The organism is Pseudomonas sp. MYb541 (assembly GCF_037479595.1).
GTDB classification, from domain to species: Bacteria; Pseudomonadota; Gammaproteobacteria; order Pseudomonadales; family Pseudomonadaceae; genus Aquipseudomonas; species Aquipseudomonas canadensis.
Map to the genome: position 1 here is coordinate 1 of NZ_JBBGYS010000018.1, position 109,907 is coordinate 109,907.

General features: G+C 60.7%; 118 protein-coding genes, 2 tRNA genes and 2 pseudogenes (1 of these 122 running past the window's edge). 57 read left to right on the top strand and 65 right to left on the bottom strand.

The genetic code is table 11. The annotated features are described in order from the left end of the window. Positions 1–107 precede the first annotated feature (107 nt). Positions 108–1,895 (bottom strand): ABC transporter transmembrane domain-containing protein, encoded by a 1,788-nt coding sequence (locus tag WH299_RS12880; protein WP_339550488.1) that lies wholly within the window; start codon positions 1,893–1,895, stop codon positions 108–110. Positions 1,896–2,143: 248 nt separating this feature from the next. Here WH299_RS12880 and WH299_RS12885 point away from each other — a divergent pair, with 248 nt between their 5' ends. Beyond that, complete coding sequence (locus tag WH299_RS12885; protein ID WP_014717504.1) at positions 2,144–2,317, top strand: PA1571 family protein; 174 nt, start codon at positions 2,144–2,146, stop codon at positions 2,315–2,317. 53 nt (positions 2,318–2,370) lie between these two features. On the opposite strand, the gene pdxB is transcribed toward WH299_RS12885, so the two are convergent. Then, positions 2,371–3,513 carry a 4-phosphoerythronate dehydrogenase PdxB gene (pdxB, locus tag WH299_RS12890; protein ID WP_339550440.1) on the bottom strand — a complete coding sequence of 381 codons (1,143 nt, stop codon included), beginning with the start codon at positions 3,511–3,513 and terminating at the stop codon, positions 2,371–2,373. A 140-nt stretch (positions 3,514–3,653) separates the two neighbouring features. Here pdxB and WH299_RS12895 point away from each other — a divergent pair, with 140 nt between their 5' ends. Beyond that, positions 3,654–5,048, top strand: a complete 1,395-nt coding sequence (locus WH299_RS12895; protein ID WP_123476574.1) for an MATE family efflux transporter — start codon at positions 3,654–3,656, stop codon at positions 5,046–5,048. Here the strand turns inward: WH299_RS12895 and tusA are convergent. Further along, entirely contained in the window at positions 5,045–5,296 is a 252-nt protein-coding gene (tusA, locus tag WH299_RS12900) for a sulfurtransferase TusA (protein WP_126570035.1), read from the bottom strand. The two genes, WH299_RS12895 and tusA, sit on opposite strands and share 4 nt — an antisense overlap. A gap of 27 nt (positions 5,297–5,323) precedes the next feature. Further along, the gene (gene rlmM, locus WH299_RS12905; protein ID WP_339550441.1) at positions 5,324–6,400 is read right to left on the bottom strand and encodes a 23S rRNA (cytidine(2498)-2'-O)-methyltransferase RlmM; all 1,077 of its coding nucleotides are present in this window, start codon (positions 6,398–6,400) and stop codon (positions 5,324–5,326) included. 196 nt (positions 6,401–6,596) lie between these two features. Between rlmM and acnA the strand changes: the two genes are divergently transcribed. Then, the gene (gene acnA, locus WH299_RS12910; protein ID WP_339550442.1) at positions 6,597–9,338 is read left to right on the top strand and encodes an aconitate hydratase AcnA; all 2,742 of its coding nucleotides are present in this window, start codon (positions 6,597–6,599) and stop codon (positions 9,336–9,338) included. Positions 9,339–9,478: 140 nt separating this feature from the next. On the opposite strand, the gene WH299_RS12915 is transcribed toward acnA, so the two are convergent. Together WH299_RS12915 and cysK are read right to left on the bottom strand one after the other, a co-directional pair. Further along, positions 9,479–10,417 (bottom strand): aspartyl/asparaginyl beta-hydroxylase domain-containing protein, encoded by a 939-nt coding sequence (locus WH299_RS12915; RefSeq protein ID WP_028619405.1) that lies wholly within the window; start codon positions 10,415–10,417, stop codon positions 9,479–9,481. Positions 10,418–10,526: 109 nt separating this feature from the next. Next, positions 10,527–11,501, bottom strand: a complete 975-nt coding sequence (gene cysK, locus WH299_RS12920; RefSeq protein WP_010212098.1) for a cysteine synthase A — start codon at positions 11,499–11,501, stop codon at positions 10,527–10,529. A gap of 127 nt (positions 11,502–11,628) precedes the next feature. On the opposite strand from cysK, the gene WH299_RS12925 reads away from it, so the two are divergent. The 3 genes from WH299_RS12925 (at position 11,629) to WH299_RS12935 (ending at position 14,828) form a co-directional block, all read left to right on the top strand. Further along, on the top strand, positions 11,629–12,705 hold the full coding sequence (locus WH299_RS12925) for a DUF748 domain-containing protein (RefSeq protein WP_339550443.1): 1,077 nt from the start codon (positions 11,629–11,631) through the stop codon (positions 12,703–12,705). Positions 12,706–12,804: 99 nt separating this feature from the next. Next, entirely contained in the window at positions 12,805–13,650 is an 846-nt protein-coding gene (locus tag WH299_RS12930) for an AAA family ATPase (protein WP_003210690.1), read from the top strand. Beyond that, a complete protein-coding gene (locus tag WH299_RS12935; RefSeq protein WP_016975243.1) occupies positions 13,650–14,828 on the top strand; it encodes a vWA domain-containing protein in 1,179 nt (392 codons plus the stop codon). The genes WH299_RS12930 and WH299_RS12935 overlap by 1 nt, the downstream gene beginning before the upstream one ends. A 33-nt stretch (positions 14,829–14,861) precedes the next feature. On the opposite strand, the gene WH299_RS12940 is transcribed toward WH299_RS12935, so the two are convergent. Beyond that, positions 14,862–15,134 carry a hypothetical protein gene (locus WH299_RS12940; RefSeq protein WP_126570033.1) on the bottom strand — a complete coding sequence of 91 codons (273 nt, stop codon included), beginning with the start codon at positions 15,132–15,134 and terminating at the stop codon, positions 14,862–14,864. 130 nt (positions 15,135–15,264) lie between these two features. Here WH299_RS12940 and WH299_RS12945 point away from each other — a divergent pair. Then, positions 15,265–15,432, top strand: a pseudogene (locus tag WH299_RS12945) (biotin-dependent carboxyltransferase family protein); the annotation flags it as partial. Between the two features lie 88 nt (positions 15,433–15,520). Then, positions 15,521–16,180 carry a hypothetical protein gene (locus tag WH299_RS12950; protein WP_323623960.1) on the top strand — a complete coding sequence of 220 codons (660 nt, stop codon included), beginning with the start codon at positions 15,521–15,523 and terminating at the stop codon, positions 16,178–16,180. A gap of 65 nt (positions 16,181–16,245) precedes the next feature. On the opposite strand, the pseudogene WH299_RS12955 reads toward WH299_RS12950, so the two are convergent. The 4 genes and pseudogenes from WH299_RS12955 to WH299_RS12970 all read right to left on the bottom strand — a co-directional run. Then, positions 16,246–16,404: pseudogene (locus WH299_RS12955) on the bottom strand (hypothetical protein); the annotation flags it as partial. 10 nt (positions 16,405–16,414) lie between these two features. After that, the gene (locus tag WH299_RS12960; RefSeq protein WP_339550444.1) at positions 16,415–17,332 is read right to left on the bottom strand and encodes a 5-oxoprolinase subunit C family protein; all 918 of its coding nucleotides are present in this window, start codon (positions 17,330–17,332) and stop codon (positions 16,415–16,417) included. Beyond that, positions 17,329–18,033: a 5-oxoprolinase subunit B family protein gene (locus WH299_RS12965; RefSeq protein WP_339550445.1), complete on the bottom strand. Its 705-nt coding sequence runs from the start codon at positions 18,031–18,033 to the stop codon at positions 17,329–17,331. The genes WH299_RS12960 and WH299_RS12965 overlap by 4 nt, the downstream gene beginning before the upstream one ends. Further along, the gene (locus WH299_RS12970; protein ID WP_126570028.1) at positions 18,030–18,770 is read right to left on the bottom strand and encodes a 5-oxoprolinase subunit PxpA; all 741 of its coding nucleotides are present in this window, start codon (positions 18,768–18,770) and stop codon (positions 18,030–18,032) included. The genes WH299_RS12965 and WH299_RS12970 overlap by 4 nt, the downstream gene beginning before the upstream one ends. A 175-nt stretch (positions 18,771–18,945) precedes the next feature. On the opposite strand from WH299_RS12970, the gene WH299_RS12975 reads away from it, so the two are divergent. Further along, on the top strand, positions 18,946–19,866 hold the full coding sequence (locus WH299_RS12975) for a LysR family transcriptional regulator (RefSeq protein WP_122724955.1): 921 nt from the start codon (positions 18,946–18,948) through the stop codon (positions 19,864–19,866). 109 nt (positions 19,867–19,975) lie between these two features. On the opposite strand, the gene WH299_RS12980 is transcribed toward WH299_RS12975, so the two are convergent. The 3 genes from WH299_RS12980 to WH299_RS12990 are packed head-to-tail and all read right to left on the bottom strand — an operon-like array spanning position 19,976 to position 21,873. Continuing rightward, the gene (locus WH299_RS12980) at positions 19,976–20,518 is read right to left on the bottom strand and encodes a DUF2937 family protein (protein WP_032888750.1); all 543 of its coding nucleotides are present in this window, start codon (positions 20,516–20,518) and stop codon (positions 19,976–19,978) included. A gap of 11 nt (positions 20,519–20,529) precedes the next feature. Further along, positions 20,530–21,306, bottom strand: coding sequence for a class II glutamine amidotransferase (locus WH299_RS12985; RefSeq protein ID WP_122724953.1), 777 nt, complete (start codon positions 21,304–21,306; stop codon positions 20,530–20,532). Between the two features lie 30 nt (positions 21,307–21,336). Further along, positions 21,337–21,873 (bottom strand): hypothetical protein, encoded by a 537-nt coding sequence (locus WH299_RS12990; RefSeq protein WP_028619398.1) that lies wholly within the window; start codon positions 21,871–21,873, stop codon positions 21,337–21,339. Between the two features lie 25 nt (positions 21,874–21,898). On the opposite strand from WH299_RS12990, the gene WH299_RS12995 reads away from it, so the two are divergent. Then, the gene (locus WH299_RS12995; RefSeq protein WP_122724951.1) at positions 21,899–23,941 is read left to right on the top strand and encodes a S9 family peptidase; all 2,043 of its coding nucleotides are present in this window, start codon (positions 21,899–21,901) and stop codon (positions 23,939–23,941) included. 69 nt (positions 23,942–24,010) lie between these two features. Next, complete coding sequence (locus WH299_RS13000) at positions 24,011–24,484, top strand: cyclic nucleotide-binding domain-containing protein (protein ID WP_339550447.1); 474 nt, start codon at positions 24,011–24,013, stop codon at positions 24,482–24,484. Here the strand turns inward: WH299_RS13000 and WH299_RS13005 are convergent. Further along, on the bottom strand, positions 24,481–24,759 hold the full coding sequence (locus tag WH299_RS13005) for a hypothetical protein (RefSeq protein WP_068934897.1): 279 nt from the start codon (positions 24,757–24,759) through the stop codon (positions 24,481–24,483). The genes WH299_RS13000 and WH299_RS13005 overlap by 4 nt on opposite strands. Before the next feature lie 78 nt (positions 24,760–24,837). Between WH299_RS13005 and WH299_RS13010 the strand changes: the two genes are divergently transcribed. After that, positions 24,838–25,518, top strand: a complete 681-nt coding sequence (locus WH299_RS13010) for a hypothetical protein (protein ID WP_339550449.1) — start codon at positions 24,838–24,840, stop codon at positions 25,516–25,518. 4 nt (positions 25,519–25,522) lie between these two features. On the opposite strand, the gene WH299_RS13015 is transcribed toward WH299_RS13010, so the two are convergent. Continuing rightward, positions 25,523–26,443 (bottom strand): ParB/Srx family N-terminal domain-containing protein, encoded by a 921-nt coding sequence (locus WH299_RS13015; protein WP_339550451.1) that lies wholly within the window; start codon positions 26,441–26,443, stop codon positions 25,523–25,525. A 98-nt stretch (positions 26,444–26,541) separates the two neighbouring features. On the opposite strand from WH299_RS13015, the gene WH299_RS13020 reads away from it, so the two are divergent. From WH299_RS13020 to WH299_RS13030, 3 genes are all read left to right on the top strand, one after another. Further along, positions 26,542–26,916 (top strand): YajD family HNH nuclease, encoded by a 375-nt coding sequence (locus WH299_RS13020; RefSeq protein WP_025858458.1) that lies wholly within the window; start codon positions 26,542–26,544, stop codon positions 26,914–26,916. 166 nt (positions 26,917–27,082) lie between these two features. Then, on the top strand, positions 27,083–27,550 hold the full coding sequence (locus WH299_RS13025; RefSeq protein ID WP_003189607.1) for an RNA methyltransferase: 468 nt from the start codon (positions 27,083–27,085) through the stop codon (positions 27,548–27,550). Between the two features lie 68 nt (positions 27,551–27,618). Beyond that, positions 27,619–27,969 carry a YgaP family membrane protein gene (locus WH299_RS13030; RefSeq protein WP_339550452.1) on the top strand — a complete coding sequence of 117 codons (351 nt, stop codon included), beginning with the start codon at positions 27,619–27,621 and terminating at the stop codon, positions 27,967–27,969. Here the strand turns inward: WH299_RS13030 and WH299_RS13035 are convergent. Both WH299_RS13035 and WH299_RS13040 read right to left on the bottom strand, forming a co-directional pair. Then, positions 27,966–29,186: a hypothetical protein gene (locus tag WH299_RS13035; protein WP_339550453.1), complete on the bottom strand. Its 1,221-nt coding sequence runs from the start codon at positions 29,184–29,186 to the stop codon at positions 27,966–27,968. The two genes, WH299_RS13030 and WH299_RS13035, sit on opposite strands and share 4 nt — an antisense overlap. Positions 29,187–29,198: 12 nt before the next feature. Then, on the bottom strand, positions 29,199–29,648 hold the full coding sequence (locus WH299_RS13040; protein WP_003172524.1) for a YcgN family cysteine cluster protein: 450 nt from the start codon (positions 29,646–29,648) through the stop codon (positions 29,199–29,201). A gap of 154 nt (positions 29,649–29,802) precedes the next feature. Here WH299_RS13040 and WH299_RS13045 point away from each other — a divergent pair, with 154 nt between their 5' ends. After that, positions 29,803–30,387 (top strand): nitroreductase family protein, encoded by a 585-nt coding sequence (locus tag WH299_RS13045; protein WP_122724943.1) that lies wholly within the window; start codon positions 29,803–29,805, stop codon positions 30,385–30,387. A 35-nt stretch (positions 30,388–30,422) separates the two neighbouring features. Here the strand turns inward: WH299_RS13045 and WH299_RS13050 are convergent, their stop codons facing one another. The 5 genes from WH299_RS13050 to WH299_RS13070 all read right to left on the bottom strand — a co-directional run bounded on the left by WH299_RS13050 (position 30,423) and on the right by WH299_RS13070 (position 35,079). After that, positions 30,423–31,355, bottom strand: a complete 933-nt coding sequence (locus WH299_RS13050; protein WP_122724941.1) for a D-2-hydroxyacid dehydrogenase — start codon at positions 31,353–31,355, stop codon at positions 30,423–30,425. A gap of 107 nt (positions 31,356–31,462) precedes the next feature. Further along, positions 31,463–31,756, bottom strand: a complete 294-nt coding sequence (locus WH299_RS13055) for a YcgL domain-containing protein (protein WP_028619389.1) — start codon at positions 31,754–31,756, stop codon at positions 31,463–31,465. Then, positions 31,753–32,886, bottom strand: a complete 1,134-nt coding sequence (rnd, locus tag WH299_RS13060; protein ID WP_339550454.1) for a ribonuclease D — start codon at positions 32,884–32,886, stop codon at positions 31,753–31,755. Before rnd ends, WH299_RS13055 begins: the two co-directional genes overlap by 4 nt. Positions 32,887–33,008: 122 nt before the next feature. Next, on the bottom strand, positions 33,009–33,608 hold the full coding sequence (locus WH299_RS13065) for a class I SAM-dependent methyltransferase (RefSeq protein WP_028619387.1): 600 nt from the start codon (positions 33,606–33,608) through the stop codon (positions 33,009–33,011). 100 nt (positions 33,609–33,708) lie between these two features. Then, the gene (locus WH299_RS13070; RefSeq protein WP_339550455.1) at positions 33,709–35,079 is read right to left on the bottom strand and encodes a glutamine synthetase family protein; all 1,371 of its coding nucleotides are present in this window, start codon (positions 35,077–35,079) and stop codon (positions 33,709–33,711) included. A 344-nt stretch (positions 35,080–35,423) separates the two neighbouring features. On the opposite strand from WH299_RS13070, the gene WH299_RS13075 reads away from it, so the two are divergent. Continuing rightward, positions 35,424–36,197: a transporter substrate-binding domain-containing protein gene (locus WH299_RS13075; RefSeq protein WP_123476345.1), complete on the top strand. Its 774-nt coding sequence runs from the start codon at positions 35,424–35,426 to the stop codon at positions 36,195–36,197. On the opposite strand, the gene cynR is transcribed toward WH299_RS13075, so the two are convergent. Next, entirely contained in the window at positions 36,172–37,038 is an 867-nt protein-coding gene (gene cynR, locus WH299_RS13080) for a transcriptional regulator CynR (protein ID WP_126570021.1), read from the bottom strand. The two genes, WH299_RS13075 and cynR, sit on opposite strands and share 26 nt — an antisense overlap. A gap of 111 nt (positions 37,039–37,149) precedes the next feature. Between cynR and WH299_RS13085 the strand changes: the two genes are divergently transcribed. From WH299_RS13085 to WH299_RS13095, 3 genes are read left to right on the top strand one after another with little or no spacing between them, the layout of a single operon-like run. Continuing rightward, the gene (locus WH299_RS13085) at positions 37,150–37,779 is read left to right on the top strand and encodes a carbonic anhydrase (protein WP_033902612.1); all 630 of its coding nucleotides are present in this window, start codon (positions 37,150–37,152) and stop codon (positions 37,777–37,779) included. Between the two features lie 27 nt (positions 37,780–37,806). Next, positions 37,807–38,277 (top strand): cyanase, encoded by a 471-nt coding sequence (gene cynS, locus WH299_RS13090; protein ID WP_028619382.1) that lies wholly within the window; start codon positions 37,807–37,809, stop codon positions 38,275–38,277. Positions 38,278–38,331: 54 nt separating this feature from the next. Continuing rightward, positions 38,332–39,171, top strand: coding sequence for a cache domain-containing protein (locus WH299_RS13095; protein ID WP_126570020.1), 840 nt, complete (start codon positions 38,332–38,334; stop codon positions 39,169–39,171). A 2-nt stretch (positions 39,172–39,173) separates the two neighbouring features. Here the strand turns inward: WH299_RS13095 and WH299_RS13100 are convergent, their stop codons facing one another. Both WH299_RS13100 and pobA read right to left on the bottom strand, forming a co-directional pair. Beyond that, positions 39,174–40,691 (bottom strand): MDR family MFS transporter, encoded by a 1,518-nt coding sequence (locus WH299_RS13100; protein ID WP_126570109.1) that lies wholly within the window; start codon positions 40,689–40,691, stop codon positions 39,174–39,176. A 66-nt stretch (positions 40,692–40,757) separates the two neighbouring features. Next, positions 40,758–41,942, bottom strand: a complete 1,185-nt coding sequence (gene pobA / locus WH299_RS13105) for a 4-hydroxybenzoate 3-monooxygenase (RefSeq protein WP_339550489.1) — start codon at positions 41,940–41,942, stop codon at positions 40,758–40,760. Positions 41,943–42,131: 189 nt separating this feature from the next. Between pobA and WH299_RS13110 the strand changes: the two genes are divergently transcribed. Continuing rightward, positions 42,132–43,010, top strand: coding sequence for a helix-turn-helix domain-containing protein (locus WH299_RS13110; RefSeq protein WP_122724929.1), 879 nt, complete (start codon positions 42,132–42,134; stop codon positions 43,008–43,010). Here the strand turns inward: WH299_RS13110 and WH299_RS13115 are convergent. Both WH299_RS13115 and WH299_RS13120 read right to left on the bottom strand, forming a co-directional pair. After that, positions 43,003–43,179 (bottom strand): hypothetical protein, encoded by a 177-nt coding sequence (locus WH299_RS13115; RefSeq protein ID WP_164393652.1) that lies wholly within the window; start codon positions 43,177–43,179, stop codon positions 43,003–43,005. The genes WH299_RS13110 and WH299_RS13115 overlap by 8 nt on opposite strands. 98 nt (positions 43,180–43,277) lie before the next feature. Further along, on the bottom strand, positions 43,278–44,183 hold the full coding sequence (locus WH299_RS13120) for a LysR family transcriptional regulator (protein ID WP_122724927.1): 906 nt from the start codon (positions 44,181–44,183) through the stop codon (positions 43,278–43,280). A 104-nt stretch (positions 44,184–44,287) separates the two neighbouring features. Here WH299_RS13120 and WH299_RS13125 point away from each other — a divergent pair, with 104 nt between their 5' ends. Next, on the top strand, positions 44,288–45,154 hold the full coding sequence (locus WH299_RS13125) for an MBL fold metallo-hydrolase (protein WP_339550457.1): 867 nt from the start codon (positions 44,288–44,290) through the stop codon (positions 45,152–45,154). 33 nt (positions 45,155–45,187) lie between these two features. Beyond that, positions 45,188–45,802, top strand: coding sequence for an NAD(P)-dependent oxidoreductase (locus tag WH299_RS13130; RefSeq protein WP_122724924.1), 615 nt, complete (start codon positions 45,188–45,190; stop codon positions 45,800–45,802). Positions 45,803–45,923: 121 nt separating this feature from the next. Here WH299_RS13130 and WH299_RS13135 read toward each other — a convergent pair whose 3' ends face one another. Further along, positions 45,924–46,796, bottom strand: a complete 873-nt coding sequence (locus tag WH299_RS13135; protein WP_339550459.1) for a LysR substrate-binding domain-containing protein — start codon at positions 46,794–46,796, stop codon at positions 45,924–45,926. Positions 46,797–46,908: 112 nt separating this feature from the next. Between WH299_RS13135 and WH299_RS13140 the strand changes: the two genes are divergently transcribed. From WH299_RS13140 to WH299_RS13155, 4 genes are all read left to right on the top strand, one after another. Continuing rightward, on the top strand, positions 46,909–48,534 hold the full coding sequence (locus WH299_RS13140) for a 5-guanidino-2-oxopentanoate decarboxylase (protein ID WP_339550460.1): 1,626 nt from the start codon (positions 46,909–46,911) through the stop codon (positions 48,532–48,534). Beyond that, on the top strand, positions 48,531–49,973 hold the full coding sequence (locus WH299_RS13145; protein WP_339550461.1) for an aldehyde dehydrogenase family protein: 1,443 nt from the start codon (positions 48,531–48,533) through the stop codon (positions 49,971–49,973). The genes WH299_RS13140 and WH299_RS13145 overlap by 4 nt, the downstream gene beginning before the upstream one ends. 143 nt (positions 49,974–50,116) lie before the next feature. After that, positions 50,117–51,304 (top strand): cyanate transporter, encoded by a 1,188-nt coding sequence (locus WH299_RS13150; RefSeq protein WP_068934918.1) that lies wholly within the window; start codon positions 50,117–50,119, stop codon positions 51,302–51,304. A gap of 137 nt (positions 51,305–51,441) precedes the next feature. Then, positions 51,442–52,377 carry a LysR family transcriptional regulator gene (locus WH299_RS13155; protein ID WP_122724915.1) on the top strand — a complete coding sequence of 312 codons (936 nt, stop codon included), beginning with the start codon at positions 51,442–51,444 and terminating at the stop codon, positions 52,375–52,377. A 3-nt stretch (positions 52,378–52,380) separates the two neighbouring features. Here the strand turns inward: WH299_RS13155 and WH299_RS13160 are convergent, their stop codons facing one another. The 9 genes from WH299_RS13160 to WH299_RS13200 all read right to left on the bottom strand — a co-directional run bounded on the left by WH299_RS13160 (position 52,381) and on the right by WH299_RS13200 (position 60,398). Continuing rightward, entirely contained in the window at positions 52,381–52,743 is a 363-nt protein-coding gene (locus WH299_RS13160) for a 5-carboxymethyl-2-hydroxymuconate Delta-isomerase (RefSeq protein ID WP_028619369.1), read from the bottom strand. Positions 52,744–52,791: 48 nt separating this feature from the next. Next, positions 52,792–53,715, bottom strand: coding sequence for a LysR substrate-binding domain-containing protein (locus WH299_RS13165; protein WP_028619368.1), 924 nt, complete (start codon positions 53,713–53,715; stop codon positions 52,792–52,794). Between the two features lie 58 nt (positions 53,716–53,773). Continuing rightward, on the bottom strand, positions 53,774–55,090 hold the full coding sequence (locus WH299_RS13170; RefSeq protein ID WP_033902627.1) for an MFS transporter: 1,317 nt from the start codon (positions 55,088–55,090) through the stop codon (positions 53,774–53,776). Between the two features lie 55 nt (positions 55,091–55,145). Further along, positions 55,146–56,468 (bottom strand): MFS transporter, encoded by a 1,323-nt coding sequence (locus WH299_RS13175; protein WP_028619366.1) that lies wholly within the window; start codon positions 56,466–56,468, stop codon positions 55,146–55,148. Between the two features lie 73 nt (positions 56,469–56,541). Further along, entirely contained in the window at positions 56,542–57,420 is an 879-nt protein-coding gene (locus WH299_RS13180; protein WP_339550462.1) for an SMP-30/gluconolactonase/LRE family protein, read from the bottom strand. Between the two features lie 63 nt (positions 57,421–57,483). Next, positions 57,484–58,416, bottom strand: coding sequence for a 3-keto-5-aminohexanoate cleavage protein (locus WH299_RS13185; RefSeq protein WP_016975200.1), 933 nt, complete (start codon positions 58,414–58,416; stop codon positions 57,484–57,486). Between the two features lie 67 nt (positions 58,417–58,483). Next, positions 58,484–59,272 carry an SDR family oxidoreductase gene (locus WH299_RS13190; protein ID WP_068934923.1) on the bottom strand — a complete coding sequence of 263 codons (789 nt, stop codon included), beginning with the start codon at positions 59,270–59,272 and terminating at the stop codon, positions 58,484–58,486. Then, complete coding sequence (locus tag WH299_RS13195) at positions 59,269–59,991, bottom strand: GntR family transcriptional regulator (protein ID WP_122724907.1); 723 nt, start codon at positions 59,989–59,991, stop codon at positions 59,269–59,271. The genes WH299_RS13190 and WH299_RS13195 overlap by 4 nt, the downstream gene beginning before the upstream one ends. Before the next feature lie 170 nt (positions 59,992–60,161). Beyond that, positions 60,162–60,398 carry a hypothetical protein gene (locus WH299_RS13200; RefSeq protein WP_339550491.1) on the bottom strand — a complete coding sequence of 79 codons (237 nt, stop codon included), beginning with the start codon at positions 60,396–60,398 and terminating at the stop codon, positions 60,162–60,164. A gap of 104 nt (positions 60,399–60,502) precedes the next feature. Here WH299_RS13200 and WH299_RS13205 point away from each other — a divergent pair, with 104 nt between their 5' ends. Together WH299_RS13205 and WH299_RS13210 are read left to right on the top strand one after the other, a co-directional pair. Continuing rightward, on the top strand, positions 60,503–61,807 hold the full coding sequence (locus tag WH299_RS13205) for an MFS transporter (RefSeq protein WP_016975196.1): 1,305 nt from the start codon (positions 60,503–60,505) through the stop codon (positions 61,805–61,807). After that, entirely contained in the window at positions 61,807–62,565 is a 759-nt protein-coding gene (locus tag WH299_RS13210) for a substrate-binding domain-containing protein (protein ID WP_126570107.1), read from the top strand. The genes WH299_RS13205 and WH299_RS13210 overlap by 1 nt, the downstream gene beginning before the upstream one ends. Here WH299_RS13210 and WH299_RS13215 read toward each other — a convergent pair. Beyond that, entirely contained in the window at positions 62,557–63,459 is a 903-nt protein-coding gene (locus WH299_RS13215) for a LysR family transcriptional regulator (RefSeq protein WP_122725480.1), read from the bottom strand. The two genes, WH299_RS13210 and WH299_RS13215, sit on opposite strands and share 9 nt — an antisense overlap. A 206-nt stretch (positions 63,460–63,665) precedes the next feature. Between WH299_RS13215 and WH299_RS13220 the strand changes: the two genes are divergently transcribed. From WH299_RS13220 to WH299_RS13230, 3 genes are read left to right on the top strand one after another with little or no spacing between them, the layout of a single operon-like run. Next, positions 63,666–64,070, top strand: a complete 405-nt coding sequence (locus WH299_RS13220; protein ID WP_122724901.1) for a ribbon-helix-helix domain-containing protein — start codon at positions 63,666–63,668, stop codon at positions 64,068–64,070. Beyond that, positions 64,067–64,396: a type II toxin-antitoxin system RelE/ParE family toxin gene (locus tag WH299_RS13225; RefSeq protein ID WP_122724899.1), complete on the top strand. Its 330-nt coding sequence runs from the start codon at positions 64,067–64,069 to the stop codon at positions 64,394–64,396. Before WH299_RS13220 ends, WH299_RS13225 begins: the two co-directional genes overlap by 4 nt. Further along, positions 64,374–65,054 carry a hypothetical protein gene (locus WH299_RS13230; RefSeq protein WP_339550465.1) on the top strand — a complete coding sequence of 227 codons (681 nt, stop codon included), beginning with the start codon at positions 64,374–64,376 and terminating at the stop codon, positions 65,052–65,054. The genes WH299_RS13225 and WH299_RS13230 overlap by 23 nt, the downstream gene beginning before the upstream one ends. A 44-nt stretch (positions 65,055–65,098) precedes the next feature. Here the strand turns inward: WH299_RS13230 and WH299_RS13235 are convergent, their stop codons facing one another. The 3 genes from WH299_RS13235 to WH299_RS13245 all read right to left on the bottom strand — a co-directional run bounded on the left by WH299_RS13235 (position 65,099) and on the right by WH299_RS13245 (position 68,777). Then, the gene (locus WH299_RS13235; protein WP_339550466.1) at positions 65,099–66,127 is read right to left on the bottom strand and encodes a histone deacetylase family protein; all 1,029 of its coding nucleotides are present in this window, start codon (positions 66,125–66,127) and stop codon (positions 65,099–65,101) included. Between the two features lie 87 nt (positions 66,128–66,214). Then, entirely contained in the window at positions 66,215–67,444 is a 1,230-nt protein-coding gene (locus WH299_RS13240) for a Zn-dependent hydrolase (protein WP_339550467.1), read from the bottom strand. A 13-nt stretch (positions 67,445–67,457) separates the two neighbouring features. Then, entirely contained in the window at positions 67,458–68,777 is a 1,320-nt protein-coding gene (locus tag WH299_RS13245) for an MFS transporter (protein WP_323623939.1), read from the bottom strand. Between the two features lie 158 nt (positions 68,778–68,935). Between WH299_RS13245 and WH299_RS13250 the strand changes: the two genes are divergently transcribed. After that, positions 68,936–69,874, top strand: a complete 939-nt coding sequence (locus WH299_RS13250; RefSeq protein WP_122724891.1) for a LysR family transcriptional regulator — start codon at positions 68,936–68,938, stop codon at positions 69,872–69,874. 67 nt (positions 69,875–69,941) lie between these two features. On the opposite strand, the gene WH299_RS13255 is transcribed toward WH299_RS13250, so the two are convergent. Further along, positions 69,942–70,190 (bottom strand): hypothetical protein, encoded by a 249-nt coding sequence (locus WH299_RS13255; protein WP_123476383.1) that lies wholly within the window; start codon positions 70,188–70,190, stop codon positions 69,942–69,944. Positions 70,191–70,472: 282 nt separating this feature from the next. On the opposite strand from WH299_RS13255, the gene WH299_RS13260 reads away from it, so the two are divergent. Continuing rightward, entirely contained in the window at positions 70,473–71,699 is a 1,227-nt protein-coding gene (locus WH299_RS13260; RefSeq protein WP_123476385.1) for an MFS transporter, read from the top strand. Positions 71,700–71,757: 58 nt separating this feature from the next. Here the strand turns inward: WH299_RS13260 and hepT are convergent, their stop codons facing one another. The 7 genes from hepT to dapA form a co-directional block, all read right to left on the bottom strand. Continuing rightward, a complete protein-coding gene (gene hepT / locus WH299_RS13265) occupies positions 71,758–72,207 on the bottom strand; it encodes a type VII toxin-antitoxin system HepT family RNase toxin (RefSeq protein ID WP_122724885.1) in 450 nt (149 codons plus the stop codon). Next, the gene (mntA, locus tag WH299_RS13270; RefSeq protein ID WP_123476578.1) at positions 72,197–72,592 is read right to left on the bottom strand and encodes a type VII toxin-antitoxin system MntA family adenylyltransferase antitoxin; all 396 of its coding nucleotides are present in this window, start codon (positions 72,590–72,592) and stop codon (positions 72,197–72,199) included. The genes hepT and mntA overlap by 11 nt, the downstream gene beginning before the upstream one ends. 120 nt (positions 72,593–72,712) lie before the next feature. Next, positions 72,713–72,802 (bottom strand) — tRNA-Ser (locus WH299_RS13275). 84 nt (positions 72,803–72,886) lie between these two features. Then, on the bottom strand, positions 72,887–73,600 hold the full coding sequence (purC, locus tag WH299_RS13280) for a phosphoribosylaminoimidazolesuccinocarboxamide synthase (protein WP_028619348.1): 714 nt from the start codon (positions 73,598–73,600) through the stop codon (positions 72,887–72,889). A gap of 27 nt (positions 73,601–73,627) precedes the next feature. After that, positions 73,628–74,386: an MBL fold metallo-hydrolase gene (locus WH299_RS13285; RefSeq protein WP_123476389.1), complete on the bottom strand. Its 759-nt coding sequence runs from the start codon at positions 74,384–74,386 to the stop codon at positions 73,628–73,630. 4 nt (positions 74,387–74,390) lie between these two features. Next, positions 74,391–75,506 carry an outer membrane protein assembly factor BamC gene (bamC, locus tag WH299_RS13290; RefSeq protein ID WP_028619346.1) on the bottom strand — a complete coding sequence of 372 codons (1,116 nt, stop codon included), beginning with the start codon at positions 75,504–75,506 and terminating at the stop codon, positions 74,391–74,393. Positions 75,507–75,523: 17 nt separating this feature from the next. After that, entirely contained in the window at positions 75,524–76,402 is an 879-nt protein-coding gene (dapA, locus tag WH299_RS13295) for a 4-hydroxy-tetrahydrodipicolinate synthase (protein ID WP_016975174.1), read from the bottom strand. Between the two features lie 273 nt (positions 76,403–76,675). On the opposite strand from dapA, the gene WH299_RS13300 reads away from it, so the two are divergent. Both WH299_RS13300 and WH299_RS13305 read left to right on the top strand, forming a co-directional pair. Beyond that, complete coding sequence (locus WH299_RS13300) at positions 76,676–77,236, top strand: glycine cleavage system protein R (protein WP_003172487.1); 561 nt, start codon at positions 76,676–76,678, stop codon at positions 77,234–77,236. Between the two features lie 10 nt (positions 77,237–77,246). After that, entirely contained in the window at positions 77,247–77,720 is a 474-nt protein-coding gene (locus WH299_RS13305) for a peroxiredoxin (protein WP_065928211.1), read from the top strand. Between the two features lie 161 nt (positions 77,721–77,881). On the opposite strand, the gene WH299_RS13310 is transcribed toward WH299_RS13305, so the two are convergent. Both WH299_RS13310 and WH299_RS13315 read right to left on the bottom strand, forming a co-directional pair. Beyond that, positions 77,882–78,952: an AI-2E family transporter gene (locus tag WH299_RS13310; protein ID WP_033902651.1), complete on the bottom strand. Its 1,071-nt coding sequence runs from the start codon at positions 78,950–78,952 to the stop codon at positions 77,882–77,884. 31 nt (positions 78,953–78,983) lie between these two features. Continuing rightward, positions 78,984–79,223, bottom strand: a complete 240-nt coding sequence (locus WH299_RS13315; protein WP_028619344.1) for a sulfurtransferase TusA family protein — start codon at positions 79,221–79,223, stop codon at positions 78,984–78,986. 94 nt (positions 79,224–79,317) lie between these two features. Here WH299_RS13315 and WH299_RS13320 point away from each other — a divergent pair, with 94 nt between their 5' ends. Next, positions 79,318–80,751: a M48 family metalloprotease gene (locus tag WH299_RS13320; protein WP_016975171.1), complete on the top strand. Its 1,434-nt coding sequence runs from the start codon at positions 79,318–79,320 to the stop codon at positions 80,749–80,751. A gap of 66 nt (positions 80,752–80,817) precedes the next feature. Here the strand turns inward: WH299_RS13320 and WH299_RS13325 are convergent, their stop codons facing one another. From WH299_RS13325 to rpoE, 4 genes are all read right to left on the bottom strand, one after another. Next, positions 80,818–82,257: a DegQ family serine endoprotease gene (locus tag WH299_RS13325; protein ID WP_028619342.1), complete on the bottom strand. Its 1,440-nt coding sequence runs from the start codon at positions 82,255–82,257 to the stop codon at positions 80,818–80,820. 234 nt (positions 82,258–82,491) lie between these two features. Then, the gene (locus WH299_RS13330; RefSeq protein WP_339550468.1) at positions 82,492–83,454 is read right to left on the bottom strand and encodes a MucB/RseB C-terminal domain-containing protein; all 963 of its coding nucleotides are present in this window, start codon (positions 83,452–83,454) and stop codon (positions 82,492–82,494) included. Positions 83,455–83,469: 15 nt separating this feature from the next. Next, positions 83,470–84,057, bottom strand: a complete 588-nt coding sequence (locus tag WH299_RS13335; protein WP_003172479.1) for a sigma-E factor negative regulatory protein — start codon at positions 84,055–84,057, stop codon at positions 83,470–83,472. Between the two features lie 32 nt (positions 84,058–84,089). Then, a complete protein-coding gene (gene rpoE, locus WH299_RS13340; RefSeq protein WP_003172477.1) occupies positions 84,090–84,671 on the bottom strand; it encodes an RNA polymerase sigma factor RpoE in 582 nt (193 codons plus the stop codon). Positions 84,672–85,134: 463 nt separating this feature from the next. Between rpoE and nadB the strand changes: the two genes are divergently transcribed. Continuing rightward, positions 85,135–86,751, top strand: a complete 1,617-nt coding sequence (gene nadB, locus WH299_RS13345) for an L-aspartate oxidase (RefSeq protein WP_122724875.1) — start codon at positions 85,135–85,137, stop codon at positions 86,749–86,751. Here the strand turns inward: nadB and WH299_RS13350 are convergent. Both WH299_RS13350 and WH299_RS13355 read right to left on the bottom strand, forming a co-directional pair. Beyond that, positions 86,720–87,166 (bottom strand): protein YgfX, encoded by a 447-nt coding sequence (locus tag WH299_RS13350; RefSeq protein ID WP_339550469.1) that lies wholly within the window; start codon positions 87,164–87,166, stop codon positions 86,720–86,722. The two genes, nadB and WH299_RS13350, sit on opposite strands and share 32 nt — an antisense overlap. Next, a complete protein-coding gene (locus tag WH299_RS13355; protein ID WP_012722757.1) occupies positions 87,150–87,404 on the bottom strand; it encodes an FAD assembly factor SdhE in 255 nt (84 codons plus the stop codon). Before WH299_RS13355 ends, WH299_RS13350 begins: the two co-directional genes overlap by 17 nt. Before the next feature lie 140 nt (positions 87,405–87,544). Here WH299_RS13355 and ygfZ point away from each other — a divergent pair, with 140 nt between their 5' ends. Then, on the top strand, positions 87,545–88,486 hold the full coding sequence (gene ygfZ / locus WH299_RS13360) for a CAF17-like 4Fe-4S cluster assembly/insertion protein YgfZ (RefSeq protein ID WP_323623930.1): 942 nt from the start codon (positions 87,545–87,547) through the stop codon (positions 88,484–88,486). A 36-nt stretch (positions 88,487–88,522) separates the two neighbouring features. After that, positions 88,523–89,344 (top strand): HDOD domain-containing protein, encoded by an 822-nt coding sequence (locus WH299_RS13365; RefSeq protein WP_068937622.1) that lies wholly within the window; start codon positions 88,523–88,525, stop codon positions 89,342–89,344. On the opposite strand, the gene WH299_RS13370 is transcribed toward WH299_RS13365, so the two are convergent. Both WH299_RS13370 and WH299_RS13375 read right to left on the bottom strand, forming a co-directional pair. Further along, positions 89,345–90,730, bottom strand: coding sequence for a sensor histidine kinase (locus WH299_RS13370; RefSeq protein WP_028619336.1), 1,386 nt, complete (start codon positions 90,728–90,730; stop codon positions 89,345–89,347). It lies immediately after the preceding gene. After that, positions 90,723–91,394 (bottom strand): response regulator, encoded by a 672-nt coding sequence (locus WH299_RS13375; protein ID WP_010212220.1) that lies wholly within the window; start codon positions 91,392–91,394, stop codon positions 90,723–90,725. The genes WH299_RS13370 and WH299_RS13375 overlap by 8 nt, the downstream gene beginning before the upstream one ends. Positions 91,395–91,628: 234 nt before the next feature. Between WH299_RS13375 and WH299_RS13380 the strand changes: the two genes are divergently transcribed. The 6 genes from WH299_RS13380 to WH299_RS13405 all read left to right on the top strand — a co-directional run bounded on the left by WH299_RS13380 (position 91,629) and on the right by WH299_RS13405 (position 98,049). Beyond that, complete coding sequence (locus tag WH299_RS13380) at positions 91,629–92,921, top strand: OprD family porin (protein WP_123476402.1); 1,293 nt, start codon at positions 91,629–91,631, stop codon at positions 92,919–92,921. 33 nt (positions 92,922–92,954) lie between these two features. Next, positions 92,955–93,938 carry a Bug family tripartite tricarboxylate transporter substrate binding protein gene (locus WH299_RS13385; protein WP_016975161.1) on the top strand — a complete coding sequence of 328 codons (984 nt, stop codon included), beginning with the start codon at positions 92,955–92,957 and terminating at the stop codon, positions 93,936–93,938. Between the two features lie 59 nt (positions 93,939–93,997). Next, on the top strand, positions 93,998–94,456 hold the full coding sequence (locus WH299_RS13390; protein WP_339550471.1) for a tripartite tricarboxylate transporter TctB family protein: 459 nt from the start codon (positions 93,998–94,000) through the stop codon (positions 94,454–94,456). 1 nt (position 94,457) lies between these two features. Then, the gene (locus WH299_RS13395; protein WP_122724860.1) at positions 94,458–95,972 is read left to right on the top strand and encodes a tripartite tricarboxylate transporter permease; all 1,515 of its coding nucleotides are present in this window, start codon (positions 94,458–94,460) and stop codon (positions 95,970–95,972) included. Next, positions 95,965–96,993, top strand: a complete 1,029-nt coding sequence (locus WH299_RS13400; RefSeq protein WP_122724857.1) for an AbrB family transcriptional regulator — start codon at positions 95,965–95,967, stop codon at positions 96,991–96,993. The genes WH299_RS13395 and WH299_RS13400 overlap by 8 nt, the downstream gene beginning before the upstream one ends. A 120-nt stretch (positions 96,994–97,113) precedes the next feature. Continuing rightward, the gene (locus WH299_RS13405; protein ID WP_122724855.1) at positions 97,114–98,049 is read left to right on the top strand and encodes a beta-propeller fold lactonase family protein; all 936 of its coding nucleotides are present in this window, start codon (positions 97,114–97,116) and stop codon (positions 98,047–98,049) included. Between the two features lie 15 nt (positions 98,050–98,064). Here WH299_RS13405 and ung read toward each other — a convergent pair whose 3' ends face one another. Continuing rightward, the gene (gene ung / locus WH299_RS13410; RefSeq protein WP_010212240.1) at positions 98,065–98,757 is read right to left on the bottom strand and encodes a uracil-DNA glycosylase; all 693 of its coding nucleotides are present in this window, start codon (positions 98,755–98,757) and stop codon (positions 98,065–98,067) included. 136 nt (positions 98,758–98,893) lie between these two features. Here ung and WH299_RS13415 point away from each other — a divergent pair, with 136 nt between their 5' ends. Further along, positions 98,894–100,006, top strand: a complete 1,113-nt coding sequence (locus WH299_RS13415) for an enoyl-CoA hydratase/isomerase family protein (protein ID WP_339496891.1) — start codon at positions 98,894–98,896, stop codon at positions 100,004–100,006. A gap of 55 nt (positions 100,007–100,061) precedes the next feature. Here WH299_RS13415 and WH299_RS13420 read toward each other — a convergent pair whose 3' ends face one another. Next, positions 100,062–100,424 (bottom strand): hypothetical protein, encoded by a 363-nt coding sequence (locus tag WH299_RS13420; protein WP_028619330.1) that lies wholly within the window; start codon positions 100,422–100,424, stop codon positions 100,062–100,064. Between the two features lie 262 nt (positions 100,425–100,686). On the opposite strand from WH299_RS13420, the gene WH299_RS13425 reads away from it, so the two are divergent. The 7 genes from WH299_RS13425 to WH299_RS13455 all read left to right on the top strand — a co-directional run bounded on the left by WH299_RS13425 (position 100,687) and on the right by WH299_RS13455 (position 105,753). Then, a complete protein-coding gene (locus tag WH299_RS13425) occupies positions 100,687–102,309 on the top strand; it encodes a methyl-accepting chemotaxis protein (RefSeq protein WP_122724851.1) in 1,623 nt (540 codons plus the stop codon). A 68-nt stretch (positions 102,310–102,377) separates the two neighbouring features. Further along, the gene (locus tag WH299_RS13430) at positions 102,378–102,590 is read left to right on the top strand and encodes a cysteine-rich CWC family protein (protein ID WP_122724849.1); all 213 of its coding nucleotides are present in this window, start codon (positions 102,378–102,380) and stop codon (positions 102,588–102,590) included. Further along, positions 102,590–103,282, top strand: coding sequence for a pseudouridine synthase (locus WH299_RS13435; protein ID WP_122724847.1), 693 nt, complete (start codon positions 102,590–102,592; stop codon positions 103,280–103,282). Before WH299_RS13430 ends, WH299_RS13435 begins: the two co-directional genes overlap by 1 nt. Positions 103,283–103,587: 305 nt before the next feature. Further along, positions 103,588–104,472: an alpha/beta fold hydrolase gene (locus WH299_RS13440; RefSeq protein WP_339550473.1), complete on the top strand. Its 885-nt coding sequence runs from the start codon at positions 103,588–103,590 to the stop codon at positions 104,470–104,472. 167 nt (positions 104,473–104,639) lie between these two features. Further along, positions 104,640–104,713 (top strand) — tRNA-Gly (locus tag WH299_RS13445). A 186-nt stretch (positions 104,714–104,899) separates the two neighbouring features. Further along, positions 104,900–105,424 (top strand): DUF3833 domain-containing protein, encoded by a 525-nt coding sequence (locus WH299_RS13450; RefSeq protein ID WP_123476410.1) that lies wholly within the window; start codon positions 104,900–104,902, stop codon positions 105,422–105,424. A 23-nt stretch (positions 105,425–105,447) separates the two neighbouring features. Beyond that, the gene (locus WH299_RS13455; RefSeq protein ID WP_339550474.1) at positions 105,448–105,753 is read left to right on the top strand and encodes a DUF6482 family protein; all 306 of its coding nucleotides are present in this window, start codon (positions 105,448–105,450) and stop codon (positions 105,751–105,753) included. Positions 105,754–105,831: 78 nt separating this feature from the next. Here WH299_RS13455 and WH299_RS13460 read toward each other — a convergent pair whose 3' ends face one another. After that, positions 105,832–106,071 carry a DUF6124 family protein gene (locus WH299_RS13460; RefSeq protein ID WP_323623926.1) on the bottom strand — a complete coding sequence of 80 codons (240 nt, stop codon included), beginning with the start codon at positions 106,069–106,071 and terminating at the stop codon, positions 105,832–105,834. Between the two features lie 466 nt (positions 106,072–106,537). On the opposite strand from WH299_RS13460, the gene WH299_RS13465 reads away from it, so the two are divergent. Next, positions 106,538–106,831 carry a type II toxin-antitoxin system RelE/ParE family toxin gene (locus WH299_RS13465; RefSeq protein ID WP_068937614.1) on the top strand — a complete coding sequence of 98 codons (294 nt, stop codon included), beginning with the start codon at positions 106,538–106,540 and terminating at the stop codon, positions 106,829–106,831. A gap of 2 nt (positions 106,832–106,833) precedes the next feature. Further along, a complete protein-coding gene (locus WH299_RS13470; protein WP_126569999.1) occupies positions 106,834–107,142 on the top strand; it encodes an addiction module antidote protein in 309 nt (102 codons plus the stop codon). Here the strand turns inward: WH299_RS13470 and WH299_RS13475 are convergent. Together WH299_RS13475 and WH299_RS13480 are read right to left on the bottom strand one after the other, a co-directional pair. Continuing rightward, the gene (locus WH299_RS13475; RefSeq protein WP_126569998.1) at positions 107,135–108,301 is read right to left on the bottom strand and encodes an MFS transporter; all 1,167 of its coding nucleotides are present in this window, start codon (positions 108,299–108,301) and stop codon (positions 107,135–107,137) included. The two genes, WH299_RS13470 and WH299_RS13475, sit on opposite strands and share 8 nt — an antisense overlap. Then, positions 108,298–109,461: an MFS transporter gene (locus WH299_RS13480; RefSeq protein WP_339550476.1), complete on the bottom strand. Its 1,164-nt coding sequence runs from the start codon at positions 109,459–109,461 to the stop codon at positions 108,298–108,300. The genes WH299_RS13475 and WH299_RS13480 overlap by 4 nt, the downstream gene beginning before the upstream one ends. Before the next feature lie 95 nt (positions 109,462–109,556). Between WH299_RS13480 and WH299_RS13485 the strand changes: the two genes are divergently transcribed. Further along, positions 109,557–109,907: the beginning of a LysR family transcriptional regulator gene (locus WH299_RS13485; protein ID WP_339550477.1), read on the top strand. It continues 534 nt past the right edge of the window; 351 of the gene's 885 nt are visible here — the first part of the coding sequence; the start codon lies at positions 109,557–109,559; the stop codon falls past the right edge of the window.

Consider the following 109,907-nt stretch of genomic DNA (forward strand, 5'->3'; position numbering starts at 1 on the left):
CCTACACCGTGACGACTGAATTGGGAGTGCTTCGCACTCCAGCGCGGGGCAAGCCCGCTCACCACAGAAGCCCCCTCAGCAACCCTCAACAATGCTTGGCAACTTGCCTAGACCTCGCTGTTCGCGACCTCCACCCCATCACTGAACTGCAACGCCGCCAATCGCGCATACAACGCATTGCTCGCAATCAACTGTTGATGCGTCCCGACCGCCACCAACTTACCCTGGTCCATCACCGCAATGCGATCAGCGTTCTTCACAGTGGCCAGTCGATGGGCGATGACCAACGTGGTGCGCCCTTGCATCAGTTGCGGCAGCGCTTGCTGGATCAGGTGTTCACTCTGGGCATCGAGGGCGCTGGTAGCTTCGTCAAGCAGCAGGATCGGCGCGTCCACCAGCAGCGCGCGGGCGATGGCCAGGCGTTGGCGTTGGCCGCCGGAGAGGCCCATGCCGCCGTCGCCCAAGTGAGTCTGGTAGCCGTCGGGCATTTGCAGGATGAAGTCATGGGCGTGGGCAATGCGGGCGGCGGCTTCGACCTGTTCCCGAGTGGCGGTCGGGTTGCCGTAGCGGATGTTGTCTTCGACGCTGCCGAAGAACAGCGCCGGGCTCTGGGACACCAGGGCGAAGTGGCGGCGCAGGTCCATAGGGTCGAGTTCGGTCAGCGGATGGCCTTCGAGCAGGATGCAGCCTTGTTGGGGATCGTAGAAGCGCAGCAACAGGTCGAAAATCGTCGATTTGCCCGCGCCGGATGGGCCCACCAGCGCCAGGGTTTCACCGGGGTTGACGGTCAGGTTCAGGCCGTCGACAGCATAGCTATCGGGCCGTGAAGGGTAGGAAAACCGCAGGTTTTGCAGTTCCATGCGGCCGCTGACCCGCTCAGGCAGTTGCACGGTCCCGGCGGCGGGCGCCTGGATTTCGTTGCTCGACTGCAACAACTCGCCAATCCGCTCAGCGGCCCCGGCGGCGCGTTGCAACTCACCGAGCACTTCGCTCAGGGTGCCGACGGCGCTGCCGACGATCAGGCTATAAAACACAAAAGCCGCCAGCTCGCCGCCGGATATGCGCCCGCTGATCACATCCATGCCGCCCACCCACAGCATCACACCCACGGCGCCGAGCACCAGCATGATCACCAGGGTAATCAGCCAGGCGCGTTGGGTGATGCGTTTGCGCGCGGTAGTGAAGGCGTCTTCCACGGTCACGGCGAAACGCTGCTCGTCCTGCACCTGATGGTTGTAGGCCTGCACGGTCTTGATCTGGCCGAGGGTCTCGGACACATAGCTGCCCACATCGGCGATGCGGTCCTGGCTTTGCCGCGACAAGCTGCGCACCCGGCGGCCGAAGATGAGGATCGGCGCCAACACCAGCGGCAATGCCACCACCACAATGCTGGTGAGCTTGGGGTTGGTCACAAACAGCAACACGATGCCCCCGATGACCATCAACGCGTTGCGCAGGAACAGCGACAGCGACGAGCCGATCACCGATTGCAGCAACGTGGTGTCGGTGGTCAGCCGCGACTGGATCTCCGAACTGCGATTGTTCTCGTAAAAGCCTGGATGCAGGTAGATCAGATGGTTGAACACTTGCCGACGGATGTCCGCCACCACCCGTTCGCCGATCCACGACACCAGGTAAAACCGTGCAAACGTGCCCACTGCCAGGCCCAGTACGAGGATCATGAACAGGCCGATGGACTGGTTGAGCAAGTGTGGTGATTGAGTCATGAAACCCTGGTCCACCAGCAGGCGGATGCCCTGCCCCATGGACAAGGTGATACCGGCCGTGACGATCAGCGCCAACAGGGCGCCGAGCGCCTGCCAGCGGTAGGGCGCGATGAAGCGGCTGGCCAGGCGGATCGCGCGGCGTTGACGGACTGAGAACATGGAGGGCATCACCAGTGAGGAACCTGTCCTCAACATTGGGGGAACTTGGGCAAATAACAATGAGTCAGGTTAATTATGCCCGCCGATACCTATCCCTAGAGGCTATCGGTCTAACCCCTGGCTGGAAATCCGAGGCGGTTTCTGGTGGACTGGGTGTTCAAACCGGTGATCTTGCAGAGAATTGTAACAGCGTGGTCACTCGGGCGGCTTAGAGTCAAGAAGCAAACTAGGTAAACAACCTGATGAGGAGACAGGCCATGACCTTGCAGAACAGCAGCGATGCCAAGATTGAAGTGATCCGCCAACCGCAGCAGTTGCCTTGCTCGTACATCGACGCCAAAGGCCGCGAAGTGCAGATTACCGAAGAGATGATCCAGCAAGCGTGCAGCGAACTGGAACAGCGACTGGTCAAGCCTGCCCAGCAAGGCTGAAGCGCCGATGCTCTTGCAAACCCGGCCCAGGTGGCCGGGTTTTTTATTGGGGTCTAAGCGCTCACGGCGCCCAATGCGCGGATGATGTTCGATAGCACCGCCGATTCACCGTTGATGCGCACCTTCAAGCCATCAATCTCACGGCGCTCCGGGTAGTTCTTGCGCAGCAGGTCAAACGCCTTACGCTGCTCTTCCACCGTTCCTACCAGGCTACGCCGGAAATCCGCATCATCCCGGCGCGGGTCGTACACGCTGCGGCACAGGGTCGCCAACGCCCAGGCCGGGTCGGTGGACGCGTTCAACTGCACCTCGGCCAACCACGGCGACGGCAGTAAATCACTCAACTGAATGCTCGCCTCCTGCCCCAGGTGCGCGCAGAACGCCTGATAGATCTGCGCCGTGCCGCGCTGCTTGCCATCCAGGCTGTAACCAGCGATATGCGGCGTGGCCAGCACGCACAGGTCGGCCAGGTCCACGTCCACTTCAGGTTCGCCCTCCCACACATCCAGCACCGCTTGCAGGTCTTCGCGCGCCAGCAACACCTCGCGCAGGGCGGCGTTGTCCACCACCGGGCCACGGCTGGCGTTGATCAGCCAAGTGCCGGGCTTGAGCTGGTTGAGCCGCTCGCGGTCGAACAGGTGCCAGGTGGAGCCATTGCCGGACTTGGTCAACGGCGTGTGCAGGCTGATCACATCGCATTGCTCGATGATCTGCTCCAGGCTGACGTAATCGCCGTCTTCGGCAATCTGCCGTGGCGGGTCACACACCAGCACGTTCCAGCCCAGGCCCTTGAGCACCTTGACCAGCCGCCCGCCCACTTCGCCGGCTCCAACCACGCCATAGGTGCGCTGAGAGAGGTCGGCACCTTCGATTTCAGCCAGGGTCATCAGGCTGCCCAGCACATAATCCACCACGCCACGGGCATTGCAGCCGGGGGCGCTGGACCACTGGATGCCGGCCTGCTTGAAGTAGTCGAGGTCCAGGTGATCGGTGCCGATGGTGCAAGTGCCGACGAAACGCACGTTCGTCCCCTCCAGCAGCGCACGGTTAACGTTGGTCACCGAGCGCACCAGCAACACGTCAGCCTGCTCGACTGTGGCGCGGTCGATGGAACGGCCGGGCACCCGGCGGATGTCGCCAAATCCCTGGAAGAATGCATCGAGCAGCGGAATATTTTCGTCGGCAACAATCAACATGGCAGGCTCCTTTCGCGGACCCGCAGTGTACAGGGATCGCGGCCCGCGCTTACAAATCCCTAACACAGGATTTTTCCTGACCAATGCGTCAAAGCGTAGAATCCGCGGTCCTTGCGCATCCCTTTATTGGACACCTGTACGTGAACACTGCCTCTGCCACCCTCACCCGCCCCGCCCGCATCAGCCGGGAAGTCGGCGGCCTGCTGACGCTCGCCCTGCCGATCATGGTCGGCCAACTGGCCACCACTGCGATGAGTTTTGTCGATGCGGTGATGGCCGGCCGCGTCAGTCCCCAAGACTTGGCGGCAGTGGGCCTGGGCAACTCGATCTGGATTCCGGTCTACCTGCTGATGAGCGGTACGCTGCTGGCCACCACGCCGAAAGTCGCCCAACGCTACGGTGCGGGCCAGTACAGCGAAATCGGACCGCTGGTGCGTCAGTCACTGTGGCTGGCCTTGGTGGTCGGCATCATCGGCTCACTGCTACTGCTCTGCGCCGAGCCGATCCTGCATGCAATGAAGGTGGAGCCGGACCTGATCGCGCCCACCATGGGTTACCTGCATGGCATCGCCGCCGGTATGCCGGCCATTGCGTTCTATTACGTGCTGCGCTGCTTCAGTGACGGCCTGGGCCGTACGCTGCCGAGCATGGTCATGGGCCTGTGCGGCCTGGCGCTGAATATCCCGCTGAACTACATCTTCATCTACGGTCACCTCGGCCTGCCGGCCATGGGCGGCGTAGGTTGCGGTTGGGCCACGGCCATTTCGATGTGGGTGATGATGCTTGGCCTGGCCGGCTGGACCCGCTGGGGGCCGGCCTACCAGAGCAGCGAACTGTTCAAGCGTTTCGACTGGCCACAATGGGCGGTGATCAAGCGCGTGCTGGGCATTGGCCTGCCGATTGGCGTGGCGATTTTTGCCGAGTCGAGCATTTTTGCGGTGATTGCCCTACTGCTGGGCAGCTTGGGAGCCACGGTGGTATCCGGTCATCAGATCGCGCTGAACGTCAGCTCCCTGGTGTTCATGATCCCCTACTCCCTGAGCATGGCCGTCACTGTGCGGGTCGGCCAGGCCCTAGGGCGTGGCGAACCGCGTGAAGCCCGCTTCGCCGCAGGTGTCGGCATGGGCACGGCGCTGGCCTACGCCTGCCTGTCCTGCAGCCTGATGTTGCTGTTTCGCGAGCAGATTGCGGCGATCTATACCCCGGACCCGGTGGTCATTCACTTGGCTTCGACGCTGATCGTGTTCTCGGCACTGTTCCAGTTTTCCGACTCGATCCAGGTCACGGCGGCTGGCGCACTGCGTGGTTACCAGGACACCCGAGTGACGATGGTACTGACCTTGTTCGCCTATTGGGGCGTTGGCCTGCCGGTGGGTTACGCCCTGGGGCTGACGAATTGGCTCGGCGAGCCGAGCGGCCCAAGCGGCTTGTGGCAAGGGCTGATCGTGGGCCTGAGCTGTGCGGCGGGGATGTTGCTGGTACGCCTGGCGCGCAGTGCACGCCGGCGAATTCGCGCCGACAAGGCGCGGGTTTAAGCGGACTTCTTGCGGATCCAGTACAGGTACGTACCGGCCTGCTCCTGCTGATCCACCAGTTCGTGGTCAAGGAACACGCAGAACTTGGGGATATCGCGGCGCGTGGACGGGTCGGTCGCGATCACCTTGAGCAAGCCGCCGGGCACCAGGTCGCGGATGTGCTGGTGCAGCATCATCACGGGCTCTGGGCAATTCAAGCCTGTTGCATCTAGGGTGCCGTCGACGGCGGTGTCGAAAATATCGCTCATGATCTACTCCTGAAACTGGCCGCCAGTCTACCGGGCCTTGGTTTTCTTCACATCCACCAACCGACGCAGGTGGCAGGTCACTTCCTCTCGGTCGTGGTACAGCTGCTTGCAGCCGATCTCCACGCGGATGCCGCGCTCTTTGAAACCGTCTTCGATGCGTTCCAGCAAGCGCTTCACTTCGGCGTAGCGCTGTTTCATCGGCAGCTTCAGGTTCACCACCGCCTCGCGGCAATGCCCCTCGCCGATCCAGGTTTCCAGCAGCGCGGCGTTACGCGCCGGTTTTTCGACGATGTCGCAGACCATCCAGTCCACCGGCTGCTTGGGCACGAAGGTGAAACCGTCGGCCATCAAGTGCTGCACCAAGCCAGTGTCCATCAGGCTTTCGGCCATCGGGCCGTTATCGATGGCGGTCACCAGCATGCCACGGTTGACCAACTGCCAGGTCCAGCCGCCGGGCGCTGCACCGAGGTCGACGCCCGTCATGTCGCCGTGCAGGCGCTCGTCCCACTGGTCGCGGGGGATGAAGTGGTGCCAGGCCTCTTCCAGCTTGAGGGTCGAACGGCTGGGCGCTTCGCGGGGGAATTTCAAACGCGGAATACCCATCGGCCACATCGCCGAGTTGTTCGACTCGGCCAGGCCCATGAACACTTCGCGGCCACTCTTGAAGGTCAGCAGCAGGCGCGGCTTGCTCGGGTCGTCCACCAGCTTGCCGGCGTTCAGGAGGGCTTTGCGCAGGTGCACGTCGAATTTCTTGCAGAAGTTCGACAGTTCCTTGCCGTCGTTGGTATCGACCATCTCCAGCCACAGGCTGCCGCACACCGGGAATTCGCGCAGGTGGGCGAGGATCACGCTGATGCGGTCCGTTTCCGGCAGGTCGATGAACACCCCGCGCGCCCACTGCCGAGGAAAAATCAGCTCGGCAAAGCGTTGGCCGTGCATCAGGCGCTGGGCGCCGTCTTCTTCGGTGCAGACAAATTCGGCGCAGGCGCTGCCGGTCTTGGCCTTGGCGTAGCCGGAAACGTTCAGGCGCGCGGCGAGGTCCGCGATCTCGGAACAGACTTCGCCTTCAAAACCCGGGCGGCAGTGCATAAAAAGGGTGTTCATCAACTCTCCAAGTGAATCAACTGACGTTGCGCTGTCGCAATGCCTGTCATGAAAACCCGCGCATGATAACGGAGTTCGGAACCTTGGACTTAACGATAGAGTCCAGTTATTAGCCTGCTAATGAAAACAGGGCTAAGTTGATAGCTCTGTTCGTCCCGTCAGGTCCGTAGCCGTGCGGACCATAAGGAGTCGTGTCATGTCATCGCTTGATAGCCTGAGAACCCTTAAGACCCTTGAAATAGACAGCAAAACCTACCACTACTTCAGCCTGCCCGAAGCCGCCAAGAGCCTGGGTGACCTGGACAAGCTACCGATGTCACTGAAGGTGCTGCTGGAAAACCTGCTGCGCTGGGAAGACAACAAGACCGTCACCGGCGCCGACCTCAAGGCCATTGCCGCCTGGCTCAAGGAACGTCAGTCCGACCGTGAGATCCAGTACCGCCCCGCCCGAGTGTTGATGCAAGACTTTACCGGCGTCCCCGCCGTGGTCGACCTGGCCGCCATGCGCGCCGCCGTGGCCAAGGCCGGGGGCGATCCGCAGCGCATCAACCCGCTATCGCCCGTGGACCTGGTAATTGACCATTCGGTGATGGTCGACAAGTTCGGCAACGCCGACGCCTTTGAGCAGAACGTCGACATCGAAATGCAGCGCAACGGCGAACGCTACGCTTTCCTGCGCTGGGGCCAGAGCGCCTTTGACAACTTCAGTGTGGTGCCACCGGGCACCGGCATCTGCCACCAGGTCAACCTCGAATACCTCGGCCGCACCGTGTGGACCAAGGACGAAGACGGTCGCACTTACGCCTTCCCCGACACCTTGGTCGGCACTGACTCCCACACCACCATGATCAACGGCCTGGGCGTACTCGGCTGGGGCGTGGGCGGGATCGAAGCGGAAGCGGCGATGCTCGGCCAACCGGTGTCGATGCTGATCCCGGAAGTGATCGGCTTCAAGCTCACCGGCAAATTGAAGGAAGGCATCACCGCCACTGACTTGGTGCTGACCGTGACCCAGATGCTGCGCAAGAAAGGCGTGGTGGGTAAATTCGTCGAGTTCTATGGCGACGGCTTGGCCGACCTGCCGTTGGCCGACCGCGCCACCATCGCCAACATGGCCCCGGAATACGGCGCCACCTGCGGCTTTTTCCCGGTGGATGAGGTAACACTGGACTACCTGCGCCTCTCCGGCCGTCCCGCAGAAACCGTGAAGCTGGTCGAGGCTTACACCAAAGCCCAGGGCCTGTGGCGCAACGCGGGCCAGGAGCCGGTGTTCACCGACAGCCTGGCCCTGGACATGGGCAGCGTCGAAGCCAGCCTGGCCGGGCCGAAACGCCCGCAGGACCGTGTGGCGCTTCCGAATGTCAGCCAAGCCTTCAGCGACTTCCTCGACCTGCAATTCAAACCCACCAACAAAGAAGAGGGCCGCCTGGAAAGCGAAGGCGGTGGCGGGGTTGCCGTGGGCAATGCCGACCTCGTCGGCGAAACCGACTATGAATACGACGGCCAGACCTATCGCCTGAAAAACGGCGCGGTGGTGATCGCCGCGATCACGTCCTGCACCAACACCTCCAACCCCAGCGTGATGATGGCGGCCGGGCTGGTGGCGAAAAAGGCCGTGGAAAAAGGCCTGACACGCAAACCGTGGGTTAAAACCTCTCTGGCGCCAGGCTCCAAAGTGGTTACCGACTATTACAAAGCGGCGGGCCTCACCCAGTATCTGGACAAGCTCGGCTTTGATTTGGTGGGTTACGGCTGCACCACCTGCATCGGCAACTCCGGCCCGCTGCCCGAGCCGATCGAAAAAGCCATCCAGAGGGCCGACCTTGCAGTGGCGTCTGTGCTGTCGGGTAACCGCAACTTCGAAGGCCGCGTGCACCCGCTGGTGAAAACCAACTGGTTGGCTTCGCCGCCGCTGGTGGTGGCGTATGCCTTGGCGGGCACCGTGCGCATCGATATCAGCAGTGAACCGCTGGGTAACGATCAGGACGGCAAGCCGGTGTACCTCAAGGACATCTGGCCAAGCAGCAAGGAAATCGCGGATGCCGTGGCTCAGGTCAGCACCGGTATGTTCCACAAGGAATACGCCGAGGTATTCGCCGGTGACGAGCAGTGGCAAGCCATTGAAGTGCCACAGGCCGCCACCTACGTGTGGCAGAAAGACTCGACCTACATTCAGCACCCGCCATTCTTCGACGATATTGCAGGCCCACTGCCGGTCATCAAGGACGTCAAAGGCGCCAACGTGCTGGCGCTGCTGGGCGACTCGGTGACCACCGACCACATCTCCCCGGCCGGCAATATCAAGACCGACAGCCCCGCCGGTCGCTACCTGCGTGAACAAGGCGTGGAACCGCGCGACTTCAACTCCTACGGCTCACGCAGGGGCAACCATGAAGTGATGATGCGTGGCACCTTTGCCAATATCCGTATCCGCAATGAAATGCTCGGCGGCGAAGAAGGCGGCAATACGCTGTACATCCCCACTGGCGAGAAAATGCCGATCTACGATGCGTCGATGAAATACCAGGCGTCGGGCACACCGCTGGTGGTGGTGGCCGGCCAGGAATATGGCACCGGCTCCAGCCGCGACTGGGCAGCCAAGGGCACCAACCTGCTGGGCGTCAAGGCGGTGATCGCCGAGAGTTTCGAGCGGATTCACCGGTCCAACCTGGTGGGCATGGGCGTGCTGCCGCTGCAGTTCAAGCTGGATCAGAACCGCAAGTCGCTCAAGCTCACCGGCAAGGAGAAGATCGACATTCTCGGTCTGACCGAGGTGGAGATCGTGCCGAGGATGAACCTGACGCTGGTGATTACGCGGGAGGATGGCAGCAGCGAGAAGGTCGAGGTGCTGTGCCGGATCGATACGCTCAATGAGGTGGAATACTTCAAGTCGGGCGGCATCTTGCACTACGTGCTGCGCCAGTTGATCGCCTCTTAAGAACGATAGATGTCAAATGTGGGAGGGGCGGTGCGACGGTTCGACTTGCCCCCGATGGCGGCGTGTCAGTCAATAGATGTATGACTGATCCACCGCCATCGGGGGCAAGCCTCCTGACAAAATTTCAACTGTATTTCAAATCAGCCGAACAACCACTTCCACAGCAGCACCAGCACCACCACCGCCAGCACCGGCCGCGCAATCCGGTAAGCCTTCGGATGCTTGCGCTTCCACTGCTTGACCACGCCGCTGAACTTGTCACTGAAGGTCTTGCTCCAGGCATACGCCTGGTTGATCCCGCCCACGCGCTCGTCATCCAGGTTCTGCGGCGCAGTGGCGCGCCCCAATTGCTTGCTGACCCAACGGTTGACGCGGGTCATCACGCGGTTGCTCAGTGGCCGCTCGATGTCGCAGAACAGGATCACACGGGTCTGCTCGGTTTCGTTCTTGACCCAGTGCACGTAGGTTTCGTCGAACATCACGTCTTCACCGTCACGCCAGGCGTAGACCTGGCCGTCGACAAAGATGCGGCAGTCGTCAGAGTTCGGCGTCGACAGGCCCAGGTGATAACGCAGGGAACCGGCAAACGGGTCGCGGTGCGGGTTGAGGTGGCTGCCGCCCGGCAACAGCGCGAACATCGCGCCCTTGACGTTGGGAATGCTGCTCACCAGCGCCACGGTTTTCGGGCACAGCGCCTCGGCCGACGGCAGGGGTTTGTCGTACCACTTGAGGTAGAAACGCTTCCAGCCCTTCTTGAAGAACGAGCCGAAGCCGGCGTCGTTGTTCTTTTCGGCCGCGCGGATGTATCCCTCGTCGAACAGGTGCATGGCCTCTTCGCGGATCACTTCCCAGTTGTCCTTGAGCACATCCAGTTCCGGGAACTTGCTGCGGTCCAGGTACGGCTTGGACGGCACGGCCGAGAACAGGTACATCAAGGCGTTATACGGGGCGAACAGCGCCGAATGGTTGACGAACTGGCGCAACAGCGGCAAACGCGCCTTGCCGCGCAGGTGCACATACAACGTGCTGCCGATAAACAACGCCAGCACCGACAGCTTGGCGGCCAAAGAAAAGGTCATGCAGCAACTCCTGGAAATAAGCGCCTGGCCAACAGCAGACGTAGCAGCCGGCCATGATAAACAGTTGGGCCATTATGCAGAAGGCCCGGGCTATCGGCGCTGACTCAAATCAAGCCTGGTTTTCTTGCTCGGTAAACAAATCGCTGAACAGCATGCTCGACAGGTAGCGCTCACCGGAGTCCGGCAGGATCACCACGATAGTCTTGCCCTGCATCTCCGGTTTCTCGGCCAAGCGTACCGCCACGGCCATCGCGGCGCCGCAGGAGATACCGCACAGAATCCCCTCTTCCTGCATCAGGCGCAGGGCCATGGCCTTGGATTCGTCGTCGGTCACCAGCTCCACACGGTCAACCATCGACAGGTCAAGGTTCTTCGGCACAAACCCGGCGCCGATGCCCTGGATCTTGTGCGGGCTGGGCTTGATCTCTTCACCGGCCAGCGCCTGGGTGATCACCGGCGACACAATCGGCTCGACCGCCACCGACAGGATCGGTTTGCCCGCGATGTTCTTGATATAGCGCGATACACCGGTGATGGTGCCGCCAGTGCCCACCCCCGCCACCAGCACGTCCACGGCGCCATCGGTGTCATTCCAGATTTCCGGACCGGTGGTTTTCTCGTGGATCGCCGGGTTGGCCGGGTTTTCGAACTGAGCCGGCATGAAATAGGTGGCGGGGTCGCTGGCAACGATTTCGCCGGCTTTCTCGATCGCACCCTTCATGCCCTTGGCCGGCTCGGTCAGCACCAGCTCGGCGCCGAGTGCCTTGAGCACCTTGCGTCGCTCGATGCTCATGGAGGCCGGCATGGTCAGCAGCAATTTGTACCCACGGGCGGCGGCGACGAATGCCAGGCCGATGCCGGTGTTGCCGGAGGTGGGCTCGACAATGGTCATGCCCGGCTTGAGTTTGCCGGTGCTTTCAGCGTCCCAGATCATGTTTGCGCCAATGCGGCACTTCACCGAGTAACCTGGGTTCCGCCCTTCGATCTTGGCCAGGATGGTCACGCCACGCGGTGCGATCCGGTTGATCTGAACCAGGGGCGTGTTACCGATGGAGTGCGCGTTGTCTGCAAAGATGCGGCTCATGACGGGTCCTATTGGGCGGTGTTCAGGAAGGCCACAAGGGTATGCCTCGTGCCGCGAAGCGTCCAGTCGGAGGAACGTTGCACGCTTCACAACAGTCCATCCCCTATACGGACAGAGGACCCTCCCCATGAAACGTCGCTACAGCTGGCCACTATGGACCGTTGCCGGATTGCTGGTGGTGCTGGTTGCCCTGAGCATCGCCCTGCCCTACCTGGTGCGCAACTATTTGAATGAGAAGCTCGCTGATATGGGCGACTACCGCGGCCAGGTTACCGATGTGGACCTGGCCCTGTGGCGCGGCGCCTACAGGATCAACGGCCTGGAGATCATCAAGGTCGACGGCAAAGTGCCCGTACCGTTCGTCAAGGCGCCGTTGATCGACCTGGCGGTGAGCTGGCACTCGCTGTGGTACGACCATGCGGTAGTCGCCAAGGTGCGCTTTATCAACCCCGAAGTGAACTTCGTCGACGGCGGCGCCAACAAGCAGGCGTCCCAGACCGGTAAGGGCACCGACTGGCGCGAGCAATTGAGCAAGCTGGCCCCCATCACCCTCGACGAGGTGCGCATCGAGGACGGCAAGATCGCCTTCCACAACTTCAACTCCAAACCACCGGTCAACATCAATGCCACCGAGGTCAACGCCAGCTTCTATAACCTGACCAACGTGGTCGACGTCAAAGGCAAGCGCGACGCCCGCTTCGAGGGCAAGGCGCTCCTTCTGGGCCAGGCGCCGCTCGAAGCCACCGCCACCTTCGACCCGCTGAGCAATTTCGAGAACTTCGAATTCCGTTTTCGCGCCAAGGACCTGCAGCTCAAGCGCATGAATGACTTCGCCTCGGCCTACGGCAAATTCGATTTCAAGGCTGGCACCGGCGACGTGGTGATCGAAGCCCAGGCGGAAAAAGGCCAGTTGACCGGCTATATCAAGCCGCTGATGCGCGATGTGGAAGTGTTCGACTGGCAACAAGATGTGGAGAACAAGGACAAGAACATCTTCCGCTCGATCTGGGAGGCCGTGGTCGGCGCCAGTGAAACCGTGCTGAAAAACCAGGCGAAAAACCAGTTCGCCACCCGTGTTGAACTCAGTGGCAGCGTGCACCAGCAAAATGTCAGCGCGTTTTCCGCGTTTTTGGCGATTTTGCGCAATGGGTTCATCCAGGCGTTCAATGCGCGCTATGAACAACCCAAGCCCTCGGCGGATTGATCGTGACTGGTCATTCAGAGACTGAATAAGCCGCCTGCGTTCACAGTCGCCGGGGCTGCGCGGTATAGTCCGGGCATTGATGAATGCGAGGAAACACCGATGAAGTTCGAAGGCACCCAGGCCTATGTGGCTACCGATGACCTGAAACTGGCCGTCAACGCCGCCATTACCCTGGAGCGGCCGCTGCTGGTCAAGGGCGAGCCCGGCACCGGCAAGACCATGCTCGCCGAGCAATTGGCCGAGTCCTTCGGCGCCAAGCTGATCACCTGGCACATCAAGTCCACCACAAAGGCCCACCAGGGCCTGTACGAGTACGACGCGGTCAGCCGTCTGCGCGACTCGCAGCTGGGCGTGGACAAGGTGCATGACGTGCGCAACTACCTGAAAAAGGGCAAGCTCTGGGAAGCTTTCGAATCCGAAGAGCGGGTGATCCTGTTGATCGATGAAATCGACAAGGCCGACATCGAGTTCCCCAACGACCTGCTGCAAGAACTCGACAAGATGGAGTTCTACGTCTACGAAATCGACGAGACCATCAAGGCCAAGAAACGCCCGATCATCATCATTACCTCCAACAACGAAAAAGAGCTGCCGGACGCGTTCCTGCGTCGCTGTTTCTTCCACTACATCGCCTTCCCAGACCGCACCACCTTGCAGAAGATCGTCGACGTGCACTACCCCGACATCAAGAAAGACCTGGTCAGCGAAGCGCTGGACGTGTTCTTCGACGTGCGCAAAGTACCGGGCCTGAAGAAAAAGCCCTCCACCTCCGAACTGGTGGACTGGCTCAAGCTGCTGATGGCCGACAACATCGGCGAAGCCGTGCTGCGCGAGCGCGACCCGACCAAGGCTATTCCGCCGCTGGCCGGTGCGTTGGTGAAGAACGAGCAAGACGTGCAGTTGCTGGAGCGTCTGGCGTTCATGAGCCGTCGCGGTAATCGCTGATGCTGCTCAACCTGTTCAACGAGATGCGTGCCGCCAAGGTACCGGTGTCGGTGCGCGAGCTGCTCGACCTGATCAACGCGCTGAAAATGCGCGTGACCTTCGCCGATATGGACGAGTTCTACTACTTGGCCCGGGCGATCCTGGTCAAGGACGAGCGGCATTTCGACAAGTTCGACCGGGCCTTCGGCGCTTATTTCAATGGCCTGGAAAAACTCGACGACCACCTGCAGGCGTTGATCCCCGAAGACTGGCTGCGCAAGGAATTCGAACGTTCGCTGACCGATGAGGAACGCGCGCAGATCCAGTCGCTGGGTGGCCTCGACAAACTCATCGAGGAATTCAAGAAACGCCTGGAAGAACAGAAGGAACGTCACGCCGGCGGCAACAAGTGGATCGGCACCGGCGGCACCAGCCCCTTTGGCTCCGGCGGCTATAACCCGGAAGGCATTCGCGTCGGCGATGCCGGCAAGCGCCAGGGCAAGGCCGTTAAGGTGTGGGACCAACGCGAGTACAAGAACCTCGACGACCAGGTTGAACTGGGCACGCGCAACATCAAGATCGCCCTGCGCCGCCTGCGCAAATTTGCGCGCCAGGGTGCTGCGGAAGAGCTGGATATTGACGGCACCATCGACCACACCGCACGTGACGCCGGGTTGCTGAATATCCAGATGCGCCCGGAGCGGCGCAACACCATCAAGCTGCTATTGCTGTTCGATATCGGCGGCTCGATGGATGCCCACGTGAAGATCTGCGAAGAGCTGTTCTCCGCGTGCAAGACCGAGTTCAAGCATTTGGAGTACTTCTACTTCCATAACTTCGTGTACGAATCGGTGTGGAAGAACAACCAGCGCCGCACCTCGGAACGCACCTCAACCCAGGATTTGCTGCATAAGTACGGCGCGGACTACAAAGTGATCTTTATCGGCGATGCGTCGATGGCGCCGTACGAGATCACCCAGGCCGGCGGCAGCGTCGAGCACTGGAATGAGGAGCCGGGCTATGTGTGGATGCAGCGCTTCATGGCCAAGTACAAGAAGCTGATCTGGATTAACCCGTATCCGAAGGACACCTGGGGGTATACCGCGTCGACGGGGATTGTGCGGGAGTTGGTGGAGGATCAGATGTATCCGCTGACGCTGCGCGGGTTGGAAGAAGGGATGCGGTTCTTGTCCAAGTAAACCGCTAGCCTTCGGAGGAACCGAATATCCGCTCTACATGAGTTGATATGATTTGGATTGGCACCCGTCGTGCCATCCGAACACCAGAAAATTCCTGCTGAAACGTTGGACCAGTTCCTTATCCACAAGATTGATCCGACCGTCGTTATTTACATCCCAACTTAAAGAGGCTCCCTTACCGGAGCCATCACCGCTGATATAGAGGGCAGCCGTATAGGCAAGCGTTTCATCGTAGAAGTCCAGATAAACCACATCAGGCTTATTGTTATCGTCGATATCATAAGCGCGCAAGATCAAGAATCGCATATGGCAAATCAGTTGAGGGCAGAGCCGATAGGCTGGCATTGCTACCGCTGAAGCTCGATACCCTAAACCTGATAGGAAGAGTCAGCCACTTCTGACACCTCTGTGCGACTGCAGCGTTGCACACACGAACGCGCCGATTGTGTTGCTCAATGATCGGCAGACCATTGCTGGTTACCCGCGTTTAGGTGCGCTGGCGCGGCTGGCGCAGTGTCTGCCGGGGTAGAAAGTTCGGTTGGTACCGGTGGTTCAAGAGACTGCGCACCGTCAACACATTCAGTATTTGCAGCGGTTTCGCTGATTTTGTAGGAACTCGGCATCGCTGATGCGAGTTTCCCCGTCGGCGCCTCAAAGAGGTCGGAATTGACTGACGGTTTCTGGCGAGGTCGGTGAATCGACGTCAAACCGTACAAATGGGAGCCTATTGTCTTCTTCCTTTACCGGTTTTCTTTATGCGCTTCTTGATCTTGCGTGCTCACGATGTCTACGACAGCAACAAACCTGATGTGGTTTACCTGGACTTTCACGATGAGGCTCTTGCCCAGCCTGTTGTTTTAAAAGCCACCCTCTTCGATATCAATAATGACGGCAAACTTGAATGGAGCCTGGCCGACGACGTCAATAACAACGGCGTGGTCGACAGGCTGGATGAAGTGATGGCGCTTGAATTCGCGCAGCAATTCATTGAGTTCAATTGGTTCAGCCTGGATGCGCCCTTCGTTAAATACCTGAAGATTTTTGCCGAAGACTTTGACGCCAACGGCATACCCGATACCGTGCGCCTGCATTTTCATGAAGGCGAGGGTGTTCCTCGTGATGAAACTATTGTCTATACGGCTGCGTTTTACACCAACGGCGACGGTTCCGGTGCGGGTACGCCAATTAGTTGGGATGTGAATAACGACGGTAAGTCCAACATTGTTGACACAGAGCTGGTCCGCCGTTTTACTCGAAATTTTCTAGTCTTCGACTGGCATGATGCACACACATGCAAGCCTTCGAAAAAACCGCGTAAGCCGCCAGTACCGCGTCCACGCAAAAAATGCTGAGCAATACTGGGCGCTTATTTGGACAAGAACCGCATCCCTTCCCCCAGGCCGCGCAAGGTTAGCGGTTACATCTGACCCTCGATCAGTTTCCGAACGATATTGATCGAGGCGGTATACCCCCACGTGTCCTTGGGATACGGGTTAATCCAGATGAACTTCCTGTACTTGGCCATGAAGCGCTGCATCCACACATACCCAGGTTCCTCGTTCCAGTGCTCAACACTAAAACGGCCCTCAAACCCCACTGTTGTATCGAGCCAAAAACTTCACATGCTGTTCGTGGGCGGTTTGCTGTACAACCGGTGCAAGCCGTACTTTTTCACCCGGCAAACACTGCGCCAAGCGCGCCAACGCCAATGGCGTCAAGGCTCCCAGGCGCGGATAACCACCGATGGTCTGCCGATCATTAAGCAACACAATCGGCTGCCCATCCGGTGGTACCTGGATTGCGCCCAACGGAATCCCTTCGGAAATCAGCGACGGCCCCTGGTACTGCAACGGCGTGCCCAGCAGGCGCATGCCCATGCGGTCGGCGCGGCTGTCCAGGGTCCATTCGGTGTTGAACGCATCGAACAGGCTTTGCCCGCTGAACTGGCCGATCTGCGCGCCAACGATCACATCCAACGGTTTACCGGATTGCAAATCCGGTGCGCTCAGCACCTTCATTGCGCCACCTGTACCGGAATAGACCAAGCACGCGCCTTCGGCCAGTGACTTACCGAAACCGTCCACGCCGCCCAGTTCTTCACGTACAACGGTGGCGCAACTGCCCAGCACATCCGGCGCATCAAACCCACCCGGTGCCGCCAGGTAGGCCCGCGCGCCATTGAATGGCTGGGTGAAACGCAAACGCTGGCCCTTTTGCAGTATAAAACTGCGGCCAGGGCTGATGGCGCGTTCGTCGATGTAAGCACCCAAATCCGCACCGGCGAGGGCCAGCAGGCAATAATCCTCGGCCTGCACGGTAAAACCACCGAGGGTGATTTCCACCACCGGCGCGTCCAGCGCATTGTCCAGCAGCCAGTTGGCCCAGGACATCGACACCCAATCCAGCGCGCCGCCCTGGGTCACTCCCAGGTGGCGCACGCCGAAACGGCCGGCGTCCTGCAACAGGCACAGCGGTGTGCTGGCCTCGATGATCAAGCGGCTCATGCCTGCGCCTCCAACGGCGTGTCATCGCCACCCAGTTTGATGAATTCGGCGTGATCGACAGATTCGAAGCGCACAGTGTCGCCCGGTTGCATCAGGCTGTAGCCGTCTCGCTCACGATCGAAGAGTTTGGCCGGCGTGCGGCCTATCAGGTTCCAGCCGCCCGGCGAGACCACCGGATAGGCGGCGGTTTGCCGTTCGGCGATGCCGACACTGCCCGCCGCCACGCGTTTGCGCGGGGTGTTTAGGCGTGGCGCAGCGAGGATTTCATCCACCAGGCCCATAAAGGCAAAACCGGGGGCGAAGCCGAGGGCGAACACTTGGTATTCGTGGGCGCTGTGGCGGCGGATCACGTCGTCGATGGTCAGGCCGCTGCGTCGGCTGAGCAGGGTCAACTCGGGACCGACGCTCAGGTCGTACCACACCGGCAGCACATGGCACTGGCCGCTGCCCTGGGTGTGCGGTTGCAGGTCCGTCAGGGCCAGGTCGATCAATTCCCGTGCCTGGGCTGGGTTCAATGCGCCGAGGTCGTAATGCACCATCAAGGTGGTGTAGGACGGCACCAGGTCCACCAAGGCCGCGCCGAAACCGCTGCGCAAGCGCTGAGTGGCGGCGAGCATCCACGGCATGTTGGCTTCGGCGATTGCATCAAACAGACGCACCATCAGGCAGTCGATGGCTACCACTTCAATCCGAGGCTTCATGCTGGCTTCAATGCCTCGCGGATACGCTGCACGGCGGCGATCGAGCTGGCGTTGTCACCGTGTACGCACAGCGTATTGGCCTGCAGGACCAACGAGCTGCCGTCGCTGGCGGTCAGGGCTTCACCTCGGGAGATGGTCAGGGCTTGCTGCAGGATGGTGTCGGAATCGTGGTGCACGGCACCGGGCAACTGGCGCGAAACCAGGTGGCCCTTGTTGTCATAGGCGCGGTCGGCAAAGGCTTCAAACCACAGGGTGACGCCATACTCGTCGCCTAACGCCTGCGCTACGCTGTTGTCGCGGGTGGCGAGCAACATCAGCGGCAGTTCGCCGTAGGCCGCCACGGCCTGGATCACCGCACGCAATTGCGCCGGGTTGGCCATCATGTCGTTGTACATCGCGCCGTGGGGCTTCACATAGCTGACCCGCCCACCTTGCGCCCGACAGATGCCGTCGAGGGCGCCGATCTGATAGTGCAACAGGTCCTGGATTTCCTGGGGCGTGTAGACCATGGAACGACGGCCAAAACCCTGCAGGTCCTGATACGCCGGGTGCGCACCGACTTGCACGCCATGCTTGAGTGCCAGGCTGACGGTCTTGCGCATGATGCTCGGGTCACCGGCATGGAAGCCGCAGGCCACATTGGCGCAATCGATGAACGGCATGACCTCGGCGTCCAGACCCAGGGTCCAGTTACCGAAGCTTTCGCCAATGTCGCAATTCAGAAGAAGGCGGCTCACGCTGGTCGCTCCTGTAGGCTTTATTTTTTTGTAGTGTGGGATTTTTTACACAGAACTCGCAACTTGTCCTGACCCCCCTACGACGCTTATCGTGGAATGGCTCGATTTTTGGCGCTGGCCCGGTGCGGCGTCCAACTAATAAAAACCGATCCATGCATAAGAAAAAGTTGATCCCATGAATTTGAAGTTCCTCGAAACCTTCGTCTGGGTGGCCAAGCTCAAGAGTTTCCGCCTGACCGCCGAGAAGTTGTTCACCACCCAGGCGTCGATCTCCAGCCGCATCGCGGTGCTGGAAAGTGAACTGGGGGTGAAATTGTTTCTGCGTGACTCACGCGGCGTGAGCCTGACCCCGGAAGGCTTGAAGGTGCTCGATTACGCCGAGCAAATGATGGTGACCATGCAGGGCTTGAAGCAGTCCCTGGAGACTACCAGCAGCAAAGTCGGGCGCATCCGCATCGGCGCGATGGACACGGTGATCCACACCTGGCTGAGCCCGTTGGTGGCGGAACTGATGGACTACTTCCCGCTGGTAGAAATCGAATTGGTCGCCGATACCGCGCTGAACCTCAGCGATCAGCTGCAAAAAGGCTTCCTCGACCTGATCCTGCAAACCGACCTGCTGCGCCTCGAAACCGTGCGCAGCCTGGAGCTGTGCAGCCACCCCATGGCCTGGATCGTCGCCAGCCAGTCGATCTATAACCGTGACTACGCCTCCCTGGCCGAACTGGCCCAGGAGCGCATCATCACCTACTCGAAAAACTCCCATCCGCACCAGGACGTGATCAGCCTGATGCAAGCCAACGGCGTGGCCGCGCCACGGATGAACTGTGTGAACTCGGTGTCGGCGATTACTCGCTTGTTGCGCGATGGCTTCGGAATTGGCGCGCTGCCGCCGGTGCTGGTCAGCGAAGAACTGGCGCGCGGCGAATTGGTGATGTTGCCGATGGCGCAGAAACTGCCGAACTTGCAGGTGGTGGTGTCGTGGCGCGTGGGGGTGGAACTGGTGGAAGAGATTGTCGGGTTGTGCCAGAAGGTGGTGGCACGGTATGCCGAAGAGGTCGGTGAAGACAGAATGTTACTGACAAAACCCGATTAAAACTGTGGGAGCTGGCTTGCCTGCGATAGCGGTGTATCAGTCACTGATGCATTAACTGATAAATAGCTATCGCAGGCAAGCCAGCTCCCACATTTGACCGCGTCGGTCTTTAGAGGCCTTTCAGGTCTCGCTCTTCAATCGGTCGACTCTGGCGCAGGCGCTTGCCGCCCAACACCACCCAGTCGATCAAACGGAACAGGCACTCCAGGCCGAACGACAACAGCATCGCCCCGCCCAGCCCCCAGCCCATGGCCTCGGGCGTCAGCAGGATCTGATAGCTGTAGCCGTTCCAGGTTTCCTGCCGGATATCCGGGTCCGCCGCCACCGCCACTTGCAGGGCGCGGATGTACCACGGGCCTTGCATGGCCTGAAATTGTTTGTCCAAGGCTACCTGGCGATCAAGCATGGCGCCCAGACTGTTGGCGTCGCTCTGGAACACCGGGTCATCACTGGCGCGGTAATGCGCGACCAATGCCTTCAAGTCACCGTTGAAGAACTGCCGTGCAGTGGTTTCAAACCCACTGAGGCCGGTCTGGGCCTCGATCAGGTGGGCTTCGACACGCTTGGCGTAGTCATTGATGAAGCCCGGCACTTGCACGCCGACCAACAGGCCAATGGCAAACAGCACCAACCGCAGATAACTGAGCAACATGGTCGATATCCTTACTCGGTGATGCCCTGGCTGACGCATTCACCACGTCGCCACAGGCTCCATTGGCCCGGTTCGTAGCGGGTCCAGTTTTCGTTGTCGGTCAAAGGCTCGGTGGCGATCACGGTCACCACGTCGTTGGGCGTGGTTTCGGCCTGAAAATCGACGATCACGTCGACATCTTTCAAGCGCGCCGGGCCAAACGGAGCGCGACGGGTAATTTGTGCGAGCTTGGTCGAGCAATAGCAAAACAGCCAGTCGCCGTCGCTGAGCAGGCAATTGAACACGCCCTTGCTGCGGTATTCGGAACAGGCGGCGATCAGGTCCGGCAGGACTTCTTCAATGTCCACCGGCTCCGGGAAAGCTTCGCGCACTCGGTTGAGCAGATCGCAGAAGGCCGCTTCGCTGTCGGTATCGCCCACCGGGCGGTAGAAGGTGGCGCGTGGGTTGAAGTCGGCCAACTGGCCGTTATGCGCAAAGCACCAGTTGCGGCCCCACAGTTCGCGCACGAACGGGTGGGTGTTGGCCAAACTGACCTTGCCGACGTTGGCCTGGCGGATATGCCCAATCACCACCTCGCTCTTGATCGGGTAACGCTGCACCAGCAGCGCGACTTCCGATTCGCTGCTGGCGGCCGGGTCCTGGAACAGGCGCAGGCCACGGCCTTCATAGAACGCGATGCCCCAACCGTCACGGTGGGGACCGGTGCGCCCACCGCGCTGCATCAGCCCAGTGAAGCTGAACACGATATCGGTGGGGACGTTGGCACTCATGCCCAATAATTCACACATGCCAGGGCTCTCGCAGCAGGGCGGACAACGTTAAAGGCGCGGTTCGACGCGCATACCGCTCACAGGTGCAGGACGGCGAAAAGGCACGTCGTCTTCATCTTGATCCGGCTCGGCAGCCAGCGCAGCATCCGCGGCGGCCTTGCGCTCACGGCGGGCCTTGGCGGCGCGCTCGATGGGCCAACGGATCAGCACAAACACCAGGTACACGCCAAAGGCGATCATGGTGTACATGAACAGATCGGAAATGGCCCGCCAGGCGTTATTGCCGACCTTGAGCACCAGGTCCAGGGCGGTGATGGCCACGGCCGGTGCGAACTGGGTCTTGACCGGGTCGACGATGGTCGGACTGAACAGCAGCACCGCCATCAGCAATTGCAGCGGCTCGCGCAGCCAGCGCCAGATCCAGCGGGTCATGCGCCACCACACCAATAGGCAGCCCAAAGCGGCGAAGGCGTAAAGGCCCCAAGCGGTCAGATAGTCGTTCTCGGTCATGGTGTCCATGGCAAGGTTGGCAAACAGGCGGCTATGATAACGGCTTTTGCGTGTCGCGGCTGCAAAGCCTGCCACCGTCCGCCCGATAGAGAATAATCCCATGCCTACATCGACCGCTCCGATTGCCCGCAAGGCCCAAGGTCCAGATCCGTACGCCTGGCTGCAAGAGCGCGACAGCACTGAGGTGCTCGATTACCTCAAGGCCGAAAACGCCTGGCAGGAAGCCCAGCTCGCCGACCAGGCAGCACTGCGCGAAACCCTGTTCGAGGAGATCAAGGGCCGCATTCTCGAAACCGACCTGTCGCTGCCGTCACCGTGGGGCCCGTATCTGTATTACACCCGCACCACCGCCGGTGACGAATACGCCCGCCACTACCGCTGCCGCCGCCCGGCCGACGACAGCAATCAGGTGGACGACAGCAGCGAAGAGTTGTTGCTCGACCCGAACGTGCTGGCCAATGGCGGTTTCTTCTCCCTCGGCGCGTTCAGCATCAGCCCCGACCACCAACGCCTGGCCTACAGCCTCGATACCAGCGGTGAAGAGATCTACACCCTGTACGTGAAGGAATTGGCCACCGGCAAAGTCAGCGAACTGGCGTTTGAAGACTGCGACGGCAGCATGACCTGGGCAAACGATAGCCTGACCCTGTTCTTTGGCGAACTGGACGACACCCACCGCCCGCACAAGCTGTATCGCTATCGCCTGGACGGCACGGCGGCGCAGGAAGTGTTCCATGAACCCGACGGACGTTTCTTCCTGCATTGCTACCGTTCCAGCTCCGAGCGCCAGTTGCTGCTGTCCCTCGGCAGCAAGACCACCAGCGAAGTCTGGGCCCTGGACGCCGATCAGCCACATCTGGACTTCACCTGCCTGGCGCCACGTGTAGAAGACCATGAATACGATGTCGACCACGGCCAGTTAAATGGGGCGTGGACCTGGTTTATCCGCAGCAACCGCGATGGCATCAATTACGCCCTGTTCGTGGCAACCGACATTGGCGACGTGCCGACACAAGCTGAATGGCAGAACCTGATCCCCCACAGCGATGAGGTGATGCTCGATGGCGTGAGCCTGAACACCCATGCCATGACCTTGAGCCTGCGCATCGGTGGCCTGCCGGTGATCGAAGTGCACCCGCAGGGCTTGCCGGCCTATCGCGTGGAATTGCCTGACGCTGCCTACAGCCTCTACGTACAGAACAGCCTGGAATTTGTCAGCGACAAGATCCGCCTGCGTTACGAAGCCCTGAACCGCCCGGCCCAGGTCCGTCAGCTGGAACTGGCCAGTGGCGCGCAACAGGTGCTCAAGGAAACCCCGGTACTCGGTGTGTTCAATGCCGACGATTACGTGAGCCAGCGCCTGTGGGCCACCTCGGCGGATGGCACCCAGGTGCCGATCAGCCTGGTGGTCAAGCGCGACCAGTTGGGTAAACCAACGCCCCTCTACCTGTATGGCTACGGCGCCTATGGTTCGAGCCTGGACCCGTGGTTCTCCCATGCACGCCTGAGCCTGCTGGACCGAGGCGTGGCGTTTGCCATCGCCCATGTGCGCGGCGGCGGTGAGTTGGGTGAGGCGTGGTATCGCAACGGCAAGCAGGAACACAAGCAGAACACCTTCAGCGACTTTATCGCCTGCGCCGAACACCTGATCGCCGAGGGCCTGACCACCTCCAAACAACTGGCCATCAGCGGCGGCAGTGCCGGCGGCCTGTTGATCGGCGCAGTGCTCAACCAGCGTCCGGAGCTGTTCCAGGCGGCGATTGCCGAAGTGCCGTTTGTCGATGTGCTCAACACCATGCTCGACCCTGAACTGCCGCTGACCATCACCGAGTACGACGAGTGGGGCAACCCGCAAGCACCGGACGTCTACGAGCGCATCAAGGCCTATGCGCCGTATGAAAACGTTCGCGCCCAGGCCTACCCGCACCTGCTGGTGATCGCCGGCTACAACGACAGCCGCGTGCAATATTGGGAAGCCGCCAAGTGGGTGGCCAAGCTGCGCGACACCAAGACCGACGACAACCTGCTGTTGCTCAAGACCGAGCTGGGCGCCGGCCACGGTGGCATGAGCGGTCGTTACCAGGGATTACGTGACGTAGCACTCGAATATGGCTTTGTGTTCAGGGCGCTGGAACTCATTTAAGGAACTTAGCGGGGCGGCTCTGTCTGAACACAGAACGCCCCACATGATTGACGGATCAATACTGCTGCCATGCCACAACCGACGCTTCTCAATAACGAAATCCGCGACATGCTCATGGATTGCGGCCTGTTCGACCCGCTGTTGCCGGAAGACTTTCACGTCGCCGCCGGCTATTTCAATATCAGCAGCATTGCCCGCGATGAGGTGATTTTCCTCGAGGGCGATGCTGGCACGTTCATGTGCATCATCCACAGCGGCCAGGTGGCGGTGCAAAAAACCAACCACGATGGCCAGCGCCTGACCATCGCCACCCTGCGCAGCGGTCGGGCCTTTGGCGAAATGGCGGTCCTCGACGGCGAGCGACGCTCGGCCAGTTGCATGGCGGCCAGTGACTGCGTGCTGCTGAATCTGGGCAAGGACTCCCTGGAAAAAATGCTCAACGAAGCGCCCAGGGTCGCCGCCAAGATCATCCGCGCGATTGCCATCGCCCTGTCCAAGCGCTTGCGCATGGCCGATGGGCAATTACTCTCGCAACAGTTTTAACCGCCAGGCGTCTTCGGTTTGCTGTCATTTTGCAGCAGGCCCGGCACCGTCTGGTCCTTGGGCGGCGTTGGCAGCACGATCGGCACCAAGGGCGGCGAACCGTTGGTCTTGGGCACGACCGGTGGGGTGACTTGCGGGTACAACGTCGGCGTCGGGGTGCCCGGCGCGCCCGGCGTTGGGGCGGGCGCGACCGGTACGGTTTGCAACTCCTGAGCCTGCGCCGCACCAGAGGCGAGCGCGCTCAACACAATGACCGTTAGAATGCTGCACTTCATCGATGGCTCCATGGCCTGACCGGAATGTCGTAAGGCTACTCCCAACCGCGCAAGAATGCCCTTCCCAATGAGATTTCCATGAAACGTTTCGTTCTGCTGGACACCACCCCGATCCCCGACAACGGCGGTGCCTTGTGCCTGTTCGAATACGGTGAAGATTTCGTCATCAAGATCCAGGGCGGTGACGGCGGCCAGTTGATGAACACGCGCATGCACGGTTCCGAAGATGCCTTGGCGGAAATCCCTTGCCGCAAAGTCGCCGGGCGTGCGGATTCACGGGTGTTGATCGGTGGCTTGGGCATGGGGTTTACCCTGGCGTCAGCCCTCAAGCACCTGGGCAAGACTGCCGAAGTGATCGTGGCAGAACTGGTGCCGGGCGTTGTGGAGTGGAACCGTGGACCGCTGGGCGAAAAATCCGGCCGCCCGCTGCTGGACCCGCGCACGGTGATCCGCCTGGAAGACGTGGCCAAGGTGCTGCAGGCCGAGCCCCAGGGCTTTGACGCGATCATGCTGGACGTGGACAACGGCCCCGAAGGCCTCACGCAAAAGGCCAACAGCTGGCTCTACTCCGCCGCCGGCCTGGCCGCCTGCGCCAAGGCCCTGCGCCCCAAAGGCGTGCTGGCCGTGTGGTCGGCCAGCGCGGACAAGCTGTTCAGCGACAAACTGCGCAAGGCCGGTTTCAAGGCCGAGGAAGTGCAGGTGTTTGCCCATGGTAACAAGGGCACCCGACACACCATCTGGATTGCGCAGAAGGTGTGATCGGTTAGCGCAGGGAATTGCGGTAATCGATCACATAGGGGACTTTTTTGTCGAAGGTCTTTTCCAGCTCATTTCGGTCGAGTTTAGTCATGCCGCCCAGTTGATGGACGGTGAAACCGCTATCGCCGACCTGTGAGCCCGGCGCCAGGCTGACCATGCGCTTGGCCACGGCCTCAATGGCGTCCTTGTAGCCACCCTTCTTGTTCAGGTTGTACTTGCCCAGATCAATTTGAGTGCGCAGCCAGTTGCCCCAGTAGAACTCCAGGAACTCCGGCGCGATCTCCCCGGCCTCAGGCTTGCCATACGCAGCCTTGCGGGTGAAATACACCAGACTGCGAAAAGTGTCGTCCTGCAGGTTCTTGAAGCCCAGATGCGCCGGCAGTTGCTCGGGCGGCAGGGTCTGGCCTTGATTGTCCTTGAGCCAGACCTTGCGCGCGGCCTCCATGCGCTGCCAGAAGTTGGCCATGGTCGGGCTGTTGCTGAAGTCATCGGTGACCTTGACCCACATGTTCAGGCGAGGCCCACCGCCGGGCACTTCCCACAAGGTGGTGAAACTGTGATGACCGTCGGTCAGGTACAACTGGCCGCCAGGGCCGACCACCACGGTTTTCATGTCGTCGGGATGGGTGCCCACCGGGTCCTTGCAGGTGAAGCTCGCCGGCTTGTGCAGGTCCGCGCTCTTGGGCACTTTGTCGGCCTCGCCCTGGCCGTTGGTTTCGCAGTATTCATCGAAGACCTTGGCGGGTTTGTCAGCGAACAGGCCGAGGCTGTAGTAAATCTGGTCAAAACCCACCACCGCCTGGGTCGGGTGCAATTGGTCGAGGGCCACCTCGATCACCTGGCCGGGTTGTGGTGTAGAGAATGCCTGGGCTTGGGCCGTGAGCCCACACAACAACAGTGCAACAGTCCATGAATGCAGACGCATGCGTTTCAGATCCTTATCGATAAAGTGAAGCGGTTATTTGCATCGCGAGCGGCTAGAATCAACCCTATCCGTGAACCCCAAAATAGCCAGGAGCCATGATGAGCTCGACCAACCCGCCCTCCCACACCGCCAAGCTGGACCGCATCCTTGCCGATGCCCAGCGCGACCGGGAAATGGGCTACCGCGATAAAGCCTTGAAAATGTACCCCCACGTGTGCGGCCGCTGCGCCCGTGAGTTCTCTGGCAAACGCCTGAGTGAATTGACCGTACACCACCGAAACCACAATCATGATGACAATCCCCAGGACGGTTCCAACTGGGAGTTGCTCTGCCTGTACTGCCACGACAACGAACACTCACGCTACACCGACCAGCAATACTTCGGCGAAGGTTCTACCAGCAGCCCGACGATTGCCAAGGCCACGCATAACCCGTTTGCGGCGTTGGCAGGGTTGATGAAGAAGGACGACTGAAATCTTCGCTGACTGTGCCGGCCTCTTCGCAGGCAAGCCAGCTCCCACAATTGGAATGCATTCCTCTGTGGGAGCCGGGCTTGCCCGCGATAGCGATATCCCAGACAACACCGCACCCTGCCTAATCCCCGTATAATCGCCGTTTTCCTCCAAGGCACCCTTCCCCGTGGGCAATAAACGCTACAGCTGCATCGGTCTGTACAACCCCAAATCCCCCGAAAACGTCGGCTCGGTCATGCGTGCCGCCGGCTGCTACGGCGTGGCCTCGGTGTTCTACACCGGCGTGCGTTACGAGCGCGCGCGGGACTTCATCACCGACACCAAGAAAGTCCACCACGACATTCCGCTGATCGGCATTGATGACCTGAAGAAAATTCTGCCCCTGGGCTGCATTCCCGTTGCCGTGGAGCTGGTGGAGGGCGCTCGTCCCCTGCCGGAATACACCCACCCCGACCGCGCGCTGTACATCTTCGGCCCGGAAGACGGCTCCCTCGACAAAGAGATCCGCGACTGGTGCGAAGACGTGGTCTACATACCGACCACCGGCTGCATGAACCTTGCCGCCACCGTCAACGTCGTGCTTTACGACCGCCTGGCCAAGGGCAACAACACCCGCTCGGGCCCCAAGTATTGAGATTGCGGGAACATCCGGTGCCTGCGGGCAGTCAGCTATTTATCAATAGCCCTCGTTGGAGACAGATCATGAGCGACAGCAAAACCTTGCGACCTATCATCGAACACACGCCTTTCGAGACCCAGCCCACACAGAACGTGCACGGCTGGGAGCGCATTGGCTCGGTGGCCGGTGGCGCGATGATGGTGGGCAAAGGCCTGCGCCGTGGCGGGATTTTCGGTTTGATCCAGGTGGCCATCGGCGGTGTGGCGCTGGCCCGTGGTTTTACCGGTCACAGCTCGCTCAAGGACAAGCTGGAGCAGGGCCGCCAGGACATGAACGCGGTGCGCACAAAGATCGAACGCGCCGGGGCCGAGCTGATGAATCTGAAGACCAAGGCCGAAGTCGCGGCCGAGAAGGCTACTAAAACCACCGGCTAACGCAGCAGCTTGTTGTCCAGCACCACCGACGACTCGCCGATGATGCTTTCAGCCAGCTTCACAAACTCCGCGGTGGTGATGCTGTTGGCACGCATCACCGCCTGCGCGAGGTCATCCAATGACCGTTTGTTGTGAGTCTTCACACGAATCTCGCGGTCCAGTTCCTGCAACACCACCACCGCCCGTGACACCGTCGCACCGCTGACGTGTTCGCCACGCAGGCTGGTCACGTCCTTGCCTTCCTTGGCCAACCGCGCCTGTATTACTTGATACCGCTCGTCGGTGATACCACCGGCCCGACGTACCAGTTCGATGCCGTAGTACTCGGCCAGGCCTTCGCTGATCCAGTCACTGGTGTCGTGATCATTGAAGCGCCCGATCGCCTGCACCACTTCACGTATCAACGGACTGCCGCCGTTTTCGCTGACCAGCGGCGTGCGGCTGTTGAGGTAGACCGAATCCCGCGCCGAGAACGCGCCACGGCGCATCGGGTCGCTGGCGCCCACCACCAGCAGCTTGGCCGGATGGCGCGGGAAGGCCGCTTCCACTTGGGGCCAGACGAAGGTCAGCAATGTCAGCACATCCATGCGGCGCATGGCCTGGCCCTTGGGCGAAGCCACGGTGACTTCCGTCTCGCCCAGGCGCACACGGCGGCTGCCGAGGTTGCCAGCGAGCATCCAGCCGGTGGGCCGATCGAACAGGCGGGAGACGTTATCAATGCGGAATTTGTGCTTGCCGATGCGCGGCCAAGCGGTTTCAACGCTTTTCCAGCCGGCTGGCAGTTCGAACACCAGGCGTGAGACCAACTCGACGCCGTCTTGCTGGTCCAGTCTCGCCGTCGGCACCAGGTCTTCGCCGCGAAACAACGCCCAGCTCGGCGTCATCCGCGTTTCATAGACACCGGCCTTGCGTGCATGGGTGAGGCGTACGCGGTAGGTCAGGCTGGCTTTATTGGCGCTGGGTTGCCACTGACCGCGATGCTCGGTGACGCTCCACTGGCCGTCGGCCTTGAAGTCGCTGTAGTCACCATCGGTACCAAGGTCGAAGTTCAGGCTGCGCACCGCCGAGCCCTGGGACAGACTCACCCGCACTTCAGCCTGATCACTCTGGGGCAACAGTTTGACGTGATAATCCAGGTCGACTTTCTTCGCGCACCACGCCGATGTGCTCAGCGTCAGCAACACCAACGATGCCGCCAGCTTGATTGCCCCCCTCATACCCACTCCTTGTCAGCCCGCGCGGAAAATCAGGTAATCCTCCCAGTCGTCTTCGGGCACGCTGCCTTCGCTGAGCATGCGCCCGGACTGGGAAATGCGTTCGTGGTGCACGGCATCGCGGTCGCCGCAGACCAGGTGGTGCCATAGCGGCAGGTCCTTGCGCTCGCTGACCAGGCGATAGCCGCAGGTGGGCGGCAACCATTTGAACTGGTCAGCCTGGCCCGGCGTGAGCTGGATACAATCCGGCACCGACGCGCGACGGTTCGGGTAGTCGGTGCACTGGCAGGTTTTCAGGTCGAGCAGTTTGCAGGCGATCCGCGTGTAATAGACGCTGTTGTCGTCTTCGTCCTCTAGCTTTTGCAGGCAGCACAGGCCACAGCCGTCGCACAACGACTCCCACTCCTCCTGGTCGAGGTGTTCAAGGGTTTTGCGTATCCAGAAAGGTTCGACTTTGGCGGCCATGGCTCTACATCAGTATCGGTAGGTGAAAAGGCCGCCAGTCTAGTGCCCAAGGCCCCTGGGGCCAAGCGCTTACGACTGGCGGTGTTACAACACTTGTCAGTCTAGTGGCCGCGCAGTAGCTTTGAGCGCCGAATTGACGATCAGGAACTGCTCCATGACACGTGTTGCCGACTATCCGATCCACACCCAGTTCACCGACCGCTGGTCGCCCCGCGCCTTCACCGGCGAGAGCATCTCCAAGGAGACCCTGCTGAGTTTCTTCGAAGCCGCGCGCTGGGCGCCGTCCGCCTACAACTCGCAGCCTTGGCGCTTTCTATACGCGCGCCGCGACACGCCGGACTGGGAGCGTTTCCTGGGCTTGCTGAATGAATTCAACCGTGGCTGGGCGCAACACGCGTCGGCCCTGGTGATCATCGCTTCGAAAACCGACTTCACCGCCCCCGGCGCTACGGAAGAAACCCCGGCACTGTGGCACACCTTCGACACAGGCTCGGCCTGGGGCCACCTAGCGCTACAGGCTAGCCTCAGCGGCTGGCACACCCACGGCATGGCCGGTTTCGATCAGGACCTGACCCGCAAAGAGCTGAAAATCCCGGAAGGTTATGCACTGCATGCCGCCGTCGCGATTGGCAAATTGGGGGACAAGTCGAGCTTGCCGGAGTACCTGCAAGGTCGCGAAACGCCGAGCCCACGCCGGCCGTTGAGCGAGTTGGTATCGGAAGGTGACTTCAGCCTGTAATGCCAAGAGGAGCCGGCATGCCGGCTCCTCTGCTATCAGTAACCGCGCTCGAAATCCACGGTTCCACGCAATGCTTGCTTGGCCTGATACGCCCGCACATTTTGCACGAACAACTCCACCATCAATGCTGGTGACGTCGGTGCCGAACTGTGCCCGGTCAACAACAGGCCCCACGCGGTCCAGAACGGATGACGTTGCGGCAGCGGTTCCTGGCGGCACACGTCAATCACCGCACCGGCCAGGTGCCCTTCTTTCAGGGCCTCGACCAAGTCCGCATCCACCACCGCCACTCCGCGTCCGACGTTGATGAACAACCCGGTCGACTTGAATTGCTTGAACAGCGCCGCGTCGTACAGGTCATGGGTGCTCGGCGTGTTGGGCAGCAGGTTGATCACGTAGTCCACCTCGCCCACCAGACGGCCCAGGGCGTCAAGCCCGGCCACTTCGACAAACGGCGCCTGCTCTCGAGCGGTGCTGGCGATGCCGTACAACTTCACGCCGAACGGCACCAGGAACTCGGCAACGCTCTGGCCTATATCGCCGGTGCCGACGATCAGCACTTTGCGCCCCGCCAGGCTCTGGCCCATGCGGTTGTCCCATTTGCGCTCGACCTGGCTGACCAGACGTGCCAATACCTCACGTTCGTGGCCGAGCATATAGGTGAGGACAAATTCGGCCATGACCTGGCCATAAATGCCCACCGCACGCGTCAGGCGATAGTCGCGGGGCAAGCCTTCAGCCAGCAACGGGGTGATACCGGCCCAGGTCGATTGCAGCCATTGCGGGTGATGGCCCTGGCGCAGCAGCGTCGCCAGCAGGTCCGGCTGGCCCAGCCAGACCGGGCAATCGGCGGCCAGGCGCGACAGTTCTGCCGAGTCGCCGCTGGTCAACACTTCAAGGTCCGGTGCCGCTTCGCCCAGCAATTGGGCGTAGAGCGGGTGATCCTGTTCAGCAATCAGAACACGCATGCATAAAACCTTTCAAAAACAGTACGGACGGCTGCCCGCATCCTTACGGCCACCGCCCACTTATACGATTCCATTGAAGCAAGTGCCCCGGACGGAGCACCGGTCGATCACATCGGGTCGTTGCGGCGCAGCAGTTCTTCGGGCAAGTGTTCGATGTACTCGTCCTCGGGCGGCGGCATTTGCAGGTGGTAACCCTGTTTGTCGAGGTTTTCCAGCACCTGCACGATGTCTTCCTGTTGCAGTTTGCGTTCAGGCGTCAGCACCAGGTTGAACGCGAGCAGCGGCTGGCCGAACACCGCGAGCAAACCTTCGGGCACACGTTTAAGCTCATCACTTTTGAGTACGTAAAGGTACATGCCGGCGCGTTTGGTGCTGCGGTAAATGGAGCAAATACGTTTCAAGGCTGTTCTCCGGCGGTAGCCAGGCTGTCGAGCAGCGCCTGGCCCATCAACTCGCGGCGCCAGCCACGCAGCGAGTCTGGCAATTTATAAGGCCCATCGGGGTAGCCACTTTTGACCAGGGCTTCGAGGGTTTTCTTGCGCAGCATCAGTTCCGGCGCCATCTTCAGGCGTTCGGCTTCCGCCTGGCCAAGGGCGCGCAGTTGCTTGATCAGCGCGGCGGCATCCACCGGCAACGGTTCGGCAACAGCAGGCGGCCATTGGTCCATCGGTACGCTGCCGGCACGCTTGATCAGGTCCAGCAGGAACTGGCCGTCCTGACGCACGGTGCGCGGGTGCATGTCTTCGATCTTGCCCAGGGCGGCGAGGTTATCCGGCTGGGATTTGGCCAAGGGCCACAACGAGTGTTCGCGAATGATGCGGTTGCGCGGCAGGTCACGGGCGCGGGCCTGCTGCTCGCGCCAGGCGCACAGCTCACGCAGTACGGCGAGTTGGGCGCGGGACAGCTTCCAGGCCAGCTTGGCGTCGCGGTACACCTCGTAGGGGTCGACTTCGCGGCGCAGGTTGGCGACCAACTCCGCGCCGTCCTCCAGCACCCAGGCGTACTTGTCGTCCGACAGCTGCGGGCGCAGACGCGTGTAGACCTCAGCCAGGTGCACCGCGTCTTCGGCGGCGTAGCTGACTTGCGTCTCGGACAAGGGCCGCTGCAGCCAGTCCGAACGGGTCTCGCCCTTGGGCAGCTCGATATCCAGCACGGCTTGCACCAGGCGCGAATAGCCCATGGAGAAACCGAGGTTCAGGTAAGCGGCGGCCAATTGGGTGTCGAACAGCGGGACTGGCAGGCTGCCAGTCAAGCGCAGCAACACTTCCAGGTCTTCGCTGCAGGCATGCACCACCTTGATCACTGCCGGGTTTTCCAGCAAGGCGGCCAAGGGTTGCCAGTTGTCGATGGTCAGGGGATCGATCAGGTAAGCGCGCACGCCATCACCAATCTGGATCAGCCCGGCAATGGGATAAAAGGTGTCGACCCGCATGAATTCGGTGTCGAGGGCGACGAATGGCAACTGCTGCCATTCGGCGCAATGCTGGCCGAGGCTATCGTTGTCGCAGATCCAGTGAATATCGATGGCCACACGGCTCTCCCTTGAAGAATGGCGCGCAGTATATATCGCGAAAGGGGCTAGCGAGCATCCGCAGTGCACAGGCAACCATGAAAACTCAGACAGGAGTTGAAGAATAGTCCGACAGGCGGGACTTATCCTCTCTTACGCAGCACGTAGACCCGCCACAGGCTTGAGCCAGGCATGAATTCTTGATGATGCAGGACCTTGAAGCCCGCCTGGCGGAACTCATCATCGACGCAGGTACGGGAGTTGACCGAGACAATCACCGTGTCGCGGCTGACCCGGTGGAACTCGCGCAGTAGGGCCAAGCGCCCTTCACTGCTGGGCACATGGCGAAACAATTCCAGGCAGAAAATGCAATCCACCGCATTCGCCGACAAGCTGATGGAGAACGCCGAGCCCTGGAAGGTCTTGACGCGCTTGAGCAAGGACGCCGGGTGATGGGTGCGGGCATGGTCGAGCATGTCCTGGGAGTTGTCCGACGCCAGGATCACCCGGTTGACGTGTTCGGCCAGCACTGGCCAGAAGCGCCCCGAGCCACAGGCCAGGTCCAACACCAACCCAGGTTCACCGGCAACTTTCAGCGCCTGGCGCACCATCCGCTCATCGCGCCACGACGCCAGTCGCTGCCGCAGCCCTGGCGGCCGTGTATCGCCGCAGACCCTGGCGTGCTCACGGTCACAGCGCTCGGCGTATTCAATCTCGATGGAGGATGGTGGTTGTGGCGACATCGCGGGCTCATGTGGGTGGAACGGCAGTGAACGACCTTGATTCGCAGCTTAACCAGTGCAATGTCAAAAAAAGGTCGAAACGTTCACCACCGAAGCCTGTTCACGCCTGATGCAGGTACCAGCGCCAATCCTGCTCGCCCACTTCGCCCATGAACTGGCGATATTCGGCGCGCTTGACCGCCAGGTACACGTCGAGGAATTCACTGCCGAACGCGTCCCGCGCCCAGCTCGAACCTTCCAGGGCACGTAACGTGGTCAACCAGTCGGTAGGCAGCAACTCCTTGGCCTGGGCGTAGCCATTGCCTTCTACCGGGGCGCCGGGGTCACGCTGCTCACGGATGCCGCGATGGATGCCGGCCAGAATCGCGGCGGCGGCCAGGTAGGGGTTGGCGTCGGCACCGCAGATTCGGTGCTCGATATGTCGAGAACTCGCTGGCCCGCCCGGCACGCGCAAGCTGACGGTGCGGTTGTCCACGCCCCAAGTGGCGGCCAGAGGCGCGTAGCTGTTGGTCTGAAAGCGGCGGTAGGAATTGGCATTGGGGCAGAACATCAGCAAGGAATCGAGCAAGGTGCTGAGCATACCGCCCACCGCCTGGCGCAACAGCGGCGTGCCGTCGGTGGCTTCGCTGGCGAACAGGTTATTGCCCTCGGCATCCGCCAGGCTCACGTGCATGTGCATGCCGGTGCCGGCCAGGTCGTCGAACGGCTTGGCCATGAAACAGGCCGTCATCCCGTGCTTATGCGCCACACCCTTGACCAGGCGTTTGTAGCGCACCGCTTCGTCCATGGCTTGCAGGGCGTCGGCGCGATGCTCCAAGGTGATTTCCACCTGGCCTGGGGCGTATTCGGAGATTGCCGTGCGCGCCGGGATGCCTTGCAGTTTGCAGGCGCTGTAAAGGTCAGCGAGGAAGGGTTCGATCTGCTCCAGCTCGCGCAGGCCGTAGACCTGAGTCGAGCGCGGGCGCCCGCCGTCCACATCCCGCGCCGGTTGCGGGCGGCCGTTGCTGTCGGGTTTCTGGTCGAGCAGGTAGAACTCCAGTTCCGCCGCCATCACTGGGTAATAACCGTCGGCCTTGAGTCCATCGATCACCTTGGCCAGCAAATGCCGGGGATCGGCGACGGTCGCGGGCAGGCCTTCGGTGGGGTGCATGCTGACTTGCACGGCCGCCGTCGGAATCAGGCGCCACGGCATGCGCTGCAAACTGCCGCTGATCGGGTAGGCGCGGCAATCAATATCACCCACCTCCCACACCAGCCCGGAGTTTTCCACGTCGTCGCCATTGATGGTCAGGCCAAGAATGGTACTGGGCAGCGGCCGGCCGCTTTCATACACCGCCAGCAACTCATCGCGGTGCAGCAACTTGCCGCGTGGCACGCCGGTGTTGTCGAGGATAAACAGCTCGAACATCTCGATGTCCGGGTTTTGTTCGAGGAAGGACTGGGCTTCGTGCAGGCAGGCAAAGACACTCATGGGCATTCTCATACGTGTGGGTCAGGCAGGCGCGCAGGTGCACGCCATCCAGGCGATGGATCAACGTAGGAATGCGCTATCTGGTGGGCGTGCGTGTCGGCAGTGAAACAGTGCCCAGAACGCGAGATCGGACGGCAGTATCGCGGGGTGGGTGTCGGAGGAGCCGTCCATGCGGGGATCACAGTGCTAGAGGTAACCGTCAGCGTCACACGCCTGCACAGTTGATTAAATTCAGGGTTGACGGAGTTTGGTTGCGACTTGGCTAAACATTCGCCGCGCCTTGCTACCTGGCCCGGTGCTGGAAATAATGAGCGCCCACGCCCATGCCCCAAGGACTCGACCGCATGAAAGCTCCTTTTGCCCTCTGTGTACTGGCAAGTCTGGCCACCAATGCCCTGGCCGACACCGCGCCGTCGCGCCTCGACCAGGTGCTCCAGCGCGGCACGCTGACCGTTTGCACCACCGGCGACTACAAGCCCTACACCTCGCTGCGCGCCGACGGCAGCTATGAAGGCATCGACATTGCCATGGCCGAGTCCCTGGCCAAGAGCCTCAACGCAAAGATCCAATGGGTGCCCACCACCTGGAAAACCCTGATGCCGGACTTCCTGGCCCAGCGCTGTGACATTGCCGTGGGCGGGATTTCGGTGTCGCTGGAGCGCCAGAAAAAAGCCTTCTTCAGCCAATCCCTGGGCGTCGACGGCAAAATCCCGTTGGTGCGCTGCGCCGATGTGCAGCGCTACCAGACGGTCGAACAGATCAACCAGCCCCAGGTACGCGTAATCGAACCGGCCGGCGGCACCAACGAAGTATTCGCCCGTGCCCACTTGGGCCAGGCGCAGATCCGCCTGCACGACAACGTGACCATCTTCGATGAACTGCTGGCGGGCAAGGCCGATGTGATGATCACCGACGCCAGCGAAGCGCGTTACCAACAGAAGCTCAAGCCGGGGCTGTGTGCGGTGAACCCCGAGCGGCAGATGCAGTACAGCGAAAAAGCCTTCCTGTTGCCCCGTGATGATGTGGCCTGGAAAAGCTACGTCGATCAATGGCTGCACCTGAGCCAGGCCACGGGGGCCTATGACGCTATCGTCAGCCAGTGGCTGGCCGCGCCTTGATCAACGACACGAAGGCGCGACACGCGGCACTGCGATAGGCGCCCTTGCGGCTCAGCAGTGCCACGGTGCGTTGCGGCAATGCAGGGCTGATTGCCACTGCGTTCAAACCTGGCTGGGCCTCGGCGATTGCACTGGGCAGGATGGTCGCCAGCGCCGTGCTGCGCACGATTTCAATGATTGCACTGATGGAGTTGGCCTCCATGGCAATCAAAGGGCATACCTCCTGGGCACGGCAGTAATCATCGATGTAGCGGCGGGTCGCAAAGCCGGTGTTCAACAACACCAGGGGTTGCGCCAGCCACTGCCGACTGTCCACCCCCGGATGATTGGCGCCGACCACCACACTCAGCGTTTCAACAAACAGCCCTTCGCACTCGATATCCGGCAGATGCTCGCCGGTAAAACCTATGCCGATATCCAGCGCGTCTTCCGCCAAGGCGGCTTCCATGCGGTCCTGGGTCAGCTCCTCGATGCTCACCGTAATCCCCGGATACCGCTGGTTGAACTGCGCCAGCAACGGCCCGATCAGGTAGGCGGTAAAAGTCGGCGTCATGGCCAGGCGCAGGTTGCCCCGGCTCAAGTCCTGCACGTCATGCATGGCGCGGGTGCCAGCCTGCAAGTCCTGCAAGGCCAGCCGTGCAAAGCGCACATAGGCCTCGCCGGCGTCGGTCAGGCTGACGCTGCGCCCGGAGCGGTCCAGCAGCGGTGCACCCAAGGTGTCCTCCAACTGCTTGATCTGCTGCGACAAGGTCGGCTGCGACACATGCAGCGCCTCGGCGGCGCGGGTGAAATTGCGGTGTTCAGCCACCGCCAGCAGGTAACGGATATGGCGCAGCAGCATCGAAGCCCCCAACTATAGGCATGACCAATGGAAACCATAATAAGCCGGCCTTGGACGCTATAGCTGAAAACTTCCATCCTTGCCCCATCAGCGACGCAAGGAGAACCTCCCATGCAACATCTCATCGATGGCTTCCGCAAATTCCAGGCCGAAGCCTTTGCCCAACGCAGCGACCTGTTCAAACACCTGGCGACCACGCAAACCCCGGGCACACTGTTTGTGTCCTGTTCCGACAGCCGTGTAGTCCCCGAGCTACTGACCCAGCAAGAACCGGGAGACCTGTTCGTAATCCGCAACGCCGGCAACATCGTGCCGTCCTACGGCCCGGAGCCGGGCGGTGTGTCGGCCACCGTCGAATATGCGGTGGCGGTGCTGGGGGTCAGTGACATTGTGATCTGCGGCCATTCCGACTGCGGGGCGATGACTGCCATCTCCACCTGCAAATGCCTGGACCACCTGCCCGCGGTGGCCAATTGGTTGCGCCATGCAGAGTCGGCCAAGGTGATTAACGCCGCACGCCAGCACACATCCGATGCCGCCCGCTTGAGCGACTTGGTACGCGAAAACGTGATCGCCCAGTTGGCCAATCTCAAGACCCACCCTTCCGTCGCCCTGGCCCTGGAACAAGGCCGACTGACGTTGCATGGCTGGGTGTACGACATCGAAACGGGCGCCATCGACGCCCTGGACAGCCGCAGTGGGCGTTTCGTGTCACTGCTCAATCAGATCCACGCTGCCTGACCCCATTTCAACCAAGAGGACAACACCATGTTGCAATCCAACTTCTCACAAACCCCACGCCTGGCCCTGGCCGACACCGTTATCGACCTCAAGGCACGCAAGAACCTGTCCTGGCAAGACCTCACCGACGGCACCGGGCTCAGCCTGGCGTTCGTCACCGCCGCTCTGCTCGGCCAGCACCCGCTGCCCAAGGACGCTGCGGACGTGGTCTGCGACAAGCTCGGCCTGGACCAGGACGCCAGCCGCCTGCTGCAAAGCGTGCCCCTGCGCGGCAGCTTCCCCGGCGGCGTGCCGACCGACCCGACGATGTACCGCTTCTACGAAATGCTTCAGGTCTATGGCACCACCCTCAAGGCGCTGGTCCATGAGCAATTCGGCGACGGCATCATCAGTGCAATCAACTTCAAGCTAGACATCAAGAAGGTCGAGGACCCGGACGGCGGCTCCCGCGCGGTGATCACCCTGGACGGCAAGTACCTGCCGACCAAACCCTTCTGAGTCGCCCGTGACCGTCTACGCTCTTGTCACATCAACAAGAACGAGGGACGGGTAATGAAGGTAGTGTTCCAACTCACCTGGCTGCTGCTGTTGTGTTTCAGCCAGGTGCACGCTGAAACGACTCAGGATGAAGACGCCAAGGCGGCCAAGGCGCTGCTGGAAAAAGCCTTGGTCTACTACCAGAGCAACGGCGACAAGGCGTTTGCCGCCTTCAGTCGACAGGGCGAATTCGTCGACCACGATCGCTATGTGTTTGTGGTCGACACGAAGGGCGTGCTGCTGGCCAGCGGTGGTCCATCCTCCGCCTTGATCGGCCGTGACGTGTCCGAAGTCCTCGGGCCGGATTTGCGCCAGTCCTTCAAGGATGCGCTCAAGGTGCCGGAAGGCCAGGGCATCCAGCAGGCCGACTATCGCTGGCAAAACTGGAACGATGGCAAGGTCGAACACAAGCACGTTTTTTATCAGCGCGTGGGCGAACGCATCCTCGCGGTGGGCTATTACTTGCCACGGGCCACACCGGAACAGGCCCGTTCCCTGCGCAACAAGGCGGCAACCGCCTTGCTCAAGGATGAAACCGGCACACTCAAGGCCATCAATTCATTGCAGGGCGGTTTCCTACAGGATGATCTTTACGTGTTTGTGGTGGACCTCAATACCCGGCGCTACGTGGCCCACGGTACTACGCTGCGGCTGATCAACACCGACTTCAGCAAGATCAAGGACCCGGACGGTAAGCCGGTGGGCGAGCCGATCCTCAAGCTGATGGCCGAGCAGGACCAGGGTGAGTACAAATACCGCTGGAAAAACCCGGTGACCGACAAGATCGAGAACAAGCATGCGTATGTGCGCAAGGCCGGGCATTTCATGGTGGCGGTGGGTTATTACAGCCCTTGAAACTACTTGGCCTTGTCTTCACGGCCACGCAGCACCCGATTGGGCATCGCAATCGCCGCCGCCAGCCCCAGCAGTGACACCGCCGCACTGACCATCAACAAATGCCGGAACGTCACCGCCAACTCCCCGCGCAGGGCATCCTGCGCCGGGCCGGGGGCGGCGTTGAGGCCGTCGAGCAGCACGTTACCGGAACCGCCTTCGGCCACCAGCGCGCCGCTGGCCAGGTGGGCGAAGCTGGAATCCTGCAACAGCGCCAGCAACAGCGCCGACATGCACGCCACACCCACTGCCCCACCCAGGGAACGGAACAGGTTGGTGGTGCTGGTGGCGACGCCGATATCGCGCTGCTCCACCGAGTTTTGCGTGCCCACCAGGGACGTCGGGAATTGCATGCCGGCCGCAATGCCGCACAGCAGCATGAACAAGGCCGTCAGCCCCACCGCCTGCGGCGCGCTCAGGGCCATGCCGAGAATGGCGAAGGGGCTCAATAGCGCGCCGCTGAGGATCATCGGCTTATAGCGCCCGGTCACCGAGGTCATGCGCCCGGCAAAATAAGCCCCCATCGGCAAGCCCATGGCCAATGGCAGCAAGTGCAGCGCCGCGCTGTCCGCGCCGGAACCGGTCACCGTCTGATAACGCAGCGGCATCAGCACCGTCAGGGAAATCGCCTGGAAGCTGGTGAAAAAGATCGTACACCAGCACAACACCGCACTGCGGTTGGCAAACAAATGCATCGGCAACAACGGCTCCCGCGCACGGCGCTCGTGCCAGACAAACACCGTCAACGCCACCAACGCACAGGCAAGCAGTCCCAGCACCTGATCATCGCGCCAATGATGGCCCTGGCCAATTTCGGTGATGCCCAGCAACAAGGCCGTCAGGCCGATGATCATCAGCACAGTGCCGAGGTAATCGATGATCGGCTTGCGCTGCGGCACCGGCAACCCCACCAGCGTGCGATGAGCCACATACCAGGCGCCGGCGCCCAGGGGCAGGTTGATCAGGAACACCCAGCGCCACGACAGGTACTCGGTCATGTAGCCGCCCAGTACCGGTCCGGCCACGCTGGCCACCGCGTACATGCTGCTGAAATAGCCCTGGTAGCGGCCACGTTCACGGGGCGGGATGATGTCGCCGATGATCGCCTGGCTCACCGAAATCATGCCGCCAGCGCCGATACCCTGGAGAATCCGCGCCAGCACCAGTTGCTCCATGCTTTGCGCCATGCCGCAGAACAGCGAGGCCAGGGTGAACAGGCCCATGCCGATCAGCATCATCGGCCGCCGCCCGTACAGGTCACCGAGCTTGCCGTAGATCGGCACCGCCACGGTCATCGCCACCATGTAGCCGGAGATGACCCAGGCCAGCAGGTTGACGTCATGGAACTGGGCGGAGATCGCGGGCATGGACACGGCGACAATGGTCTGGTCCAACGCCCCCAGAAAGATCGCCATCATCAGTGAGGCGAGAATGCTGCGCACAGCGGGCAGTGGCGGAACAGGCTGATTGAGGTGCGTCACGGCAGGACCTTCGAGCAAGGCCCGCGGGAAAAGGCGGCCCACGGGAATGCTCGATACGATAGCAGGCTATTCGATAGCTTCGTATGGAAGTCCGACGTAATTTTCTGCGATGGTCTTGCATCCCGCCTCGGAGTGGATGAAGTACTCAAGCTCACTCTCGGCGATGCGCTGGCTGAAACCGTCGGCCTCGGGAAACTGATGCAACATCGAGGTCATCCACCAGGAAAACCGCTCGGCCTTCCACACCCGCCGCAGACAGATGGCGGAATAGCGCTCCAGCAGATCCACCCGCCCTTCGCCGTAAACCTTGAGCAAGATCCGGTACAGGGTGCTCACATCACTGGCCGCCAGGTTCAAGCCCTTGGCGCCGGTGGGCGGCACGATATGCGCCGCATCGCCGAGCAGGAACAGGCGCCCGTACTGCATGGGTTCCACCACAAAACTGCGCAGCGGTGCGATGCTTTTTTCAATCGACGGGCCGGTCACCAACTGATCGGCGAGGTGGCTGGGCAGGCGGCTTTTCAGTTCGTCCCAGAAGCGTGCATCGGACCATTCGTCAATCGGTTCCTCGACCGGCACCTGCAGGTAGTAACGGCTGCGCGTCGGCGAACGCATGCTGCACAGCGCAAAGCCGCGCGCGTGCTTGGCGTAAACCAACTCGGCGTGTACCGGCGGTGTATCGGCGAGGATGCCCAGCCAACCAAAGGGGTAGACCCGCTCGAAGACCTTGAGCGACTCAGCAGGGATCGATTGGCGCGCAATACCGTGATAACCGTCGCAACCGGCAATGTAATCGCACTCCAGGCGAAAGGATTCGCCCTGATGTTCAAAGGTCAGCCAGGGTCGATCACTTTTGAGATCGTGAGGCTGCACATTGCGCGCTTCATACAGGGTGGTGGCACCGGCGGCGGCACGGGCGGCCATCAGGTCGCGGGTGACTTCGGTCTGGCCGTAAATCATCACCGATTGACCGCCTGTCAGGCCCTTGAGGTCGATATGGGTGAGTTGACCGTTCAGCGCCAACTCGAAACCATCATGCACCAGGCCTTCGCTATCCATTCGCTGACTGACACCCGCCTGCCTCAGCAGGTCGACCATGCCTTGTTCCAGCACCCCGGCACGGATGCGGCCTTGCACGTAATCGGCGCTCTGGCGCTCTAGGATAAGGGTCTCGATCCCTGCCTGATGCAGCAGTTGGCCAAGCAGCAATCCAGAAGGACCGGCGCCGATAATGGCGACTTGGGTTTTCAGCGTTTTCATTATTTTTATGGTCCGCAATTTCCACTCGAACGGATCGGGTGAAAGAGTTGTCATTGATCTTGTTGCTGACATTTTTCACTTGAGTGAGCGGCATAAGAAGGTGAAAACTGAGCCAAAGCCTGCGCTTTTTGCCAATCGGGGCGATTACCGCACCACTCTTTCGAGTATCGGGTTGAAACCATGACCAAAACCGCAATTCCGGTCTTCAAGCTTTACGGGGAACACCAGCAATGGCCCACCCCCGATTTGTTGCACTGCGAAACCATTTCCCGGCGCAGTCGGGAATACCAGTGGGAAATCCAACCCCACCGGCACGCGGATCTGTGCCAGTTGCTGTACGTGCACAAAGGTCAGGCACAGTTGGAGATCGAAGGCCAACGCACCACGCTGAACGAAGCGACCCTGCAAGTACTGCCACCCTTGTGCGTGCATGGGTTCCGCTTTCCCGAGGACGTTGAAGGTTACGTGGTGACACTGTCGGCGCCGTTGGTCAGCCACCTGCAAACCCAACTGGGTACAACGGTGGACGGTTTGCAGACACTCGGCAGTTACCCGGCGGGCAAAGACAGTGATTACCTGAACAGCCAGTTCGCGCGCTTGCAGGATGAATACGCCGATGAACAACCGGCACGGGACATGATGCTGCACGCGTTGGTCAGCGTGTTGCTGGTGTGGATCAGCCGCCAGGCCATCCAGCGCCGTCACCCACGCGCGCCACGGGGGCGTGAGTACTTTCGGCGCTTTACCCAGTTGGTCGAGCAGCATTACCGCGAACACCCGAAGATCGAGGATCTTGCCCACAAGCTGGGCATCTCTGTCTCACACCTGAACGGGACGTGTCGGGAGTTGGGCGGCCAACCTGCGCTGCAGATCATGCATGACCGCCAATTGCTGGAAGCCAAGCGCCTGCTGACTTACACCAGCATGACCATCAATGAGATGTCGGAGGTGTTGGGTTTTTCCGACCCCACCAACTTCTCTCGACTGTTTCGCCGACGGGTCGGGTTCTCACCCAAGGCGTTTCGCGAGCAGTTGAAAGCCGAACAATCGGCTACCTGAGCGCGCTGAAGCTGCCGGTGTGGGGAACACATTGATCCTGATGGCAGCTGATCGCAAAGGTCGGCTGCATACGGGTTAGCTCCACACGGTAGGCGGCGGTCCCGTAGAGTGCGCTGGCAATGGCGCACAGGCTGAAAATCATCAGGTACTTTCTGGTTTTAATGCTCATGGCACAGACCTCTGCGGATCTACAGGGTGCTGTCTAAAGCATAGGTCAACCCGGCCAAGTTGCCATTATCGGACGACATTCAACAGGTTGATCCCGGCCTAGAGACCGACATCCCACGCCGGCTCTTCCGGGAACCGCAGTACCAGGAAATCCAACAGACTGCGCAACGCCGACGGCATGTGCTTGCGCGAGGCGTACACCGCGTAGATGTTCATCTGCCGTGGCTCGGCGTCAGGCAGCAGGCGCACCAGTTCGCCGCGTCGGATGTAATCGCCGGCCTGGTAAGTGGGCAACATCGACACCCCTGCACCGGCCAACGTTACGCGTAACAACGTGCTGGCCTCGTTGGAGGTGATATTGCCGTTGATCGGCACCGAGACAGGCTCCCCACGCTCCTCGAAATGCCACAGGCTTTTGCCGAAATAGGAATGGGTGAGGCAATTGTGCCCGGCCAGATCCTCGACTTTCCGAGGGGACGGATGCTCCAAAAGATAAGCCGGCGAAGCACACACCACCGAGCGGCACACCGTCAGGCGTCGGGCAATGAGATTGGGGTCCAGGTCGCTGCTGGTGCGGATAGCCAGGTCGATGCGCTCATCCACCAGGTTCACCGTGCGATCGAGCATCTGCAGGTCGACCGTCACCAGCGGGTAGCGCTTGACGTACTCGGCAATGGCCTGGGCCAATTGCGCTTGGCCGAACGAGGTGCTGACGCTCAGGCGCAGCAAACCACGAGGCGCGTCATCGGGCTCGCTGACGGCGGCTTGCATGTCGCAACACAATTCCAGCAATTGCCGACAGCGTGGCAGGGTTTCACTGCCCGCCGCCGTCAGGCTGAGCTTGCGCGTGGTGCGGTGCAGCAAACGCGCACCCACCCAGTCTTCCAGCTCCGCCAGATAACGCGACACCACCGGGCGCGACAGGTCCAGATGATCGGCGGCAGCGGACTGGCTGCCCAGGTCCACCACCGTGACAAACACGCGCATTGCTTGAAGACGATCCATGATCTGTCCACTTTCAGAAACAAACTATGTCCCAGCATCGCATTTTTAGTCTGGTTTTGTGCAACTAAGCTCTGTGCATCCTTTACCGATGCTGGAGCTGCCCGATGTTCTCAACCTTCAAGCGCTTGACCCTGGCCACCGCCGCCCTGGCCTTCGCCGCCCATGCGGCTGCGGCCGACCTGAAGCTGGATGTGTACAACCCAGGCGAAGCCGCGATCTTCCCGGTCAGCTCGGTGCTGGTCAGCGGCGCCAAGGACGCGATCCTGGTCGACGCCCAATTCGGCAAAGGCCAGGCCGAACAATTGGTGCAGAAGATCCGGGCCAGCGGCAAACACCTGACCACCATCTACATCAGCCATGGCGACCCGGACTATTACTTCGGCCTCGACACCCTCACCACCGCCTTCCCCGACGCCAAGGTGCTGGCGCCACAACCGGTGGTCGACCACATCAAGGCCACCGTCGCCGGCAAGCTTGAGTTCTGGGGCCCGAAAATGGGTGCCGACAAGCCGGCCAAAACTATCGTGCCGCAGGTCCTCGAAGGCCACAGCTTGAGCCTGGAAGGCCAGCAACTGGAGGTGATCGGCCTGGACGGCCCACAGCCGGATCGCAGCTTTGTGTGGATCCCGTCGATCAAGGCCGTGGTCGGTGGCGTAGTCGTCTCCGAAAACATCCACCTCTGGATGGCCGATACCCAGAGCGCGCAGTCTCACAAGGATTGGCTCGCCACCCTGCAACGCATTGAACAACTGAAGCCGCGCACCGTGGTGCCTGGCCACTACCTGGGCACGCCATCCCTGAAATCCGTGGCCTTTACCGCCGACTACATCAAGGCCTTCGACGCCGAGACCGCCAAGGCCAAGGATTCCACCGCCCTGATCGCGGCCATGAAAAAGCGTTACCCCACCCTCGCCGACGAAAGCTCGCTGAAACTGAGCGCCAAAGTCGCCAAGGGCGAAATGAAGTGGTGAACCGTTTCAAACCCTAACGTACTGGAGAACGTCATGAGCAAGATTGCAATCATTGGTGCCACTGGCCGTGCCGGTAGCCAACTGCTGGAAGAAGCGCTGCGTCGTGGGCATACCGTCACCGCCATCGCACGCAATACCGACAAGCTGGCCGTGCGCCCTGGCGTCACCGTCAAACAAGTCGACGCCCTGGATGCCAACGCCCTGCAACAGGCAGTGAGTGGCAGCGACGTGGTGATCAGCGCGGCGCACTTCGCCACCCTGCCCGCCAGCGCCGTGATCGGGCCGGTGAAGAAAGCCGGGGCGAAACGCCTGCTGGTGGTGGGCGGTGCCGGTTCGCTATTGCTGCCAGGTGGCGGTCGGGTGATCGACAGCGTGGGTTTCCCTGAGGAATACAAAGCTGAAGCCACGGCGGGTGCGGCGTTTCTCGACGCACTGCGCCAGGAGAAGGAACTGGACTGGACGTTCCTGTCGCCGTCGGCGGAGTTCGTCGAGACTGAGCGCACCGGTAAATTTCGGGTGGGCCAGGATGACTTGCTGGTGAGCAGTGAAGGCCGCAGTTGGATCAGTTTTGCTGACTATGCGATTGCTTTGATCGACGAAGTTGAATCGCCGAAGCACTCGCGCCAGCGCTTCACCGTAGGCTACTGAGGCAACGCGGTTAAAAACTGTGGGAGCTGGCTTGCCTGCGATAGCGCTGGATCAGTCAGCACATCATTGACTGACATAGCGCCTTCGCAGGCAAGCCAGCTCCCACATTTGGTCTGCGGTGTTACGACTGTTGCGCTTGGCTCACCAACCAATCCATCAAGGCTTCCAGACCCGCCGAAGGCTCGGTACCCAGCGGATACACCAAGTAATACCCCATCCCCGTCGGCACCCTTAACTCAAACGGCATCACCAACCGCCCCGCCTTCAAATCCTCGCTAATCAACGCACTGTCGCCAATCGCCACGCCGGAACCCTGGGACGCCACCGTCATCGCCAGATCCAGCGTTTCAAAATGATGCCCCTGGCTCAAATTGCCCAGTCGCGTCTGCGCCGCCTTGAGCCACAATGCCCAATCCCGCTCATCCCGTGTGGGGTGCAGCAAGACCTGTTGTTGCAAATCTTGCGGTGTGTGCAAGCCAGCAAGCAGTGCCGGTGCACAGACCGGCGTGAGCTGTTCGTCGAACAGATGCCGCGCCGCGCTCGATTGCTCGGCGATGGGTGCATAGATCACCGCCGCGTCGAATTGCTCGCGGCGAAAGTCCACGGTGTAGGCCACGGTGGTGGTGAGTTCAACCGGCACGTCCGGGCGTTCCTTCTGCCACTGCATCAGGCGCGGCAGTAGCCAGCGCATCACACAAGTGGACGCCTTGAGTTGCAAGGTCTGGCGGCGACTGCCGATCTGCTCCACCGCGTCCCCAAGCAGGCCAAACACCTGCTGTGCGCGCAGTGACCATTCGCGGCCTTCGTCGGTCAGGCTCAGACCCCGCGCCTGGCGTTGGAACAGCGCATAGCCCAAATGACTTTCCAGCCCGGCAATCTGCCGGCTCACCGCGCCCTGGGTGATGTGCAACTGCTCGGCAGCGCGGGTGAAGTTGCAGCACTGGGCCGTGACCCAGAACGTGTGCAGCGCGGGCAGTGGCGGGAGGCGTTTCATAGGGGGGCAAGCCATGACGTGAGGACATGGCTAGTATGACTTTTTATCGATTGTTGCCGCTACGGGCCAGCCGGTCCAATAACGCCTTACCTCAACAATAAGAGCGATCTGTATGGCGACCTGCGGCGAAGTATTGGTCAACCTCCTGGAAGGCTACGGCGTGGACCAGGTGTTTGGCATTCCCGGCGTACACACCGTGGAGCTGTACCGCGGCCTGGCCCGTTCCAGCATCCGTCACGTCACCCCGCGCCACGAACAGGGCGCCGGCTTCATGGCCGACGGTTATGCGCGCACCAGCGGCAAACCCGGCGTGTGCTTCATCATCACCGGCCCCGGCACGACCAATATCACCACCGCCATGGGCCAGGCTTATGCCGACTCGATCCCGATGCTGGTGATTTCCAGCGTGCAGTCGCGCAGCCAATTGGGTGGCGGGCGCGGCAAGCTGCATGAGCTGCCGAACCAGGGCGCGATGATGGCCGGCGTGGCGGCGTTCTCCCACACCCTGATGTCGGCGGCGGAGCTGCCCGGCGTGTTGGCACGGGCGTTTGCGTTGTTCCAGGCCGGGCGGCCGCGACCGGTGCACATCGAAATCCCCTTGGATGTACTGGTGGAAAATGCCGACGCACTGCGGGGCAGTGAACCGGTCAGCGTGGCCCGTGCCGGTGCCGCGCCTTCGGCGGTCAAGCAGATGAGCCAACTGCTCGCGGCGGCCAAGAAACCCTTGATCCTGGCCGGTGGCGGCGCCATCGACGCGGCCCCGGAACTGACCCGACTGGCCGAAGTGCTCGGCGCGCCGGTGGCCCTGACCATCAACGCCAAAGGCATGCTGCCCGGCCGCCACCCGCTGCTGATCGGCTCGACCCAGACCCTGGTCGCCACCCGTGCGCTGGTGGCCGAAGCGGACGTGGTGCTAGCCATCGGCACCGAACTGGCGGAAACCGACTACGACGTGACCTTCGCCGGTGGTTTCGAGATTCCCGGCGCGCTGCTGCGCATCGATATCGACCCCGACCAGACCGTGCGTAACTATCCACCGCAAGTGGCGCTGGTGGCCGATGCCCAAATCGCCGCAGAGGCCTTGCTGGCCGAGCTGAGCAGCAAACCCTTGCCACCGCGTGACAGCGCGTGGGGCGCTGAGCGCGTAGCACGCCTGTGGGCGGAACTGACCCCGAGCTGGGACGCCGCCACCCGCGCGCAAACCCTGTTCCTCAATACCGTCCTCGAAGAATTGCCCAACGCCGTACTGGTGGGCGACTCCACCCAACCGGTGTACAGCGGCAACCTGACCCTGAACCTCGACCACCCGCGCCGCTGGTTCAACTCGTCCACCGGCTACGGCACCCTGGGCTACGCCCTGCCCGCCGCCATCGGCGCCTGGCTGGGGCGTGGCGATGGGCAGCCGGTGGTGTGCCTGATCGGCGACGGGGGCCTGCAATTCTCCCTGCCGGAACTGGCCAGCGCCGTGGAAGCGCGCACGCCGGTGATCGTGCTGCTGTGGAATAACCACGGCTATGAAGAGATCAAGAAATACATGGTCAACCGCGCCATCGAGCCGGTCGGCGTGGACATCTACACGCCGGACTTTATCGGGGTGGCCAAGGCACTCGGTTGCGCCGCCGACAGCATTCAAGGGATTGCGTCGTTACGTGCGGCACTACGCGCTGCGGCTGATCGCCAAGGGCCGACACTGATTGAAGTCGACCAAGGGCTGTGGATGAAGGAGGTAGCGGTATGAGCGCGGTCTTGAACGGTGTGTATATCAATGGGGCGTGGCATGCCGGACAGGCCTCGCTTGAGGTGATCAACCCCGCGACGGAGGCCGTCCTGGCCCAAGTCAGCGTCGGTGATGCAAGCACCGTCACCCAGGCCGTCGACGCCGCCAGCGCCGCTTTCATCGACTGGTCGAAAAGCACCGGCCGCGACCGCGCCGTGCTGTTGCGCAAGATCGCCCAAGGCGTCAGCGAGCAGCGCGAACAGCTGATGCACCTGCAATCGAGCAACAACGGCAAACCGCTGTTTGAAGCCGCGATTGATGTGGACGATGTGATCGCCACCTTCGACTATTACGCCAGCGTGGCCGAAGCGATGGATGCCAGCCAGGATAGCCCGGTGGCATTGCCCAGCGCGGACTTCAGCGCACGCCTGCGCCGTGAGCCGTGCGGTGTGGTCGGGCTGATCGTGCCGTGGAATTTCCCGATGGTCACCACCGCGTGGAAACTCGCCCCGGCGCTGGCGGCCGGTTGCTGCGTGGTGCTCAAGCCATCGGAAGTGACGCCGTTGGCTGAGTTGCAACTGGCGCGGATTATCGCCGAGGCCGGCTTGCCGGCTGGGGTATTCAACCTGGTGTGCGGCACGGGCTTGGAAGTGGGCGCGCCGCTGGCGGCGGATCGCCGCGTGGCGAAGATTTCCTTCACCGGCAGCAACGCCGTCGGCGTGCAGGTGATGCAGCGCGCGGCCGAAACCATCAAGGGCGTGAGCCTGGAACTGGGCGGCAAATCTTCCCTGCTGGTGTTGGCCGATGCCGACCTGGACCTGGCAGTGGAGCTGGCCTGTGGCGGTGGATTTTTCAACGCTGGGCAGATGTGTTCCGCCACCAGTCGCGTGCTCCTAGCTGACAGCCTGGCGGATGAATTCCTGCAACGTGTGCAGGCACGGGCTGAAGGTATTCGCGTGGCTGACCCATTTGCCGATGACGTGGAAATGGGTGCGTTGATCAACCGCGTGCAATATCAGCGCGTACTCGGACACATCCAGCGCGGTGTTGAAGATGGCGCACGCTTGCTGTGCGGCGGCGATCGCCCGGCAGATTTGCCGCAGGGCTTTTTCATCCGCCCGACCGTGTTCACCGACGTACCGCTGGACAGCGCGTTGTGGAACGAAGAAATCTTCGGCCCGGTGCTCTGTGTACGACGCTTCACCTCCGAAGCCGAGGCCATCGCCCTGGCCAATGACAGCGATTTCGGCCTGGTGGCGAGTGTGGTCAGCGCCAGCCATGAAACCGCCGAGCGGGTGGCGAACGCCTTGCAAGCCGGGCTGGTGTGGGTCAACGCGCCGCAGGTGATCTTCCCGCAGGCCGCGTGGGGCGGTTACAAGCAGAGCAGCATTGGCCGTGAATTGGGGCCGTGGGGGTTGGCGGCGTTTCAGGAGATCAAGCATGTGATCAGCTCTAACTGACGGCGCAGGTCAGATGTGGGAGGAGGCAAGTCCCCTCCCACATTTTGATCAGCGCAATTTTTAGATAGCCCCTGCGACTTTCTCATTTGCGCCCCTCCTCCCACCCATGGCCTGATTCGCGCCTGTTTACTCAAGGCCGTCCCATGGAAACCGTCCAAACAAAACCCACCACCGCCGTCTGGCTGATGATCAGTGTCGTGCTGGTCGCCCTCAACCTGCGCCCCTCAATGGCCGCTGTCGGCCCCCTGTTGTCCTCGATTCGTGGCGACGTGCCGTTGAGTTTCAGCAGCGCGGCCCTGCTGACCATGTTGCCGGTGATGGCCATGGGCTTGGCGATGTTCTTTGGAATGGGCGTGGCCAAACGTTTTGGCGAGCACCGCAGCATCGTGGTGTCACTGGTGGTGATTGGCGTGGCGACGCTGTCGCGGCTGTTCCTCGACTCGGCGCTGGAGTTGATTGTCAGCGCCATCGCCGCCGGCGTGGGGATTGCGATGATCCAGGCGCTGATGCCGGCGCTGATCAAGTCGCGGTTCAGTGACAATGTCTCGCTGTTCATGGGCCTGTACGTCACCGCGATCATGGGCGGCGCGGCGCTGGCCGCGTCGTTTGCACCGTTCGTGCAGGTGCAGACCGGCAGTTGGCGCATCGGCCTGGCGATCTGGGCGGTGCTGGCGCTGTTGGCCTTGGTGTTCTGGTACGCGCAGCGCTCGGTGTTGCCGCCACTGCCCCAAGCCGGTGCGGGCCCTCAAGAATCATTTTTCGGCAACGGTCGCGCCTGGTTGCTCGCGGTATTCTTCGGCCTCGGCACCGCGTCCTACACCTGCGTACTCGCCTGGCTGGCGCCGTACTACGTGGAGCAGGGTTGGAGTGAACAGAACGCCGGTTTGCTGCTGGGTTTCCTGACGGCCATGGAAGTCGTGTCCGGCCTGATCACCCCCGCCATCGCCAACCGCCGCCAGGATAAACGCGGCGTCGTTGCGGTGTTGCTGGTGCTGATCATCCTCGGTTTCTGCGGCCTGATCCTGAGCCCGCAACACCTGAGCCTGCTGTGGCCTTGCCTGCTCGGCCTGGGCATCGGCGGCCTGTTCCCGATGAGCCTGATCCTGTCCCTCGACCACCTGGACAACCCGCGCCGCGCCGGTGGCCTCACCGCGTTTGTGCAAGGCATCGGCTACCTGATTGCCGGGTTGTCGCCGCTGATCGCCGGGATGATCCGTGACAGACTGGGCAGCTTCGAATGGGCCTGGTGGTCGCTGACGGCGGTGATCGTGCTGATGCTGTTGATCGTGACGCGCTTCAACCCAAAGCATTACGCACGACATATACGCTGAGGTCGTGTTGCAAACAGTATTTGTCTCACACCAAACATAGAAACGCCCTACATAGCATTCTATTGGCACGCTCGTTCCGTTAAGCTTTTGTGCTGTCTTGTACTGAATTCGGTACAAAGGGTTTACGGACGAAACCGATGCTAAACAGTAACTTGCTCAGAAAGCTCGATATGCAGGACTTGATGGTGTTTATCGCCGTCTATGACCAGAGCAGCGTTACCGAGGTGTCTGAAACGCTGTTTGTCAGCCAGTCCACCGTGAGCTACAGCCTGAAGAAGTTGCGCACCAGCTTCGAAGACGAGCTGTTTATCAACACGCGGGCCGGCATGCGGCCGACGTACAAGGCCACCACCATGTACAGCCATGTGCAGAAAATCCTCGAAAGCATCAACCTTTGCCACGCCGGTGGCCAGGCGTTCGATCCGACGCAGAAGGCCGTGACCTTCAACGTGTGTGCGCCGGAATATTTCGAACAGTTGATCCTGCCGCGCCTGTTGAAAAACTTCGACCGCGCCGACCTGCCGGTGATCGTCAATGTGCAGAAGCTGGAAACCGACATCCCCGCCGACGACCTGCGCGAAGGTCGTCTCGACCTGGTGATTTGCTTCGGCCCCAACTTCCACCGCGCCCACAGAGACTTCCGCACCCAGATGCTGCTGGAGGACGACCTTGTGTGCGTGTTCGACAAACGCTCGGCCCCCCGGGAACCGGCCTTCAGCCTGCACTCCTTCGTCGAACGCCGCCACGTGTTCCCTACGCCGTGGACCTCCGACACCAACATGATCGACGGCTGGCTCGCACGCCAGGCCCACAAGCGCCAGGTCATCGCCCGCGCCAACAGCTACAGCGCAGCCTTGAAGATGATCACCGGCACCGATTTCATCGTCACCCTGCCGCGCCGCGTGCAAAAGTTGCTGGCACCGGCCACGGCATTCGGCCATTGCGAAGCGCCGAACGGCTTGCCGGGGTTCACGCTGGAGATGCAATGGAACGAAACCAGTGAACAGGACAGTGCCAATACCTGGTTTCGTGAACAGGTGGTGAAGGTGTGTGCCGATCAGGGGTTGTTGTAGGGCTTAACCAATCGCGACTTTGCTGTAGGAATCGCGATCCATATCCACCAACAGAACACTCAGCTGAACCTGTACGCCCGCCGGCCAGTCGCCAAGGTCCTGCAAGGCAGCCAACAGGCTTTCCGACAACTGCTTCTTGACCTGCGGCGACCGCCCGCTGAGCAGCGACAGCTTCACTGCGATAAAACCGCGAGGGTCGAGGGAGGTGCCCACCTGGAACGTCTCGACCTTGACCGCACGGCTTTTGATATCGAATTCGGAACCGAACTGGCCAGACACCATCAACACGTTGTTGAGCCGTAGCAGGGTTTTCTCAACGGCCAGGTTCGTCAGGTTGGCGGTGTATTCCAGATGCAGGTGTGGCATGTAGGGCTCCGAGTCTTTGGTAGGAAGAATCCTAGATATACCACGGAGTCAGGCCTTGGTCGCCAATCCTCGATCACTCATGAACGCTTCCAGTCGCGAGCGTACCCAGCGCTCGGCCGGGTCGGTGTCCACATGGCTGAGCCAGACCATAGACAAGTCCAGGGTCGGCGTCTCGAACGGGAACGGCTCGCAGAACAGGTGGCCCGACACGGCCATGGCCTCGGCGGTGTAGTCCGGCAGGCTGGCGATCAGGTCGGTGCCGGCGAGCAACGCCGGCAGTGCGCTGTATTGCGGCACCGACAGCACCACGTGGCGCTTGCGGCCGATTTCTGCCAGCCACTCATCGGCGAACCCTGCCACGTTAGCGGTGTGGGACACCAGCACGTGAGGGCGTGAGCAGTATTCGTCGAGGGTCAGCGGTGTTTCCGAGGCATCGGCACGTAGGATGCGCGGGCGGATATGGCGCAGCAGCTTGCGCTTGGCATTTGCCGGCAGGCCACGGGTCTGGGTGATGCCGACGGTGATATCGCCAGAGGCGAGCAGATCCGGGATGCGCCAGTAGTCCACATGTTGCACCACGAACACCACTTGCGGCGCTTCCTGGCGTAGGGCGCGCAGCAAAGGCGGCAACAGGCCGAACTCGACGTCATCGGACAGGCCGATGCGAAAGGTCATGGTGCTGATGGACGGGTCGAAATCGTGGGTCAGGCTCAAGGCCGAGGATAGCGAGTCCAGCGCCGGCGACAGGTGCTGGATGATTTCCTCGGCCCGCGCCGTGGGCTCCATGCGGTGGCCGACGCGAATGAACAACGGGTCGTTGAACAAGGTACGCAAGCGGTTGAGGGCCGAGCTGATGGTCGGCTGGCCGAGAAACAGCTTCTCCGCCACCCGCGTCACGTTGCGCTCCAGCATCAGCGCTTCGAACACCACCATCAGGTTGATGTCGGCCTTGCGTAATTCATTGCGATTCATCGGCGCCTGCCCCTTTCCCCAAGACAAGCCGCAGTGTAGAAAGCCGCGTTGCTGGCGTCTACGTGTAGGACGCTTCGCTGGCCTGTGCGCCACGCTCAGGCTCGTGCCCCATGCGCAACCGCAGCGCCGCAATAGCCGCCACCACCAATACCAGCGCAATCACCTTCAGGCCGTTCATCGCATTACCGGTGCTTTGCTCGATCACGCCCATCACCGACGGCCCGACAAACCCGCCAAGCAGCCCGCACGCGTTGACGAAACCCAGCCCGCCCGCCAGCGCAACGCCCTTGAGTCGGGAAGCCGGGTACAGAAAAATGATCGACTGCACCACGAAGAACATCACCGCCGACAGGCAAAAACCGAGCAGGCTGAACACCGGCCCCGATATCGACGCGATGCCCAGGCCCAGCGCCATGGTCAGCAGCCCTGTGACCAGCAACCGCCGGCAGCGTCCGGGCGTCGTGGCGAAACGCGGAATCAGCAAGGCACCGAGTGCCGCCGCGATCCACGGTAACGAAGTCAGCAGGCCGACGTTCATGGTGCTCAGTTCGCCATACTTGCTGATGATGCTCGGCAGGAAAAAGATCACGGTGTAGATGGTGATCTGGTGACAGAAGTACACAAAAATCGCCAGCAGGATTTGCGGGGTCAGCCAGTTTTTCAACGAGTGACCGCCCTCGCCCGCGCCCTCTTCGGTTTCCTGGGCGATGCGCTGTTCGATGCCGCGCGCTTCCTCGGCCGACAACCACGGCGCCTTGCTCGGACGGTCCGGCAATTTGCGCCAGACCACCCAGGCAAACGCCACCGCTGGCAGGCCTTCGAGCATGAACATCCACTGCCAGCCGTGCCAGCCGAGCATGCCGTCCATGCGCATCAAGGCCGCACCCACCGGGCCACCGATGATGTTGGCGAAGCACACGCCAAGCAGGAAATACCCGGTGGCGCGCGCCCGTTGTTCACGGTTGAACCAGTAGGTGAGGTAGAGCATGACGCCGGGGAACAGTCCGGCTTCGGCAATGCCCAGCAACAGGCGCAGCACGTAGAACGAGGTCTCGCCCTGCACAAAGGCCATGGCCGCCGAGATCAGGCCCCAGGTCACCATGATCCGCGCGATCCAGAACCGCGCGCCGACCTTGTGCATGATCAGGTTGCTGGGGATTTCCGACAGCGCATACGTCAGGAAAAACAGCCCCGCGCCCAACCCGTACGCCGCAGCGGAAATGCCCAGGTCGACGTCCAGATGATGCTTGGCCAGGGCGATGTTGGTGCGGTCCAGGAAGCTCAGGATATAGGCGATGATCAGCAAGGGCATCAACTTGACGAACATCAGTTTGTTCAACGCCTGCGGGGTGCGGGCGGAAGTGGCGGTAGTCATCGGCAATTCCTCTTGGCGCCCCGCCAGCCGGGCTGGGGGGCGCATCGGTGTTGTTCTAGGAGTCGAGTTGCACAGCCATGGCCTGGGGGCGATGGGAAAACAATTGCAGCAGTGCGCCGCCCAGGGCGCAGCCGGCCATCACGAAGAAACAGACGGTGTAGCCGTGCAGCGTGGTCCAACCGCCGCCCATGGCGATCAGGCTGCCCATCAGCACCGGCGCCAGGCCGCCGCCGATAAACATCGCGGTGGTGATGATGCCGTTGGCGGTCGACGTCGCCGACGGCTCGGCCGAGTCGCAGGCCACGGCGTAATAGATCGGCCACACCGCGTTAGCCACCAGGCCGAACAGCAGTTGCACCACGACGATCAACGTCAGCGTATTGGCGAAGTAGAACGCGCCGACACTCGCCGCCATCCACACGCCGCAAATGATCAGCGTGGTGCGCCGGCCGATGATGTCCGACAGCGACGGCCACACCAGTTGCCCGAGGATGCCGGTGAGGGTGAACACCACGCTCATCCCCGCCGACTCGGCCAGGGACAAGCCGGCGATGTTGTAGAGGTAGGCCGGCAGCACGATGTTGACGCCCATGTATACGACTTGGGTGAGCATGGTGTTGCCCGCCGTAAGGGCGATATTGCGGTTGCGCAAGGTGGCAAGGAATGTACGCCAGGCCTCGCCTTTGACTTGGCTGGCCGGCGCGTTGTCCGGCGGGGTCATGCCTTTGGCGGCAATGTCGACATACAGTGCAGTGATGCGCTCGGCGGTGGAATAACGCGCCCAGAAGATCATCAGCGGCAGCGCCACCACGAACGCGAAGAAGAACACATAGCGCCAGTTCTCTTCACCAAACACGGTGATGACAAAACTCGCGACGATACCGCTAAGCATCGCGCCAATCGGGTAACCCGTATGGTGCGCGCCCAGGGCAAACCCGCGGCGCTCAACCGGCCACCATTCGGCGGTGTTGCTCACGCCCACCGGCTCGCCCCAGCCGGCGCCGAGGTTGACGCCGACGCGCAGGGCAATGAAGGTGGCGAGGTTGCCGCTCAACGCCTTGAATCCGGACAGAAACGAGATCGCCGTGTAGCCCAGCACCAACGGCACCTGGAAGCGCGCACGTTTCCAGCCGCCACCGTAACGGTCGCTCCACATCGAACCGGGGATATCCAGCAGCGCCAGGGCCAGCATGACCACCGTGGCCACGGTGCCCCATTGGTCGGCGGACAAATCGAAATGCTTGGAAATGGTCGGCCCCAGGCGCAGCACGATCTCACGGTCGTAGGCATTGAGGATCCAGATCATCCAGCAGACCAGCAGCGACACCCAGGAATGCCGGTGAATGCTGCGCAGCGACGCTTTTTTTATAGTTGCCATGGGCCTCTCCAGGCGCGCAAGGGCGCGCACTGACACAAGGTTGCGAAGGAATATGCCTTGTCACACACACGCGCTAGCTGGCGAACCGTCGCTCGGCTATTCCTTGCACGCCCAACCCGGTAATGGCGAACAGCGCTCCGCGCTGCTGACCGTCCGCCGGAAAACGCGGCAGCGGCGGCTTGGCCATGGAGGTCACAAACAGGGTGTCCAGGTTCGGCCCGCCAAAGGTCAGGCTGGTGACCTTTTTCACCGGCATCTGGATGATGCGGTCGACGTGCCCGTCGGGGGTGTAGCGCACCAGTTTTCCGGCGTAGACCAGCGCTTGCCACAGGCAGCCTTCGGCATCCACGGTGCAACCATCGGCAGCGCCCCCGCCGGAGGTGTCGACCTTGGCGAAGGTGCGACGATTGCTGACACTGCCGGTGGCCAGGTCGTAGTCGTAGGCCCAGATCTCGCCGGACCAGGTGTCGCAGAAGTAGAAGGTGTCACCCGATGGGCTCCAGCACGGGCCGTTGGACACGATGATGCCTTCGTCCAGGGTGTGCTGGCTCAGGTCGGCATCAAGCCGGTAGAGTTTGGCGCTGGCGTTGTCTTCCTGGGTGTCCATGGAGCCGAAGATAAAGCGGCCTTGGCGGTCGACCTTGCCGTCGTTGAGGCGGTTATCCGGCAAGTGCGGTTCCGGATCAGCGACCAGGTTGAGTTCGCCACTACTGAGATCGAGGGTGTGCACGCCGTTTTGCAGGGCGACGATAGCCGACTCACCGTCGCGGCGCAGGGCCATGGAGCCGATTTTCTGGCCCACGTCCCAGGCTCGCAGCTCGCGACCGTCGTCGGTGCATCGCAAGATGCGGCCGTCGGCGCTGTCGATCCAATACAAGCGTTGTTGCTCGACGTCCCACACCGGGCCTTCGCCCAGGGTGGTCTTGACGTCGACAAGCACTTCGATACGCATGGTGATCCCCTTATTGTTGTTGTGCGGGATGCAGGCCGCGCCTTGACGCGGCGGTTTGTTGGGTTAGAAGTTGACCTGGTCGCGCCCCTTGAGCCCGAGGATTTCCCGCGCTTCATCCGGCGTAGCGACCCGATGGCCAAGCGCTTCGATCACGGTACGAATACGCCGGACCTGATCGGCATTCGACGCCGCCAGTTTGCCCGGCCCATCCCACAGCGAATCCTCAAGCCCCACCCGCGCGTTGCTGCCCATGGACAGGCCCATGGTCGCCAGCGGAATCTGCCCACGCCCGGCGCCAAGGATCGACCACACATAGTCGTCGCCAAACAGGCGGTCGGCGGTGCGGCGCATGTGCGCCAGGTCTTCCGGGTGGCCGCCGATACCGCCGCGCAGGCCGAACACCGACTGGATAAACAACGGTGGCTTGAGCAGGCCACGTTCGAGGAAGTGCGCGGCGGTGTACAGGTGGCCGATGTCGTAGCACTCGATCTCGAAACGGGTGCGGTTTTCGGCACAGGAGTTGAGGATGTGGGTGATGTCGCGGAAGGTGTTGCGGAAGATCCGGTCGTCACTTTCTTCCAGGTACGGCCGCTCCCAGTCGTGCTTGAAGTCGGTAAAGCGGTTGAGCATTTCGTACAGGCCGAAGTTCATCGAGCCCATGTTCAGCGAAGCCAGTTCCGGCTTGAACTGCATCACCGGCTGCAGGCGTTCTTCCACGCCCATGGTCGGCGCGCCGCCGGTGGTGATGTTGATCACCACGTCGCTGGCGGCCTTGATCTGCGGCAGGAATTCGGCGAACAACGCCGGGTCCTGGCTGGGGCGACCGTCGTTGGGGTCACGGGCATGCAGGTGGACAATCGCGGCGCCAGCCTCGGCGGCACCGATGGCGGCATCGGCAATTTCCTGCGCGGTGATCGGCAAATGCGGTGACATCGACGGCGTATGAATCGCACCGGTGACGGCGCAGGTGATGATGACAGGACGATTTTTGGACATGACGAATCTCCGACTTTTATTCTTATGAAAAAAATCCTGGGTGCAGCGCGATGTGTTCTTCCGTGGCTTACAGGTACTCGACGTTACCGTCGACGCTGATCGCCTGGCCGGTCACGTTGCGTGCGGCGGGCGAACAGAGGAACAGAGCCATGGCTGCCACGTCTTCGGCGGTGACCATGCGCTTGAGGGAAATCTTGTTGAGGTATTCCTGGCGCATTTCGGCTTCGGGCACGCCGACCTGTTCGGCACGCGCGCGGATCACGCCGTCCATGCGTGGGCCTTCGACGATGCCGGGCAGCAAGGCGTTGACGCGGATGTCGCTCTCGCCCAGCTCCGAGGCCAGGGATTTCATCAAGCCGACGATCGCCCATTTGGTCGCCGCGTACGGCGTGCGCCAGGCGTAGCCCAAGCGCCCCGCCACCGAGGCGATATGCAACAGATGGCCGTGGGACGATTCCTTGAGCATCGGCACGGCGTGGTGGGCAAACCGGTATTGCGCGGTGAGATTGATGTTGATGGTGGCTTGCCACTCGGCGTCGCTGATCGCATCGATGCCGCCGGTAGGCCCGGCGATCCCGGCATTGTTGACCAACACATCGAGGCCGCTGAAACGCTCGCGCTGCACCTTGAACACCGCCTCGATCTGCGCGGCATCACTGACATCCGCGCGGGTGGCGACGGTGCCTGGGTATTTGTCGCGGAACGCGGCCAGGGCCGGCTCGCTCACATCACACACATGCACCTGGGCACCGGCTTCCAGATACGCCGCCGCTAGCACTTCACCAATGCCGGCAGCCCCGCCGGAAATCAACACACGTAACCCAGGATAAGGCTGCAGCCGTTGTAGGACACTCATGCACGTTTACCTCCTGAAACAGACGACCGCGAACGGTCGTTCTTGACGAGCAGACGCGCCAGGGAGTCGGCGGCCTGCATGATGTCATCGGTCACCGCTGCGCGTGCGCCGGCGCCGTCGCGCGCAGCCAGCGCTTCGACGATGCGCGTGTGCGCTTCCATCGAGCGTTGCAGGTGAGCTTTATCCGGGGCGACCAGCGCGAAGCACGGGCCCATGTGCAGCCAGAAGTTTTCCACGGCGGCCATGGTCAACTCGGCCTGGGCCACGGCGTAAATGCGCCGGTGAAACGCGAAGTTGGTCCACAGGTAGCGGGACACGTCGACTTCGTCGGCGGCGTGTTGCATCTGCTGGCAGAGATCGGTGATTTCATCGAGGTCGGCTTTCTGCAGGAGCAGCACCGCCTTTTCGGCGAGCAAGCCTTCAAGGGCGACCCGCGCATCACGGATTTCACGCAGGCGGTCGACCGTCATCAGGCGCACGCGCAGACGGGAGGTTTCGGTGACTTCAAAGGCGTTTTCAGCGCTGAGGCGTTGCAGGGCTTCACGCACCGGCATCGGGCTGGAACCGAGGGCCTCGGCGAGGCCGCGGATGGTGAGTTTCTGGCCAGGTTGGAAACGGCCACTCATCAGGGCTTCGCGGATCTGGCGGTAGACCTGGTCTTGCAAGGTATCGCGGGACACCTGGCGCAGGGTGGGCAGGAGGAGCGGACCATCTGTCATGAGGCAAAACCTGTGTTGTCGTTCTTATGGCCTCAATATGTGATCACAAATCAAATATGTCAAATAGTTTCCCCCACCGCGTGCATTAAAAATGTAGGAGCCGGCCTGCCGGCGATGGCAATTTTGAATGCGCCATCGCCGGCAAGCCGGCTCCTATGGTGGGTGTGCGCTCAGGGTTTTAGCGGACGTTCCTGATCCCGCTCGGAAAGCTCCGTCCCATCATCGGGATGCTTCCAGGTCTGGGGTTTTTCTTCCTCACGCTGCCGGGGTTGCTCAAGCTCCCGCTCGTCCCGCCGTTTCTGTTGATCAGTCATCGCCACCTCCCATCCGTAAGAATTGGTCACACCTTCAGCATAGAACAGCGAACGTATTTTTGACCGCGCTACCGATTGATAGTCAATGCACATCAATCTATCCAAATTTGTCACTTATCATTTCTAAATGTGTCAGCCACTATTCTCGGTCTTAGGCGAAACAAGCACTTTAAAAAGAACGCTGGAGACACAAAATCATGACTAGCCCTACCCGACCCGACTCTGCCCGCTCGAAAGTGGGCGCGGTTTTCCGCGTGACTTCGGGCAATTTCCTCGAACAGTTCGACTTCTTCCTGTTCGGTTTTTATGCCACCTACATCGCTGCCGCGTTCTTCCCTGCCGCTAATGAGTTTGCGTCATTAATGATGACCTTCGCCGTGTTCGGCGCGGGCTTCCTGATGCGTCCATTGGGCGCGATCATCCTGGGTGCCTATATCGATGACGTCGGTCGCCGCAAAGGGCTGATCGTGACCCTGTCGATCATGGCCAGCGGCACGCTGCTGATCGTGCTGGTGCCGGGTTATCACACCATTGGCCTGTGGGCTCCATTGCTGGTGCTGCTCGGTCGCCTGCTGCAAGGCTTCTCGGCCGGCGCAGAACTGGGCGGTGTATCGGTTTACTTGTCAGAAATGGCCACGCCTGGTCGCAAAGGCTTCTACACCAGCTGGCAGTCGGGCAGCCAGCAGATCTCCATCGTGGTCGCCGCCGCACTGGGTTATGGCCTGAACGTATGGATGGAACCCGCCGTGGTGGCCGATTGGGGCTGGCGCATTCCGTTCGCCATCGGCTGCGTGATCATCCCGTTTATCTTCATCCTACGTCGCAACCTGCAGGAAACCGAAGAGTTCGCCAACCGCAAGCATCGCCCAACCATGCGTGAAGTGCTGGCAACCCTGGTGAAGAACTGGACTGTGGTGATCGGCGGCATGCTGATGGTGGCCATGACCACTACCGCGTTCTACCTGATCACCGTGTACGCACCGACCTTCGGCAAGACCGTGCTGCAATTGAGCACCTCCGACGCCCTGCTGGTGACCCTGCTGGTGGCGGTGTCGAACTTTGTCTGGTTGCCGATCGGCGGCACGCTGAGCGACCGGTTTGGCCGCAAGCCGGTGCTGATCGCCATGACCGTACTGACGGTTCTGACCGCTTATCCAGCGCTGTCCTACGTGGTGAATGCCCCAAGCTTCGCCCACATGCTGGAAACCCTGCTGTGGTTCTCCTTCCTTTACGGCATGTACAACGGCGCCATGATCCCGGCCCTGACCGAAATCATGCCGGTGGAAGTGCGTGTGGCGGGTTTCTCCCTGGCATACAGCCTGGCGACCGCGATTTTCGGTGGTTTTACCCCGGCGATTTCCACCTGGTTCATCCACATCACCGAAGACAAAGCCTCGCCCGCTTACTGGATGATGTTCGCCGCAGCCTGCGCGCTGTGCTCGACCCTCGCGCTGTACCGTCGCGCCAACACCCGTGGCCAGGTCATGCAGGAGGCGGCATGATGAAGCCGTTGCTTAAGACCCTGACGGCCCTGGCCCTCGGCGCCCTGGCGCTGTCGGCCCAGGCCGAACAGCTCAAGGTGATGACATCGGGTGGCTTCACCGCCGCGTATAAACTGCTTGGCCCGCAGTACGCCAAGCAAAGCGGTGACAGCCTCGACACCATTCTGGGTCCGTCCATGGGCAAGGCGCCGGAAGCGATTCCCAACCGTCTCGCCCGTGGCGAACACGCCGACGTGGTGATCATGGTCGGCTACGCCCTGGATGACCTGATCAAACAAGGCAAGGTCGACCCGGCCTCCCGCGTGGAACTGGCGGACTCGCGCATCGGCCTGGTGGTGAAGGCCGGTGCGGTCAAACCTGCAATCGGTACTGATGCCGAACTGAAAGCCGTGCTGAGCAAGGCCAAATCCGTGGCTTACTCGGACAGCGCCAGCGGTGTGTATGTCGAGAAGGAGTTGTTCAAGAAGCTCGGCATGCCGGCCAAGGGCACCATGATCGAACGCCTGCCGGTGGCCGAACAGGTCGCCAAGGGTGACTACGAAGTGGGCCTGCAGCAGGTCGCGGAATTGCTGCCAGTGCCGGGTGTGACCTACGTCGGCAAGATCCCGGAAGACGTGCAATCGGTGACGCGGTTCGCCGCCGGTATCCCGGTGAATGCCGAACACCCTGAACAGGCCAAGGCCTTGTTGCAGTACCTGGCGTCGCCCCAGGCGCAACCGGTGGTGCAAGCCACCGGCCTGGACTCGGTGTCACGCTGACCGAAACGGCATCTCCCGCACCAATCGCTCCAACTCCAGCGCCGCTGGCGGCAAGGTCCGCCCGCGGCGTTTTATCAAGCCCACATTGCGCATCACCTGCGGTTCCACCAGCGGCACACTCACCAAGATCGGGTGCTCGCCCGCCGGCATGGCAATCGAGGGCACCATCGCCACCCCCAATCCCGCCTCCACCAGCCCGATCATCGTCGTTACGTGGTGCGTCTCGCAGATACTCGGCTTTTTCACCCGCACGCCACGCAACGCCTGGTCGAGCAGGAAGCGGTTACCAGAGGTCTTGTCCACAGTGATGTAGTCGTGTTCGTAGGCCTCCGACCAGCTCACGCTGTCACGCTGGGCCAGGGGGTGATCGCGGCGACAGGCCAGCACATAGCGCTCCTGCAGCAGCAGTTCAAACTCCACTTCATCGGCCAGACTGCCGCTGAAACTCACGCCGAAATCCGCCTCGCCACTTTCCACCGCATTGCACACTTCACCGGCACTGGCATCCAGCACCCGCAGGCGAATTTTCGGATACAACTTGTGGAATTCGGAGATCACATGGGGCATGAAATAGTACGCGGTGGACGGCACGCAGGCGATGGTGACATTACCCATGCGGGTGGACGCGACATTACTGATGCCCATGAGCGCCACGTCGAGGTCATCGAGCATGCGCTCGACCTGAGGCAGGAAAGCGCGGCCGACCATGGTCAAGCTGACGCGCCGCGTGGTGCGTTCGAACAGCTTCACATCCAAGGCGGTCTCGAGCTTTTCGATACGCCGGCTGAGGGCCGGCTGCGAGATTCGGATAGCTTCGGCGGCACCGCGAAAACTGCCCTTGTCTACCACGGCGCGGAAGGCTTGGAGGTCGTTGAGGTCGAAGTTGATGATCACGGGAAGGCCAATGTGGTCGAGGTGGCAGGCATTATCGTATGGGAGCCGATGGCGCGCCATGCATGCCGGGACCGGCTTGTTGTAATAACCCTGCTACAAATATGAAGTCATACATATCAGTGGGTTATTGGGTTTATGCGACCACGCAGTTCTCTAAATGGGTCAATACTTGCGACCTGACCTAAACAACGGGAGCTGTAGCACGCATGGAAACCTATCACTTCTGGACAGACGACGAGTCGCCGGATATCGGCATCGATCAGTTGCTTCTTGCATCACGCCAATGGTCAAGTAGGATTGAATCCTACTCTCCTTCGGCGGACTTCCACATGCGCTCAACCCAGCAAATGAGCATTACGTTGCCAATCGAAATGGCTGCCCTGGTCAAAGCCAAAGTCGCAGCCGGTGAATATGCATCCGAAAGTGAAGTGATCCGCGACGGCCTGAGGGTCTTGCTGGCCCGTGATCGCGCTATGGAAGACTGGCTGCGGGACGAGGTGATCCCAGCTGCGGCAGCCCTCAAGGCCGAGCCCGAGCGCGCGCTGTCCGTCGAACAGGTTCGAGAACACATGGCAGCCAAGCGTCAGCGACAAGGCACCGGGAAAGCGTGAGTTACACGGTAGCCTTTTCGCCTGAAGCGTTGGCGCAACTCGACGCCCTTGAAGACTACATCAGCGATGCCGGTTCCCCCGTTGTAGCTGCACGCTTTATCGACAACCTCATCCGCTACTGCGAAAACCTTTGCCTGTTTCCCTTGCGCGGAATTCGACGTGACGACCTGCTGACCCACTTACGTATCACGCACTATCGACGCACCACCGCCATTGCGTTCACGGCGGACCCCGCGACCGAAACAGTGTCGATCCTGGGAGTGTTTTACGGTGGGCAAGACTACGCGGCATTGTTGCAGGGCGATGGGGAGTCAGGAACTCGATGACGCCAAGGGCAGCATCGTGCGCATCCTCAAGGATGGAACGCGTGATGTGATGGTGAGCAAGCTCTCCAAACCCGACGGCCTGTTCGCCACACGCGGTGGTTGGGTGTTCAGCCAGGAGTTCGCTAATTTGCCCGTGAGCTTTCTCAAGGATGGCGTCGTCAGCGAACTGTTCAGAGGTGAGAACGTGCAGGGCCTGTGGGATGACGGTGACTACCTCTATGCCATCGAGGACCGCAAGCCTGTCGGGCGACTGTTGCGTTATCGCTGGAGCGACCAGACCCTGACCGTATTGCGTGACCAGATTCAGGAAGGCGAGTCCGTCGTCCGTTGCACCGACGGGCGCATGCTCTACACCGAGAAGAAAAAAGGTGTGGTACGTGAGCTAACAGAAGACGGCAGCGATCCCGACGTGCTGGCCGACCTGAACAAACCGACGTTTTTGATGTGCGATGAGCGCGGGTTATGGGTCAATGAGGACTTCACGCACCGAGCGAGGTTGTTACTGATAGACAAGCAGGGGCGCCAACAGACGATCTTGTCGTTCCTGAAGGCGCCGCAGTCGATTGTGCCAACCAGTCGAGGGACCTATCTGCTGGCCGAGGGTGGCAGGGACCGGGTGTTGGAACTGGTACCCGACACACGTAAATCCTTGCCGTAAACACCGCACCACCGCTTCATCCATACGTTGAGGCGGTGCGCAGGTTAAAACAGCTCCCAAACCTGCGGGCCATTAAAAAACGCCTGCGCATTGCTATCCAGCGTCTCCAGGTGATACCCACCCTCCTGCACGATCACACACGGCAAGCCCAATCCACGAATGCACTCACCCAACCGCGCAAACCCTTCCCGCGTAACGGCGACTTTGCTCTGCGGGTCCAACTCGTAGATATCGAAACCCAGTGACAGCACCAGCACATCTGCCGAGAAGCTCTTCACCGCCGCCAACGCCAGTTCCACCTTTTCGAAAAACACCGCCTCGCTGGCACCGTGGGGCATTGGCAGGTTGAGGTTGAAGCCTTCACCTGCTGCATTACCGCGCTCTTCGGCGAAGCCGGCAACGCCGGGGTAGAAGTTGGTGGGGTCACCGTGAATCGAGACGTAAAGCACGTCGTCGCGGTCGTAGAAAATCTCCTGGATACCTTGGCCGTGGTGCATGTCGGTGTCGAGCACGGCAACGCGCTGGAAACCTTGACGCAATGCCTGCGCCGCTACAGCAGCATTGTTGATGTAACAGAATCCTCCTGCCGCATCGTAGCGAGCATGATGGCCCGGTGGGCGACAAAGGGCGTAGGCGGCCGGAGCGCCATCAAGAATATCCTTGGCGGCCGCAACGGCGCTCTGGGCCGACCAGTAGGCCGAGCGCCAGGTCAGCTCGCCGATTGGGCAACTGCCATCCGCCAGGTAGCGCGCAGCCTGGGCAAGGATGCCGCGCAGGGCGTTGGGTTCGCGCACGAAGATGTTGGACATGACTTCGTCACCCCAGTCTTCGGGGATTTCCTTCCAGCGTTGGTGGGCCTCCTGCAGGAAAGCCAGGTAAGGCGCACCATGTACGGCCAGCAATGGATCGAGGCCGTAGTCCTGCGGCTGCTGGATGTCGAAACCCAAGGTTTGCGCGGCCAACAGCAGGTTGCGGGCACGCTCGGGAACCTCCTGCGGCGTGCGCATCTGACCACGGGAGTAGTAGCTGCGCGGATGATGCAAAAGTTGCTCGGGATGAAAAAATGTACGCATGAGATGCTCCTGGGTGAACACGGAACCTGTGGGAGCTGGCTTGCCTGCGCCCACATTTGAATCCGGTCAGGCTTGAAATATGAGTGTTCAGGTCGCTTGGCCGGCGCGCTTCAACACGGCGTTGAGCAATACGTCGGTGCCCTGGCGCACGTCCTCGGGCAACACGTCTTCGGCTTCGTTATGACTAAGGCCGCCGACGCAAGGGATGAAGATCATCGCAGTCGGGCAATAGCGCGCCAGGTGGATGGCGTCGTGACCGGCGCCGCTGACAATGCGTTGCTGGCTGTAACCCAGGGCATCCACAGCGGCTTGCACGCAGGCGACGCAGTCGGCGTCGAACGGTGTGGCCGGGCTGATCCAGTGTGGACTGACGGTCACGGACAGCCCGCGTTGCTCGGCGATGGCCTGCAGTTGTTGGCGCACTTGCTGTTCCATGGCGTGGATATCGACGTCGCGGTGATGACGCAGGTCGACGGTGAAATTCAATAGGCCAGGAATAGTGTTGCGCGACGATTTGGCGATGCTCAGTTCACCCACGGTGGTCAGGCCTTCGGGGGCAAAATCCGCCGCCAGTTTCTCCAGGGCCTGGATCATTTGCGCGGCGCCATACAAGGCGTCTTTACGCAGCAGCATCGGCGTAGTGCCGGCGTGGGCAGCCATGCCTTCGACGCGCACATCCAGCCAGCGAATCGCCTGCCCGCCGGTGACCACACCGATGCTTTTAGCGTTGTCCTCAAGAATAGGGCCCTGCTCGATATGCGCTTCGAAATACGCATCCACGGCGCCGCCCAACGGGCGTGAGCAGGCGTAGCCAGTAGCACGCAAAGCCTCGGCCACACTGATGCCATCGACATCGGCAGTGGCCAGGGCCTTATCCAGTGCCAGGGTGCCGGTGAATACCGCCGAGCCGAGCATGGCTGGCGTAAAACGGGCGCCCTCCTCATTGGTCCATACCGCAATTTCCAGCGGCTTGCGTGTCTGGATCCCGTGATCGTCAAGGCTGCGGATCACCTCCAGCCCCGCCAGTACACCGTAGACACCGTCAAAACGCCCACCTTCGGGCTGAGTGTCGAGGTGGCTGCCCATCATCACTGGCGACGCATCCTTGTCCGTACCGGCACGACGGGCAAACAGATTGCCGATGGCATCCACGCTCAGAGTCAGCCCGGCGGCCGTGCACCAGTGCTTGAACAGTTCGCGACCGGCTTGGTCTTCGGCGCTCAAAGCCAGGCGGCAACTGCCACCGCGTGCCGTGGCACCAATCTCGGCCATGGCCATCAGGCTGGCCCACAGTCGCTCGCCATTGATCTTCAACATTACAGACACTCCATCAAACACTATGGGCCATTTCACGACGGTGGGCGGTGGCATGCCGACGCGACAACGCCAGTACACACACCAGCGAGACCGCCGCGATCAAGCTGTAGAACACTGCCATCGGCCACCATTGGCCTTGGTATTCGTGGGCCAGCCAGGTGCCGATCAACGGCGTAAGACCACCCGCCAGCGCGCCGCACACCTGGTAGGCCAGGGAGATCGCGGTGTAGCGCACGCGGGTTTCAAACAGGCCACTGACGAAGCCGGCGATCACCGCATAAAACGACGCCATGCACACCACCGCCAGGGCAATACCGAGGATGATCAACGGTGCCTGGCCGCTGCTGACCAATACGAACATCGGATAAGGCGAGGCCATGGCCAGCACCGTCATTGCGCACAGGAAACGCGTGGCGCCGACCTTCTCCGCTACCCAGGCGGCTAGCGGCTGGACGCAGAACTGGATGATGGCGACAAAGAAAAGGCACTCCAGAATCAGCGACCGCGGTAGGCCCAGTTGCTGAGTGCTGTAGGCAATCATGAAGGTGTTGGTGAAATACACGCCGGCAATGCCCAGGGTGTTGGCCCCGATGCAAAGCAGCAGTGGGCGCCAGGCGGTTCGTAGCACCTCTATGACAGGCGCCTGGTCTTTCTTGATCGCTCGCGCTTTTTCCGCCAAGGCTTTGTCTTCAAGAAATTCCGGCGACTCATTCACGCCCAGGCGAATCGCCAGGCCGACCACCAACAGCAACGCACTGGCCAGGAACGGCACGCGCCAGCCCCAGTTCAATAACTCTTCTTCCGGCAGACGGGTGACCGCACTGAACGCGAGCAGCGACAGGATCAGCCCAGCCGGGCTGCCCAATTGCGCGAAGGAAGCAAAGAAGTTGCGCCGACCTTTCGGCGCATGCTCGCCCGCCATCAACACCGCACCGCCCCACTCGCCGCCAACGGCAATACCCTGCACCACGCGCAGCAGGATCAGCAGCACCGGCGCAGCGGCACCGATCTGCGCATAGGTTGGTAGCAGACCGATACACACGGTCACCACGCCCATCATCACCAGGGTGATCACCAGGGATTTCTTGCGGCCGATCCGGTCACCGATGTGCCCGAACACAATGCCGCCCAACGGCCGTGCGAAGAAACCTACGGCAAAGGTGCCGAACGCCGCCATGGTGCTGAAGAGTTTGTCTTCGGAGGGGAAAAACAGTTGGCCAAACACCAGCGCTGCGGCAGTGGCGTAGATGTAAAAGTCGTACCACTCGATCATGGTGCCGATAAAAGCGGCGGCCGCAGCACGGCGAGGCTGGGGCGAAGCGGAAGGCTTCATGGGGCTGGCTCCTTTGGTTATTTTTTTGGCAGGAGAAAGGTCGAACGCATGCGCTCTGATGGCGCTTGTTGAGGGTGATTTATCGTCGCGGGGCTATGATTAGTCAATTTTCTATTTATTATTCCAATTATAAATTCTGCTTATTATCGAGCTGCGCCATGCCCGAACCCCGCCGCGACATTCATCCCTTGCTCAACGACCGCCTGGACTGGAACCTGCTGCGCACCTTCCGTGTGATCGGCCAAGAGCTGAGCATCAGCCGCGCCGCCGCCCGCCTGCATCTGACCCAGCCAGCAATCAGCCAGGCGCTCAAGCGACTGGAAGAACAACTCGACTGCCAGCTCATCGTCCGTCGAGGTCCGCGATTTGTGTTGACGGAGGCCGGTGAGCAGATCTTCGCCATCGCCGGCGAGATGTACGGCCAGGTGTCGCAGATGAGCAATGCCCTGCAAAAACCGGGTGATGAGGTGATCGGTAAAGTGCGATTGCTGATGATCAGTCGGATCAACTCGGACACCTTCGACGAATTTCTGGCGGATTTTCATCGTGAACATCCTCGGGTCGACCTGGAAGTCGAGGTAATGCGCAGCTCGGATATCGTCGCCGCGCTCCTGGAAAAAACCGCGACCCTGGGTCTGAGCCTCAACCGTCGGCCGCAGCCACGCCTGGAACAACACCTGTTCCTGCGCCAGCGTTATGCGTTTTTTTGTGGGCGACACCATCCATTGTTCGGGCGCATCGGTTTGGCGGAGGGGGACCTGCAATCTGAGAACTTCGTCAGTTTTACCAGCGACCAGATTGGCGGGATGCTCTCGCCGTTGACGATTTTCCGGGATCAGCAAGGGTTCAGCGGTCGGATCGTGGCGTCGTCTTCAAGCCTGGAAGAAGTGCGGCGATTGGTGATTGCCGGCTTCGGCCTGGGCTGCCTGCCGATCCATGTGGTGGCGGAGGATGTGAAGAACGGGCTGCTATGGCGGCTACCGCCGGACGAGGGCATTACGGACGTGGATATCCATCTGCTGTGGAACCGGGAACAGAAGATGAGCCGGGCGGAAACGGTATTTATCGAAAGTCTTTCTGAAAAACTCGCGCGATGAGCGAACCTGGCCCCCGTGGTTGATGAGACCACGGGGGCTTTCCCTACCTAATCGAAGTGACTCCGCGTCAACGCGCTTTATTGGCCTGAGAAAGCACCGACGCCGCAAGCGCCTTCGTGTCTTCGTTGTATTTATCGCTGCCCAGCACTTTGCCAGCCGTCTCCTCCATCTCTGCGCTGGTCTGCTTGTCGGTGCTTTTCTGGGCTAGCGCTGAAGCGGCAAGACTTCTGGCAGTGGCAGATGAGGTTGGACTGTTGAGCGTATGCGCTGCCAATGTCGCGATCTTGCCCGAGGTTTTCTTGGTGTTTTTGCTCATGCTGCAACTCCTTTGCAGTGGGACGCGCCTGATCGAGTGCGCTACCACAAAGTAATCAGTTGCCGGAGCCACTGCAATGCGCTGCCTGTAGGCAACGCTGGGGAAGTCTGTATGAAACGGGTATGGCTTACGTAGTGCGTGCTAGAGCGTCGCATCGATAGCACTGATGATTACTATCGAAACGAGCGCCTGCCCGATTTTCAGCACTGATTCCTATAATCGCGTCCTAATTCCCTCCCCCTCGCCTGGCTTCAGGCGACGTTCATCCTGGAACCCAACACTATGCCAAGTGCCAGCCAGGCCCCCCGCGGCCTTCCCGAACATAATCAACAGAGCGTCAAACAGCAGTGGTTGGCGATCCTCTCGGTCGCCGTGGGCGCCTTTGCATTGGTGACCAGCGAGTTCCTTCCGGTGGGCGTACTCAACGATGTCGCTGCGGACCTGGGCATCACTGCTGGCCACGCAGGCCTGATGGTCACCCTGCCCGGCATCATGGCCGCGCTGGCGGCCCCTTTGCTGTCAGTGATCATTGGTGCTATGGATCGCCGTTACCTGCTGATCGGCCTGACGTTGATCATGATCGTGGCCAACATGGTCGTGGCCTTCGCCAGTGATTTCAGCCTGCTGCTATTCGGTCGCGTATTGCTGGGTATCAGCATCGGCGGTTTCTGGGCAACAGCCATCGCCCTCAGCGGCCGCCTGGCCCCCAGAGGCGTGGACGTCGCGAAGGCCACTTCGATCATCATGATGGGCGTGACACTGGCCACCGTACTCGGCGTGCCCGTCGGCACTTGGCTCAGCGGCCTGATGGGCTGGCGCATGACCTTCCTGGTCACCGCGCTGGTGGGCCTGCCGGTGCTGTTGGCGCAAGTTCTCCTGCTGCCAACGCTCAAACCGGAAAAAGCCATTCTCGTCAGCGACCTGCCGGCGTTGTTCATCAACCCACGGGCCCGGGTCGGCTTGATCGCGGTATTGCTGATCGGCCTGGCGCACTTTGCCGCGTACACCTACGTCGCCCCCTTCTTCAAGAACAGCTCCGGCTTCGATGGCCCGACTATTGGCTCGCTGCTGCTGATGTTTGGCATTGCAGGTGTGGCAGGTAACATCTTCGCTGGCTTCGCCGCCAACCGCAGTGTGCGTTACACCCTGCTGCTGGTCGCACTGATGATCGGCACCAGCACTGCCCTGTTCCCCTACTTCGCCACCGGCCTGACCGGCGCCGCCATGCTGATCGCACTCTGGGGGTTCGCCTTCGGCGCCTTCCCGGCTTGCGCCAGTATCTGGATGTTTGTCGTAGCGCCCAAGGATGTGGAACGTGGTATGCCGCTGTTTGTCGCGCTGTTCCAGGTGATCATTGCGCTGGGGTCGTTCTTTGGCGGGCGTATCGTCGACCAGATGGGCAGCTCGGTGCTGTTGAGCCTGGCGACGGCGTTGGTGGGCGTGGGTTTTGTGACGGTGCTGGTGTTGGGCCGTAATGTCAGCAATAGCTTGGCGGCGCAGACTGCCTGACCAAACAAGTACTTACTAAAAAGCCTGCTGAGTGTTGAGCTCAGCAGGCTTTTTTCGTTTAATTGGGATGAGTATCTGTGGTGGCACCTGACTGACTTGCGTCCTTAGTCAGGATAAATGAGCTAAACGCCAGAAAATCCCCTAGATGCTGAGTGATGATCGCAACTGTGATCGGCAATTGAAGGGTTTGATACTCATGAACGGCGATGTTGCGAAAACCGACCATGTTCTTCAGGTTGGTCAACAGGGACGGGCTCACCCACCCACCTTGGGATAGCAATTGAAACACGTCGCGTGCGCCCTGGGGGACGCCTAGCCGCTCACGACGGATCAAATGCTGCCCCATATCCAGCGCAGCTTCGCAGGCACGCTGAATGTTGAGAATCGCCGCGTCCTGTCGGGTGAAGTCAGTCGCGAAACTGGCAGGATCCTTGTCGTACTCCTCGCGAGCGCGAGCCACACAGCGCTCAATGCTCGAGGCTTTGTTGATGAGCACATCATCGACCATGCACTTTTCCTTTCTGCTGAATATCAGCCAAAAGCGCAGCTCTTGCAGTGTCCAGCGCGGTTTTTTCACTGAGGATATAGCTCTCGAAAATACCCGCCTGACTGTCCTTGTTCCAGAGCCGACGCCCAATTGTTATTACTTGATATTGCATGACCGTGGACGCCGCGCGCAGGTCCAGCAAATCGACGGGCACCGCCACAATATCAGCGAGTTCTCCCGCTATCTGCCACAGCAGTAGCGGCTCCACTGTGCCAGCAGCAAGCACTGCCAGGTCCAGATCGCTGTCGGCATTCGCCTCACCCGTCGCTTGACTGCCAAACATATAGACGGCCATCAGATCAGGGACACTCGCCAATAAATGCGCCAACACTGCTTCAATGTTCATGTTGCGACCCATGATGCCACCCGATGAATGACCGTAGCAGAATTCATCTTCAAATTTCTGCCCCAAACAAAAAACCCCCGACAACCTTTAGGTTATCGGGGGTTTTTCATTATTCAATAATGGCGGAGAGATAGGGATTCGAACCCTAGGTACCGGTGAAGGTACAACGGATTTCGAATCCGTCCCATTCGGCCACTCTGGCATCTCTCCAACGGCGCGCATCATAACAGTGTGACTCAGGAAAGCAAAGCTCGAAACGAGATTTTTTTCCGTGCTATCAGATGCTTGCGTCGATTAAAGCGGTACGCCCAGACGGTTGGCGACTTCTTCGTAGGCTTCGATGACGTCACCGAGGCCTTGGCGGAAGCGGTCTTTGTCCATCTTCTTCTTGGTGTCTTTGTCCCACAGGCGGCAGCCGTCCGGGCTGAATTCGTCGCCCAGGACGATGGAGCCGTCGTGGAACACGCCGAATTCCAGTTTGAAGTCCACCAGCAGCAGGCCTGCGTCGTCGAACAGTTTGCTCAGGACTTCGTTGACCTTGAGGGACAACTCCTTCATGCGTGCGAGCTGCTCAGCGGTGCCCCAGCCGAACGCCACGACGTGGGATTCGTTGATGAACGGGTCGCCCTTGGCGTCGTCCTTCAGGAACAGCTCGAAGGTGTAAGGGTTGAGCTTGAGCCCCTCTTCCACGCCCAGACGCTTGACCAGGCTGCCGGCGGCGTAGTTACGCACGACGCACTCAACCGGGATCATGTCGAGCTTCTTGACCAGGCACTCGTTGTCGCCCAGCAGTTTGTCGAATTGGGTCGGAATGCCGGCCTCTTCGAGTTTCTGCATGATGAAGGCGTTGAACTTGTTGTTCACCATGCCTTTGCGGTCAAGTTGTTCGATGCGCTTGCCATCGAACGCCGAGGTGTCGTTGCGAAACAGCAGGATCAGGCGGTTGGCGTCGTCGGTCTTGTACACCGACTTGGCTTTGCCGCGGTAGAGTTCTTCACGTTTTTCCATGATGGGCTCCGCTTGCTAAATGGTGGGCTAGGCGATGTGTCGCCAGTCGAGCCCTGAATCTTGATCGGCCAGTTGCAGCCAGTCCGGGTCGCACCCAAGGGTGTCGACAAAACATTGCCGGGCCAGCTGCGGCAGGTTGTTCTTGCTGCTCAGGTGGGCCAGGACCAGGTGTTGCAAGTCTTGCCAGCCCAACTCATACACCAGGTACGCCGCCTGGTGGTTGTTCAAATGTCCCAGTTCGCCGCCCACCCGCTGCTTTAGGAAGTAGGGGTAGTGACCGCGAGCCAGCAGGTCTCGGCAGTGGTTGGACTCGATCATCAAGGCATCGAGGTTCCGGTAACCGTCCAGCACCTTGGCGCAGTAGGAACCCAGGTCGGTGAGCACGCCGAAGCGCCGCTCACCATCACTGAAGACATATTGCGTCGGTTCCTGGGCGTCGTGCGCCACGGCAATCACCTCGATGCTCAAGGCCCCGATTTGCAGCTGCTCGCCACCGGCCAGGAAACCTGCGGCTTCAATAGGTTTGCGCATCCCGCGCAAGGTGCCGCGACTGAGGTACACCGGAAGATTGTAGCGCCGAGACAGCAAACCCACGCCATGCACGTGGTCGGCATGTTCGTGGGTCACCAGAATCGCGCTCAGCTGCGTGGGGTGTACCCCCAGGCGCAGCAGGCGCCGCTCGGTTTCTTTTAACGAGAAACCACAATCCACCAGCACATACGTGTCGTCATGTGCGACCAGCGTGCCGTTCCCTTGGCTACCGCTGCCGAGAACGGCAAAACGCATCGAATCAGCCCAAGTTGTCCTGAATCACGCCCAATACTTTGCGCGCTGTTTCAGCGGGCGCAACGGTATTGATGTTCTTCTCGACGGTGACTTGCACGCTTTCACCAACCTTGCTCAAACGAACCTGGTAACGCTCGGCACGGGTCTCGATTTCTTCCTTGGTCGGCTGGCTGCCAAACAGTTTGCTGAAGAAACCTGGCTCTTCATCTTTACGCTCGGCCTTTTCAGCCACGTTGATGTAGTACAGGCCCAGGCTGCGGTTGATGTCCTCTACCCGCCAAGGGCCCTGCTCCAATGCACGGCCAACACTGGCCCATGCACGGTCGAGGTCTTCACCCAGGTTCAGCACCACGTTGCCGCTGCCGTCTTCGGTGAGGCTGACGCGGCTCGGGGTGTCGTAATCACGTGCGGCGAGCAGGGAAACCGAACCGCCCTTCTCGGAGATACGGCTCATGCTGGCCAGCATCTCGTCGACCAGTGCCGAGTCGACGCCGGTATTGACCGAGCGGTTGGTGAAATCAACATTGGCCGTGCTGCCGGCCGGACGCTCGGCGCTGACCACGTAGACTTCACTGGTATTACGCTGCACGCCTGGCTCAATGCGCACACGCACGCGGGCTTCGCTGTCGGCGGCTACACCACCGGCCTGCAGGCGCTTGGCCATGGTGGCGGACAGCTCGCTGCCCTGCTGCCATGCGGTGGTGAATTCACCGGTCTGTGGGCGCTGCTCGTCGATGCGGAAACCATTGTCCTGGAAGAACTGTACGGCCACTGGCCAGACTTCGGCAGGTGGGCGCTGAGCCACGATCCAGCGGGAATCACCGCTCTTCTGCAGGCTGTAGTCGCTGGCATCCGCCACGGCCGAGATCGGCTGCGGACGCGGCACCACGTACTCACCCTTGGTGGTGTCGTCGGCAACGTTGCGCGGGATCGGCAGCAACGGGTCAAGACGCTTGGCGACGTTGACGCCTGGCGGCAATTCCATCGGTTTGGTAGGTTGGGCTTCCAGGTAATCGCTACCGCGGTCACGGAAGTAGCCTTCCGGGCCCCAGATCCAACCGCAGCCACTGGTGCTGGAGATAATCAAGGCAAGTGCGGAAAGTCCGGCCAATCGCTTCATGCGTAGTGCTTCCTCAATTAAACCAGGACGCCGGACTGGCGCAGGGCCTGTCGCAGCGGTTCGTGACAGGCTTCGCTGAGACGGGTGAGCGGCAGACGGATACCGTCCGGCATCATGCCCATTTCAGTCAGCGCCCACTTCACGGGAATAGGGTTGGATTCGATAAACAGTGTCTTGTTGAGCGGCATCAGCTTTTCGTGGATCGCGCGGGCGGTCACGGCGTCGCCTGCAATGGCGGCAGCGCACATTTCGCTCATGGCGCGCGGGGCGACGTTGGCGGTCACGGAGATGTTGCCCTTGCCGCCCAGCAGGATCAGCTCTACGGCGGTGGCATCGTCACCGGAATAAACCAGGAAATCGCTGCTCACGCCGGCCAGGATGTCCTTGGCACGTTGCAGGTCGCCGGTGGCTTCCTTGATACCGATGATGTTCGGCACGGTGGACAGGCGGATCACGGTCTCGGCCTTCATGTCGCACGCGGTGCGGCCTGGCACGTTGTAAAGGATCTGCGGGATATCGACCGCTTCGGCGATGGCGCGGAAGTGCTGGTACAGGCCTTCCTGGGTCGGCTTGTTGTAGTACGGGGTCACCAGCAGGCACGCATCGGCGCCGGCCTTCTTGGCGTTCTTGGTCAGTTCGATCGCTTCACGCGTCGAGTTGGCGCCCGTACCGGCGATCACGGCAATACGACCCGCGACGCGCTTGACCACGAATTCGATGACCTGGATGTGTTCTTCCACGTCGAGGGTGGCCGATTCACCGGTGGTGCCGACCGCCACGATGGCGTTGGTGCCTTCTTGCAGGTGGAAGTCCACCAGTTTGCCCAGGCTGTCCCAGTCGAGATGACCTTGTGCATCCATGGGTGTGACCAGTGCCACCATACTGCCCGCAATCATGCAACCGCTCCTGCCGGAAAAAGAGAGCCGTAATGGTACTGGCGCCAAGATGCTTGCACAAGCGAAGTACCGCCTGAGGATGCGTTATGGCGCAACTAAACGACGGGCAATGCCATCATTGGGCCAAAGCCTGCCCAGGAGCACGGTAAAATCAAGCCGATTACGCAATGAAAAGGCCACCTCCTATCCCTTGGCGACGGTTTTCGCTACCCTTCATCCTTTGATCGATACAGCCCGCACAGTATCGACCGCTCATCGTTTTAGGAAGGCTGCATGTCCACCCCCACAGTTCGCGAACAATTCCTTGTTATCAGTGCCCTCGGCGCCAACCCCATGGAGCTGACCAACGTCCTGTGCCGCGCCAGCCATGAAAACCGCTGCGCCGTCGTGACCTCCCGCCTGACCCGCCACGGCGAGTGCAGCGCGCTGGTCCTGCAGATCTCCGGCACCTGGGACGCCTTGGCGCGCCTGGAAACCGGCCTGCCGGGCCTGGCCAAGAAGCATGACTTCACGGTCAATGTGGTGCGCAGTGCCGCCCTGGAGAATCGTCCCCAGGCCCTGCCTTATGTGGCGTATGTCAGTTCGGCCTATCGTTCGGACATCGTCAACGAACTGTGCCAGTTCTTCATCGACCACAACGTCGAGCTGGAGAACCTGACCTGCGACACCTACCAGGCCCCACAAACTGGCGGCACTATGCTGAACGCCACGTTTACCGTGACCTTGCCGGCTGGTGTGCAGATCAGTTGGCTGCGCGACCAGTTCCTGGATTTCGCCGATGCCCTGAACCTCGACGCACTGATCGAGCCATGGCGCCCACAGAACCCAATGTAAGGAAGTTTTCATGGCGGTAGTCATCGACAAACCCGTAGCCGATTTCGAAGCACAGGCCACCAGCGGCCAGACCTTCAGCCTTGCAGCCCTCAAGGGCAAGCAAGTGGTGATCTACTTCTATCCGAAGGACAGCACCCCGGGATGCACCACTGAAGGCCAGGGTTTCCGTGACCAGTACGCGGCATTCAAAGCGGCCAACACCGAAGTGTTTGGGGTGTCGCGGGACAGCGTGAAGTCCCACGAGAACTTCAAGGGCAAGCAGGAATTCCCCTTCGAGCTGATCAGCGACAAGGATGAAGCGGTCTGCCAGCTGTTTGATGTGATCAAGTTGAAGAAGCTGTATGGCAAGGAATACCTGGGTGTGGATCGCAGCACCTTCCTGATCGATAAAGATGGTGTATTGCGTCAGGAATGGCGAGGCGTGAAGGTGCCGGGGCATGTGGATGCTGTTCTGGCGGCGGCACAGGCGTTGAACAAGGCCTGAAATGCAGTGAGCTGTGTGGTGAGCGGGCTTGCCCCGCGCTGGGTGGCGAAGCCGCCCCAAAGCTTGTCGGCGCGTTTCAACTGGAAGAATGCGGTGTCTAGATTAGGGCCGCTTCGCAGCCCAGCGCGGGGCAAGCCCGCTCACCACAGAAGGCTACACAGTTACAACAGCGGTGCGACGACAGGCTCCTGCCGTGGCCACGCATCCAGCACCGCCTTGAACAGCGTCGCCAGCGGAATTGCAAAGAACACGCCCCAGAACCCCCACAGCCCACCGAACAACAGCACCGCACAGATGATCGCGACCGGGTGCAGGTTGACGGCCTCCGAGAACAGCAGCGGCACCAGCACGTTGCCATCCAGGGTCTGGATGATTCCGTACACCGCCATCAGGTAGATGAACTGGTCGCTCCAGCCCCACTGGAACAACGCGATCAAGGCTACCGGCACCGTTACCACCACGGCGCCGACATACGGCACCACCACCGAAATACCCACCAGCAAAGCCAGCAAGGCCGCGTAGTTCAGGTCCAGGGCAATAAAGGCGATATAAGTCACGCCCCCGCAGATAATGATCTCGATGACCTTGCCGCGAATGTAGTTGGCAATCTGCCGGTTCATTTCCTCGGCCACCCTGGTAATCAACGCACGTTCGCGCGGTAGGTAGCCACGCACCCAGCGGCCGATCATGGCGCGGTCCTTGAGGAAGAAGAACACCAGGATCGGCACCAGTACCAGGTAGATCATGATGTTGACCAGCAACGGCAGGCTGGACAGGGAAAAGGTCAGTGCCCACTGCCCGAATTTTCCGATCTCGCCGCGTGCCGCTTCGATGGCCTGCAACACCTGTTCGTCCGAGACCAGATGCGGGTAGCGCTCCGGCAACAGCAGCAACAGCGACTGCCATTTGGCGAGCATGCCCGGCAGCTCGTTGAACAACGTGATCAACTGATGCCACAGCAGCGGCAGTACTACCACGATAAACAGCACCAGCAGCCCCATGAACAAGGCAAACACCAGGCCCACGGCGGCTCCGCCTGGCAAGCGCAAGCGCTCCAGTGTGGTGACCAAGCCTTGCATCAGATACGCCAACACCATCCCCGCCAATACCGGCGCCAGCATGCCGCCCAAGGTGAGCACAGCCGTAAAGGCCAGAAACAGCAGGACCGCCAGCACCACGGCCTCCTCATCGGAGAAGTAGCGCTGGATCCAGTCTCGTAACACTTTGAACATCAATCAACCTCGGCGGGTGGGGGCAAACGGTTCAGGCCTTGCGCAACCAGTAACGGTACACACCGGCGGCGTCGTCTTCATGCAACAGCGTGTGGCCGGCCAGCTTGGCAAAGGTGCGAAAATCACGCTGGGAGCCTGCGTCCGTGGCGATCACCTTAAGCACTGCGCCACTGGCCAATCGATTGAGCTCCAGCTTGGCCTTGAGCAAAGGCAACGGGCAATTGAGACCGCTGGCATCGAGTTCGGCATCAAAGGCTACAGCGTCGGTCATGATTTACTCCAGGCAAGCGTCGGGGATGCTTAGAATATCTGGTCCGAAGCTCAGTGTCCGGCTACAGTAAGCTCTTTGTCGAAAGGCTTTGTGCATGACTTTTTTGCGCCCTACCCTGCTGACGCTGGCTTGCCTGCTGGCCTCCCCAGGCTTCGCTGACGACCTGCCGTCACTCGGCGACGCCAGTTCTGCCATTGTCTCGCCACAACAGGAATACCAGTTGGGCCGCGCCTGGCTGGCTTACCTTCGGGGCCAAGTCTCGCAACTCAACGATCCGCAGCTCAAGGATTACGTCGAAACCAGCGTGTACAAATTGGTAGAGACCAGCCAGGTCAATGACCGGCGCCTGGAGTTCATCCTGATCAACAGTCCGCAATTGAACGCCTTCGCCGCGCCTGGCGGCATCGTCGGCGTCAACGGCGGCCTGTTCCTCAACGCCCAGACCGAAGGGGAATACGCCTCGGTACTGGCTCACGAATTGGCGCACTTATCCCAACGCCACTTCGCCCGTGGCGTTGAAGCGCAGCAGCGCATGCAGATCCCGATGATGGCCGCGTTGCTGGGCGGCATCATTGCCGCAGCAGCCGGCGCGGGTGACGCGGGTATTGCCGCCATTGCCGGCACCCAGGCCGCTGCTATCCAGGAACAACGCCGGTTCTCCCGTCAGAACGAACAAGAGGCCGACCGTATCGGCATCCTCAACCTGGAAAAAGCCGGTTACGACCCGCGTTCCATGCCGACCATGTTCGAACGCTTGATGCGCCAATACCGCTTCGACGCCAAGCCACCGGAATTCCTGCTCACGCACCCAGTGACCGAGTCGCGGATCGCCGACACCCGCAACCGCGCCGAGCAGGCCAAAGCCGGCGGCAAGGAAGACAGCCTGCGTTATCAACTGATTCGCGCACGGGTGCAGCTGCAATACGAAGACACCTCAGGACTCGCCGCCAAGCGCTTCCAGGCGCAGTTGGACGAAAACCCGAAAAACGATGTGGCGCGTTATGGCCTGGCTATCGCCCAGATCAAGGGTTCTCAGTTCAAGCAAGCACGGGAAAACCTGACAGCGTTACTGGCCAAGGCGCCGAACGACATCACCTACAACCTGGCGCTGATCCAACTTGAGATAGACAACAACCATCTGCCTGATGCCCAGCAACGTACTGATCGAATGCTGACTCAGTATCCGGGCAACTACCCACTGAATCAGCTACGCGTGGATCTTCTTCTCAAACAGAACCGTACCGCGGATGCGGAAAAGGCGTTGGACAGCTTGCTCAAATCTCGTCCGGATGATCCGGACGTCTGGTATCAGGTTGCAGAGACACGCGGCTTATCCGGCAATATTATCGGCCTGCACCAGGCCCGCGCCGAATACTTTGCCCTGGTGGGTGACTTCCAGCAGGCCATCCAGCAGTTGGACTTTGCCAAACGTCGCGCCGGTAACAACTTCCCACTGTCGTCGCGCATCGACGCCCGTCAACGCGAGCTGATCGAGCAGGAACGCCTGGTCAAAGGGATGATGAGCTAAACCTCTCGCCCACAAAAAAAGCCCCGCCCTCGTTTAACGAAGGCGGGGCTTTTTGTTTCTACCGACTTACTCGGCGAGTTTGAAGGTAATAAAGCTTGCACGGCCCTGACGCAGCACGCGCATCGACACCGAACGATTCTTCGGCAACGCCTTGGCGATATCGGTGAATTGCTTGGTGCTGTCGATGGCCTGGTTGTTCAGGTGGGTGATGACGTCACCTGGCTGCAGACCGATCAGGGAGGCAGGACCGTCCTGCACTTCCTTAATCACCACACCGCTCTTGAGGTCGAAGGATTTCTTCTGCTCATCGGTCAATTCGGCCACGGCAATGCCCAGGCGGTTGCTGCTGCGCTCAGCACCTGGCTTCGCGTTGCCCAGGGCATCCAGGGTTGCACCCTCTTCAGGGATGGCACCCACCGTCAGCTCAACGGTCTGACGCTTGCCTTCGCGGATCACTTCCAGCTTGGCCTTGCTGCCAGCCTTAAGTGCACCCACCAGATGCGGCAGGTCGGCCGACATGACGATCGGCTGGCCATTCATGCTCAGAATTACGTCACCCACTTGCAGGCCACCCTTGGCAGCCGGGCCGTCGTCCTGGATCTGCGCGACCAAGGCACCGGCCGGCTTGTCGAGACCGAAGGATTCAGCCAGGTCTTTGTTCACTTCCTGGATCACCACGCCCAACCAGCCACGGCTGACCTTGCCGCCGCTTTTCAACTGGTTGGAAACATCCATCGCGACGTCGATCGGGATAGCGAACGACACCCCCATGAAACCACCGGAGCGGGTGTAGATCTGCGAGTTGATGCCTACCACTTCGCCCGCCAGGTTGAACAGCGGACCACCGGAGTTGCCCGGATTGATCGGCACGTCAGTCTGGATAAACGGCACGTAGTTCTCGTTCGGCAAGCTGCGGCCGATGGCGCTGACGATACCTTGGGTCACGGTGTGGTCAAAACCAAACGGCGAACCGATGGCGACGACCCACTGCCCAGCCTTCAGGTCCTGGGATTTACCCAGTTTCAGCACCGGCAGGTCCTTGCCTTCGATCTTCAACAGGGCCACATCGGAACGTGGATCGGTGCCCACCAGTTTGGCTTTCAGTTCACTGCGATCCGCCAGGCGCACGAGAATCTCGTCGGCATCGGCAATCACGTGGTTGTTGGTGAGAATGTAGCCATCAGGCGAGATAATGAAGCCCGAACCCAGGGACTGAGCCTCACGCTGGCCACCACCGCCACCACGGGGCGCGCGCGGTTGCGGCATGCCACGCTCGAAAAACTCGCGCAACATTGGCGGCAGGCCTTCCAGGTCCGGCATCTGCTGGTTGGAGACTTTGCGATCCGGCAGTTTTTGCGTGGTACTGATGTTCACCACGGCCGGCGAGGCCTGCTCAACCAATTGGGTGAAGTCAGGCAGCTCGGCCGCTTGCGCGGACACGGCCTGACCCAGCACCAATACCGTGGCGACTATGGATAGGTAAGACTTCAAACGTGGTATCGACATACAGCTCCCGTTACGACGAGCAGGGTTGAGCGACAGGGTTCAAGAAACGCCGGAAACTGCGACCGACGTCTTTGTTCCGCGAACAAAACAAGGCCAGAGCCGACAAGCCCTGACCTATAAAAAACATAAGAGATTTTTGCAAGTGAAAATGCTGATCCAGACATTTCATGCTCTCGACAGCCAACCTGGCATGCAAATACATTGAAACGTCAGGATGAACATAGGATTAACGGCTCACGGCTGGGCGACTGGCTTTTTTTCACCGCGTACCGACAACGCGATACGCTCTGCGGTGCCGATGGGGATTTCGCCTACCACCGTTACCATCATTTCGCCATCTACCGTATTGAGGCGACGGGACACAGCCACCGTTGGGCCGAGTTGAGTGCGGGTTTCCGTGATACTCGCATCACTGATCGGCTCCAGGAACACGGAGAAACGCGCCAGCCCGTCCTCATACATCAGGCTGTCGACTGTTGCCTTGGTCTGGGTATCTTTGCGGGCGCTGGTATTGGTCAACTGAAAGCCCGGCGGTAGCCACTCCAAATGCCACGTCTGAGTAGACGGCACCTCGGGTGCTTTTTCATTGGCGACGGATATGGGTGTGCATTCGTTGCTGGGCTGCAATTCGCGGTCGTCCGGCAATGCCGACGTGTTCAGTCGCGTGAACTGGAAGCGCTCCAGCAACTGCCCTTGATCATTTAGCAAGAGGGACTTGAGCGGCAGCGCAGTCTCACGATCCAGATGCAGTTCAAAACCGTAGCGGTACTGATCACGCGGCGTGATCGACACGATCACCGCATTACGACCGGCCACGCGGGATTTTCCGATGACGGCCAGTTCGTAGAATTGATTGAGTTTTTGCGGATCCAGCGCACGGGATGGTGCATCACGCGAGTTGCCGAGGCCTGCGACAAGGGTGCCGCTGACACATTGGGTGCGGCCATCCAGCCGCACGACTTCCTGAGCAGAACCATCAAGCTGCAAAAGCCGCTCACGGACCTGACCATTCTGGACACGATGCCAGATGTCATGAGTGGAAAAACTACCGTTGCGCTCGTAGACGAACGTACCTTGAAAGCTTTGCTGCTGCTCTGCACGCCCAAGTCGAGTCAGCCAGTCTTGGGCTTCATCGGCGTGGGCGGGGAGTGCAAACCAACCACTGAGCAAAAGCGTAAGGAGCGGTATGGCTCGCATAGAGCTCCTTACGGATTAGCGGTTTTCCAGGCTTGCTGCGCGAGCATATGGCAGAGCGCTTTCAGTGCCCTTCAGAGCCGATTCCTGTGCGTGCTGGCGCAGGTAGCCTGGAAGACGCTGGTCTTGCCAGCCGGATTGCCCTTGCAGTACACCGTTAGCCATCGGGCCGGTGGTGTCTGAGCTTTCCTTGTAGCCGGCCAGTACCGCTGGGCCTTTGACTTGAGGTCCAGCCATCACTGGTTGCTGAGTCTGCTGGGCCAGTTCGGCACCGGCGATTTCGTCCTGATTGTACAGGCGAACACCGGCCAATACGGCAACAGTCACCGAGGCAGCTACTGCCAGGCGACCCAGGCTACGCCATGGACCACGAGCAGCTTTTGCCGGAACGGCTTCATCAGCCAGCGCGGCAGAAACGGCCGCAGCAATATCCAGACGAGGGATTAGAAGATCCTTGTGCATCACCGCCCGAGCGACTTGGTAACGAGACCAGGTATCACGGGTTTCGGCATCATCAAATGCGTTGAGCACTCGACGAAGTTCCAGTTCATCCGCTTCGTTATCCATCACTGCGGACAGCGATTCCTGCAGGGCATCACGACTCATGGCGGTTCCTCTCTTGGCTGTCGCCGCTGTCTTTAGTTCTCTTGCAACAACGGTTGCAAGGCTTTATCGATGGCTTCCCGGGCCCGGAAAATCCGTGACCTTACAGTCCCCACCGGACACTGCATGACGCTCGCAATGTCTTCGTAACTCAGACCATCGAATTCACGTAAAGTTAACGCCGTACGCAAATCTTCTGGCAGTTGCTGAATAGTGCGATGAACGGTGCCTTCGATCTCGTCGCGCAGCAATGCACGCTCCGGCGACTCGAGATCCTTGAGGCCGTGATCACCATCGTAAAATTCCGCATCTTCTGAACTTACATCGCTATCCGGTGGCCGGCGTCCGCGAGACACCAGATAGTTTTTCGCCGTGTTGATGGCGATTCGATATAGCCACGTGTAAAACGCACTATCACCGCGAAAGTTACCAAGTGCACGGTAAGCCTTGATAAAAGCTTCCTGTGCAACGTCCTGCGCTTCATGGGTGTCGTGCACAAACCGCACGATCAACCCGAGAATTTTGTGCTGGTATTTCAGCACTAGCAGATCAAAAGCTCGCTTGTCGCCGCGTTGAACGCGCTCGACCAGCTGCTGATCCTCTTCCTGGGTTAGCATGAACACTCCTCGTTGTACTTGAAGGAGGCTTGCATAACTAAACGATCAGGCTTGCAAACATAGACTCGGTCTTTTCGCAAAAGTTCTCCCCCTTCAAGCAAGTTTCCGGCACGCACTGATTTGGCACACACGAAAAACGCAGTACGGACATGGCCGACTGCGCGAATAATCTTGTCGCCGGTTTTCTGACGCGTCCAATGCTCCCGACGGGCCAATAAACTCAACGTTTTCCCAGCTTTCGGGCAACCTGCTATTGAGTCGGGGCTTATGCAAAAAGTTCCCACCTCAATAACCTGGCGATTTTACCCTAGCCGTGCACCGTAATCTCACATTGCCACGAATGCCCGGCTATTGTGCCGCTCCACCCCTCTATATACTAGTAGCCCGTGTGACCCTTTGATTCGCCGATCCAGGCGTCCTGTTTGCGCCACCTCTTCGGATCGCTTTTTGCGGAATCCTTCCAATGAGCCAACAGTTTCAACACGATGTCCTGGTGATCGGCAGCGGCGCGGCCGGTTTGAGCCTTGCGCTGACCCTCCCCAGCCACCTGCGCATTGCGGTACTGAGCAAAGGCGACCTGGCCAACGGCTCGACATTCTGGGCCCAGGGGGGTGTCGCCGCGGTGCTGGATGACACCGACACGGTGCAATCCCACGTCGAAGACACCCTCAACGCCGGCGGTGGCCTGTGCAATGAGCAAGCAGTGCGCTTCACCGTCGAGCACAGCCGTGAAGCCATTCAATGGCTGATCGATCAAGGCGTCCCCTTTACCCGCGACGAACACGCGGGCAGCGACGACGGCGGTTTTGAGTTCCACCTGACCCGAGAAGGCGGCCACAGCCACCGCCGCATCATTCATGCGGCAGACGCCACTGGCGCCGCTATTTTCAAGACACTGCTCGACCAGGCTCGCCAGCGCCCCAATATAGAATTGCTGGAACAACGCGTCGCGGTCGACCTGATCACCGAAAAACGCCTGGGCCTGGACGGCGAACGCTGCCTCGGCGCCTACGTACTCAACCGCGCCAGCGGCGAAGTCGACACGTACGGTGCGCGCTTCACCATTCTTGCCTCCGGCGGCGCGGCCAAGGTCTACCTCTATACCAGCAACCCCGACGGTGCCTGTGGCGACGGGATTGCCATGGCCTGGCGCTCGGGCTGCCGGGTGGCCAATCTGGAATTCAACCAGTTCCACCCCACTTGCCTGTATCACCCGCAAGCCAAGAGCTTCCTGATTACCGAAGCCCTGCGTGGCGAAGGCGCCCACCTGAAACTGCCCAACGGCGAACGTTTCATGCAGCGCTTCGACCCACGCGCCGAATTGGCCCCGCGCGATATCGTCGCCCGCGCCATCGACCATGAAATGAAACGCCTGGGCATCGACTGCGTCTACCTGGACATCAGCCACAAGCCCGAAGCCTTCATCAAGACCCACTTCCCCACCGTCTATGAGCGTTGCCTGGCGTTCAACATCGACATCACCCAAGGCCCGATCCCCGTAGTTCCGGCCGCGCACTACACCTGCGGTGGCGTGATGGTCGACCAGCACGGCCGCACCGACGTCCCAGGCCTGTATGCAATTGGCGAAACCAGCTTCACCGGCCTGCACGGCGCCAACCGCATGGCCAGCAACTCGCTGCTCGAATGTTTCGTCTATGCGCGCTCGGCGGCGGCGGACATCCTTGAACAACTGCCGCGCATTCCGGTGCCGGCCGCCCTGCCCCGCTGGGACGCCAGCCAGGTCACCGACTCGGACGAAGATGTGATCATCGCCCACAACTGGGACGAGCTGCGCCGTTTCATGTGGGACTACGTGGGGATCGTGCGCACCAACAAGCGCCTGCAACGCGCGCAGCATCGCGTGCGCTTGCTGCTGGATGAAATCGACGAGTTCTATAGCAACTACAAGGTCAGCCGCGACCTTATCGAACTGCGCAACCTGGCCCAGGTGGCCGAACTGATGATCCGCTCGGCGATGGAACGCAAGGAAAGCCGCGGCCTGCATTACACCCTCGACTACCCACAGATGCTGCCCGAAGCCCGCGACACTATCCTGGTGCCAGCCACCTACGGCGGCTGAACTTCAGACGAACCCGCAGGCGCCGATGCACATCGGCGACCTGCGAATCCCTGGGCACACACACAGAACGTATCCGCCATTCGCCTGGCACCCGGTAACGCAAAACGACGATCAATGGCAAAGCGAGGCTGTCGGGACGTAATTGCACGCTGTGCCAGCCCTGCTCCGCATTGAGCAACTGCCAGCAGTCGGCGTCGCGACGCAGGCCACGAATCGACGAACGGTGAGTCAGCAGGACAGAGCGCGGCAAAACCCAGGCCGCGTGCACCAGACACACCAGCAGGCCAAGGCTTGAATAGGACAGATCAAGAAACAACAACGTACCCAGTGCAAACAGCTGGGCAAGGAGATACGCCGCCAGCAACAGCCGTGAGGCCTGCCAGCGGCATTCAAAGCAATTACTTGGGCTGGACACGGTCCAGGATCATCCGAACCATGCGCTGCAGCTCCGGATCTTCAGACTCGGCACGCTCCATGAACCAGCCGAACATGTCCTGGTCTTCACAAGTCAGCAGCCTGACGTAGAGGTCGCGATCCACCTGGTTGAGCGTTGCGTACACTTCTTTAGTGAAAGGCACCAACAACACATCCAACTCCAGCATGCCACGACGGCTGTGCCAGTAGAGGCGATTGATTTCTACTTCTTCGACCATGGAGCGCTCCTCAAATAGGCGGCAAGTATACAGGCCAGACGGCACCGGAACAGTCGGCTTTGGTCGCCCCATACGGAAACTATCCATTTGCCGGGCGCCCCTCTATGATGCACCCATGACTTTTTGACCTGCGATGACCCATGGCTGACTCTGCTTTCTTCTGCCCCCTGTCCCACGAAGGCGTTCTCGCCGTCCGCGGCTCTGATGCCGCCAAATTCCTTCAGGGCCAACTGACCTGCAACCTCAATTACCTGAGCGATACCCAGGCCAGCCTCGGCGCGCGCTGCACGCAAAAAGGGCGCATGCAGTCGAGCTTCCGCATCCTGCTGCAAGGTGACGGCGTGTTGCTGGCCATGGCCACCGCACTGCTGGAACCGCAACTGGCCGACCTGAAGAAGTACGCCGTATTCTCCAAGTCCAAGCTCACCGACGAAAGCGCCGCCTGGGTGCGCTTCGGCCTGGTGAATGCGGACCCGGCCCTGGCCAGCCTTGGCCTTGAACTACCCGCCGATACCGACAGCGTCGCCCGCAACGATAGGTTGATCGCCATCCGTATCTCCCCAGATCGCGCTGAACTCTGGGTGCCTGCCGAGCAAGGCGACGCCATACGCGGTCAATTGGCTGCAACCCTTGAACAAGCCGATCTGAATGAATGGCTGCTGGGGCAAATCCGCGCAGGCATCGGCCAGGTCATGCTGCAAACCCGCGAGCTGTTTATCCCGCAGATGCTCAACCTGCAGGCCGTTGGCGGCGTAAGCTTCAAGAAAGGCTGCTACACCGGCCAGGAAATCGTTGCGCGCATGCAGTACCTGGGCAAACTCAAGCGTCGCCTGTACCGTTTGAGCCTCGATGCGCCTGAAATGCCCGAGCCAGGCACGCCACTCTTTTCACCCAGCCACAACAGCGCAATCGGTGAAGTGGTGCTTGCTGCAAAAGCCGGCCAGACCATTGAACTTCTGGCCGTGTTGCAAGCCGAAGCTGCCGATAGTGGCGATGTGCACGTAGGCACATTGGAAGGTCCCGGCTTGCAACTGCTCGACCTGCCTTACACGCTCGACCGTGATCGAGAGATCCAACGCTAGTCGCCGTACCTTTTTGCAACACCCTAGAGAGCATGAATGAACAAGCTGGCGGAAAAAGTCCAACAGGCTTTAGTGACGGCCATCGACAACGATGACCTGGTTCTGCCGACATTGCCGGAAGTGGCCCTGAATATTCGTCAGGCCGCTGAAGACCCGGAGATCAGCATCAGCCACTTGAGCAAAGTCATCGGTCGCGACACCGCGCTGTCGGCGCGCCTGATCAAAGTGGTCAACAGCCCGTTGTTGCGCGCTACCCAGGAAGTCACCGACCTGCACACCGCTATCACCCGGCTGGGCACCAACTACAGCAGCAACCTGGCGATCGGCCTGGTGATGGAGCAGATTTTCCACGCCCGCTCCGACGTGGTCGAACAGAAGATGCGTGATGTATGGCGCCGCAGCCTGGAAGTGGCGGGCGTCAGCTATGCCTTGTGCCGTAGCCACAGCCAGCTCAAGCCAGACCAGGCCGCTCTCGGCGGCCTGGTACACCAGATCGGCGTGCTGCCGATCCTGACGTACGCCGAAGACCACTACGAGTTGCTTTCGGACCCGGTCAGCCTCAATCACGTCATCGAGAGCATCCACCCGTTGCTCGGTGACAAACTGCTGAGCGGCTGGGACTTTCCGGAAATGCTCGCCAAACTGCCCGGCCAATACCTCAACCTGGAGCGCGATTCAGCCAGCCTCGACTACGTCGACCTGGTGCAGGTGGCCGTGTTGTATTGCCATCGCGGCACCGATCACCCCTTGGCCAGCGTACCGGTCTCGACCTTGCCTGCGATCAAGAAACTGCGGTTCGACCCGTACAGCGAAGCCTTGCGCGCCGAGTTGGACGAAGCCCGCTCGATGTTCTATTGATCAGCCCGCGATAAAACTCACCCGCACTTTCAACCCGGCCAGCTCGCCATCATGCAAGCTGATCTGTGCCAGGTGCGCCCGACAAATCTCACCGACAATCGCCAACCCCAGGCCTGAGCCCATACCCTGCTGACTGCGACGATAGAAACGCTCGAACACGCGATCCCGCTCATCCAGCGGGATACCTGGGCCATCGTCCTCCACTTCCAGCACCGCCGGCGCCGTCACCCGCAGAATCACGTTGCCGCCCGGCGGTGTGTGAGCCAGGGCGTTGTCCACCAAGTTGCTCAGCAACTCATTCAACAAGGTCGGCTCACCGCGCAACCACACCGGTTCGTCGGCCTCCAACGCCAGCGCCACGCCGCGTGCGTGGGCCAACGGCGCCATGGCCATGCCCAGCTCCCGGGCCAACTGGCTGAGGTCAAGTAACTGTGCGCCGCCCTCGGCAATGGCGCGGGCACCGTTTTCGATACGTGCCAGAGACAGCAATTGATTGGCCAGATGGGTCAGGCGGTCAGTGCCCTGAGCCGCGGTTTCCAGAGTGGTGCGCCACGTGGCGGGGTCTTCGGCGCGCAAGCCCAGTTCCAGTCGTGCCTTGAGCGCGGCCAGTGGCGTGCGTAATTCATGAGCTGCATCGGCGATGAACTGCGCCTGTCGTTCGAACTGTCCGCGCAGGCGTTCGGTAAAGTGGTTGAGCGAGCGCACCAGCGGCCCGAACTCATGCTGCACTTCCACCAATGGCAATGGACGCAAGTCGTCAGGCTGACGCTCTTCGACCGCCGTGCGCAGGCGCTCCAGCGGGCGCAATGCCGCACTCACGGCAAACCACACCAGCAACAACGCACCGATGGCAAGCATGCCTAAACGCAGCAAGGTGTCGGCCATCAAGCTGCGCGCCATGCTCACGCGCGCTTCATCGGTTTCGGCCACGCGGATTTCCGCCATACCGTTCATGTTCGGTTCGGAAACGGCCTTGAGCAAACTCACCACGCGCACTTCCTGGCCTTGATACACGGCGTCATAGAAGCGTGCCAGTGCGGGATAGTCATCGGTACGCGGCGTGCCTGGCGGTGGGCCGGGCAGGTTTTCATAGCCAGAGATGAGCTTCTGGTCGATGTCGTTGACCTGGTAATAAATGCGTCCGGCGCTGTCGTAGGCGAACGTATCCAGCGCCACATACGGCACGTTCGCACTCAAGGTGCCATCCACCTGGGTCAAGCCGGCGGCGATGGTGCGCGCCGAGGCCAGCAACGTGCGATCGTAAGCGGTGTCAGCGGCTTCGCGACCATTCCAGTAGGCGCTCATGCCACTGGCGAGCATCAACAGCACCAGCAACAACGCCAGGTTCCACAGCAGGCGCCAACGCAGGCTGCTGGGCTTATGCATCGCGGGCTTCCAGCAAGTAGCCGAGGCCGCGAAAGGTCACGATAGCGATGGGCTGGCCGTCGAGCTTCTTGCGCAGGCGGTGCACGTAGATTTCGATGGCATCGGGGCTGGCTTCTTCGTCCAGGCCGAACACCTGGGAAGCCAGTTGCTCCTTGCTCATCACCCGGCCTGGCCGAGCAATCAGCGCCTCAAGCACCGCTTGTTCACGAGAGGTGAGCGTCATCAGCTCGCCGCCCACGGTGAAACGTCGGGTGTCGAGGTCATAGACCAACACGCCGCAGGCCTGTTGGCGCTCGCCACCCAGTACGCTGCGTCGCAACAAAGCCTTGACCCGCGCTTCCAACTCGGTGAGCTCGAAAGGCTTGGCGAGGTAGTCGTCGGCCCCCAGGTTAAGACCGTGCACACGGTCTTTCACATCACTGCGCGCCGTCAGCATCAGCACTGGCAGATTTTTCCCACGGGCGCGCAGGCGTGCAAGCACCTCGAAACCGTCCATGCGCGGCAGTCCCACATCGAGGATCGCCGCCGCGTATTCCTCGCTGCTCAGGGCCAGGTCCGCCGCCACGCCATCGTGCAGCACGTCGACGGTCAGACCCGTGCTCTTGAGCGCTTGCGCGACACTTTCGGCGAGTTGCAGATGGTCTTCAACCAGCAAGACACGCATGGATTTCTACCTCATTCAGGGGTGGTCGGCGCCACGCTTTGCTGGGCAGTTTACAGGCGCCGTCTGCCCTGTGAAGCCCGAAAACATTGAAAGCCAACTGAAAGGTTAGTGAAAGCTTCGCCCTTTAGCATCCAGCCACGGTGGTCTATGCCCGCCGAGCGGCTTCAGCGCCGCGCCCGAAAAACGCCTCGAAGCGTTTTCGCCAAAATAAGAACAATAACGGAGTACACAACGATGCTGTCGACACAGCCCCAGGCCCCCTCGCCTGTTCGTTTTTCTCGCCTGACCCAGACCGCCCTCGCCAGTGCTGCTACCCTTGCCGGCTTCTCGCCGCTTAGCCAGGCTGCCTTCTTCGAAGACAGTAGCGCGACCCTGGAAACCCGCAACATGTACTTCAACCGCGACTTTCGCGATGGCACCAGCGCACAGCAATCCAAGCGCGACGAATGGGCCCAGGGCTTCATGCTCAACCTGCAGTCGGGCTACACCGACGGCACCGTCGGCTTTGGCGTGGATGCGCTGGGCATGCTCGGGGTCAAGCTCGACTCCAGCCCCGACCGCACCGGCACCGGCCTGCTGCCCACGCATGATGATGGCCGCGCCGCCGACGAGTACTCCAAGCTGGGCCTGACCGGCAAAGTGAAGATCTCGGCCACCGAGCTGAAGATCGGTTCGCTGATCCCCGAACTGCCGATCCTCAAGCCCAATGACGGCCGCATCCTGCCGCAGACTTTCAATGGCGGCATGATCACGTCCAAGGAATTCAAGAACCTGGTGTTCACCGGTGGCCGCCTGGACAAAGCCAAGGACCGCGACGACAGCAACTACGAAGACATCGCCCTCAACAACAAGAACAGCCGCTTCGTCAGCGGCGCTACCGGCAAGCACTTCAACTTTGGCGGCGCCGACTACAAATTCGCCGACAAGATCACCGGCAGCTACCACTTCGCCCAACTCGACGACGTGTACCGCCAGCACTTCCTCGGCCTGGTGGCTGCGCGCCCGATGGGCCCCGGCACCTTCGGCACCGACCTGCGCCTGGCCATCAGCGATGACACCGGCAGCGCCCGCGGCGGCAAGATCGACAATAAATCCCTCAACGGCCTGTTCAGCTATGCCCTCAATGGCCACAAGCTCAGCGCCGGCTACCAGCACATGTCCGGCGACAGCGCCTTCCCGTATGTGGATGGCAGCGACCCGTACCTGGTCAACTTCGTGCAGATCAACGACTTTGCGGGCGCCGAAGAGCGTTCCTGGCAGGCGCGTTACGACTTCGACTTCGCCAAGCTGGGGATTCCCGGCCTGAGCTTCATGAGCCGTTACCTGTCAGGTGACAACATCAAGCTCAAGAATGGCGAGACCGGCAAGGAGTGGGAACGCAACAGCGAGATCAAGTACGTAGTGCAGACCGGCACGTTCAAGGATGTAGCCGTGCGCCTGCGTAATGCCACGTACCGTTCCAACTACTCAGCCCGTGATGCGGATGAAATGCGCTTGCTGGTCAGCTATAGCGTCGCACTTTGGTAGTAACCCCTCATAACAACAAAGATGGAGATAACCATGACCCCTTCACTGCGTAAATTGGCCCTCGCCGCCGGCTGCATGCTGTTCGCCGGCCAACTGCTGGCTGCCGACGAGCCCAAGCGTCCGGAATGCATCGCCCCGGCCTCGCCTGGCGGTGGTTTTGACCTGACCTGCAAACTGGCACAAAGCGCGCTGGTCAACGAGAAGCTGCTGAGCAAGCCGATGCGCGTGACCTACATGCCAGGCGGCGTCGGCGCAGTGGCCTACAACGCCGTGGTCGCCCAGCGTCCAGCCGATGCCGGTACCCTGGTAGCCTGGTCCAGCGGTTCGCTGTTGAACCTGGCCCAGGGCAAGTTTGGTCGCTTCGATGAAAGCGCCGTGCGTTGGTTGGCAGCGGTCGGCACCAGCTACGGGGCCATCGCAGTGAAAGCCGACTCGCCCTACAAGACCTTGGACGATTTGGTCAAAGCCCTGAAAAAAGATCCGGGTAGCGTGGTGATCGGTTCCGGCGGCACCGTCGGCAGCCAGGACTGGATGCAAACCGCGCTGATCGCCAAGGCCGCCGGGATCAACCCGCGCGAACTGCGTTACGTGGCCCTCGAAGGCGGCGGCGAAATCGCCACTGCTCTGCTGGGTGGCCATATCCAGGTGGGCAGTACCGACATCTCCGACTCCATGCCGCACATCCTGAGCGGTGACATGCGCCTGCTGGCCGTGTTCTCCGAGCAGCGCCTGGACGAGCCGGAAATGAAGAATATTCCGACCGCCAAAGAGCAAGGCTACGACATCGTCTGGCCGGTGGTGCGTGGCTTCTACCTTGGGCCAAAAGTCAGCGATGCCGACTACGCCTGGTGGAAAGAAGCGTTCGACAAACTGCTGGCCTCGGAAGAGTTCGCCAAGCTGCGCGACCAGCGCGAGCTGTTCCCGTTCGCCATGACCGGCCCGGAGCTGGACACCTACGTGAAGAAACAGGTGGCTGACTACAAAGTGCTGGCCAAAGAGTTCGGCCTGATCCAGTAATCGCCCCGCTTTTGTGCGGCCACGCCCCTTGACCCAGTGGCGTGGCCCAGGAGTTTCACATGCTCTTACAACGCATTTTCGCCGCCGTGCTGCTGCTGGCCTGTGCCGCCCTGGCACTGATGGCCTGGCCGTATCAGGCGTCGTTTTCCTACGAGCCGGTAGGACCTCGCGCCTACCCGCTGCTGATGCTCGGGCTGATGAGTCTGGCACTGATCTACATGCTGTTCCGCCCACAGCCGACCAAACACACTGAAGAAGAACCCGCGCTGGACCGCGAAACCCTGATCAAGATCGGCATCTGTGTCGGCCTGTTGATCGTGTTCGCCGGCACCTTCGAACCCCTGGGTTTCATCCTCAGCAGCATGCTGATCGGCATTCCGATGGCTCGCCTGTATGGCGGCCGCTGGTTGCCGAGTGTGGTGATCGTCAGCCTGATGGCGATTGGCCTTTACCTGCTGTTCGATAAAGCCATGGATGTGCCGCTGCCCCTCGGCCTGCTAGACGTTCTGGAGAACTGATATGGATACTTTCGGCTACTTGGGCCAGGGCTTCGGCGTTGCACTGTCCCCTTACAACCTCATCACCGCACTGTGCGGCACCCTGATCGGCACCGTGGTCGGCCTGTTGCCGGGCCTGGGCCCGATCAACGGCGTGGCGTTGTTGATCCCCATCGCGTTCGCCCTGGGCCTGCCGCCTGAATCGGCGCTGATCCTGCTGGCAGCCGTGTACCTGGGCTGCGAATACGGCGGGCGTATCAGCTCGATCCTGTTGAACATCCCGGGCGAAGCCTCCACCGTGATGACCACCCTCGACGGCTACCCGATGGCCCGCAAAGGCCTGGCCGGTGTGGCGCTGTCGTTGTCGGCGTGGAGTTCGTTCATCGGCGCGTTTATCGCCACCTGCGGCATGGTGTTGTTTGCGCCGTTGCTGGCCAAATGGGCGATTGCCTTTGGGCCGGCGGAATATTTCGTACTGATGGTGTTTGCGATTGTCTGTCTCGGCGGCATGGCCGGTGACAAACCCTTGAAGACCTTTGTTGCTGCGCTGATCGGCCTGTTCCTGTCGGCTGTCGGCATCGACGCGAACAGCGGCGTGTACCGCTTTACCGGCGACAACATCCACCTCACCGACGGCATCCAGTTTGTGGTGTTGGTGCTGGGCCTGTTCTCCATCAGCGAGATCCTGTTGCTGCTGGAAAAAACCCACCGTGGCCAGGAAGCCGTGAAGGCCACGGGCCGCATGATGTTCAACCTCAAGGAAGCGGGCGCGGTCTTTGTCGTCAACATCCGCTGCGGTTTGCTGGGTTTCATCATGGGCGTCTTGCCAGGTGCCGGTGCGACCTTGGCCTCGGCCGTTGCCTACATGACCGAAAAACGCCTGGCCGGTGCCAGCGGCAAGTTCGGCCAGGGCGACATGCGCGGCCTCGCTGCTCCAGAAACCGCCATCGGCGCGTCCGCCTGCGGCGCCCTGGTGCCGATGCTGACACTGGGCGTACCCGGTTCGGGCACCACGGCGGTGATGATCGGCGCATTGTCGCTGTACAACATCACCCCGGGTCCGCTGCTGTTCCAACAGCAACCGGACATCGTCTGGGGCCTGATCGCCTCGTTGTTTATCGCCAACATCATGCTGGTGATCCTCAACATCCCGATGATCCGCATCTTCACGCGTATCCTCGCCGTGCCGAACTGGGCGCTGGTGCCGGTGATTGCCATCATCACGGCGATTGGTGTTTACGCCGTGCACGCCACCACCTTCGACCTGTTCCTGATGGTCGGTATCGGCATCTTCGGCTACATCCTGCGCAAGCTCGACTTCCCGCTGTCGCCGGTACTGCTCGGCTTTATCCTCGGCGGTTTGATGGAGCAGAACCTGCGCCGTGCGCTGTCGATCTCCAACGGTGACCTGCAGATCCTCTGGTCGAGCCCGATCACCTTTGGCGTGTGGGTACTGACGGCGCTGATGCTGGCCTTCCCGTTGATCCGCATCTACCGCAAACGTGCCCTGCAGCGTCGTGCCGTGGCCGATGTCTGAGGTCACCTTTAAACATTGGTGGGGAACACCGCTGGTCGGCCTGGCCGGCGGTTACCTGGCCAGCCTCGTCGGCTGGCCTTTGCCGTACATGGTCGGCTCGTTGCTGGCGATCATCCTGGTGCGTTGCCTCACGCCGTGGCAATTGGCGGAGATTCCCGGCGGGCGCAAATGCGGCCAATGGGTAGTGGGGATCGGGATTGGCCTGCACTTCACCCCGGTGGTGATTGAGCAGGTGATGAGCCACTTCGGGCTGATCTTCGTCGGCGCGCTGGTCACTAGCCTATCGAGCGTCGTCGGGGTGTGGCTGATGCGCCGCAGCGGTGAAGACCGCGCCACCGCGTTTTTCTCCAGCATGCCGGGGGGGTCCGGTGAGATGGTCAACCTCGGCGCACGCAATGGGGCGGTGCTCAGCCGTGTCGCGGCGGGGCAGAGTCTACGAGTGCTGGTAGTGGTGCTGTGTGTACCGGCGATCTTCAAATATCTGCTGGAAGGCGGCACGCCGCAGTTTCATCCGGCGCCGGTGAGTTGGCCTTGGCTGTTGGTGCTGTTTCCGATAGGCGCGCTGGTGGCCTGGGGTTGGCAGCGGTTGCGTCAGCCAAACCCGTGGTTGTTCGGGCCGCTGCTGGTGAGTGCGACGGCCAGCGTCGTGTGGGATTTGCATATCGGCCTGCCAGACGGCGGCAGCCAGATTGGCCAATGGTTGATCGGCAGCGGCCTGGGTTGCCACTTCAATCGTCAATTCTTTCGTCGCGCGCCCTCGTTCATGGGCCGCACCCTGATTGGTACGGCCTTGACCATGGCGCTGGCAACCTTGGCGGCGGTAGGGCTGAGTGTGTTGACCCATCTGGACCTGCGCTCGCTGACCCTGGGCATGATGCCCGGCGGTATTGCCGAGATGAGCCTTACAGCCGAGACCCTGCAACTGTCGGTGCCGTTGGTGACGGCCATGCAAGTGATGCGATTGTTGTTTGTACTGTTTCTGGCGGAGCCGTTGTTCAGGCGCTGGAACCGGCAATCTTGACCCGGGTGGCAGTGGTTCACTTCGGATCGCTGCCATTTGTCTGAACTGTCAACTCTCACAGCTAGGCAAGCTCATCGCCGTAATCCTCAATCGTGCTACTGAACCCTTGAGGATTAAAACATGACACCCCTCCCCCCTACCGTCGCGGACGACGAGAATGATGAACCCGCTGCGATCATCAACACGACTCCCGTGCAGGGATCTCCTAATCGCCTTGTACTTAACACAGATGGAAGCCGGCTTTATGTCGCCAGCGCCACACTCCCACGAGGCATTACGGTCATCAACACCGCAAACATGAGCGTCCTCACAACGATTGTCGGGGTGGGTTCGCCCATCTGGCTCGCCATGCACCCGTCAGCCCATCGCCTCTATGCCAGCGATAACAGCCAGGCGAGCGATACCCCCATTACGGTGATCGACACCTCAAGCGACACCGTTATCAATCAAATCGGCGGATTCACCACCGTCAATGGCATGGCGTTGAACTCCACCGGTGCGCGCCTGTACATCGCCGACCACGGCGCTTGCGAAGTCGTTGCGATCAACACCACCAACCACCAGCGAATCATCGCCACCGCCGTGCGTTATGCCAAAGACATTTGTGTAGCCCCCGGAAACGCCCGCTCACATGTGGCATCAACAGCCGATGATTGGACCAGTATCAACCTAGGCACCAACCGGGTCGTGTTCCAAACCAATACGGTTGCTGGAGAACCCACCAGCATTGCTCATGCTCGCTTCGCCGCTCGCGTCTACATCACCTACCGAGACCGTGGCGAGGTGTATATCGGGGATACTATCACCGCACAGGCAAGCTCGATCCTCAGCGGCCTGCTCGGCCCTTTTCAGATAGCTTTTCACACCATGCTGGAGCGAGCCTATCTCACCGAAACCGATGGCAACCGAGTCAGCATTATCGATACTCGTACCCAAACCGTGACTGGCATAATCCCTGGTTTCGACAAGCCACGTGGAATCGCTGTGGCCCCCAACGGCCGAAGTGCATATGTCGCAAATATCGGCAATTCAACAGTGGCGGAAGTCCGGCTGTAAGGCAGGGCTAGGGTATCAAACCGGCGGCAACCGCCACTCAATCGGCGTCTCACCATTCTGCTCAAGAAACTTGTTGGTCCGGCTGAAATGCCCGCACCCCAGAAATCCGCGATACGCCGACAACGGCGACGGGTGCACTGACGTCAACACCAGGTGCTTGGTCGCGTCGATCAGCTTCTGCTTACCCTGGGCATGCGCGCCCCACAGCAAGAACACCAGATGTGGCTGATGCTCGCTGACCACTTCGATAATCCGATCCGTAAAGAATTGCCAGCCCTTGCCCGCATGGGCGTTGGCATTGGCGCGCTCGACGGTCATGGTGGTGTTGAGCATCAGCACGCCCTGGTCGGCCCAGCTTTGCAGGTAGCCGTGATTAGGGATGTCGATGTTAAGGTCGCGCTTGAGTTCTTTATAGATATTGACCAGCGACGGCGGCGCTGGCACGCCCGGCTGCACCGAGAAGCACAGGCCGTGAGCCTGACCGGGGCCGTGGTACGGGTCCTGGCCGAGGATCACGACCTTGACCTTATCCAGCGGTGTAGAGTTGAGCGCGTTGAAAATCAGCGGGCCGGGCGGGTAGATCTCTTTACCGGCGGCATGTTCCTGGCGCAGGAACTCGCGCAACTGGGCCATGTACGGCTGCTCGAACTGATCCCGCAGGGCGTGTTTCCAGCTGGGTTCGAGTTTGATACGGTCGTCTTCGGTCATGGTTGAATAGTCTTGTCAAAAAGAATGAGGCGAACCCTAGGAAAGCCGACCCCGCTTGTCAATTGATCTGACACACCAACGGCGCTTTCCTACGAAGCGATCATACTCATCCTTCACCTTCTCGATTGAGGTCACGATGAACCTGCACTTCGAAGAGCTGACCGGCAGCGACGGTGCCCGCATCGGCATCGCCAGCCTCGACGCTGAAAAATCCCTCAATGCCCTTTCCCTGCCGATGATCCTGGCCCTGGGCGAACACCTTGACGCCTGGGCCAAGGATCCGAACATCCACTGCGTACTGCTGCGCGGCAACGGCCCCAAGGCGTTTTGCGCCGGGGGTGAAGTGCGCAGCCTGGCGCAGGCCTGTCGGGAACAGCCTGGCGTAGTGCCAGCCCTGGCGGCGCAATTTTTTGCGGCGGAATACCGTCTTGATTACCGCCTGCACACTTACCCCAAACCGGTGATCTGCTGGGGTCACGGCTACGTGCTGGGCGGTGGCATGGGCCTGCTGCAGAGTGCGGCGGTGCGCATCGTCACACCAAGCAGCCGGTTGGCCATGCCGGAGATCAGCATCGGCCTGTACCCGGACGTCGGCGCCAGTTGGTTCCTGTCGCGCCTGCCGGGCAAGCTGGGGTTGTTCCTGGGCCTTACCGGCGCCCATATCAACGGCCGCGACGCTCTGGACCTCGGCCTGGCCGACCGCTTCCTGCGCGATGATCAGCAAGACGAGTTGCTTGATGGTTTGCTGCAACTGAACTGGCAGGAACAGACAGAGATGCAACTCAACAGCCTGCTCAAGGCGCTGTCCCGGGAAGCTGTCGACCAGCAACCCGAAGCGCAGTGGCTGCCGCGCCGGGCACAAATCGACGAATGGCTGGATGTGGGCGATGTGCGGTGTGCCTGGCGTAATTTGAGCCCACTGCGTGAGCATGCCGATCCCCTGTTCAGCCGTGCCGGCAAGACGTTGAGCGAAGGCTGCCCGCTGACGGCCCACTTGGTGTGGGAACAGATTCAGCGTGCCCGGCACCTGTCCCTGGCGCAGGTGTTCCAGATGGAATACACGATGAGCCTCAACTGCTGCCGCCATCCGGAATTCAGTGAAGGGGTGCGCGCGCGGTTGATCGACAAGGACCAGACGCCGCATTGGCATTGGCCGGATATCAATACGATCCCGGAGGCGGTGGTGCAGGCGCATTTCAACAAGGCGTGGGAAGGCCGCCATCCGTTGGCGGACCTATCTGATTACTGATTATTGGCGCCCATAAAAAAGCGGCGCTTCATGCGCCGCTTGCATCACTGGCCTGTCAACGGTGACCGCCGCGGCCACCTCCATGGTCGGAACCGCGTCCATGCCCCCCATTTCCCCAACGATCACCGCCCCAGCCCTGGTTCGGATACGGCCGGTAACCGGCACGCGGCCCGTAGTAACGCGGGGCCGGCTGGTAATAACGCGGGGCCGAGTAATAGCGCGGTTGTGGCGCGTAGTAGCGCGGTGCGGGGTAGTAATCACGGCGGTACTGATACGCCGTGCCGCCGCCGTAGTAATACACCGGTGCCGGTGAGGTGTAGACCTCGGAACGGTAATAGCTCTGGCCGCCATCGTAATAGGGCACGCAAGCGGAAAGGGTCAGACCGAGTAAAGCGCTGAGCAGCAGTCGTCGATACATGGCGGCCTCCTGGACCGCGGAAGAGCACCTCCAGCGACGCTGGAGGGCGGCACTCGGCTTTCACCGAATGACGAAATATCTGACATCAAAAACTGAATCTGGTGCGTTTCCGTAACGACTTGATACATCTGTTCAAGCTTTATCGATTCAGTAAATTTATCTGGCTCGCAACTTTCTCAATTGCGATGATGTCACTATGACATCGCACCATGCCAAGGAGGCTCTAGCGTGCGCCCTTCGCTACTATCGCCGGATTCGAGCCATGAAAATCTCAACTAAGCTGCTGCTTTCATTTTTACTGTGTGCGTTGATCACCTTTGGAGTCGGCCTGTTGGGAATCAAAGGGGTGGTACGCCTCTCTTCGGCACTGGAGCTGACGTTCTCCAACAACCTTGTCTCCGTGAGTAATACGGCCGCCACCCTCAATGGCCTGGTCGCCCATAATCGCGGGTTGTATCGGTTAATGGATGCAACCAACGGCAACGTGGCCCTACAAGACCGCGAGCGCGTGCGCCAGGATATCGCCCAGGAACTCAAGCGCAGCCAGAGCGCCTACGCGACCTATCGCGCGACGCCGCTGGAAGATGACGAACGGGCAGCCGGAGACAAGCTCGACCAGATTTGGCCCACCTACGTCAGCAGCTCCGAACGCATCATGGCGTTGCTTGACGGCGGCCAGGTCGATCAGGCCCGCACTCAGTTGAATACCACAAACAATGAACTGTTCCGCCAGGCGCGCGAGTTGATCCGCGTGATGATCGAGTCCAATAACCGCCAGATCAAGGAAGGCGCCATCGCCGCCGATGAGCTGCGTGCCAGCGCGTTGACCTGGATGATCAGCGGCATTGTTCTGGCGTTCATGATTGCGATCATTGTGGGTGTATTGATCACCCGCTTGATCACTCGGCCCATCGCGCAGGCAGTAGAGAGCGCACAACGCATTGCTAAAGGCGACCTGACCCAGGCCATTACCACCGAACGCACCGACGAAGCCGGGCAACTGCTGATGGCGCTGTCGGACATGCAGGGCGGTTTGAAAGGCACCCTGGTGGAAATCGCCAACGCCTCCGACCAGCTCGCTTCGGCCGCCGAAGAGCTGAGCGCTGTCACCGATGAAAGCAGCCGTGGTCTGACCCGTCAGAATGATGAAATTCAACAAGCCGCCACCGCCGTCAACCAGATGACCGCTGCCGTGGACGAAGTGGCAAGCAACGCCGTGTCGACTTCGGAAGCTTCGCGCCAAGCGACTACCGAGGCCGAAGACGGCCGCCAACAAGTGGAACAGGCCGTATCCGGGATGCGCTCGATGGTAGGTGAGATCAACGATTCCACTCAGTCGGTTGCAGATCTTGCCGGGCAAGTACGGGAAATCGGCAAGGTGATCGACGTGATCCGTGGGATCGCCGACCAGACCAACCTGCTGGCCCTGAATGCGGCCATTGAGGCGGCTCGTGCGGGTGAGCAAGGTCGTGGCTTCGCAGTGGTCGCCGATGAAGTGCGGGCGCTGGCCCACCGTACTCAAACCTCGACCGTCGATATTGAAAAGATGATTGGCGACGTCCAGACCGGCGCCGATGATGCGGTCGCGGCGATGAACAAGAGCCTGACCTGGGCCAACGACACCCAGACCCTGGCGCAAAACGCTGGCGAAGCGCTGCAACGGATCACCGCCAGCGTGGCGAAGATCAATGAGCGCAACCTGGTCATCGCGTCCGCCTCAGAAGAGCAGGCCCAGGTGGCCCGCGAAGTGGACCGCAACCTGCTGAACATCCAGGACCTGTCCACCCAAACGGCCGCCGGTGCTCACCAGACCAATGCGTCTAGCCAGGACCTGTCGCGTTTGGCCACTTCGTTCAACGTACTGGTCAGCAAGTTCCAGCTCTAAGTAGCTTGGGCCGGGTCGGACCTGTATCGTGCACGGCATACCTTGCCCGATCCAGCCCGAACCCGCCCATGACCACGCCTACACTCTGCCCCGCCTGTGGCGCGCGCAACGACTGCACGCTGGCCGACCCGCGCACAGCCGACCAAGCCTGCTGGTGCTTCAGCGTCACCATCGATCCAGCGGTGCTTGACGCCCTGCCCTCGGAGCTGCGCAACCAGGCTTGTCTGTGCCCACGCTGTGCCCAGGTGGATCAGCAATTGCGCGGGGCTGAGCCAACGTAATGCGGGTTGATCGTCTCCTCAGTAACCTGCCGCGCTTCAACCGCAAGCAAGTGCGCCTGTTGCTGGCAGAGCGGCGTGTGTCGGTGGATGGCGTTGCCGTCAGCGATCCTCACCATGAGGTCCGGGAATTCAGCCGTGTGTGCGTTGACGATGAAGTGCTGCAGGCCGGCAAACCGGCGCGCTACTTCATGCTGCACAAGCCCCAGGGTTGCGTAAGCGCCACCGCAGACCCGCAGCACCCAACCGTGCTGGATTTACTTGATGAGCCGGACAAAGGTGAGCTGCACATTGCCGGTCGTCTGGATTTCAACACCACCGGTCTGATGCTGATCACCAATGACGGCCAATGGTCGCGGCGACTGACGCAGCCACAGACCAAGCTGCCCAAGGTCTACCTCGTGCAGACCGAGCAGACTATCGGCCCTGAGTATGCGATGACCTTTGCCCAGGGCCTGTACTTCGCATTCGAAGACCTCACCACCCAACCCGCCGAGTTGGAATTACTGGGGCCGACCACCGCACGGCTGAGCATTGTCGAAGGCCGCTACCACCAAGTGAAACGCATGTTCGGGCACTTTGATAACAAGGTGATCGGCCTGCATCGCGAGCGGATGGGCCCTTTGGTGCTGGATGTGGCCCTCGCGCCGGGCCAGTATCGGGCGCTGACTGACGACGAAATCCGACAGGTCTGACGACCGTTCAGCCGGTGATGGCAAAAAACCGCCTCAGCACCTTGCAGGGTCGCACCGCTGCTGCTTGAATCAGGATCACCAGTTTAAATATGACTGGCGAGTCGCCTATAACCTCCAAGAAACACCTTGCCCCGCCCGCGCTTGATCTACGGGCCTCTCAGGCAAACAGCCCGCCATAACAACAGCCGTCGGCCAGCCGTCACCGGATCGACATGGGCCCTCCTTTTCCAGGCGTATGCCTACCTGTCACAAAGCTCGTGCAGAGTGATCTGCGCGCCCTACCCGCTTGCCAGGAGTCTTACGACATGAGGCCAGAAATCGCTGTGTTGGATATACAGGGTCAGTATCGGGTTTACACGGAGTTCTATCGCGCGGACGCTGCTGCAAAGACCATCATCCTGGTCAACGGCTCCATGGCCACCACGGCATCCTTCGCCCAAACCGTGAAAAGCCTGTACCCGCAATTCAATGTGGTTTTGTACGACCAGCCCTACGCTGGCCGCTCCAAAATCCACAACCGCCATGAGCAAATGCTGACGAAGGAAGTCGAAGGCCAGCTCCTGCTGGAACTCATCGATCACTTCGCCGCCGAACACGTACTGTCCTTTTCCTGGGGCGGCGCCGCCACCCTGGTTGCCCTCGCCCATCGCCCGCGCCGCGTGGAGAAGGCCGTGATCAGTTCGTTCTCCCCGGTGATCAACGCCCCGATGCGCGACTACCTGGAACGCGGCGTCGACTACCTCGGCAATCTCGACCGCGACCGCGTCGGCCACCTCGTCAACAGCACCATCGGCAAACACCTGCCGTCACTGTTCAAGCGCTTCAACTACAAGCACGTGAGCAGCCTGGCCGAGCATGAGTACGGGCAGATGCATTTTCACATCAGCCACGTGCTGAACAGCGATCGCTTGTGCTACCTCAAGGCGGCCAAGCAGATCGACATTCCGGTGTTGTTTCTCAACGGTGAATGGGACGAATACACCAGTGCCCAGGATGCCAAGCTGTTTGGCCAGCATGTGGCCAACAGCAGCTTCAGTACGATTCAGGCGACGGGGCATTTCCTGGACATGGAGCACAAGGCGGCGTGCCGGGACAGCCGGGATGCAGTGGTGGGCTTCTTGAAACCGGAGCGGCAGGTCAGCCGGCTGCGCTATCACCAGGGCCAGGCGCAGCATGCCTTCGCCGTTTGAATGCTTGCGTAGGAGCTGGTTTGCCTGCGATGGCTCTCGGGGTATCAGGTAAACCGAGGCGATGCCATCGCAGGCAAGCCAGCTCCTACAAAGGCACATAACCCACACATTTTTGAAGAAAAACTTCAAATCCCCGCGAACTTCTGGTACAAAGTCAGCCGCTCTGAGCGGGTATAGTTTAATGGTAGAACAGTAGCTTCCCAAGCTTCCGACGAGGGTTCGATTCCCTCTACCCGCTCCACTCAAATTCTCGTTTCGCGTCAAGTTGCGTTTGACGGGGGATGCATAAAAAACCGGTCCTTGATGACCGGTTTTTTTATGGCCGCGATTTGACGCATCAATCATCGCGTCGGGAATACCTGTACAAACCTATAAGCTTGTACAAGTATCATTCGAACGTGCTGACGCACAATCACGGAGCCGAGCAATGACACGTCTACTGGTTTCATTGTTATTGATGTTGAGTTTGAGCAGTTGCGCCAACGTAGGCGTCGAGCGCTACGTTGATCAGCAGCCGCATCTGGACCTGGAGCGTTTCTTCAGCAAGCCCGTCAAGGCCTGGGGCATTTTCCAGAAGCGTTCCGGTGAGGTAACCAAGCGCTTTGAAGTGGATATCGCCAGCCGGCGCGAGGGCAACGCGTTGATTCTCGACGAGCGTTTTCTGTACAGCGACGGCACGCGTCAACAACGTGTGTGGACGCTGACACCGGATGGCCCGGGGCGCTGGAAGGGCCGGGCGGGTGATGTGGTCGGCGAGGCGATTGGCGAAGTGGCAGGTAACGCGCTGCGTTGGCGCTACAGGCTCAACCTGCCGGTGGACGGTTCGGTCTACGAGGTGAGCTTTGATGACTGGATGTATCTGATGGACGAGGACACCTTGATCAACCGCTCCAGCATGACCAAGTTCGGCGTCGAATGGGGCCAAGTCACGCTGTTCTTTCGTCGCCAATGAATGACCCGCAGTGAGGGTGAAACATGAACCTGCAAATGCTGACTGAGTTGGCCATGAACGGTGAAGTTCGCGAGCTGGAGTTACTGTCGCTGGAAGGTGGCTTCTATATCGCGCGCATCAGGCTGGATAACGTTGAGATGACACTGAAGGGCGATGACGCCAAGCCGCTGCGCATCGGCTCCACCACGCATTTGCGCAGCCTGTTGCAACGGGTTCCGCCCTTTCCCTGCGTGCTGGTGCAGCACTGCGTGCACGATGAAATGTGCGGTGTGCGAGAAGGACCGATCGGCGCATTGCGCATTCCGTTTACGCTGGCCTCGTCCCCGTAGCATCTGGAATTTGTTGGCTCCCCTCCCCCTTGGTATGGGCGGCCTGGGAAGGCAAGCCTATGCGGTGCGCCGAGTGACCTAGGCGGCTTGATCCACACGGTCCTGCGCCGCTTCCACCAGCATCAGCCCCAACTCGATCATTTGCTGAATCGCAAGGGCCAGGTAGCGCTGTTGGGAAGGCAGGGTTTCGGCGAACTCATTGGTCATGGCTCCCGCGCCGGCGATGGTTTCGTAGGCGTTGGCGAGCAGTGCTTCGGTGTTGACTTCGGGACGGACGCTGAACAGTTTTACGGATGGATTACATGAGTCATTACACATCTGTTGATCCTCGATAAGGACCACCTTCCAGAGCTACTAATCAATGGGTGGCGGCTGTATGCAGGTTAGTAGACCGGCGGATCAACAAAACCGGCGCACTCGAAAGTGCCCTGCGTACAGCCACCATTGAGCACAGACACCAAGATGCCTAAACGATGGTACAGCCATACGCCGTTGATCAAATCGAGCTACTAAACCCGACCGCTGATAGGCAGCGGCAGACGAACCTTAAAGAGGTCGCCCAAGACGCACAACTCGGACGATTCTGATGGTTGTGTAGGCAATGCCGCAAGGTTCGAATACAGCCTCTCTCCCCGAACTGCCACTGCAAATTTTGGCAACAGGAAAACCTTCAAGAACGTTTGAAACCGAAGCGCTCCCCACGCATCCTCCCCAGCCTTTGCCATCTGCCATTCCTATTGCCAACAAGTATCCACTTGGATACAGTTAGGCCACGCGAGGTCCTGTGAGCTATTTGATCCAGCAAACCCAAGCCTTCATTAACTGGCGCTCAGAAGTACGCGACCTACGAGCAAAGATCGCAATTGGTCGACGTATCGAAAGAGCCAGCATGGGTAACCTGGGCGATATCAAGACACTAGGAAACGGCATCTCAGAAATGCGGATAGACGTTGGTTCGGGTTATCGAATTTATTTCACTTTGCGAGGTAAGGTGATCGTCATCTTGCTGGTAGGCGGTGACAAGTCTTCCCAGGACACTGATATCCGTAGAGCAAAAAAATTGGCAAAAGAGGTTTGATCATGAAACAAACGCTGACGACATTTGATATGGCCGAACTGCTCGACAGCGACGAGGCCATCAGTGAATACCTCTCTCAGGTTCTGGCCGACGGCGACAATCAAGAATTTCTTCGCGCCATCGGCTACGTGGCTAAAGCCCGAGGAATGACAAAGATCGCTGCCGAAGCGGGCATGGGTCGTGAGAGCCTTTACAAGGCATTCGCCCCTGGCGCAAAACCTCGCTTCGAAACTGTACTCAAAGTACTCCACTCCCTCGGTATCGATCTATTTGCGCGGGCTGGACATCCGGTCGACCGCTCGCTTATTTGAGCTCGAAGCCCCGCCGCACCACCCACGCCAACGGCAACGTCACCAACAACACCCCCGCCAATACCATCACCGCCACCGACACGCCCAACGCATCCCCCACCCCGCCGAACACCACCGGCGCCAGCGCACCACCCCCAATGGTGCCGGTGTAGAACACCGCAAACGCCTGCTCTCGCTTCCCCGCGCCCGCCAGGTCCGGCACGGCGCCGTACAGCACCGAAGACGTACCGTTGAGCACCAGGCCCAATAACGGCAGCATCGCCATCAACCCGGCCAGCGGCACATACACGGCGGCAACGATCAGCAACGCGGTGCTGGTTTCCGTCAGCCACACGGTTTTCATCATGCCGATGCGCGCCCCCAGGTAACCGCAGAGCAATTTGCCGAATGCGCCACCGATAAACAGCAGCGTCAGGGCCAGGCCAATACCGGCAGTGCCCGCGCCTTTCGCTTGCAGCAGAAATGGCAGGAAGGTGAGAAAGCCCATGCGTACGGCGCTGTCGAGGGTGCCTGTGAGAATCAAGGCGCGCAGGCCGGTGACGGAGCCACTTCCGCTGAAAGGCTTTGCGTTTTTTGTAGAGGTGGATTCGGATGCTTTTGCAGGAACCAACCACCATAGCAACCCCGCCGCTGCCAAGCCGAGCAACCCCAGCAACGTGGCGCTGGCACGCCAGCTGATGACGGTGAGCAGCAACCCGATCAAGCCCGGAATCAGCGTTTTGCCGATATCGCCGGAAAAGTTGTACTGGGACAGTGCCTGCTTGATTCCGCCACCGTCCTCGTAGGCGTCGCTGATCATCGAAGAGGCCAGCGGGTGCTGGGTGCTGGCGCCCAAGCCACCTAACAGAAGTGCCAGCAGCAACATCACCAATCCAGTGGCTTGGCCCACCATTAGATAAGCCGCACCGGCAAGTGCTGTGCCGCCCACCAGCATCGATACACGGCCCCAGCGTTTCGCGGCGCGACTGGCCATGAGTTGGAACACTGCCATCATCCCGGAATAAGCACCGCGTAACAGTCCGATCTGGGCGTAGGACAGCGCGAACTGCGCCTGCCAGATCGGCAATAGCACGTAGATAACATCGGTAAGGCCATCATGCACCGCATGGGCGCTGCAGCCGGCGATCAAGGTACGGCGGCGGTTTGAGGTGTCGTTCATGGCGTCGCGATCAGTTGAGGTTTAACGGGCTTCCAGCCAGTGAGCGCGATCAACAAGGTCAACACCTGGAAGGCGATAATCAGCACCACACACCCGGCCCAGCCCCAACGCTCCCAGATCAACGCAGGGACAATCGCACCGCAACTGCCGCCCAGGTAGTAACAGGTGAGGTACACGCCCACGGCGCCTGCTTTGTTGTCACCTGAGGTCGCGGTGGTAAATGCGTTGGCCGCCGCCTGGGCCAGGAACACGCCAGTCGAGCTGAGGGCCAGGCCTGCAACGATGCACCACAAAGAGGGCAACAGCGTCAGCGCGGAGCCGGTAATACCCAGCACCGCAGCCACGCTCAGCAGTTCAGCATGTGGCCGGGCCTTGCTGAGGCGGCCGGCGATGGGGATCACGATCAGCGCCAGCAGGAACACCATGTACAGCGTGCCCAGCGCCGCAGGCCCCAGGCTGAACGGCGGTAATCCGAGATACAAACCTGCGTAGGTAAACGCCGCCACCTGGGAAAACAGCACGCAAAAACCTACCGCGTAGGCGGCCAATAAAGGCTTGCGAAAAACCGCCGAAAACCCAGTTTCAACCCTCACGGATCGCGCACGGCTGACCGGCAAAAGGAACTGGATAAACCCACCCACCATCAGGCTTAGCACCGCCATCAATTCAAAGGCTTCGCGCCAGCCCACATACTCCGTCATCACACCCGTGACGAAGCGCCCGGCAAACCCACCCAACACCGTCCCGGCCACGTAAAGGCTGGTGACCTCCGTGACCGTGCCGCCACGCCAGCGGTCGCCGATGTATGCCACGCTGGTAGCGAACACCACCGGAATCAGCATGCCCTCCACAAACCGCCACACCAGCACCTCGGCAAAGCTGTCGGCATAGGCTGTCATCAACGCAGGCACCGCCAGCAACAACGCCGCAGCGCTGATCACCGTGCGTTGCTCAAAGCGCCCGGTCAGCCGGCTGACGAAAGGCGCAGTGATCGCCACCGCCAAGGTGGTCACCGTGATACTCCACCCCGCCGCCTTGGCGCTGATGTGAAACTGCGCGGCGAACGTCTGGAGAATGCTCTGGGTGGCATACAGGTTGAGAAACGCCGCGCAGCCACACAGGAACAGGGCAAGACGGGCACAATGCAGGCGCGGTTTCATGAAACCTCTCGTTTTATTTTGTGAGGTCTTTATAGAATGGCCGGCAGGTCTAAAACCAATACCGATTTCAGACCGATCGATACCCAAGGACCAGGATGCTCGACCTACGCAAGCTGCGTTACTTTCTGACGGTCGCCGAAGAATTGCACTTCGGCCGAGCGGCCATTCGCCTGCACCTGGCGCAGCCGCCGCTGACCCGCCAGATCTCGGCGCTGGAGACCGAGTTGGGCTTCAAGCTGTTCGATCGCACCAGCCGCACGGTCACCCTCACCGCGCAAGGCCGCTCGTTCCTGCCCTATGCCCGTGGTGTGTTGGAGCAGGTTGAGTTGGCGCAAGTGATCGCCGGCAAACTGGCGGCGGGCACTGCGGGGCAAATGACGCTGGGGTATGTGAGTTCGATCGCGCTGTCGGATCTGTTCAGCCAGGCGATCCAGGCATTTGCCCTG

Coding starts and splice junctions, on each gene's coding strand:
- WH299_RS13005 (WP_068934897.1), bottom strand. CDS start 24,759: ATGAAGTGCAGCATTCTAACGGTCATTGTGTTGAGCGCGCTCGCCTCT.
- mntA (WP_123476578.1), bottom strand. CDS start 72,592: ATGAACATTGAAGCAGTGTTGGCGCATTTATTGGCGAGTGTCCCTGAT.
- WH299_RS13460 (WP_323623926.1), bottom strand. CDS start 106,071: ATGTGTAATGACTCATGTAATCCATCCGTAAAACTGTTCAGCGTCCGT.
- WH299_RS13430 (WP_122724849.1), top strand. CDS start 102,378: ATGACCACGCCTACACTCTGCCCCGCCTGTGGCGCGCGCAACGACTGC.
- WH299_RS13120 (WP_122724927.1), bottom strand. CDS start 44,183: ATGGATCGTCTTCAAGCAATGCGCGTGTTTGTCACGGTGGTGGACCTG.
- WH299_RS13075 (WP_123476345.1), top strand. CDS start 35,424: ATGAAAGCTCCTTTTGCCCTCTGTGTACTGGCAAGTCTGGCCACCAAT.
- WH299_RS13420 (WP_028619330.1), bottom strand. CDS start 100,424: ATGTATCGACGACTGCTGCTCAGCGCTTTACTCGGTCTGACCCTTTCC.
- WH299_RS13070 (WP_339550455.1), bottom strand. CDS start 35,079: ATGAGTGTCTTTGCCTGCCTGCACGAAGCCCAGTCCTTCCTCGAACAA.
- WH299_RS13235 (WP_339550466.1), bottom strand. CDS start 66,127: ATGCGTACATTTTTTCATCCCGAGCAACTTTTGCATCATCCGCGCAGC.
- WH299_RS13450 (WP_123476410.1), top strand. CDS start 104,900: ATGACACGTCTACTGGTTTCATTGTTATTGATGTTGAGTTTGAGCAGT.
- WH299_RS13065 (WP_028619387.1), bottom strand. CDS start 33,608: ATGTCGCCACAACCACCATCCTCCATCGAGATTGAATACGCCGAGCGC.
- WH299_RS12985 (WP_122724953.1), bottom strand. CDS start 21,306: ATGTGTGAATTATTGGGCATGAGTGCCAACGTCCCCACCGATATCGTG.
- WH299_RS13165 (WP_028619368.1), bottom strand. CDS start 53,715: ATGAATCGCAATGAATTACGCAAGGCCGACATCAACCTGATGGTGGTG.
- WH299_RS13370 (WP_028619336.1), bottom strand. CDS start 90,730: ATGCATAAGCCCAGCAGCCTGCGTTGGCGCCTGCTGTGGAACCTGGCG.
- WH299_RS13085 (WP_033902612.1), top strand. CDS start 37,150: ATGCAACATCTCATCGATGGCTTCCGCAAATTCCAGGCCGAAGCCTTT.
- WH299_RS13310 (WP_033902651.1), bottom strand. CDS start 78,952: ATGTTCAAAGTGTTACGAGACTGGATCCAGCGCTACTTCTCCGATGAG.
- ung (WP_010212240.1), bottom strand. CDS start 98,757: ATGACCGAAGACGACCGTATCAAACTCGAACCCAGCTGGAAACACGCC.
- WH299_RS13315 (WP_028619344.1), bottom strand. CDS start 79,223: ATGACCGACGCTGTAGCCTTTGATGCCGAACTCGATGCCAGCGGTCTC.
- WH299_RS13160 (WP_028619369.1), bottom strand. CDS start 52,743: ATGCCACACCTGCATCTGGAATACACCGCCAACCTGACGAACCTGGCC.
- WH299_RS13020 (WP_025858458.1), top strand. CDS start 26,542: ATGAGCTCGACCAACCCGCCCTCCCACACCGCCAAGCTGGACCGCATC.
- WH299_RS13330 (WP_339550468.1), bottom strand. CDS start 83,454: ATGCGAGCCATACCGCTCCTTACGCTTTTGCTCAGTGGTTGGTTTGCA.
- WH299_RS13250 (WP_122724891.1), top strand. CDS start 68,936: ATGCCCGAACCCCGCCGCGACATTCATCCCTTGCTCAACGACCGCCTG.
- WH299_RS13010 (WP_339550449.1), top strand. CDS start 24,838: ATGAAACGTTTCGTTCTGCTGGACACCACCCCGATCCCCGACAACGGC.
- WH299_RS13385 (WP_016975161.1), top strand. CDS start 92,955: ATGACCCCTTCACTGCGTAAATTGGCCCTCGCCGCCGGCTGCATGCTG.
- WH299_RS13155 (WP_122724915.1), top strand. CDS start 51,442: ATGCTAAACAGTAACTTGCTCAGAAAGCTCGATATGCAGGACTTGATG.
- bamC (WP_028619346.1), bottom strand. CDS start 75,506: ATGAAGCGATTGGCCGGACTTTCCGCACTTGCCTTGATTATCTCCAGC.
- WH299_RS13175 (WP_028619366.1), bottom strand. CDS start 56,468: ATGGCAACTATAAAAAAAGCGTCGCTGCGCAGCATTCACCGGCATTCC.
- WH299_RS13210 (WP_126570107.1), top strand. CDS start 61,807: ATGAAGCCGTTGCTTAAGACCCTGACGGCCCTGGCCCTCGGCGCCCTG.
- WH299_RS12930 (WP_003210690.1), top strand. CDS start 12,805: ATGAAGTTCGAAGGCACCCAGGCCTATGTGGCTACCGATGACCTGAAA.
- WH299_RS13300 (WP_003172487.1), top strand. CDS start 76,676: ATGTCCACCCCCACAGTTCGCGAACAATTCCTTGTTATCAGTGCCCTC.
- WH299_RS13125 (WP_339550457.1), top strand. CDS start 44,288: ATGTTCTCAACCTTCAAGCGCTTGACCCTGGCCACCGCCGCCCTGGCC.
- dapA (WP_016975174.1), bottom strand. CDS start 76,402: ATGATTGCGGGCAGTATGGTGGCACTGGTCACACCCATGGATGCACAA.
- WH299_RS13395 (WP_122724860.1), top strand. CDS start 94,458: ATGGATACTTTCGGCTACTTGGGCCAGGGCTTCGGCGTTGCACTGTCC.
- WH299_RS12935 (WP_016975243.1), top strand. CDS start 13,650: ATGCTGCTCAACCTGTTCAACGAGATGCGTGCCGCCAAGGTACCGGTG.
- WH299_RS12880 (WP_339550488.1), bottom strand. CDS start 1,895: ATGCCCTCCATGTTCTCAGTCCGTCAACGCCGCGCGATCCGCCTGGCC.
- WH299_RS13045 (WP_122724943.1), top strand. CDS start 29,803: ATGACACGTGTTGCCGACTATCCGATCCACACCCAGTTCACCGACCGC.
- pdxB (WP_339550440.1), bottom strand. CDS start 3,513: ATGTTGATTGTTGCCGACGAAAATATTCCGCTGCTCGATGCATTCTTC.
- ygfZ (WP_323623930.1), top strand. CDS start 87,545: ATGGCTGACTCTGCTTTCTTCTGCCCCCTGTCCCACGAAGGCGTTCTC.
- WH299_RS13455 (WP_339550474.1), top strand. CDS start 105,448: ATGAACCTGCAAATGCTGACTGAGTTGGCCATGAACGGTGAAGTTCGC.
- WH299_RS13205 (WP_016975196.1), top strand. CDS start 60,503: ATGACTAGCCCTACCCGACCCGACTCTGCCCGCTCGAAAGTGGGCGCG.
- WH299_RS13475 (WP_126569998.1), bottom strand. CDS start 108,301: ATGAACGACACCTCAAACCGCCGCCGTACCTTGATCGCCGGCTGCAGC.
- WH299_RS13335 (WP_003172479.1), bottom strand. CDS start 84,057: ATGAGTCGTGATGCCCTGCAGGAATCGCTGTCCGCAGTGATGGATAAC.
- WH299_RS13470 (WP_126569999.1), top strand. CDS start 106,834: ATGAAACAAACGCTGACGACATTTGATATGGCCGAACTGCTCGACAGC.
- WH299_RS13245 (WP_323623939.1), bottom strand. CDS start 68,777: ATGAAGCCTTCCGCTTCGCCCCAGCCTCGCCGTGCTGCGGCCGCCGCT.
- WH299_RS12980 (WP_032888750.1), bottom strand. CDS start 20,518: ATGTTGCTCAGTTATCTGCGGTTGGTGCTGTTTGCCATTGGCCTGTTG.
- WH299_RS13230 (WP_339550465.1), top strand. CDS start 64,374: ATGGGGAGTCAGGAACTCGATGACGCCAAGGGCAGCATCGTGCGCATC.
- WH299_RS13015 (WP_339550451.1), bottom strand. CDS start 26,443: ATGCGTCTGCATTCATGGACTGTTGCACTGTTGTTGTGTGGGCTCACG.
- WH299_RS13375 (WP_010212220.1), bottom strand. CDS start 91,394: ATGCGTGTCTTGCTGGTTGAAGACCATCTGCAACTCGCCGAAAGTGTC.
- purC (WP_028619348.1), bottom strand. CDS start 73,600: ATGGAAAAACGTGAAGAACTCTACCGCGGCAAAGCCAAGTCGGTGTAC.
- WH299_RS13200 (WP_339550491.1), bottom strand. CDS start 60,398: ATGTGCATTGACTATCAATCGGTAGCGCGGTCAAAAATACGTTCGCTG.
- WH299_RS13380 (WP_123476402.1), top strand. CDS start 91,629: ATGCTGTCGACACAGCCCCAGGCCCCCTCGCCTGTTCGTTTTTCTCGC.
- cynS (WP_028619382.1), top strand. CDS start 37,807: ATGTTGCAATCCAACTTCTCACAAACCCCACGCCTGGCCCTGGCCGAC.
- WH299_RS13260 (WP_123476385.1), top strand. CDS start 70,473: ATGCCAAGTGCCAGCCAGGCCCCCCGCGGCCTTCCCGAACATAATCAA.
- WH299_RS13050 (WP_122724941.1), bottom strand. CDS start 31,355: ATGCGTGTTCTGATTGCTGAACAGGATCACCCGCTCTACGCCCAATTG.
- rpoE (WP_003172477.1), bottom strand. CDS start 84,671: ATGCTAACCCAGGAAGAGGATCAGCAGCTGGTCGAGCGCGTTCAACGC.
- WH299_RS13110 (WP_122724929.1), top strand. CDS start 42,132: ATGACCAAAACCGCAATTCCGGTCTTCAAGCTTTACGGGGAACACCAG.
- WH299_RS13400 (WP_122724857.1), top strand. CDS start 95,965: ATGTCTGAGGTCACCTTTAAACATTGGTGGGGAACACCGCTGGTCGGC.
- WH299_RS13190 (WP_068934923.1), bottom strand. CDS start 59,272: ATGAGTGTCCTACAACGGCTGCAGCCTTATCCTGGGTTACGTGTGTTG.
- WH299_RS13130 (WP_122724924.1), top strand. CDS start 45,188: ATGAGCAAGATTGCAATCATTGGTGCCACTGGCCGTGCCGGTAGCCAA.
- WH299_RS12915 (WP_028619405.1), bottom strand. CDS start 10,417: ATGACCTTTTCTTTGGCCGCCAAGCTGTCGGTGCTGGCGTTGTTTATC.
- WH299_RS13240 (WP_339550467.1), bottom strand. CDS start 67,444: ATGTTGAAGATCAATGGCGAGCGACTGTGGGCCAGCCTGATGGCCATG.
- WH299_RS13390 (WP_339550471.1), top strand. CDS start 93,998: ATGCTCTTACAACGCATTTTCGCCGCCGTGCTGCTGCTGGCCTGTGCC.
- WH299_RS13095 (WP_126570020.1), top strand. CDS start 38,332: ATGAAGGTAGTGTTCCAACTCACCTGGCTGCTGCTGTTGTGTTTCAGC.
- WH299_RS13285 (WP_123476389.1), bottom strand. CDS start 74,386: ATGCGTTTTGCCGTTCTCGGCAGCGGTAGCCAAGGGAACGGCACGCTG.
- WH299_RS13040 (WP_003172524.1), bottom strand. CDS start 29,648: ATGGCCGCCAAAGTCGAACCTTTCTGGATACGCAAAACCCTTGAACAC.
- WH299_RS13255 (WP_123476383.1), bottom strand. CDS start 70,190: ATGAGCAAAAACACCAAGAAAACCTCGGGCAAGATCGCGACATTGGCA.
- WH299_RS12975 (WP_122724955.1), top strand. CDS start 18,946: ATGAATTTGAAGTTCCTCGAAACCTTCGTCTGGGTGGCCAAGCTCAAG.
- WH299_RS13480 (WP_339550476.1), bottom strand. CDS start 109,461: ATGAAACCGCGCCTGCATTGTGCCCGTCTTGCCCTGTTCCTGTGTGGC.
- WH299_RS13415 (WP_339496891.1), top strand. CDS start 98,894: ATGAACCTGCACTTCGAAGAGCTGACCGGCAGCGACGGTGCCCGCATC.
- WH299_RS13185 (WP_016975200.1), bottom strand. CDS start 58,416: ATGTCCAAAAATCGTCCTGTCATCATCACCTGCGCCGTCACCGGTGCG.
- WH299_RS12960 (WP_339550444.1), bottom strand. CDS start 17,332: ATGAGCCGCTTGATCATCGAGGCCAGCACACCGCTGTGCCTGTTGCAG.
- WH299_RS13355 (WP_012722757.1), bottom strand. CDS start 87,404: ATGGTCGAAGAAGTAGAAATCAATCGCCTCTACTGGCACAGCCGTCGT.
- WH299_RS12925 (WP_339550443.1), top strand. CDS start 11,629: ATGAAACGTCGCTACAGCTGGCCACTATGGACCGTTGCCGGATTGCTG.
- cysK (WP_010212098.1), bottom strand. CDS start 11,501: ATGAGCCGCATCTTTGCAGACAACGCGCACTCCATCGGTAACACGCCC.
- WH299_RS13115 (WP_164393652.1), bottom strand. CDS start 43,179: ATGAGCATTAAAACCAGAAAGTACCTGATGATTTTCAGCCTGTGCGCC.
- WH299_RS13180 (WP_339550462.1), bottom strand. CDS start 57,420: ATGCGTATCGAAGTGCTTGTCGACGTCAAGACCACCCTGGGCGAAGGC.
- WH299_RS13145 (WP_339550461.1), top strand. CDS start 48,531: ATGAGCGCGGTCTTGAACGGTGTGTATATCAATGGGGCGTGGCATGCC.
- WH299_RS13000 (WP_339550447.1), top strand. CDS start 24,011: ATGCCACAACCGACGCTTCTCAATAACGAAATCCGCGACATGCTCATG.
- WH299_RS13365 (WP_068937622.1), top strand. CDS start 88,523: ATGAACAAGCTGGCGGAAAAAGTCCAACAGGCTTTAGTGACGGCCATC.
- tusA (WP_126570035.1), bottom strand. CDS start 5,296: ATGAGCGATATTTTCGACACCGCCGTCGACGGCACCCTAGATGCAACA.
- WH299_RS13035 (WP_339550453.1), bottom strand. CDS start 29,186: ATGAGGGGGGCAATCAAGCTGGCGGCATCGTTGGTGTTGCTGACGCTG.
- WH299_RS12965 (WP_339550445.1), bottom strand. CDS start 18,033: ATGAAGCCTCGGATTGAAGTGGTAGCCATCGACTGCCTGATGGTGCGT.
- WH299_RS13320 (WP_016975171.1), top strand. CDS start 79,318: ATGACTTTTTTGCGCCCTACCCTGCTGACGCTGGCTTGCCTGCTGGCC.
- rlmM (WP_339550441.1), bottom strand. CDS start 6,400: ATGAACACCCTTTTTATGCACTGCCGCCCGGGTTTTGAAGGCGAAGTC.
- WH299_RS13140 (WP_339550460.1), top strand. CDS start 46,909: ATGGCGACCTGCGGCGAAGTATTGGTCAACCTCCTGGAAGGCTACGGC.
- WH299_RS13325 (WP_028619342.1), bottom strand. CDS start 82,257: ATGTCGATACCACGTTTGAAGTCTTACCTATCCATAGTCGCCACGGTA.
- acnA (WP_339550442.1), top strand. CDS start 6,597: ATGTCATCGCTTGATAGCCTGAGAACCCTTAAGACCCTTGAAATAGAC.
- WH299_RS13425 (WP_122724851.1), top strand. CDS start 100,687: ATGAAAATCTCAACTAAGCTGCTGCTTTCATTTTTACTGTGTGCGTTG.
- WH299_RS13030 (WP_339550452.1), top strand. CDS start 27,619: ATGAGCGACAGCAAAACCTTGCGACCTATCATCGAACACACGCCTTTC.
- WH299_RS13220 (WP_122724901.1), top strand. CDS start 63,666: ATGGAAACCTATCACTTCTGGACAGACGACGAGTCGCCGGATATCGGC.
- cynR (WP_126570021.1), bottom strand. CDS start 37,038: ATGCTGCTGCGCCATATCCGTTACCTGCTGGCGGTGGCTGAACACCGC.
- WH299_RS13305 (WP_065928211.1), top strand. CDS start 77,247: ATGGCGGTAGTCATCGACAAACCCGTAGCCGATTTCGAAGCACAGGCC.
- WH299_RS13405 (WP_122724855.1), top strand. CDS start 97,114: ATGACACCCCTCCCCCCTACCGTCGCGGACGACGAGAATGATGAACCC.
- WH299_RS13150 (WP_068934918.1), top strand. CDS start 50,117: ATGGAAACCGTCCAAACAAAACCCACCACCGCCGTCTGGCTGATGATC.
- WH299_RS12995 (WP_122724951.1), top strand. CDS start 21,899: ATGCCTACATCGACCGCTCCGATTGCCCGCAAGGCCCAAGGTCCAGAT.
- WH299_RS13195 (WP_122724907.1), bottom strand. CDS start 59,991: ATGACAGATGGTCCGCTCCTCCTGCCCACCCTGCGCCAGGTGTCCCGC.
- hepT (WP_122724885.1), bottom strand. CDS start 72,207: ATGGTCGATGATGTGCTCATCAACAAAGCCTCGAGCATTGAGCGCTGT.
- WH299_RS12885 (WP_014717504.1), top strand. CDS start 2,144: ATGACCTTGCAGAACAGCAGCGATGCCAAGATTGAAGTGATCCGCCAA.
- WH299_RS13170 (WP_033902627.1), bottom strand. CDS start 55,090: ATGACTACCGCCACTTCCGCCCGCACCCCGCAGGCGTTGAACAAACTG.
- WH299_RS13435 (WP_122724847.1), top strand. CDS start 102,590: ATGCGGGTTGATCGTCTCCTCAGTAACCTGCCGCGCTTCAACCGCAAG.
- WH299_RS12940 (WP_126570033.1), bottom strand. CDS start 15,134: ATGCGATTCTTGATCTTGCGCGCTTATGATATCGACGATAACAATAAG.
- WH299_RS13440 (WP_339550473.1), top strand. CDS start 103,588: ATGAGGCCAGAAATCGCTGTGTTGGATATACAGGGTCAGTATCGGGTT.
- nadB (WP_122724875.1), top strand. CDS start 85,135: ATGAGCCAACAGTTTCAACACGATGTCCTGGTGATCGGCAGCGGCGCG.
- WH299_RS13135 (WP_339550459.1), bottom strand. CDS start 46,796: ATGAAACGCCTCCCGCCACTGCCCGCGCTGCACACGTTCTGGGTCACG.